Below are 88,820 nucleotides of genomic sequence, written 5' to 3' on the forward strand. Positions count from 1 at the left end.
TCGTGAGTTCCTACAGGGATCAACTGATCCCTGTAGTCAGGCGAAGACGAAGTTGGAGTCCGACAGGTTAGTCACTCCCACCCCCACCAGTGTCACGGCATAGTCGCCAATCTTCAGCACGGTATCGGCACCGGTCTGCGAGGCGTGTTGCTTGTAGTCGTAGCCCTGCCCCGCGCCTTCGACGCCCATGAACACCAGTTTGTCGTTGCCCTGGTAGCCATTGATCGCGTCGAAACCGAACGCGCCGCTGAACAGGAAGGTGTTGTTGCCACCCACCGCCGTCAGCACGTCATTGCCAGCGCCACCGACGAAGGTCACATGGCCCTTGTCGCTGATCAGCTTGTCGTCGCCAGCCAGACCGAACAACCAGTCGCCATCAGCGCTGGCGTGCAGCGTATTGCCGTACGCATCGCCGTTGAGCGAATGGTTGTATTGGGTCAGTTCGCTGCCATTGGTCAAACCCTTGGCCGACACGCCCCAGGTGATTTCCTTGCTGCTCCACCACGACCCCGACTCCTTGCTCACCAGCGCGCCGATGTCACGGGTCATGCTGATGCCGCCGTAGGCGTCGCGCACATACAGCGTGCCGTCGCCGTCGTTGGCGAAGCTGAAGTTTTGCAGCGGTTTTTGCAGCTCAAAGGTGTTGTGGCCCTTGCCGCCAAGCAGAATGTTGAAGCCGCCGTCATCACGGAAGCGGTCATCACCGTTGCGGCCTTCGAGGAAGTCGTTGCCTGCCCCACCCTTGAGCAAGTCATTGCTGTCGGTGCCAATGATGAACGTGGTGCCGGTGTGCGGCTCGCCACTGCGGCCCAGATCCTCGACCCAGGTCTTGCTGCGCGACGCCTCTTCCAGATTGGAGACGATGATGGTCGAGTCCTTGCTGGTGAGGTTGTAGAAGCGCGAGTCGATCACCCGGTTCAAGCCATCGGCATAACCCAGCGAGCCATGGGCCGACCAGTTCAGCGGATTGATGATGCTGAACGGCACCAGGTTCTGCGCAGTGGACGCGTACTGGTCGTTGAAGTTGACGATGTTGTCGGTGGTCGAATCATGCGGCTTGTCGTGCTTGCCCATCGAACTGCTGCTGAACGTGGTGCCGTCGAGCACGCGGAACACCGGATCGTTCTCGTAGCCGATGTTCAGCACGTTGTTGCCGGTGTTGCTCTGGGTCGGCGAGGCGAACGCAATGTAGTTGGCATCCTTGAAGAAGCCACCCCAGTTGCTGCCGCTCAACTCCGCCACGCTGTTGACCCCGAGACCGCCGAGGCTATGGCCGCTGAACAGCACGTCCTTGGCCGCGATACCGTTGGCGATGGCGAACGCGGCAACAGCCTTGAGCAGATTGTCGAAGGCGTTTTTCGCGTAAGTGCTCGCGTAATCCGATGGCCCGACAGCGGCCAGCAAGTTGTTTTTCATGTCGCCGAAGGTGTCGCTGTAACCCAGGCCGCCGGTGCCACGGAAGGCCACGCCGATACCGATCAGCTTGCCCGCCGCGTCGTACTTGCCGAGCACTTCAGCCTCGGCGCTGGTGAAGCCGTCCTTCTCGCCGAAGAACGTGCCTTGCGCACCGACCTTGCCTTGATAACCCAGCGCCGTGGCGCCAACCGGCGCCCATCCGGTGGCCGGCAATGCCTGGCCAGTCGGTGTGTAGGCGTACAAGGTCAGCGCGATGGCATCGCTGTACAGCGCTTTGCCATCGGCATTTTTATAATCGAACAATCCCATGTCGTACTCTCTCTTCCCTAAAGTCAGAACTGCCAGTCGAGGGTCAGACCCACGCCGTGGTCCTTCTCGTTCGAACCGATCAGTCCGTTGTAATCCAGGTTGACCCGGATATCACGACTCAGTGCCAGCCCGGCGCGTACGCCGACTGCCGTTGCATCGCGGTCCATCGACACGCTCTGCACGTTGAACGCGCTGTTGCCATTGGCAAATGCCAAGTGACTGTCAGCATCAACACTGCTCAGATTGTGCTGCCAGCCCAGGCTTGCGCCCAGTTCCAGCTGATGCTTGTCCGACAGCGCAAATGTGCGCTTGGCCCGTACGCCCAGGGTAGACAGAACCACATCGCGGTTGTCTTCGCCACCCTTGAGTGCCGCGGCATCACCCTTCTCGGTGAAGCTGTCGGTGTTCAGGTGTACGTAAGCCAGATTGGCGAACGGTTCCAGGTTCATCGGTTGCAGGCGTAGATCGTAAGCGGCTTCTGTGAACAATTGCGTAGTGCTCGCATCGCGCTTGGTTTTCTGTTTGCCGCTGACATCGCCGAACTGCAATTCACGTTTGGCGTCGATGCGGTGCCAGCTATAGGCGCCGCCAACACTCAGACGCAGAGCATCGATCTGATGTCCCAGGTACGCACCCAAGTGATAGCTGTCGACCGAAGCCGACGAATGCGTGCCGCTGCCCATGCTCAAAGAACTGTCGCTATAACCGGTAACGAAACCCAGACGCGTATCTTCAGCAATCAAGCCATCGACACCGGCCAGCAAGCCACCGATGGAGCTGGTGGTGTCAGCGTTTTTATTGCCGCCGTCGCTCTTGCCCCACGAACCCAAGACCTTGACCCAGGCATTGCTGCGATCGTCGGTTGGTGCGCCGGAGTCCAGCACATCGCGCTCACGCAGACGTTCACCGACTGCTTCGCGCAGGTAGCGGCTGTCGTTGATCAGGAGCGTGCCGATTGCCGGATGAATCTCACCCGACAACTGCTGGAACGCCTGCTGCGCCGAAGCGGCATTTGGCGACAGCAGCAGCGTTTCAAACAGCGCATTGCCCGCGCCCAGACGCTCGGCAGCGGCACCGACCGCACGCTGGTTCGGGGTCAGACCGACACTGGCGAACGAAGCGCCGTTGCGACCCACGTCCAGTTGCACGCCACCCGCCGAGTAATCGAGGGTACCGCCAAGGAACGCATAATCCGGCAGCACCTGGCCGAATGTCCCTTGAATGCCGCCGGCCGCTTGCAAGATGTTGAACTGAGCGCCGAGCAGGCTTTTCACTTCAGTCGTGGTCAACAGCGTCGGGCTGTTTTCCAGCGACAGGGTCACTGTTGCGCCATCAATGACCGCTTTGCCACCGGCGACAATCTTGTCACTGCTGGTTGGCGACACTTCCACCGCGTAGGTCGAACCCGGTTCGAAGGTCACGTCGCCGGCCACGTTCAGGGTGCCGATGGAGTTACCCGGCGCCACGGTACCGCCGTTTTTCACCGACAGTGCGCCGATATGGCCATTACCGCCGAGGATACCGCTGTCGTTCACGGTCACCGCCGAGGCCAGCGAACCGTTGATTGCCAGGCGTCCCTGATTGACCAGCGTCGGGCCGCTGTAGGTGTTGGCGCCGGTCATCACCAGCGTACCGAGACCTTGCTTGGTCAGGCCGCCGTGCCCGGAAATGTCGTTGCGCCAGGTGTCGAGGCCGCAAGTGATGTCGTTACACACGCGCTCGGTGGATTTGCCCTTGTCGATAATTGCGCCGATCCCCGGTAGATCCGCTACGAACTGACCGGACCCGTAGGCGCCGGCAATGCGGAACTCCTCTGGAATATCCTTCTCGGTGACCAACATGGCCGGGCCGTCGATGCCTTTGCGCAGGTTGATCATGCCCCAGCCGAACAAGGCGTCGACGCCCGGTGCGCCAAGGTCGGTGGCGGTGGTGCGCAGCACACTGGCGACTTGATCGCCGGTCATGTACGGGAAACGCTCCATCAGCACCGCAATCGAACCGGCCACGTGCGGCGCGGCCATCGAGGTGCCGTTGTAGTTGGCGTAACCGGTACTGAGGTTGTCAGCGTTGGTGCCGCTGATGATTGCGCTGTAAATTTTCGTACCCGGTGCCGACACGCAGAAACTCGCGGTGTAGCCGCAACGCGAGGAGAAGGTGCTCATGGTGTACGGATCGGCGCTGGTCAGATCCGGATTCTTCTGCAATGCGGCAACGGTGATCCAGTTCGGCGCGATTTCCGGGACGAAATAACCGAGGCCGGCGATGGCATCCGGGTTGTTCAGGTTGTAGTCGTTACCGGCGGCGAAAATCGTCACGATGCCACTGCGTGCGGCGGCAATCGCGCCGTCATACGCTCCACCGGGTTTGGTGCCGAGCAGCGTGCGGATTTCGTTGAACTGCAATTGCGCGTCGTTGACGGTGAAGTGCGGATACGCCGGGTTGCGACCGCCAAGGTCAAAACGGTCAGTGATGCCGATGCCCCAACTGTTGTTGATGATCCGTGCACCGCTGGCGATCAGCGCATCCCAACCGGCCTTGTACACGGCGCCGTCGTTGCCACGAACGATGCCGTCTTCCGGGCCCGGGTCACCGTTGTCGGCGCTATAGATTTGCGCGCCGAAAGCGACACCGTGCATCGGTCCGCCATCGCGACTACCGGCGGCGATGCCACCGACGTGGGTGCCGTGGGCACCGAGTTTGCCGTCGGAACCGATCGAGGGCGAACCGTCATATCGGAACGCATCCCCGGCCTTCACCGGGATGTACGGGTCGGTGTATTCGCGGATACCGCTGGTGACCAGGGTGATGACTTTATTGCTGCCGGAAAACTCCGGATGCGGGGCGTAAACCGGCTGATCGAAGATCCCCAGTTTCACGCCTTTACCGCTGTAGCCAGCGGCGTAGGCGTAATCGGCACCAATCGCGCCCAAGCCCCAATCGGCCTGAAATTCCTTGCTGCGCCAACTGGCGGGATCGCCCGTGCGACCGTTTTCCACATAGGGTGCGGCGTGCACCGAGCCCCAGGAAGTCAACGCGCACAGGATCGCGCAGTGCAGGGTTTTCAAGGCAAAACGGCCACCCGTTTGCGCGGGGGTATTGTTGTTATTCATCCAGCGACCTTCCTTAGTGATGTTGCGAAAAAATCCGTTTCTCAAAATCTTGAGCAATAACCCCTGTGGCGAGGGGATTTATCCCCGTTGGGTCGCGAAGCGCCCCCCTGCATTCCCCCAACTGAACCGCGTCGTATGCATTGCGACTGCTGCGCAGCCGAACGGGGATAAATCCCCTCACCACAGGTAAGTGATCAGCCACAAAAATGTGCTGGAGCCATTGAAGAAGACTCAGAACTGCCAGTTCAGGCTCAGCCCCACGCCATGGCTCTTCTCGCGACTAGCCAACTGCCCGCTGTAATCGAGGTTGACCCGAACATCGCGCGTCAATGCCAGACTCGCCTGCACCCCGACCAGCGCGGCATCGCGCACCAATGCCGAGCTTTCAACCGAGTACGGCGTGCTGCCGCTGGCAAAACGCAAATGCTGTTCCGATTCGATGTCGCTCAGGCTGTGCTGCCAGCCGAGATGGCCGCTCAAATCAAGCTGTTGCTGCGCCGACAGATTGATCGTCTTGATCGCCCGAAGGCCGAGGGTGCTGAGCACCGCGTCGCGTTGATCGCCGCTGCTTTTCAGCGCCGCCGCGTCGCCCTTCTCGGTGAAACCATCGGTATCCAGATGCACGTAGGCCAGGTTGGCGAACGGTTCCAGCTCCACCGGTTGCAGCTTCAGTCGATACGCCGCTTCACCGAACACTTGAGTGGTCCCGGCATCAACCTTGGCCTTCTGTTTGGCGCTGACGTCGCCGTATTGCAGATCGCGTTTCACATCAGCGCGATGCCAGCTGTAAGCCGCGCCTGTGCTCAAACGCCATGCGCCGATTTCGTGACCGGCGTAGGCGCCGAGGTGATAGCTGTCGACCTTGGCCGATGAATGCGTGCCCGAACCCATGCTCAATGAACTGTCGCTGTAACCGGTGACCAGACCGATACGCGTCTGCTCGTCCAGCGCGCCATCGACACCGGCCAGCAAGCCGCCAATCGAGGTGCTGTAACCCGCAGTGTCATGACTCGAATCGGTGGTACCCCAAGCGCCGAGTGCCTTGATCCAGCCATTGCTTTGCGTCGCCGACGCATCGTGCAGACGCTCGCCCACCGCATCGCGCAATTGGCGGCTGTCGTTGATCAGTACCGAACCGAGCGCCGGGTAGATTTCCCCGCTCAGTTGCTGGAACGCCCGTTGCGCCGAGGTTGCCGATTCCGAAAGCAGCAGGCTTTCGTACACCGAATTGCCTGCGCCCAAGCCTTCAACCGCTGCGCCCACTGAGCGCTGGTTCGGCGTCTGGCCGACGCTGGCGAACGCTGTGCTATTGCGTTCAATGTTGAGCTGAATGCCATTGCCGGCGTAATCGAGGCTGCCGCCGATGAACAGAAAATTCGGCACCACGGCGCCGAACTGGCCCTGAATGCCGCCCGCCGCTTGCAGAATGTCGTACTGACGCCCGAGCAGACTTTTTGCCTCGGTGGCGCTGAGCAGTGTCGGGCTGTTTTCCAGTGACAGACTGACCGTCGCGCCGCTGACCGTAGCTGTGCCGCCGGCAACAATCCGGTCGCTGCTGGTGGGTGACAGCTCCACGGCATAGGTCGAACCCGGGGCGAATGTCACGTCACCGGCCACGTTCAAAGTGCCAATCGAATTGCCCGGCGCCACGCGACCGCCGCTGTTGGCGATCAGCGCGGCGATTCGCCCGGAGCCGCCGAGGGTGCCGCTGTCATTCACGGTAACCGCTGAGGCCAGCGAACCGTTGACGCTGAGCAAGCCGCCGTTGACCGTAGTCGCGCCGCGATAGGTGTTATCTCCGCTCAGGATCAGGCGCCCTGCTCCGGACTTGATCAGACTGCCCTGATAAACCCGATTCGCCGCAGCAGCATCGCGGGCCATGCCCACTGCGTAATCGGTCTGATCCTGCTGACTGGCACCACTCGGCACGCCGTTCTGCCAGCCTTTGTCTTGCAGGGTTTGCTGCCAGGCGCTGTGTTCGGCGAGGTCTTCGCTCTGGCGCTGGATCAACGCCTTGTCGGAGATCGCGTTGCTCCAGACATCGCTCTGCCCGGCCGGCAGATTCGCATCGAAAGCACCAAGCAATTGTCCCGGTCCGCGCATGGCCCGGTTCAGGTTGGCCACGCCCCAGCCGACGCGCTCGGTCGGCGCATCGGTGACCGAGCCGTCGAGTTGCGTGGCGGTGGTCAGCAGCACTTCGAGTGCCTGCTGATTGTTCATGTAGGGATAGCGTTCCATCACCAGTGCCAGCGCGCCCGTCGCATGTGGCGCAGACATTGAGGTGCCGGACTTGATCGCATAACCGCCACCGGGAATGGTGCTGTCGATCTTCGCCCCCGGCGTGGTGATGCACCAGTATTTGGCCAGACCGCACTGGTTGTACTTCTGCTGATTGCTTTGATCCAGCCCCGACACCGCGAGCCAGTGGCCTTCGAGGTCTGGCTGAAAGTACGGCAGCGCCGAGCGCACGCTGGCATTTGGATAACCGCTGTTGCCGGCGCTGAAGACGTTGATCACACCACGACGCGAAACATCGGCGGCGGCATCGATCCACGTGCCCTTGTTCCAGTGCTGGGCGTAGGCAGCGTGCAGATCGGCCATTGTGCGATAGCTGACATCCGGTGGCTGACTGCCCCAGCTGTTGTTGATCGCGCGCACGCCGGCATCGGCCAGAGAGTCGTAGACCGCTTTGAAATAGCGTGGATCGGGATTGGGGCCGAACAGGAAACTGTCGTTGTTGTTGGTGTTGCCGACGTAGATTTGCGCGTTGTAGGCAACGCCATGAGTACCGGTGCCATCGCGGTTGGCGCCCATGGTGCCGACGACGTGGGTGCCGTGGGAATCGTTGTTCGGATTGAGGGTGCCATCGACGTTGAACAGCGAGCCGTCGACGTAACTGCCGCTGGCCGTGACCGGGTGGTAACGCGCGGAGGCGAATTCCGGGTGGCTGGCATCGAAGCCTGAGTCCAGCGCGCCGATTTTCACGCCTTTGCCGGTGATACCGGCGGCGTAGGCTTGATCGGCCTGCATCCGCTCAAGTCCCCAATCGCGCAGGAATTCGGCGCTGCGCCAACTGGCCGGATCATCGGGTTTGCCTGACTCCAGGTATTGCGCCTGAGCCTGCGCAATAGAAACTGCGAGCAAAAGGGTACCGACCGCTGCCGGCTTGATGCGTACGTCCATGTTCACCACTCACTTTTCTTGTTGTTATGTAGGAGCTGCCGCAGGCTGCGATCTTTTGACTTTGACCTTCAAAGGCAAGATCAAAAAAGATCGCAGCCTTCGGCAGCTCCTACAGGGATTGCTGTGTTATTGCTTACGAGATCCTTGTCCGAACGCCTCATCCACCCGCGCCAGATCCTGCTCGCTCAACGTCCCCGCGTAGTAATGCAACTTGGTCCACGCCATCAAATAGTCGTAACGCGCCTGGGCCAGATCGCGGCGGGTGGTAAACAGTTGTTGTTCGGCGTTCAACGCGTCCAGATTGGTCCGTTCGCCGCCGAGAATGCTCTGCTTGGTCGAGACCACCAGCGCTTCAGCCGAACTGAGTGCCTTCTGGTACGCACGCAACTTGTTGACCCCGGACAGACAGGCGCTGAACTGGCGTCGCAACTCGATTAGCGTCTCGCGAGTCTTACCGTCCAGTTCGTACTCGGCCTGTTCCATGGTGCGGCTGGCCTGACGCGTCGATGCCGACACGCCGCCACCGGCATACAGCGGCACGTTCACTTCAAAACCGATGGTGTTGGTTTCGTAGCGCTGGTTGTAGGTGTTACCGCTTTCCGATTCGTTCTGACGCATCGAGGCGTAGGCGCTGACTTTCGGCAAGTGCCCGGCGCGATTGCGCTCCACTTCATAGCGTGCGACTTCCACCGCCTGGCGTTGAGATGCCAGGTTCGGGTTGTTGCTGATCGCCAGTTCATGCCAGGTGTCGTAGTTTGCCGGCATCAGCGCGAATGTCTGGAAGTTCTGATCCAGCGGCGCGAGGTCGCTGATGTCTACGGCCGGCACGCCGACCAGCGCACCGAGTTCACGTAACGCGGCGTCCTGTTCATTGCGCGCCTCGATCTCTTCGGCGGTTGCCAGTTCATAGCGCGATTCAGCTTCAAGAATGTCGGTGCGCGTGCCCTCGCCCTGCTTGAACATATGCTCGTTCTGCTGGAACTGTTGCTCGTAAGCCTTTTTCTTCGCCTGTGCGATGTCGATCTGATCCTGGGCAAACAGTGCCTTGGTGTAGTTGTCGAGCACCCGCACCAGTAGTTCCTGACTCTTGCCGCGAAAGTTTTCGTCGGCGAACAGCGACTGCGCCACGCCTTTGCGATACGCGGCGTAGGCTTCGTAGTCGAGCAACGGCTGTTGCAGGGTCAAGGTCGAGCCATAGCTGTTGTAGCTGCGGTCATCGGTTTTATTGCGAGCCCGCTCATCCAGCGAAGTGGCCTTCGAGGTGTTGTGGCCCTTGTTGTAGTTGTACCCAAGCCGAGGCAGCAACCCGGCGCGGCCAATGGCACGATTCTCAAGTCCCGCGTCACGCTCCTTGATCGCACCGAGGAACACCGGATCATTGCGCAACGCTTGTTCGTAGATATCGAACGGCCCCATGGCCGCCCATGCACTGTTGCCCGTGAGCAACGCAAGCGCCGCCCCCAGCATCGAAAGCTTATTCATACAACCGAACATCCTTATTCTTCGTTCAACGCAGAGTTGGTCCGGTCGAGCAGCGGTTTGAACAGATAGTTGAGGAGCGAGCGCTCACCCGTGCGCACAAACATTTCTGCCGGCATACCGGGTTTGATCACCAGTCCGTTGAGTTTTTCCATGGCCTGGTCGCTGACGCTGCTGCGCAATACGTAGTACGGCACGCCGGTTTTCTCGTCGACCATCTGGTCGGCGGAAATCAGGCTGACTTCGCCCGGTACACGCGGGGTTTTGCTCTGGTTGAACGCGGTAAACAGGATTTCTACCGGCAAGTGCGAGCCGACTTTGTCGATCAGATTGATCGGCAAATGCCCTTCAACTTCCAGGGTGGTGCCTTGAGGAACGATTTCCAGCAGGGTTTCGCCCTGACGCACCACGGCGCCTTCGGTATGTACGCCGAGATTGACTGCCACGCCATCGGCCGTCGCAAGAATCTCGCTGTGTTGCAAATCGAAACCGGCCGAGGTCAGTTGTTCGGAGAGCGTGACGCTTTTCAGCTGCGCGTCGGCCAATTGCGTACGGACTTCCTTCTGGTACTCCTCGCCGTGCTGTTGCAGCTTCAGGCGCGATTCGAGGATGCCCTGCTCGACACGGCCGCTTTCACCGGTGTTTTCCGCCAGTTGCTGCTGCACTTGCGACAGTTGACGCTGGTACTCCATCAAGCGGTTGCGCGGGATGTAACCGTTGTCCGCCAGAGGTTGCAGATTGCTCAACTGCTGTTGCAACGAGTCAGCCTGGGCCGTCATGTCGGTGCGTGCCCGACGCATGCCCGCCAGTTGCGAGGTGGCACCTTCAATGCTGGCACGCAAACCGGCCTGTTCGCGATAAAACGCTTCACGACGGCTGCTGAACAACTGCCGCTGACCTTCAAGCACCATCGCCAGACGCGGGTCGGGGTCGTTGCTCAATTCAGCGGGAAAGGTCACTTGCTTGAGGTTGTCACGCTCGGCCTGCCAGCGTGCGAGGCTGGCCCAGGCCATGCGGTACTGGGCTTGCAGCGATTGCACATCGGCGGCGACTTGAGTCTGGTCGAGGCGAAACAGCGGCTGGCCCTGCTTCACGATTTCACCTTCGCGCACCAGAATCCGGCTGACCACGCCGCTGCTCATCGATTGCACGGCTTTGCGCTTGCCCGACACCACCACCGTGCCTTGCACCGGAATCCCTTGATCGAGCGGCGCCAATGCCGCCCAAGTGAAGAAACTGCCGGCGCCGACAATTGCCAGAATCCAGCCCATACGCGCGAAGAATTTCGCATCGCGCTCCGGGCGCTCGGCGACGTAAGCGTGCTCCATACTTGCTTCGTTTTCAGTGTTCATGCTCGCGCTGCTCATACACCCGAATTCCTTGTCGTGGGCTGATACTGCCGGCTCATGCTGAGCCCGCCCGGTGCTTGCGCAGGTTTTTCCCGTTGTTGTTCCTGGGCGCCTGAGAGTGCCTTGAGCACGTCATGGCTTGGGCCGAAGGCCTGCAAACGGCCATCGTTGAGCACCAGCAACTTGTCGGCCTGGGCCAGTACCGAAGAACGATGCGTGACCAGAATCACCGTGGTGCCCTGTGCCTTCAATTGCACGATGGCACTGGACAACGCGGCTTCGCCGACGGTGTCGAGGTTGGAGTTCGGCTCGTCCAGCACCACCACGCTCGGGTTGCCGTAAAGGGCTCGCGCCAGGGCAACACGTTGCTTTTGGCCGCCGGACAGACCGCTGCCGTCCTCGCCCAGTTGAGTGTCGTAGCCTTGCGGCATGCGCAGAATCATTTCGTGCACGCCAGCCTGCTGCGCGGCAGCGACAATCTTTTGTGGATCGGGATCACTGAACCGCGAGATGTTCTCGGAGATGCTGCCGCTGAACAGTTCGATGTCTTGCGGCAGGTAACCGATATAAGGGCCGAGATCGTCGCGGTTCCAGCGATGAATATCCGCGCCGTCCAGACGCACAGTGCCGCCGAGGGTTGGCCACACGCCGACCAACACCCGCGCCAGGGTCGATTTGCCGGAACCGGAAGCGCCGAGCACGCCCATCACTTCACCGGCACCCAGATTGAAATTGACCATGTGCAACGTCGCGGTGCGCTGGCCCGGAGGCCCGGCACTCACCTGTTCAAAGGTGATCTGGCCTTTCGGCGGCGGCAACGCCATGGCTTCATCGCTTGGCGGATAGGCTTGCAGCAACGCATCGAGACGACGATAAGCCAGCTTCGCCCCGCTCCACTGTTTCCAAACTGCAATCAATTGATCGATAGGGCTGAGCACGCGTCCCATCAGAATCGAACCGGCAATCATCATCCCGGCAGTCATGTCGCCCTTGATCACCAGCAGCGCGCCGAGCCCCAGCACCAACGATTGCAGGCACAGGCGCAGGGTTTTACTGACCGAACTGATCACCGCGCCGGTATCGCTGGCCTGATTTTGCAGGCCAAGAAAACGCGAGTGCACGCCAAACCAGCGTTTGCGCAGAGCGCCGAGCATGCCCATCGCCTGAATGGTTTCGGCATTGTGCAGATGGCTGGTGGCCAACTGGCTGGATTTTTGTGAGTAGCCGGCAGCTTCGCCCAGCGGCTTCTTGGTCATGTATTCATTGAGGCACGCCAATGCGATCAGCAGCAGCGCACCCGCCGTGGCGAGCACGCCGAGCCAGACGTTGAACAGGTAAATCACAAACAGGTAGACCGGGAACCACGGCACATCGAAAAACGCGAACAGCGCGGGGCCGGTGACGAATTGGCGAATGTGAGTCAGATCACCCAGGGATTGCCCGGCGTTGCCCTCGCCCTTGAACAGGTTGCGTTCGAATGCAGCCTGATAAACCCGCAGATTGAAGCGGCGCTCCAACTGGCTGCCGATGCGGATCACGATAAAGCTGCGCACGACTTCCAGCATGCCAATGAAGACGAAGAACCCGACCACCATCAGCGACAGCATCGCCAGGGTGGTTTCGTTCTGTGAAGACAGCACTCGGTCATAGACCTGCAGCATATAAATTGACGGCACCAGCATCAGCACGTTTATCAGTGCGGTAAAGCATCCGACGCTGATCAGAATGCTTTTATAGTCACCCAGTGCCTTGAATAAGGGAGCGGTGGCTGGGGCCTGCGCCATCTTCATTGGTTATTCCCTGAAAGATATTCCCGCCACTCTTTGGCGAGGCTTCATTAATTATCCACGCGACGCCTGGACATACATTGCAACTACCCGCTTACACTTTAATAACAACTTTCAGCCATCAGTACAGCCGACATGCACCGAAGCGCTGCTTATAACCACAGCGCGATTCTTTATATACGGTCTGTTACGGCATATCGAGTTTGGGCTATGGCGTAACTCGCTCAAGCTTGATGTTCAACCCCGACTTCAAATTCGCCAGATATAACCCGTCACGTTGTCGGCTGAAAAACTGGATTCTTGAACCTTCCTTGCCGGTGATCGAGATCCCGTCCGGATCGGGAAACCAGCCGATCGGCGCTTCTTCCAGCCAGGCGCCCAGGCAATCGCTGCCCTCGCCGAGGGTCTGGTTTGATTTCAGTTCGATGGTGCAGGTATTCGATGGCTTGTCTTGCAGCGCCTGGGTGCCGGGCGCTTCATCACGGGCATTCAACGTTGCCAGCCAGCGCCCGGCAAATACTGAAGGTTCTTCAAGTCTGAGGCTGCTTGCCATGGTTGTTTCTCCAGAAATCATCATCAGCGCCGCCATCAGCCACGCCGTCGTTGTGCAGGTAAAAGCGCTTCGGATCATAGGAAATTTCGCTCCGGCCCGTAGCCTTGTTTACAGGACATTCCGCTGCAAGCAAAGAAAGCGGCGCATGACGCGCCGCTTTCCTGTGTTACATCAAGCTACGATGTCGCTGGTCGCTGCCTGGCCAACGGTGCTGACCTGGAAGTCCGCAACGCCGTGCCCGGAGAAGTCCACCGACAGCAGGCTGTTACCGCCCGACGAGGTCAGAACCGCATCGCCCGCCGCACCAGTGAAGGAGCTGACGAAGTGCAGGCCTGCACCTTTGGTGATACCGGTCAGGTCGATTTTGTCGAGACCGCTGACAAAGTCGAGGATCTGATCGATTGCACCTGGCTTGGAATCGGAGCTGGCTGCGAACACAAAAGTGTCCGAACCCGCACCACCCCAGAGTTTGTCTGCACCGCCAGCCCCATAGAGGATGTCGTTGCCGGCACCGCCCTTCAGTTCGTTCGACACACTGTTACCGATCAACAGATCGTTGCCCGAACCGCCGATGGCGTTCTCGATGGTGACGCCCTTGGCGATGGACACGTTGCCCACCAGGCCGCCAACGTCGGAGAACGAGGCTTCATTGAGGTTGATCTTCTGGTTCTGGGTGAAACCCGAGAAGTCCAGAGTATCTTTGCCACCCGCATCCCAGACCGAGAAAACCAGCTTGTCACTCGACGACGAAGCGCTGAGGAAATCGCGGCCGGCGTTGGAGTTGAAGCCGTAGGTGGTGTCACCGGTGCGGGTGGTGGTGTTGGCACCGTAGAGCTTCTGAATTGCAGCGATATCATCCATCAGCGGGCCGGACGAATAGGCTTCGACGCCACCCTTGCTGAAGTTCTGGCTGGTATTGCTTTCGCTCCAGTAACTCATGAGGCTGTAGCCGCGGGTGTCTTGCCCGTAGGAAGCGTCATTGTAGGTCGGGTTGCCTTCGCCGGCGTTGTAGTCGCCAGGGTGAGCCAGACCAAGGGTGTGGCCAATTTCGTGCGTCAGGGTCTGACGTCCGTAATTGCTCAGCCCCGGGGTTTTGTTGACGTCGTAGCCACTGCCGGTCAAGTACCAGGATTGACCGTCATAACCAGGCTCGGTGCCTGGCAGGAAAGCAAACGCCGCTGCGCCTTCCTGGCCACCGCTGTAGTTACCGAAAGTCATGTGACCATCGCCACCACGGGATGATTCGGTAAACGTAACATTGGCGACGTCTGCCCAGGATTGCATGGCGAGCACGGCCTGGGCTTTTTGCAGGGTACTGAACTGACTGAAACCAGTGACGCCCAGGCCGCTGAAGTTGGCGGTTTTGGCAGTCAGAAAGGTGTAGGTCAGTTCGATCTTGCCGCTACCGTCGAGATCGTGCCAGGAAGCACCGTCTCGCAGCAATTGGGTCGCGGCTTGATCTACCGAGAAGGAGGGTTTGCCATTGACCGTGAGGTTGCCGCCACGATCGTATTGATGGCTGAAGCTATTGATCTGGTTATACGCCGAACTGGCTGCGGCCAGTGGTTGTGGCGCTGCGAACAGCTGGAAAGCCTGCTCGGCGGTATCAATAGCATTAGCTTTTACTTTCGACATAAACACACTTCCTTGTTTAGCAATGGAACAGTTTTTGTCCGATAGCGACAATCCCTGGCGAGATCGTCCTATCACTCGCCCAATGAAGGCATCAGAAACCTGACACAATTTGAAATCATACGTCTAGCGTTTTTTTGAGATCCAATTGCGCTGTTCCGGCAAGTGCCCGTAAACAATGCCTGTGCAGTCCAAAGAAGTTTGTAAGTTAGGTAAAATCGCCTAATTGTCTGACGATTTCTTATTTAAATATTAAATATCGGTAAGTTGTATTTTGTCGGGTGCGTCTCACTTTTCTGCACTTATTAAGTGCAAGTGCCAGCGCATTGATATCAAGATATTTACCGCGTTCTGTAGGAGCTGCCGAAGGCTGCGATTCTTTGATTTTGCTTTTAAACAAGATCAAAAGATCGCAGCCTTCGGCAGCTCCTACAGGGGGTTTGGGGCTGGATTAGCTACCGGTACGGATTTTGTTCCAGACGCGGGTACGAATCCGGTCGATGTTCAGCGGCATCGCTTCCAGTGCGAACAGCTTGCCCATCATTTCCGGGCTCGGGTAGACCTTGGTGTCGTTCTTGATTTCCGGGTCGATCAGGCTGTCAGCCTGCTCGTTGCCATTGGCGTAATGCACCGAGTTACTGATGTCGGCCATCACATCCGGGCGCAGCAAGTAGTTCATGAACGCGTAACCGGCCTTCTCGTCCGGCGCATCGGAGGGCATGGCGACCATGTCGAACCAGATTGCAGCGCCTTCCTTGGGAATCGCGTAGCCGATTTCGATGCCGTTCTTGGCTTCTTTGGCGCGGCTTTCGGCTTGCAGGATGTCGCCGGAGAACCCGACCGCCACGCAGATATCACCGTTGGCCAGATCGCTGGTGTACTTCGAGGAATGGAAGTAGCTGACGTAAGGACGAACCTTCATCAACAAGGCTTCGGCCTTTTTGTAGTCCTCGGGATTCTTGCTGTGGTGCGGCAACCCCAAATAATTGAGCGCCGCTGGCAGGAGCTCCGGGCCGTTATCGAGGATCGCCACGCCGCACTTCTGCAGCTTCGCCATGTACTCAGGCTTGAAGATCAGGTCCCAGGAATCCACCGGCGCGTCGTCGCCCAGCACTTCTTTGATCTTGGCCACGTTGTAGCCGATGCCGGTGCTGCCCCACAGGTACGGGAAACCATGCTCGTTACCCGGATCGTTGGTCTGCAAAGCCTTGAGCAATACCGGGTTGAGGTTTTTCCAGTTGGGTAACTGGCTCTTGTCGAGCTTCTTCAGCGCCCCGCCCTGAATCTGCCGCGCCATAAAGTGGTTGGACGGAAACACTACGTCGTAACCGGAGTTGCCGGTCATCAATTTGCCGTCGAGGGTTTCGTTGCTGTCGTACACGTCGTAGGTGACGCCGATGCCGGTTTCTTTCTGAAAATTCTTGGTGGTGTCCGGCGCAATGTAGCTGGACCAGTTGTAAACCTTGACCGTTTCGGCGGCGTGGCTAATCGAGGCGACCAGCAGCAGCGGCGCCAAAGTGAGTACTTTCTGGATCATGGGTCGATTCCTGTAATGGCTATTGTTGTTGGCAGGCAATCAAAAAGGATCAAACAATCAGAAAATCAGCACGTAGGTCTTGCGCACGGTTTCCTGGATGTCCCAGATACCGAGCGAGTTGGCGGACAACATCAGTGCGTCGCCCCCTTGTATGTGCAGGGTTTCGCCGCCGTCATCCGGGGTGAATGTGCAGCGACCGGAAATGAAGTGGCAGAATTCCTGAGCGACGATCTGCCGGCGCCAGCGACCCGGGGTGCATTCCCAGACACCGGTTTCAACGCCGTCGTCGCGCTCGACACTGGTGGTCGAAGCAATGGCCACCGGCGTGCCGAGGGGCACCGCCACCGGGTTGGATTCTTCGAGTTGCAGGCTGGCGGTGTTTTTGAACTGCGTGATGCTCATGGCGTTACCTGTTTTGGAAATAAACGACGTTTAGTGCATGAAACCTTCCATGAATCCGGCCACTTTGCTGGCGAGCTTGCGCCGCCAAGGTGCAGTGGCCGGATTGGCCAGGGTCTGGTCTTCGTGGACGAAGCTTTTGATGATCGCGTTGTAACCCAGCCAGCGGCACGGCTCCGGCTCCCAGGCGCGCAGCGCGTGAATCCCGCCATCGGGCAGCACCCATGGCTGATGCACCAGTTCGCTGTCGCGCTCCAGAATGAGATCAGCCAGGGTGCGGCCGCCGAGATTGCTCGCGCCGACACCCTCCCCACCATATCCGCCGGACAATGCGATGCCGTTGGCGCGATCACAGAGCATGTGCGGCTTGAAGTGTCGCGACATGCCAAGATTGCCGCCCCAGGCGTGGGTGATCTGCACGTTTTTCAGTTGCGGAAACAGTTCGCCGAACAAATAGCGGCGCAGTTGCACTTCATCCTTGGTCAGGTCGAAGTTGTGGCGCAGTTGACCGGCGAACTGATAACCGCCACGGGCACCGAACACCAAGCGGTTGTCGGCGCTGCGCTGGCCGTAGGTGACCTGGCGGCTGAACTCACTGAAAGCCTGGCCACGATTGAGGCCGATTTCGTCCCAGGTTGCTGCCGACAAAGGCTCGGTGGCGACGATCAGGCTCTGCACCGGCAATTGATAACGCCCCAGCGGCGGCAGCGTTACCGAATAACCTTCGACGGCCGGAACGATCCAGCGACTGCGCACGCTGGCCTTGGCGGTGCGCAAACTGCCCGACTGCCAGTGCGTGACGGGGCTGTTTTCGTAGATTTTCACGCCCATGCTCTGCACGGTGCGCGCCAGACCCCGGACCAGTTTCGCCGGATGAATCGTCGCCACGTGCGGCGCATAGATACCGCCATAAGGCTTGGCCACGCGAATCTGCTGCGCCAGTTGCTCGGGACTGAGCCAGCGGTAATCGTTGTCGGTCAGGCCTTGGGCATGTAGTTGATCGAGATACTCGCGCAGACTGGCTTCCTGCTCCGGATAACGTGCGGCGCAATACAACACGCCACCCTTGCGGTAATCGCAGTCAATGCCTTCGCGCTCAAGCACGACTTCAACTTCATCGGGAATGCTGTGCAGCAGATCGAACGAGGCCCGGCGCTGCTGCGGCGACAGCCCGGCCAACAGCCGATCTTCGCCGAGCAGATTGCCCATCAGCCAGCCGCCATTACGCCCGGACGCGCCGAAACCGGCGGTTTGCGCTTCGACGATGGCGATGTCCAGACCGGGGGCGAGTTTCTTCAGGTAATACGCGGTCCAGAGCCCGGTGTAACCGGCACCGATGATTGCCACATCGACGTCCAGATCCTGCTCCAGTGCCGGGCGCGCGGTCAGCGGCTCGTCGAGTTGATCCATCCACAAACTGATATTGCGCCACGCCGGCATGCAAGACTCCGCCACTGAAAACCTTCGATGGCGTCGATCCTAGTGCGTGGAGTCAGGAGAAGTCTTGCGCGCGTGCCCGCAAAGAAATTTGTTTCGCGTAAGCCTTCGGCGACTGGCCGGTGTGCTGGCGGAAACAGCTGTAAAACGCCGATAGCGAGTTGAATCCGGCAGCAAACGCCAGTTCATCGATGCGCAGTGGCGGCACGGCATTGTCGAGGGTTCTGAGCAAATGTTGCAGGCGCGCCTGATTGACGTAGCGATAGAAGCTCTGCCCCAGCACCTGATTCAACAGGTAGGAAATCTGATTGCGGCTGTACCCGCACTCCTTCGCCACCCGTTGCAGGTCGAGTTCGGGATCGAGATACGGTTGCTGTCGCTGGAAATACTGCTGCAAGTCCTCCGCCATGAAGCTCAACTGACGCGGCGACAATCCCAGCCGACTGACCGCTGGACGCTGACTGGGGGCTGCCGCACCGCTGGTTTGCGCGCGAACCAGCGAGGCATACTCATTGACGCGCCAGATCTGCCCGTCCTTGACCGTGATCGCTTCGCTGGAACGGAACGACACCAGACCATCGCCGCCGCGCAAGGTCACTTCGTATTGAATGAAAGCAGTGTTGCCATCGATGCGGATGCGGTCGCAATGCTCTAGCGCTTCGTCGGATTCACGCGGCATGCTGACACGCACGTACTCGCGTAACTCGTTGAGGCCGAGTACGCGGTTCTGGAAGAAATCGTTGTACTGGATGTCCGGGTGATACAGCGCCATGACCCTGTCCAGATCCCGGTGTTTCCAACTCAGGTGGTAGCGCATGACCGTTTCAGCCGTGGCCCGGGTCTGTTCCGGGCCGTCGTCATCAGCGTGCATAGGTGGCTCGGCGAAAAAGAATCGAGCTTGCCGAAGTTCGCCACAGGCAGCAATGGTTAATCGATAGTGGCCTTTTAGCGATGAGGCACCGAACGTGACTTACATCAAAAAATCCGCAGCAATCGCCAAATGAACTGAAAAATCTCACGGAAAATTCACATCCGGATGCTACTTTTAATGTCAGTCACCGGTTGAGCCATTGAAGGCTCTTCCCACCTAACATGAGCAAAAGGAAGCGCTCGATGATGAAGGCGGGCAACACAATGAATAAAGGGTCAAGCAAAGTCACGTTCCCCAATGCTTGCCAGCTGATGCGCTGGCATTTTCATCCCATGGGTTTCGAGGCAACGATGGATGCGCCGGGCAGCATGATTGCCCGTCTGTTCGATCGCGCCAGCGGCGAGACCATGATCGCCATCGCCGGCATTCCTTGCGCCACCGTGATGAATGCGGCGGATGTCGAGCGAATTATCGAAGCCGTGGAAGATGAACTGGAGGCTTTCATACCTCCAGAATCTCTTAGAAGTTACGCATAACTTTTTGATTTATGTAAAAAAAGCCCGCTTATTGCGGGCTTTTTTGTGGGCGTCGTTTTTAGGCGCTTTGCTTGTCCGGGCGATGATCGACGAAAAATGGTTTGCCCTTGGCAACGCGCTCGGAAGCCCTTGGCATGTTCACTGCTTGATTGTCTTGCGGCTCGACGTACCAATAGCAATGGCTGACCGCCCGCGTGATCCCGACGTACGCCAGGCGCAGGATTTCGTCCTTTTGCGCGCTGTCATACGGCTCGCTGTCACCGGACTTGCCCAAACCGGCCATGCGATAGACCTGATTCTTGTACGGCGAACTGGTCAGGTGCTGACAGTCGCCGAGCAGAAACACCGCGTCGGCCTGCAAGCCCTTGGCACTGTGATAGGTCAGTTGCTTCATCCTTCTGGCTTCGTACGGCAAGCTCGAATCAACATTAACTACAGACTGAATATGCTGTTCAATCAATAGCTTATCGCTGCTTTTTCGATAAAGCATCAAGATTGAATCGCCGCGCCGGTAGTGCTCAGCCAAGCGCTGCCCCAGTGCTTGGTCATCACGCTCCAGCACGTTGACTGGTTGCAGGGCCTTGGGCTCGCCGCTGGCCTTGGCCTTCTTGCCGGGAATTGCCGGCGCAGCGCGGACAATGTGCTCGGCCGCATCGATGATGTGCTGATGGCTACGGTAATTGTCGCTGAGCATCACCCGAGTCGTACTTGGCGACGGGAATTCCTTGTTGAATTCCATGAAGTAGCTCGGCGAACTGCCGCGCCAGCCATAGATCGACTGCCAGTCATCGCCGACGCAAAGCAACGATGAGCGTTGCGCCCCGCGTCCGACGTGCATGGCCGGGCCACGACTGCGGATTTCCGCGAGACTGGCGCGAATCCAGGAGACGATTTGCGGCGATACGTCCTGAAATTCGTCGATCATCAGGTGTGACATTGGCCTTAGCAGCTCATCACTGAGTAGCTTCAGGTTCTCTGGCGAATGTTCGCTGAACAGCGCGAACATCCGGTTGTAGGTCATGATTGGGGGTTTTTGATCGAGCAGATGATCCTCAAGCGCTCGCCAGAACAGGCTTAGCGCTTCGAAGAAAAACCGGTCAGGGTCGTCCTTGGCAAAGCTCATGCGACCGACAGCGTCCGGCACATCCAGCCCCAGGTTCTCTATAAATCCGGCGGCAGCGACAAAACAATCAAGCAGTGGCGCGGATGACAGCTCGCCTTTGACCTTGTAATCGAAGCCCGGGCCAGCGCTGGCATCGCCGGCCAGAGTCGCCAAAACGCGCTTCGATGATTCGTAACTATCTATCCATATCAGTGGCTTACGACAGAAAGCTTGAAACAGGGTGCGCTTTACTGCCCATTCCGCACGCACTGTCAGTTTGGCGTTTGGTCGGCAGACTTGCGGGTTTTCCCTCGGATCGAAACCCAGGACCACCCATGCATCGAGACTCGGGATGTAGCCGTGGCAATGAAAAGTCGAGCCGTTGATCTCGAAGGTCTGGCGGTTGGGTTCGATGCCCTTGATCGGCCAGGCACCGGCGCGGAGCCACAGATCTTCAATGACATCGCACAACTCTTCGTCGCGTTTGGCTGCCAATTCAGTCACGGCCATGCGTTTTTGCACGTCCGGGTGATCACGTTCCAGCTCTTTGAGCTGCAAGGCATGACGGGACAACGGCTGGATCAATTGGCGAAAACGCTCATCTTCGCTGAACAAACCGTGATAGCAGGCGTTGAGTTGCTGGCGCTGGGCGTCGTTTATGCGCAGATCGAACGGATTGCTGTCGACTTCATCATCCGCGCCTTGTGCGCGATGGCTGAGGTTTTCGAACGCCTGCAAGCGCTCGAAGCCCGGCAGACTGCGGACCATCGGCAGAATGCGCGAGTGGAAAGTGCGAACCAGCTCACGGGCCTGCTTCTGGCTCAACGCTTTACCCCACAGGGCAAACAGTTCGATCAGTTTGTTGATGAAATCCTTGCGCGACTCACGGGTAAAGGTCACCACGGTCATCGAATCAAGTTCAAAGCCAAGATAATGCGTCAGCAGCAGGATACGCAGCACCAGCGTGGTGGATTTACCCGCTCCGGCGCCGGCAACCACCGACGTTGACGGGGTATCGCTGAAGATCATTTTCCATTGCGCGGCGCTAGGCTGGGCATGATCCGGCAGCAGGCGTGCGACGTCGGCTTTTATGCGTTTCTTCAGTTCGGCGCTGAGCGGCAGACGCCAGTCATCGAACAGGTGATTGTCGACACTCGGCGGGCGATGTTCGGTGTTGCGACTGTCACGAATCAGCAATACCTGCCTACCCTCTTCCAACCCTTCGAGTTTGCCTTCGTTATAGCCGTACTCGACGCCTGCCGTATGGCCACTGCGGAAACCATCGGCCTGACCATGCAACCACGAAGCACGGTGCTGGGCGCGCAGGCGGGTCAAGCCATGCCCGAAGAAACGAGCGGCCAGACGTTTGAACCATGGCATCTCGGCCAGAGGACGAAGATCGGGAGGAAGATCGGGGGTGTGTTGCGCCACGCTGACGGACTCCAGGGGGTGAGGCTGATGGGGCTATGGTGTCTTTATTTGCCTTTCAGTTCTAGCGAAATGCTTTCAGGTCATTGGTTTAGGTGATGAATTGAAAGTGGGTTGATAGTGTTCCGGGCCTTACTCATATCAATCGATTCGATGGGAATACGGCAATTTTTACGCTTTTTATCGATTATTAGCTGATGGATGATGCGGCCCATAAACCAACGGTCTCGCTTCGTGGCTCAGGCATCGCGCCCCATGACGAACCTTTTGAGGAGACGATCATGCTTGAACTCAGACCTTTCAATTCGCTTGGCGGCGCCCATCACGGCTGGTTGGATGCCCATCACCACTTTTCGTTCGCCGAGTACTACGATCCGCAGCGCATGAACTGGGGCAATCTGCGGGTATGGAACGACGACGTGATTGCCGCAGGGACGGGGTTTCCGCAGCACCCGCACCGCGACATGGAAATCATCACTTACGTGCGTGAAGGTGCGATTACTCACCAGGACAACCTCGGCAACAAGGGCCGCACCGAAGCAGGCGACGTTCAGGTAATGAGCGCAGGCACCGGCATCGCCCACAGCGAATACAACCTGGAAGCGACTGAAACCCGGATCTTTCAGATCTGGATTCTGCCGACAGAAACCGGCGCACCGCCATCGTGGGGCGCCAAGCCGTTTCCAAAAGGCCTGCGCGAAGGGTTCGTGACCCTCGCCAGCGGTAAGGAAGGCGATGACCAGAGCCTGCACATCCGCGCCGATGCCCGCTTGGTTGCAGCCAATCTGAAAGCCGGGGAAACGGCGGAATATCGTCTTGATGAAGGACGCCGGGCGTATCTGGTGCCGGCCACTGGCGTGATTGAAGTCAATGGCTTGCGTGCGCAAGCTCGAGACGGTGTGGCTGTTGCTCAAGAGCAAGTGCTGACCGTGACGGCGATTGAAGACAGCGAGATTGTGCTGGTGGATCTGGCTTGATCGGCTGAATCGCGGACAAAAAAAGGGGCGACCGTTATGGTCGCCCCTTTTTTAGCTACAGCCCCGCAATCACTTGGTGGAAATCGCGCCATCCACCAGCGTTTGTGCTTCAGCCACAAGTTGCTTTAGGTGATCATTACCAATGAAGCTCTCGGCGTAGATTTTGTAGATGTCTTCGGTGCCAGACGGGCGTGCAGCGAACCAGCCGTTTTCGGTCATCACTTTCAAGCCGCCAATTGCCTGATCGTTACCCGGTGCATGGCTGAGAATGCTCTGGATTTTCTCGCCTGCCAGCTCGGTCGACTTGACCTGATCCGGCGACAGCTTGCTCAGCAGTGACTTTTGCTCAGGGTTGGCCTTGGCATCGACACGAACCGAAAACGGCTCACCCAGTTCATCGGTCAGCGCGCGATAAGCCTGGCTTGGGTCGCGCCCGGTACGAGCGGTCATTTCTGCGGCCAACAGGGCCGGAATCAGACCGTCCTTGTCAGTGCTCCAGACGCCGCCATCCTTGCGCAGGAACGACGCACCTGCGCTCTCCTCCCCGCCAAAACCGAGCGAGCCGTCGAACAGGCCATCTGCAAACCACTTGAAGCCAACCGGCACTTCGTACAGGCGACGATCCAGACGCTTGGCAACGCGATCGATCAGACCGCTGCTGACCACGGTCTTACCGACACCAGCATCGGCGCGCCATTGCGGGCGGTTCTGGAACAGGTAATCGATAGACACTGCCAGATAGCTGTTCGGAGCCAACAGACCGCCAGACGGCGTAACGATACCGTGGCGGTCGTGATCCGGATCGCAGGCAAACGCCACATCGAAGCGTTCCTTGAGACCGATCAAACCTTGCATGGCGTGGCTGGACGATGGGTCCATGCGGATCTGACCATCCCAATCAACGGTCATGAAACGGAATGTGGAATCGACCTGTTTATTGACCACTTCCAGGTCCAGACGGTAATGCTCGGCGATGGCCGACCAGTAACGCACGCCCGCGCCGCCCAGTGGATCGACACCCAGATGCAGCTTGGCATCACGAATGGCGTCGAAATCAATCACGTTGATCAGGTCGGCGACATAGGTATTTAGATAGTCGTGGCGGTGAGTGGTGCTGGCCTTGAGTGCCTGCTCGTAGCTGATGCGTTTAACACCGGCCAGCTTGTTGAGCAGCAGCTCGTTGGCCTTGGCTTCGATCCACTTGGTGATGTGGGTATCGGCCGGACCGCCATTGGTAGGGTTGTACTTGTAACCGCCGCTTTGTGGCGGGTTGTGCGACGGCGTAATGACGATGCCGTCAGCCAGACCCGAAGTGCGACCACGGTTGTAGCAGAGAATCGCATGGGAAATCGCCGGGGTCGGCGTGTATTCGTCGCCTGCGGCGATCATCACGGTCACGCCATTGGCTGCCAGCACTTCCAGAGCGCTGGCGCCGGCCGGGGTCGACAAAGCATGCGTGTCGATGCCGACGAACAAAGGACCGGTAATGCCTTGGGCTTCGCGATAAAGGCAGATCGCCTGGCTGATCGCCAGAACGTGCCATTCATTGAAACTCAGGTCGAAAGAGCTGCCCCGGTGCCCGGATGTGCCGAACGCCACACGCTGGGTAGAGATCGAAGCGTCAGGCTGGCCGGTGTAATAGGCCGTCACCAGTCGCGGGATATCGACCAACAGTTCTGCCGGTGCCGGTTTGCCCGCAAAAGGACTGAGTGTCATGCAAAACCTCTGAAATAGAGTGGTTCAGGAAATACAGCGCAGTTTACTGACAGTTCGACCGCAGCGCGACGGGATCTATCCAACAGTGGCCGGATGTTATCAATTGTCAATCCACTGGCGCGAGACGCAAGGCGTCGCCAAGCAGACCGATGGCCCCCGCCAGATCGTGTTCACCGTGCCCCAGCAGATTCAGACGCAAGTGACGATTGTGCAAACCTTGCAGGCTGAACAGCTCACCCGGGGCGATCACCACCTGATGTTTGAGCATGCGTTGAAACACATCGCGCATGTCAACCGGGCGCAACGCCTGTACCCAGACGGTCGCCCCGCCCTGTGGCTCGACCACATGTAGCGCATCGCCCAAGCGCTCACGCAGCAAATGGATCATCGGCGTGCGCCGCTCTTTGAGCAGGCGTCGAAGCACTTGCAGATGCTGGTCTATTCGACCGTTGCCATACAGGCGCGCTATGGCTTTCTGCCGAATCGGAGAAAGGCGAAACGATCGCAGCAGAAAATACCTTTGCAACTCGCCCTTCCATTGACGCGACAGTACATAGCCGTAAGGAGCTTCAATGCCAATGAATTTCTCGAAGCTTGAGAAGATCAGCAGGCGCCCGGGATTCAGCAAGTCACGCAAACGCGTGCCATCGGCTACATCGGCAAGCTCGCTGTAGCAGTCGTTTTCCAGCACCCAGGTGCCATGCTCGTCGAGCAATCGTGCGATGGCATGCCGGTTATCTGCAGGTGCCTGAGTGCCGCGCGGCATGCTCAACCCGGAGGACAGCAGCATAAGGCGCACATTTTCGGTGCTGAGGAGCGCTGCCAGCCGTTGCGGCTCCAGCCCACCGCAAGCTTGTAATGGCAGCTCGATAACGCGCACTTCGGCAGCCTGCAACAAGCGCAATATCACCCAGTCACACGGCGACTCGACCAGAATGGTCGCATGCTTGAGTTCGAGCACAGCGATCAGTATTTCCAGCACCCCACGCAAATCGGCGCCGACATAAACATCCTCTGCATGCCAGTAATGCGTTGGGGACGTGGTGTAACGCGCCGCCAGCGCCGTACGCAATTCCGCCTCGCCGCACGGTTGATCGAGCAATTGCGGTTGCCGGGGGTATTGGCGCAGTAACTCACGCTCAAGCAAAAGCAACGGACGATCCAGCGATTGCACTGAAACCGGATCTTCGGCACTGAGCACTTGCATCCCCGGATGCCTTGCGTTGACGTAGACCGTTTCGAGCAAGTCGCTACCGTTGCCGGTAAGCACCAGGCCTGACGCTGGCCGAGCGTAATACCCGGACTTGGCCACGGAATAGATGCGCCCTTCCTTCTCCAGCAGTGCATAAGCGTACTGAATGGTCGAAATCGACACGTTCAGCCGGTTTGCCAACTGGCGCAGCGAAGGCAGTCGGGTGTGGCCGCTATCGCTGGAATCAACCATCAGTTGCATCAGGTAGCGGTAAACAGCCTGATATGCGAAGCCGGTTTCCCGTGCTGCCTTCATGCGGCGGAGCTCAGAGACACCGCCGCAGGGAAAGTCAGACCTCTCACGTCAACCTTCCGCTGACCGGTCACCCGGGGCCGCGTCGTGTCCGACGTGATCGAGCGCGATTTCAGATGTTGGTAACGACGCTTCGCCGACTTGCAGCGGGCTCATTGCATAGAGATGGCCAACCAGTCTGACGGGTAATCCGCTGACATCGGTCATCCATTGCATCACCTGCTCCGGGGCGTGCAGCCCTTGCATGGCGCGATGCAGATCCGGCATTGCCACCAGCATGCCGGGATGACAGGTACGCAGGAAGCGCTCCAGACCGGCGCCGTGCTCGATAAAAGGCGCGAACAACAAACACACCAGTTGCGCCTCGCTCAGACCGAAAGTCTTGTGCAGCGAAGTCGTTGCCTGCTGACGGAGGTCGTCAAGGTCTGACAGATGACCGAGTCTTGAGATCAACTGTTCGCAGACTGGCTCCGGCACCTGCGTGCGGCGCATGATCTCCAGGCCTTTATGGACATGCTCCGTAAAACCCTCGTTATACGATCGGCCTTCGATGTACTCGGCTTCCAGGCCTCGAAAATGAGCCTCAACCAAAGGATCAGCGTGCTCACCTTCGCTCTGATGCAGCGCCCATTGCACTGCCTGAAACCCAAGAAACTCACTGAGTAGCGGCCAACGATCTTCAAGCTTGCCAACCACCATGTCGTGGATGTCGAGATACGTAGCTCGGCGACAGGATTCGAACTCGCCCTCGGGGCACCAGCCAATGCGTTCGGCCTCCGTGTAAAAACCCCGGTAAAGGTCCCCTCCCAACCCGTCGAGTACAGCAAACAGCCCTTCACATCCCGACATGCCTGACGGCAACACCCCGATTCCGGCTTTGCGCACGGCACGGCCGAGGGTGTCCATGAATTGCATTTGACGTCGCGGCGGCTCGCTGGAAACCAGTGCATCGACCCCGTTGTTCCAGCGCGCGACCTGCCCATAGAACTCGGCCGTCGCCAGACAGGTGTCGTCCCACAGTTCAAGTGCCTCATCCCGGTTACGACGATGGCCCATCATCAGCAGGTTTCTGCGATTGGCATCCGCGCCATCATCACTGAGCGCAGCCAGATGATTGAAGGGCCGCACTTCACGATGATCCACCATCAGCAACTCGACGCGTGGATCGTCATACAGGAACAGCGCGCTGAAACTGCGATGCATGTTGTCCAGTGCTACTTCTCCCGTTCCGTTCCAGCGCAACGTGGCGACGCGCAATTGAAAAGTGGCCGGAGCGCGACCGGCAAGACTCAGCTGCGCGGCACGCATCAATGCCAGTGCATAGGAGCTATCGCGCTCTCCCGTCGGCGTCACCAGCACCTTGTACTCACCGATGCGCTCGAAGCCACCTGCTGCAACCACCAGCCGTTGAATCAACAACTGCAAGGCCGTGCGTTCGGCTCGAGAAAAGAAACTCAGCAGGCGTTGCAATACTTGCTGATAGACATGGTTCATTGCCTGATCGTGGATCGTGCTCATCAGTACTTTACCCGGCGTAAAAAATTCCATACCGCGCACCGAAAGAGTCTGGCACGCAATAAATCATCAATAAGTAATAGACGCTTGAATACTAACACTTACGTTTTTGTAGTTATTTGAAACACTTGAGCACCCCACATACTGCGCCTATTCGAAAAATCTCCATAAGACACTGTATTTAAAGTGTTTTTTTGAATATAAAAACAGCCTAGGAAACGTCTTACATCGTCCTTCGGATATTGAGTACAAGAAAAACAGAATGGGAGTAGGCAACGCCCTACAGCTATTAAACAGAAATTGACATGTCGCCAGCTGTTAACAACTTTAAACGTGCCGAGATAAATAGAATGCACAGCCATGGCTCATTCCTTGAGATGAAAGTAATCATTCAATTATCAGGGCTTATATGGCGAATAGAAGATACAGATCAGGAGCAAAAACCGGTTCAGATGTTGAAGCGTCGCAGCATTGAGCGCGGGCGTATTCTGGTTTTCAGGGGGGGATGCAACACAAGAGTCCGTGGGGCCACGGACTCTGAGAGGGGGAAATTACGCAGGTTCGACCTGAAGGGCGACCCGTTCGCGGCATGGGCATTCGTCCATGTAGCGATGTGCTTCGACAAACTCGTTGAACGGGAACACCCGAGTCTTGAGTGGCAACAGCACACGGTCGGCGGTCAACTGGTTGATGTCACGCAGGGCACGTTGAACCGCGACATGATCCTGGGTGATGCCCAACTCCGGCTTGCCGGTGAAGTTGCCGATGCAGTGTACAAAGAACTGGATGTTCTTCTGGAAAGCGGCGCAGGCCGGGAACGGCGTCTGATTACCCCCTTGCAGGCCGTACAACACGAGGCTGCCGCGTGGCGCAAGCACATCGCCAAGCAGCGACATCTGCGGGCCACCGAGACCATCGAAAACCACATCGACACCACGGTTGTCAGTGATCTTGTTGATCCGCATCAACAGGTCTTCTTCTTCGGTAACGATGACCTTTTCGGCGCCGAGAGACAGCAGATACTCACGCTCTTCTTCGGTTTTGGTCGCCGCAATCACCCGGATGCCCAAGGCTTTGCCCAATTGAACAAAGGACGGCCCGGCGCAATGACTGGCGTCAGTCACCAGCGCAAACTGACCGGGTTTGACCCGTGCCAGATCGGCGTAGGCAAAATAAGCGATCAACAGCGGCGTGTAATGCACGCTGGCTTCGATTGGGCTGAGCACATCGGGGTAACGGGTCAGCGCGGTGCGTGGCAGCACGATCTGCTCACCGTACACCGGGTAGTCGTTCGGGCTTTCGGCCGGGAAACTGGCAACCTTGTCGCCGACCGACAGGTCATCGACGCCATCACCGACCGCCGTCACCACGCCAGCCATTTCATGGCCAAGACCGGAAGGCAGGCGTGCCTGGGACGAGGCCAGATTCTGCCGCCAGAGAATGTCGTACCAGCTGATGCCGATCGCTTCGACACGCACCTGCACTTCGCCAGGACCTGGCTGAGCAGCCGCATGCTCTTCGCATTTGAGCACCTCGGCTGGACCAAACTTGTGAAAACGGATCGTGCGGGACATCGCAAACCTCGTCAAAGTAACCTCTAATGCCCTGAACTCTATCTGGGCTTTTAACCCAAGACTATCAGTGGCTATTAATAGTCGACATGCCTGTCATTGATTCCGCAGTATGGGCGGCATTGGCAAAATCCATGAAAAACTGCTGCCATCGTTTCAGTAAAGCTGAATTTTCCGGTGCAGAGTACCAGCCTTTCCCCGTAAGATTCATGCCGGCCATTGTTCTCATATGGCCGCCCTCGTCAAGCTTGATGACTCTGCCAGGACTCCAGATGAATCGTAATGACCTGCGTCGTGTCGACCTGAACCTGTTGATCGTATTCGAAACATTGATGCACGAACGCAGTGTGACCCGGGCAGCGGAGAAGCTGTTCCTCGGTCAGCCTGCGATCAGTGCGGCGCTTTCGCGCCTGCGCAGCCTGTTCGATGACCCCCTGTTTGTGCGTACCGGGCGCAGCATGGAACCGTCCGCCCGTGCGGTGGAAATCTTCGCCCTGCTCTCCCCGGCTCTCGACTCCATCTCCACTGCTGTGAGCCGTGCGTCGGAGTTCGACCCGGCCACCAGCACCTCGGTGTTCCGCATCGGTTTGTCGGATGACGTCGAATTCGCCCTGCTGCCCATGCTGCTCAAACGCCTGCGTGCCGAATCCCCCGGGATTGTATTGGTGGTGCGTCGCGTCAATTACATCCTGATGCCGAGCCTGCTGGCCTCCGGCGAAATCTCGATTGGCGTCAGCTACACCACCGACCTGCCGGCCAACGCCAAACGCAAAGTACTGCGCCGCAGCCAGCCAAAACTGCTGCGCGCCGACACCGTGCCCGGCCCGTTGAGCCTGGACGACTACTGCGCCCGCCCGCATGCGCTGGTGTCGTTTGCTGGCGACCTCAGTGGCTTTATTGATGAAGAACTAGAGAAACTCGGGCGCAAGCGGCACGTGGTACTGGCGGTGCCGCAATTCAACGGGTTGAGTACGTTGCTGGCGGGGACCGATATTGTTGCGACCGTGCCGGATTACACGGCTGATGCGCTGACGGCTGCGGGTGGGGTTCGGGCGGAAGATCCGCCATTGCCGACGCGTACGTTTGAGTTGCACATGGCTTGGCGTGGGTCGCAGGATAATGATCCGGGGGAGCGTTGGTTGAGGTCGCGGATTCAGATGTTTTTTGGTGATCCGGATAGCCTTTGAAACAAGGCTCGAGATTCTGTGGTTCGGTTCCGGGTAGCTGCGGCTTGATGCGCGGAGCTATCCGTTTGATCATCGCAGGCAACCCCTTGTCCCATTGAATGAACGTTTGAGCGCCATTCAGAATGGTACAGGCCAGCAGGCCTCACTTTGGTAGCTCATCTTTCAGTAGAAATTGATACAGGTAGGAAATATCCCTATTCCGCGAGACCAGGTAGTTCTCTTGCATACGACGGCGTATCACATGATCCTTACCTAGTGCGGCCCTTTGGTCAGCGTCACTCAGTACTTTAATGTAACTATCCACGCTGGACCTCATCCCGACAACTCTCGCCACACCGTATACAAGATCACCTCCGACGGCCTGCTTACTGGCACTTTCTTGCAGTATCAGTAGCCGCCAAGGTGTTTCACTGGAAAATCCCTGGATAAACTTGTCGATATAACCTGCCTTGTCTAAAGTTGTGCAGTTTGTCACATCCATCGTGGTGACAGCAGCCTTGCCTATACCCGGAAATTTATCATTTGATGTTCCAATAGCGTTTCCTGGATTAGGCGCAGGGTTAATATGGGAAAACCCTACGGCTGAAGTGTGCGCAATTTCAAAGTAACGGTACGTATAAGTTGCCACGCCAAGCTCTTTCTGTTGGACGCCGCCACCACATTCAATCAAGGCGCCCTTCAAGTATGTCGGAATTGCAGCGTGTGTAAAGTTGATAGCTGCCATTCCTGAGATAAAAGAAACTTTTTTTATGATGAACGCCGAATCTTTTTCTGTGCGGCTTGGCAGTTCATCCTCGGAATCGGAGCCCAATCCGCCATACTCACTTTCGAGAGTTGCTTCAGCCTCAGTGAATTTCTTTTCTTTCGCAATGATAAACGGGAGTTCCACGCAAATATGCGTGGCTTTATCCACGCCAGCAGGTTTGTCTCCTGTTTTCTCTTTCTTACCCTTCTGTTGACTGCTGATGGGTGCCGTGACGACGTTATACATTCCAGGTGCCGCCGGCGCCGCTTTGCGTCGACCAGGCAACTTGGCAAAAAGTTGCGAAAGATCACTTGTTACTACGGTGTCAAATTTTTCGTCAGGACATTCCATCAACTCAAAAACCAGCGCGTCAATTATTTCCAAGCCGTCCTTGTCGCCCACTTTACTCAGCAGATCATCGGTCGCATATTTACAAATCTTTGGATACAAGGAATCGAGTTCCTTCAATGCGTATTTAACGTCTGCTACTCGATCGAGCGGGAGTAGTCCAGGGTCCAACCGCATCCCGTTCCCTAGATCCGACATCGTCGGAAAGGCCGAGCCAAACCCTTCTCTGGCAACCACTTCAAACCGTTCAGGGTGCTGCACCAATCGTTTGTTCAGGCGCACCATAAATATGGCCTGCAATAGCCTGAACAGCCCGTTTGGCGGTGATTTATGAGAGTAGACGCAGATGAGAGGATACGGAAGTATAATCACGCCTCCGCAGAAATCACGATACTCTTCCTGCGTCATGGTTTTGGTCTTTAAATGGCCCCCTTCAAAAACAGCCTCCTTTACAAATTTACGCTTATGCAATATGAGAAAATCAGCCAACCGAATATTCTCATGAAAGACCGAAGTAAAAGTTCCCAGTTTTTGATACACATCACCGGTAAACTTCTCCCGACCACCGGCACTGAGTTCACTGCTCTCTTTTTCAGCCCCTGGAAAAATAACTGGCTGGCCGGAGCGTGGATAGTTTCTTTTCAAACTCGATTGATAAAGCCCTCCCGCTGAGTAGGTCTGATACTTCACCATTGAAGCATCAACTGCCTTGCTCATGAGCAGGCTCAGATCAGCCGCTTTAAAAATCAGACAACATTTAGTCTTCTTAGGGCATGTCGTAATAGTACCAAGCTCTACGATGCAAGAGTCCTGGTTGTGTTTGTCCGCTTCGCGCATGGCGGCATCGACTATCTCTTTCGTCCCCATCAGCGCCATCACTTGCTCCTTAGTTTAGTGCACCCATTAGTTCAAAATAATGCATGTCTCCAGCATGACAGCTTGCCTTTCGAAATCCGGCACTTATCAGCGTACGCATGGATAAACAGTTTAGGAAATGCACCTTTGCGGTGATCTTATTTTTTCGCCATGTAGCAGAGTCTGCCAAGGCAATAGCAAGAGCAGCTTTGGCAGCACCTCTACCCCATTTGTCTCTTCGAATCCAATACGACATCTGTGTCTGTTCACCCAAGCCACTAAAAGCTATTTCGCCAAAAAACTCGTGTTGTGTGGACATGATGGCAAATCGAAAATTGCTTGAAGATACAGCGTCTGCTTCAATTTGCTCACGGAGAGCATTGAGACTCAGCCCTGCCTCCCTACCGAGAAGGCGCCGAACATCTGGATGAACAATGAGCCGATGGTAATCAATGGCGTGAGCACCACGCAGTTGCGTCACATAAATGTCGGCCTTGCTAGCCGATGCAGTCTTGATCGGGCGTTTATTACTGGCGCAATACCGTGAAACGATGTCATTCACCATCGATTGTTCCCACACATCTGGCCGTGTCAGCGCAAACACTTTGTCCATGCTTCCATCCCAGCCCAATAAATGTTCTTGGATAGAGGGATAAAGCGAGAAGTGTGGCCCTACTAGAAAACAAAGCCGGATGAATGAACGGACATCTCTCTCGGCCTTGATATCCAGGGTATCTAAACACTCCAGGGACAAAACAATTCGCTCAGATATCTCCGAGTCAGACAATCCAAGGAGAATGTCAGGTGACTCTACCTGTAAAGAGGCAATGGTCGTCTTCGCGAATGCGAGAAATTGTAAACGCCTGAGTATCTGCAACTGTTCACGGCGTATTGCGAGCATGACCGGACCTTTTAGAGGGCATTCCATTGCCGCCCCTTGATCGGGCTGCTCGTTGAAGATAGTACACAGGATCAAATCACGACACTGTAAGCGCATTTTCTTGTGCACAAGGCGCGCGTCGATAAACGACCTCTACCGCTTCCTCATACCCCAAGTACAGACTTCACACCCCAGGCTTGACTGCACTAAGGAACTCAAGTGTTCGGGCTGGTCTGGCTCTGTCGATAAATCGAAAGGCAATAACATCCCAACGCCATCGCCGCCAACACCCCGCCAACCACGCCAGTAAACGCAAAGCCGAACTGGCCGCCCACCCAACTCCCCAGCAGCGCCCCGCCGCCAATACCGATGTTATAGATCCCGGAAAACAGCGCCATCGCCACATCGGTCGCGTCCGGAGCCAGCACCAGGACCCGGGACTGCAACGCCAGGCCGAATCCCATGATTGCCATCCCCCAGAACAGACTCAACGCGCCGAGGTACGAGACCTTGCCGCTCAACGGCAACATCAGCGCCAGGCACAGGGCGAGCAACGACACGCACACGATCAGAAAGCGTTGCGGGCTATAGCGGTGCAGCCAGCTGAACAGCAGCGAACCAAAAATACCCGCTCCGCCGAATAACAACAGGATCAGGGTCACCACATCACCGCTCATGCCCGCGACTTCCTGGACGAAGGGCTCGATGTAGCTGTAGGCGGTGAAATGCGCCGTCACGACGACGGCGGTGAGGATATACAGCGCGACCAGCGCAGGTCGCTTCAATAACACCGGCAGACTTCTGAGCGAGCCCGAGTTCTGGCTGGGTAACAACGGCAGAACTTTTGCCAGACAGAACACCAGCGCCGTGGCCATCACCGCGATGACAATGAACGTGGTGCGCCAGCCCATGGCCTCGCCCAATAGCCGGCCAAGGGGAATGCCCAGCACCATCGCCAGCGACGTACCGGTTGCCAGCAAACCCAAGGCCTGAACTTGCTTGCCCGGTGGCGCCAGGCGCACGGCCAGCGAGGCGGTGATCGACCAGAACAACGCATGCGCCAACGCCACACCGATCCGGCTCACCAGCAGCAGACCGAAACTGTTCGCCAGACTCGACAGGATGTGGCTGACGATGAACATGCCGAACAGCACGATCAACAACTTGCGCCGCTCGACGTTACGCGTCATCAGCATGACCGGCAGCGACGTCAGGGACACCACCCACGCATAGATGGTCAACATCAAACCGACCTGCGCCGTCGACATGTCGAAGCTGCTGCCGATCGAACTCAGCAGACCGACAGGCACAAACTCGGTGGTGTTGAACACAAACGCAGCCAGGGCCAGCGCAATGACCGGGTACCAACTGCCATTGGTTGTAGCCGTAGGATTGCTCATTTAAAAGTCGTATTACTCAGTCGTCGGTTTTTTGTACATCCATTGCCAAAAGTCTTCAGACGACCGTTGGCTCGATGGCGACTTTACTATAAAGAAATGGTGACCTGTCCAGCAGGATCACGGCGTCAGGCGCGCATTAAGTGCCGAGTGATTCAATCCGCGATACTCATTGACCAGCGTAGCCTTTCAGGCGCATGCAATCGTTCGTCAGATCGATCTGTTTTTCCGCAATGACGATGCCATCCCCCACTGCGCTTCCCATGCCGTGGGTCTTGTCGTCTGCCGCCGGTGTCGAGTGGTAACTGGCGGTGGCCGCTTTGGCCTGATATTGGCATTGCGCTTGATCGTGCTGGGTCTCAGAGGCACTTGCGCCTGACTTTGACCAGTCATGAACAGAGGTTACACAGGCGCTCAACAGCGTCGCGAGTACCGCAATAATTAATAACTTCATGGTTTGCACCGCCGATAAATTAAGGGACGTCATGTTGCAGATCACTTGCAACCGAACGTCACGTTGACCACTTCTTTCGCCGAATCCAGCGGCAAGCGTGATTGCACATCAAATACATCGACTTGTTTACCAAGCGATGCGCACTTCTTGTTCGCATTGTTCAGGGCCAACTGCCGTGCCCCCTCATGCGTGTGTCTCGACAGCAATGAGTCTGCCGACGCCTGATATTCGTAGGGTCCCAGCTTCAAGTCGTGGGATTGCCAGGCATAGTTGCAGACCAATGCGACAGCGCTCACGGCAATAATCATGTTGAGTTTCATGGCAAGTATCGGACGCTGGATATTTGATTCTTCATAACGCTCACCCTGCGGGTTCAATAACGCAGTCATCCAGAATTTCGATGACGCCGGAGCGGCGCATTGCACGGGTTGAAGCCGCTCAATGTCGCCGTCAGACAATGATTGAGCAGTTCACTTTGGAGATGAAGAAAAACGAAGTATCTTTCAGTAACGATTAGAAATACTTAACGAGCGTGACGACCATGCAACTCGATGCAAAGCAGATGCAAGCCTTCCTGGCCGTGGTCGACAGCGGCAGTTTCGAGAAAGCCGCAGAACGTCTCAACGTCACGCCGTCAGCGGTTTCGCAACGGATACACGCGCTGGAAGTTCGTCTGGGCAGTTCAGTGGTCGTGCGCGGCAGGCCATGCGAACCGACGCAAGCGGGAAGAAAATTGATGCTCTATCTGCGCCGTGCGACGGTACTCGAAGAAGAACTGCTCAACGATCTGACCGGCGATGAACAGGATCACCTGCGCGTGGTCATTGCGGTCAATGGCGACACGCTGGCGACGTGGTTCTTTCCGGCACTGGCCGAGATATTCGTCAGTGAGAAGATTCTGCTCGACGTAGTGGTCGACGATCAGGATCACACCTACGCACTGCTGGAAAGTGGCCAGGTGATCGGCTGTATCGGCACGCGTTCACAGCCAATGCGTGGATGCTTTGCAGAGTTGCTGGGCTCGATGCGTTATCAACTGGTGGCATCGCCAGACTTTCAGCAACGCTGGTTTGCCAAAGGACTGAATCGCTCCGCTGCGCGCAAGGCACCGGTATTTGCCTATTCTCGCAAGGACACATTGCAGTCTGATTTCATGCAATCACGCTTTGGCCTGCACGCAGACGCCTATCCCACTCACTACTTGGCACTTCCAGAGGCGCGCCTGAAAGCCATCCGTCGTGGCCTCGGTTACGGCATGGTGCCGTATATGCAGGTCAGCGATTTGCTGAACAGTCGGGATCTGGTGGATGTGGCCCCAGGACACTTCACCGATATCGAGCTTTATTGGCATGCCTGGGAACTGCAGTCGCCACGCATGGAGGCGCTTTCCGAGCGCGCGGTCCATGCCGCGCGGCGTATCCTGAGCAGCAAGGGCCCGGTAAAGCGCTCCACCATGCCGAAGAAATAGAGCAGCGGCAAAGTGCTCCAGAGTCTGACCTTTGCACGCACCGCAACACAGATTTGTCATCAATGAGATTGATAGCACCCTAACGAAAGGTGCATGCTAGAGGGCTTGCTCGGGGCTTATATCATTCCGAATGATAGTTACCTTTGCCTCATTCGATTCGTGCCATCACACCTCGCCGAGCATCATCCGCCCATCTTCAATACATTGGCGGATGCATCCATGGAACAGTCACTCAAACATTTGCGCTTCCCGTTGGCCTTGTTGGCCGTACTGGTGATGAGCGCTTGCGGCAAGACTCCGGAGACTGCCGCCACCATGCCCGCTGCCAAAGTCAGCGTGGCCAAGGTGCTGGAACAACCGGTCAACGAGTGGGACGAATTCACCGGGCGCCTCGAAGCGCCGGAAACCGTTGAAATCCGTCCACGGGTCTCCGGCCAGATCGACGATGTCGCCTTCACCGAAGGTGCTCTGGTCAAGAAAGGCGACCTGCTGTTCCAGATCGATCCACGCCCATTCCAGGCCGAGGTGCGCCGCCTCGAAGCCCTGGTCGCTCAATCCCGAGCCAACGCAACCCGCAGTGAAAATGAAGCCGGACGCGGTGAACGCCTGCGTGCCAGCAACGCCATCTCCGCTGAACTGGCCGACTCGCGCACCAGCGCCGCACAAGAAGCCCGCGCCGCTGTTGGCGCACTGCAAGCGCAACTGGATCTGGCCAAGCTCAACCTGAGCTTCACCCGCGTTACCTCGCCGATCAGTGGCCGCGTCAGCCGTGCCGAGATCACCGCCGGTAACCTGGTGACCGCCGACACCACCCCCCTGACCAGCGTGGTTTCCACCGACAAGGTCTACGCCTACTTCGACGCCGACGAGCGTGTATTCCTCAAATACACCCAACTCGCCCGTCAGGGTCAGCGCGGTGCGACCACTCCGGTGTACATGGGCCTGTCCAACGAAGACGGCAACCCGCACCTCGGCCAGATGAACTTCGTCGACAACCAGGTCAACCCGAAAACCGGCACCATCCGTGGTCGCGCGGTGTTCGACAACAGCGATGGCACCTACACCCCGGGTCTGTATGCACGACTGAAACTGGTCGGCAGCGGCACTTACAACGCCATGTTGATCAATGACGAAGCGGTCGGCACTGACCTCGGCAAGAAGTTCGTGCTGGTGATGGATGCCGACAACAAGACTGCGTACCGCTCTGTCGAGCTGGGTCCGAAGATCGAAGGTCTGCGCATCGTGCGCACCGGCCTGAACAAGGACGACACGATCATCGTCAAGGGTCTGCAACGGGTACGTCCGGGTTCGCCGGTAACACCTGAAGTGATCCCGATGGCCAGCGAGCAAACCATTGCCGCTCTGGCTCAACAACGACAAGCGCTGGAAGCCAGCAACCTGCCCAAAGTCGCACCTGCCAAAGGCGCGTCGGGATCGGTTGTGAAGCTGGCTGCTACGACCCCACGCGGTTAAGGGACGACAACTCCGATGAATTTTTCCCAATTCTTCATTTCACGGCCGATCTTCGCAGCGGTGCTATCGCTGTTGATCCTGATCGCCGGTGCGATCTCGCTGTTCCAGCTACCGATCAGCGAATACCCGGAAGTCGTGCCGCCAACCGTGGTGGTACGTGCCAACTTCCCGGGTGCCAACCCTAAAGTCATCGGTGAAACCGTGGCCGCTCCACTGGAGCAAGCCATCACCGGCGTCGAGAACATGCTGTATATGTCCTCGCAGTCCACCGCTGACGGCAAGATCACCCTGACCATCACCTTCGCCCTGGGCACCGACCTGGACAACGCGCAGGTGCAGGTGCAAAACCGGGTGACCCGTACCGAGCCGAAACTTCCTGAAGAAGTGACGCGCATCGGTATCACCGTCGACAAGGCTTCGCCCGACCTGACCATGGTTGTGCACTTGACCTCGCCGGACAAACGCTACGACATGCTCTACCTGTCCAACTACGCCATCCTTAATATCAAGGATGAGCTGGCGCGACTCGGTGGTGTGGGTGACGTGCAACTGTTCGGTATGGGCGACTACTCGCTTCGCGTGTGGCTCGATCCGAACAAGACGGCTTCGCGCAATCTGACGGCGACCGATGTGGTGACCGCGATTCGTGAACAGAACCGTCAGGTCGCTGCCGGTCAACTGGGCGCGCCCCCTGCCCCGAACGCCCAGAGCTTCCAGCTGTCGGTCAACACTCAGGGCCGTCTGGTGACTGAGGAAGAGTTCGAGAACATCATTATTCGCGCAGGCGATAACGGTGAAATCACTCGCCTCAAAGACATCGCCCGCGTTGAACTCGGCTCCAGCCAGTACGCACTGCGTTCGTTGCTGAACAACCAGCCAGCGGTAGCCATCCCGATCTTCCAGCGCCCGGGTTCCAACGCCATCGAAATCTCGAACGAAGTTCGCGGCAAGATGGAAGAGCTGAAGAAAAGCTTCCCGCAAGGCATGGATTACAGCATCGTCTATGACCCGACTATCTTCGTGCGCGGCTCGATCGAGGCGGTGGTTCACACCCTCTTCGAAGCACTGATTCTCGTGGTTCTGGTGGTGATTCTGTTCCTGCAAACCTGGCGCGCCTCGATCATTCCGTTGGTGGCGGTGCCGGTATCGCTGATCGGTACGTTTGCGGTGATGCACCTGTTCGGCTTCTCGCTTAACGCGCTGTCGCTGTTCGGACTGGTTCTGGCCATCGGTATCGTGGTCGACGACGCCATCGTGGTAGTGGAGAACGTCGAGCGAAATATCGAACTCGGACTCACGCCGGTCGAAGCGACCAAGCGAGCCATGCGTGAAGTGACTGGCCCGATTGTCGCCACGGCACTGGTGCTGTGTGCGGTGTTTATCCCGGCGGCATTCATCTCCGGCCTCACCGGTCAGTTCTACAAGCAGTTCGCTTTGACCATTGCGATCTCGACGGTGATCTCGGCGTTCAACTCGCTGACCCTGTCGCCAGCATTGGCTGCGGTGTTGCTCAAGAGCCACGACGCGCCGAAAGACCGCTTCTCGAAAGTGCTCGACAAGATCTTCGGTGCCTGGCTGTTCCGTCCGTTCAACCGCTTCTTTGATCGTGCCAGCCATGGTTATGTCGGCACCGTGCGCCGGGTTATCCGCAGCAGCGGCATCGCTCTGCTGTTGTATGCAGGCCTGATGGTGTTGACGTTCTTCGGCTTCGCTCATACCCCGACCGGTTTCGTACCCGGCCAGGACAAGCAATACCTGGTGGCCTTCGCGCAATTGCCGGACGCTTCGAGCCTGGATCGTACCGAAGACGTGATCAAGCGCATGTCCGATCTGGCCCTGAAACAGCCTGGCGTGGAAAGCGCCGTAGCGTTCCCGGGTCTGTCGATCAACGGCTTCACCAACAGCCCGAACGCCGGCATCGTGTTCGTGACCCTGAAACCGTTCGACGAACGTAAAGACCCAAGCATGTCTGCCGGTGCAATTGCCGGTGCCTTGAACGGTCAATTCGCGAACATTCAGGAAGCGTACATGGCGATCTTCCCGCCACCGCCGGTACAAGGTCTGGGCACCATTGGTGGTTTCCGTCTGCAAATCGAGGACCGGGGCAACCTGGGCTACGACGAGCTGTACAAAGAAACCATGAACATCATCAACAAGAGCCACAACGTGCCGGAACTGGCTGGCCTGTTCACCAGTTACACGGTGAACGTGCCGCAGGTCGATGCTGCTATCGACCGGGAAAAAGCCAAGACCCACGGCGTGGCCGTCAGCGACATCTTCGACACCCTGCAGATTTACCTGGGTTCGCTGTATGCCAACGACTTCAACCGTTTCGGGCGCACCTATCAGGTCAACGTTCAGGCCGAGCAACAGTTCCGCCTCGAATCCGATCAGATCGGGCAGTTGAAAGTGCGTAACAACAAAGGCGAAATGATCCCGCTGGCGACCTTCATCAAGGTCAGCGACACCTCGGGCCCGGATCGCGTGATGCACTACAACGGCTTCATCACCGCGGAAATCAACGGTGCTGCAGCCCCGGGCTACAGCTCCGGCCAGGCAGAGAAAGCCATCGAAAAATTGCTCAAGGATGAACTTCCGAACGGCATGACCTACGAATGGACCGACCTGACCTACCAGCAGATTCTGTCCGGCAACACCGCGTTGTTCGTGTTCCCGCTCTGCGTATTGCTGGCGTTCCTGGTACTCGCGGCGCAGTACGAAAGCTGGAGCCTGCCGCTGGCGGTGATCCTGATCGTACCGATGACCCTGCTGTCGGCCATTACCGGAGTGATTGCCTCGGGTGGCGACAACAACATCTTCACCCAGATCGGCCTGATCGTACTGGTGGGCCTGGCGTGCAAGAACGCGATTCTGATTGTCGAGTTCGCCAAGGATAAACAGCAGGAAGGTCTCGACCCTCTGGCTGCGGTTCTCGAAGCTTGCCGTCTGCGTCTGCGGCCGATCCTGATGACCTCGTTCGCGTTCATCATGGGTGTGGTGCCACTGGTGTTCTCCAGCGGTGCCGGTGCCGAGATGCGTCACGCGATGGGTGTGGCGGTGTTCTCCGGGATGCTCGGGGTGACCTTCTTCGGTCTGTTGCTGACGCCAGTGTTCTACGTACTGATCCGTAATTTTGTCGAACGCGGCGAAGCTCGCAAAGCGGCCAAGGCCCTGAAATTGGAGGCGCAACAATGAGACTGAAAGTCTTCCTGCCGAGCCTGCTGGTACTGGCCCTGAGCGCCTGCGCCGTCGGCCCCGACTACAAGACCCCGGCGACGGAGGCGGCCAACATCACGACCGCCACCGACGGCGCTGCCGGTCAGAAGAACTTTGACCGCTCGAAATTCGAAGGCATCTGGTGGCAGCAATTCGACGATCCGACCCTCAACCAGTTGGTGACTCAATCGCTGCAAGGCAACCGCCAGTTGCGCGTGGCCTTCGCGCGCTGGAAAGCCGCACGGGCGATTCGCGATGACGTCAGCAATGACGCCATGCCGACCATCACCAGCCGCGCCAGCAGCGATCTGGCCAAGGGACAAATCCCCGGCCAGACCACCAAACGGGTGAATAGCGAGCGCTATGACCTGGGCCTGGACATGGCTTGGGAGATCGATCTGTTTGGCCGCATCCAGCGCAATCTGGAATCGGCCGACGCCGAGCAGCAAGCAGTCGAGGCTGATCTGTACGAACTGCAAGTCACCATGATTGCCGAACTGGTGGACGCCTACGGTCAACTGCGTGGCGCTCAACTGCGGGAAAAGATCGCTGTGGCCAACCTGCAGAACCAGCAGGAATCGCGCAAGATCACCATCAGCCTGCGTGATGCCGGCGTCGGCGATCAGCTCGATGTCGAGCGTGCCGATGCGCGTCTGGCGGCGGTAGAAGCCAGCGTGCCGCAGTTGCAAGCGGAACAGGTTCGGCAGAAAAACCGCATCGCTACCCTGCTGGGTGAGCGTCCGGACAAACTCACCGTCGACCTGAGCCCGAAAGACCTGCCGGCGATTGCCAAGGCGTTGCCAATTGGTGATCCGGGCGAACTGCTGCAACGGCGTCCGGACATCCTCAGCGCTGAACGCAAACTGGCTTCGGCCACGGCGCGTATCGGCGTGGCCAAGGCTGATCTGTTTCCTCGGGTCAGCCTCAGCGGATTCCTCGGCTGGACGGCCGGGCGTGGTTCGCAGATCGGTTCTGCCGCCGCCAATTCCTGGGCGTTGGGCCCGAGCATCACTTGGGCCGCGTTTGACCTTGGCAGCGTGCGGGCCCGTTTGCGCGGCGCCGATGCGGATGCCGAAGGCGCGTTGGCGACTTACGAGCAACAAGTGCTGCTGGCACTCGAAGAGTCGGAAAACGCTTTCAGCGATTACGGCAAACGTCAGCAACGTCTGATTTCGCTGATCCGTCAGAGCGAATCGAGCCGCAAGGCCGCCGATCTCGCCGAGATTCGCTACCGCGAAGGCACCACTGACTTCCTCGTCCTGCTCGACGCTCAGCGTGAGCGCCTGAACGCCGAGGACAGTCAGGCCCAGGCCGAAGTCGATCTGTATCGCGGCATCGTCGCGATCTACAAAGCCTTGGGTGGCGGCTGGCAACCGGAGACTGTCGCCAGCAAGTAACAGATTTTCAAGAGCTCCTTTGGTTGGCCGCAACCAACCAATTCCTTTGCCCCGCGTATCATTCGGTCGCGGGGCTTTTTTGTGCCCACCAACAAAGGCAAGATCAAAAGATCGCAGCGTGCCGCAGCTCCTACAAAGGCAGCACGAAATACCTGTAGGAGCTCACGAGTGAAACGAGGCAGCGATCTTTTGATCCTGTTTTTCAATGGCAAGATCAAAAGATCGCAGCGTGCCGCAGCTCCTACAAAGGCAGCACGAAATACCTGTAGGAGCTCACGAGTGAAACGAGGCAGCGATCTTTTGATCCTGTTTTTCAATGGCAAGATCAAAAGATCGCAGCGTGCCGCAGCTCCTGCATGGGCGGCGAGTAATGGGTGGCGATCTTAAGCAGGGTTTGACTCGCAGCCCTTGCTGACCGAAGCTTGCCCTTCCGCTCCAGAACGACAGCTCCCGGAAACCTGCATGTCTCAGTCCCGCCGCTACCTGTTCATCAGCCTCGGCCTCGTGCTTGTCATCATTGCTGGCTGGCTGGCCCTGCGCAGTACCACGCCAGTGGTGCCCGAGGCGATCCGTCATGGCTACAGCGAAGCACTGGATGCCGCACGAAAAGGCCAGCCGGGTGCCGCACGCCAGTTGTATCAGCAGCTTGGGCGCCCGGATCTGTCGGTCAAACGTCGAGTCTGGTTGCACGCCGAACTGGCCAACTACCCAAGTCCGCAGGCCTTGAAACTGGCGGACGCCGACCTGCAAAACGAAGCCCCCGAAGTGCGTTTGGCCGCCATCAAGAGCGTGGTGGGTCTGGTGCCGGGCGGACAACGCAGCCTGTTGCTCGGGCCTATGCTCGAAGATCAGGATCAGACCGTGCGTTTCGCTGCGATCAACGCCCTGCTCGGTCTGTCGCCAGATGAACTCGGCCTCTATTTCGCCCCGCTACAGCAAGCTATCGATGGTTGGGAGCAAGTGCTCAAAGGACAACCGGAAAGCGCCGAAACCTACGCACAACTGGCGCGACTGCATCTGCACAATGCCGAACTGAAACAGGCACAGCAAGCGCTGGAAAACACCCTGCGTCTGGAACCGGGCAACCTGCCGGCGCTGGTGATGCAGATCGACGTTCTCGACCGCCAGGGTCAGGTCGACGCAGCAAGGCAGTTATTGGCTCAGCAGCTCAAGGCCCAACCCGATTCCGCTTATTTGCAACACGCTCTCGGGCTGTGGTTGCTGCACCATGACCAGCAGGAATTCGCCCTGCTCGGCCTGTCCAAAGCCGTCGAGCTGGAACCGGACAACAAAGAGTATCGCTACGACCTCGCCACGACCCTGCACAAAGCCGAGGAGCTTGAAGCTGCGCAAAAGCAATTGCAGGAAATCGTCCAGCGCCACCCGGCCGACCGCAAGGCGCGGGTCTTGCTGATCAACTACTGGCAAGAAACCGGCCAACTGCAAAATGTCCAGGTTTTGCTGGCTCAACTGGAACAGATGAATCCAGACGATCCGGCGTTGCAGCAAGGGCTCTGAGGGATTTTCAGCGATACTTCGGAACTGCCATCACGGCCAGGGGTCAAGTATTTCAGGCGATCGGTTTCAATAAACCGCCTCGACTCCCCTAGTCATGAGAGGGCATTTTTTGTCTACATCTAACGCGTTGATCAGTGAAAAAGCCGCTACCGGCATCGTGGGTCTGGATGACATCCTGGCCGGTGGTTTGTCTCGTGGGCATGTGTTTTTGCTCGAAGGTGAACCCGGAACCGGCAAAACCACGGTCGCTCTGCATTTCCTCCGAGCCGGTGCGATGGCGGGCGAACGCTCGTTGTACATCACACTCTCGGAAACCGAGCGCGAACTGCGCCAGGGTGCGTTGTCCCACGGCTGGGAGCTCGACGACAGCATCGAAATCTTCGAGCTGACGCCTCCGGAAAGCCTGCTGAATGCCGAGCACCAGCAAAGTCTGCTGTACTCCTCCGACCTCGAACTGGGGGAAGCGACCAAGCAGATTTTCGAAGTGGTCGAACGCTTCAAACCAACGCGAGTGGTCCTCGACAGCCTGTCGGAGATTCGCTTGCTGGCGCAAAGCTCTTTGCGCTATCGCCGGCAGATTCTGGCAATCAAACACTACTTCGTGCGCTACGACGCCACGGTGGTGTTGCTCGATGACCTGACCACCGAGTCCCTCGACAAAACCGTGCACAGCGTCGCCCACGGGGTGATACGTCTGGAAGAACTGACGCCCAATTATGGCGCCGAACGCCGGCGCATCCGGGTGGTCAAGTATCGCGGGCAAAAATACCGTGGCGGCTTCCATGACTTCACCATCATGGGTGACGGCATACATGTGTTTCCTCGGCTGGTGGCTGCTGAACACCGTGGCGACTACCCACGCCTGCAATTGACCAGCGGCATCAAGGAGATGGATGCATTGCTCGGCGGCGGTATCGAAACCGGCTCCAGCACCTTGATTCTCGGCCCGGCCGGTACCGGCAAATCGCTGATCTCGATGATCTTCGCTGCGTCGGCCGTGGCGCGTGGAGAAAAAGCGGCGCTGTTTATCTTCGATGAAGAGTTGGGTTTGCTGTTTGAACGCATGAGAAATCTGGGCATCGATCTGAAGGCCTTGCAAGCCACCGGCAATTTGCTCATCGAACAGGTCGATGCCGCCGAGTTGTCGCCCGGCGAGTTCTCGCACCGCGTGCGCCGTTGTGTCGACGAACTCGACATCAAAACCGTGGTGATCGACAGCATCAACGGTTACCAGGCTGCGATGCCAGAAGAAAACGCGCTGGTGCTGCACATGCATGAATTGCTGCTGTACCTGAACCGTAAGGGCGCCGCGACCTTCATGACCGTCGCGCAACACGGTCTGGTCGGCGATATGCAGGCGCCGGTCGACATCACCTATCTGGCTGACACGGTGATTCTGCTGCGTTACTTCGAGGCGCTGGGCAAAGTGCGCCGGGCGATCTCGATCATCAAGAAACGTACCGGCAGCCATGAATCGACCATTCGTGAATACCGCATTTCTGCGCAGGGCATGACCATTGGAGAACCGCTGGAAACCTTCCAGGGCGTGTTGCGCGGCGTGCCGACTTACCTTGGCGCGAGCAATCCGCTGCTGCGGGAGGATAACTTGTGACAGTCAGCGAATCGCTGCCGGAACGGGCGCTGATCCTCGCGCCAATGGGCCGGGACAGTCAGATTGCGCTGATGATCCTCAACGAGGCGGGTTACGGCGGTTTGATCACCCCGGACCTCGCCACCTTGTGCGCCGAGCTTGAGCCCGGCGCCGGTTTACTGCTGATTGCCGTCGAAGCCTTGGGTGGGCCGGAGCTGGAATCACTGCTGTTGTATCTGGAGCAACAACCGGCCTGGTCGGATATGCCGATTGTGCTCTTGACGCATCACGGCGGCCCGGAACAGGCGCCCTCCTCGCGCCTCAGCGATCTGCTGGGGAATGTCACTTTCCTTGAGCGGCCGTTTCATCCGGCGACGCTGGTCAGTCTGGTTTCGACCACCCTGCGCGGTCGACGACGACAGTACGAAGCACGCGACCGGCTGATCGATCTCAGTGAAAGTGAACGGCGCCTGCAATCGACTCTGGAAACACTGGAGCAACAGGTCGAAGAACGCACCGCACAACTTCGCCACAATGAAGAAGCGCTGCGCCAGTCACAGAAGATGGAAGCGGTCGGCCAACTCACTGGCGGCATCGCCCATGACTTCAACAATATGCTCACCGGGATCATCGGCAGCCTGGAACTTCTGCGTCGGCGTCTGGCACGCGGGCGCACCGATGACCTCGACAGCCTGATCGATCTTGGCGTGACTTCAGCCAATCGCGCCGCAGGCCTGACCCACCGTCTACTGGCGTTTTCCCGTCGGCAATCGCTCGACCCCAAAGCCGTGCAGATGAACACGCTGGTGCTGTCGATGGGTGAACTGCTGCAACGCAGCCTCAACGAAAGCATCCAGTTGGACATGCGTCTGAGCGAGCAATTGTGGGTGGCGGAAGCCGACCCCAATCAGTTGGAAAGCGCCCTGCTGAACTTGGTGATCAACGCCCGCGACGCCATGCCCGAGGGTGGCAAGCTTGTGGTCGAAACCAGCAATCAGGTGCTTGGTCGCGAACTCACCGAGACCTACAGCAACCTTGAGCCCGGCGAATACGTGATGCTCAGCGTCACCGACAACGGCAGCGGCATGCCGCAAAGTGTGATCAGTCGGGCGTTCGATCCGTTTTTCACCACCAAGCCGATTGGCCAAGGCACCGGGCTGGGGCTGTCGATGATTTACGGTTTCAGCAAGCAGTCTGGCGGCCATGTCTCCATCGACAGCGAAATCGACCAAGGCACCACGGTCAAACTCTATCTGCCGCGTTTCCGTGGCGAAGAACTTGAGCAGCCCACTTCCATTGTCCAGCAACCTCCGGATGCCCTCGACGGCGAAACCGTGCTGATCGTCGAAGACGACCCGGCCGTGCGCGTGCTGGTCAGCGCGGTATTGAGTGAATTGGGATATGCCTTCGTTGAAGCCGGCGACGCTGATGGCGCGGTGCCGATTCTGGATTCGCCGCAGCGCATTGATCTGCTGATCAGCGATGTCGGGCTACCGGGGATGAACGGCCGGCAACTGGCGGAAATCGGCCGGCAATTCCGGCCTGGGCTCAAGGTGTTGTTTATTACCGGCTATGCCGAGCATGCTGCGGTGCGTGGAGGATTTCTTGATTCGGGAATGCAGATGATCACTAAGCCCTTCACCTTTGATCTGCTGACGGCAAAAGTCCGCGAGATGATCAAAAGCTAAACCTGTGCCGCAGAGCTGCGATCTTTTAAGGGAAAGATCAAAAGATCGCAGCGTGCCGCAGCTCCTACAGAGATCGGGCCAACCATTCCAATTGGGATCGGGTCAGCCGTGCCTACAAGCATCAGGCCAGCAGTTCCTGGATCTTTTCCTGCAATACGTCCAGGTCGAACGGCTTTTCGAGGATCGGTGCCTTGCGGGTGATCGGGCTGCCGGTCTCGCGGATTTCCTGCGGATAGCCGCTGATGAAAATCACCTTGAGTTCCGGCCGCAGCTTGACTGCGGGCTCGGCGATCTGTACCCCGGAGATTCCACCGGGCAGGCGGAAATCGGTAATCAACATGTCCAGATGCGGTTTGCTCGCGAGAATCTCGAACGCCTGCTCGCCGTTTTCGGCCTGTAACACGCGATAGCCGAGACCCGACAGATAGTCCGTCAGCACCATCAAGATAACCGGTTCGTCCTCGACGATGAGTACTACATCTTGTGCATCTACGCTCATGGGAAGCCTTTGTTCGGTCAATAGCTGCTGATACGACCGTGCGGTCAATCAGAGGTTGCGTCTGATTTGCCGTTTTCCTCGATCGGCAGACAAACGCGAAACAGGGCGCCCTCGTTGATTTCACTCTCGACGACGATTGAGCCGCCATGGGCGGCGACGATCTGCTCGGAAATGAACAGACCCAGTCCGAGACCAGCCACTACCGTCTTGGCGGAAACTCGCTCGAACTGTTGAAAAATACGCTTCTGATTCTCTTCGCTGATACCGATGCCGTGGTCCTGGACTTCAACCCGGGCCTCGTTGCCTTGACGATAGACCCGCACCTGCACCGGACTTCTGCCGCCGTAACGCAAGGCATTGGTCAGCAGGTTGGTGATCACCTGTTCGATACGGAACTCATCCCAGAAGCCTTCTACCGGCTCCGGCGCGGTCAGGGAGACTTCTGTTTCCGCCGCTTCCATCTGCTGCGCAAAATTCTGCAGCAAGGTGCTCACCAGCTTCACCAGATCGAAGCGATTCGGACGGATCGACAGCTTGCCGGTACGAATGCGCGACACATCGAGCATGTCTTCGATGAGCCGGATCAGGCTTTTGATCTGGCGTTCGTCGCGATCAACCATCGCGTGCATCTTGTCGAGGGTGAACGCCGCAGCGTTGTCCCGCGCCAGGTGCATCTTGCGCAACTGGGTTTCGAGTATCAGCCCGTTAAGTGGCGTACGCACCTCATGGGCGACGATTGACATGAAGTCATCCCGCATACGCACCGCTTGCTCAAGCTCCAGCTGCGTACTCTGCAATTGTTCGAGCAACGCTTCCTGTTCGCGGCGGCTCTGTTCCAGTGCTTCGACCTGTTGCTTCATGGCCTTGCTCTGGCGGTACAGATCGACGAAGACGTTGACCTTGCTCTTCACCGCATGGATATCCAGCGGTTTGTGCAGGAAGTCCACTGCCCCGCTCTCGTAACCCTTGAACGCGTAATTCAGTTCACGGCCGGCGGCGCTGACGAAAATGATCGGGATGTTCTTGGTTTTCTCGGTGCCGCGCATCAACTCGGCGAGTTCGAAGCCGTTCATGCCCGGCATCTGCACATCGAGGATGGCCATGGCGAATTCGTGCTGCAACAGCAGCGACAGCGCTTCGTCTGCCGACAGCGCTTTATAGACCATACGGTCTTCACGCTTGATCAACGCTTCGAGTGCCAGCAGGTTCTCCGGCAGATCGTCGACGATCAGCAATTTGGCTTGGATATTACTCAGCATGCGATTCGTTCCAGCTCGACAAGCATTCGGCCTATGCCGTTAATGTTAAGGACATGATCCGGCTGCTGAATGTTCAATGCAGCTTGGGGCATGGTGGCGACCTGTGCGTCTTCGGGGTCCTGCACAATGGTCAAACCACCGTGCCGCTTGACCTGCGCCAGACCGCGCGCGCCATCGTGATTGGCGCCGGTCAACAGCACCGCAGCCAGTGTTTTGCCGTAGACGTCGGCGGCGGACTCAAACAGGTAGTCGATCGAAGGCCGCGAGTAATGCAGGCGGTCTTCAAGGCTCAACGACAGGCTGCGATCCTGCTCCACCGACAAGTGATATCCGGGCGAAGCGAAATACACGGTGCCGGCCTCGATGTGCTGTTTGTCGTTGGCCTCTTTCGCCGGCAGGTTCAGGCGCCGGGCAAATACTTCGGCTAACAGACTGCGGCGCTCTTCTGGCAGGTGCAGCACGATAATGATCGGCAGCACAAAACCTGCGCGCAATGGCTCCAGCAGCTTGAGCAACGCTTCGACACCACCGGCCGAAGCGCCGATGACGATGGCCTCGACCCGAGGCAAGTCCACAACACCATTCATAATTTGCGGTAGATCCGTTCTTGCTTGACCAATGGCTCGAACTGGTTCGCATAACTGGAAAAATCCAGCGTTTCCTTGCTACCGAGCACCAGAAAGCCGCGATGACACAGCGACTCGTGAAACAGACCAAAGGCACGGTCCTGAAGTTTCTTGTTGAAGTAAATCAGTACGTTTCGGCAGGAAATCAGCTGCGTTTCGGAGAACACACTGTCGGTCGCCAGGCTGTGGTCGGCGAAGGTCACGTTCTCGCACAGGCTCTTGTCGAAAATCGCATAGCCATAAGCTGCGGTGTAGTAATCGGCAAACGAGCGTTGGCCGCCAGCCTGCTGGTAATTGGCGGTGTAGGCCCGCACGTTTTCCATCGAGAAGATGCCCTGCTTGGCCTTTTCCAGCGAACGTGGATTGATATCGGTGGCGTAAATAATCGTGCGATCCAGCAGGCCTTCTTCGCGCAGCAGAATGGCCATCGAATAGACCTCCTCGCCCGTGCTGCATCCGGCAATCCAGATCTTCAGCGACGGATAGGTGCGCAGCAGCGGCACTACTTCCTTGCGGATCGCAAGGAAGTGCGACGGATCGCGGAACATCTCGCTGACCGGGATCGTCAGCAATTGCAGCAACTGCATGAACGCCGTCGGATCGTGCAGGACTTTCTCCTGCAACGCCGAGATCGTTGCGCACTCGAACTGGCTCAACGCGTGTTGCACCCGGCGCTTGATCGAAGCGCCGGAGTAATCGCGAAAATCGTAGCTGTACTTGAGGTAAATGGCCTCGATCAGCAACCGCAGTTCGATTTCGCTGTTTCGATCAATTGGGTGAGTGCCTTCCACTAAATACGTTCCATCTTCGGTAGCCACACGCGAATCAGCGAGAACAGACGATCCAGATCGATGGGCTTGGCCAAGTAATCATTGGCGCCCGCTTGCAGGCAGCGCTCCTGATCGTCCTTCATGGCTTTGGCCGTTACCGCGATGATCGGCAGCTTGCGCCAGCGCGGGTCCTTGCGGATCTCGATGGTGGCTTCGAAACCATCCATCTCCGGCATCATCACGTCCATCAACACCAGATCGATGTCTTCGACTTCATTCAACCTTTCAATCGCTTCACGGCCATTTCGACCGATCACCACGACTGCGCCTTTGTGCTCCAGCGCACTGGTCAGGGCGAAGATGTTGCGCACATCGTCGTCCACCAGCAGCACTTTGCGACCCTCGAAGACCTTGTCGCGGCTACGCGCGGTCTTGAGCATCTTCTGCCGTTCATGGGACAACTGTGATTCGACTTTGTGCAGAAACAGTGTGACCTCGTCCAGCAAACGCTCCGGCGAGCGTGCGCCTTTAATGATGATCGAGCGCGAATATTTGCGCAGGTCGGTCTCTTCATCACGAGTCAGGTTGCGCCCGGTGTAGACGATCACTGGCGGGAACGAGCAGATGTCCTCGGTGGACATCCGCTTGAGCAGGTCATTACCAAGCATGTCCGGCAGTTTCAGGTCGATCACCATGCAGTCGTAGATCGTCGTGCGCAGTTTATCCAGCGCTTCCTGAGCCAGACCGACGGCGGTGATTTCGATGTCGTCATCACCGATCAGGCGGGCAATGCTTTCACGCTGCAAGTCATCATCTTCGACCAGCAGCACGCGTTTGACCTTTTGAGTCAGCTTGGCTTCGAGACGTGCGAACACGTCCTTGAGTTCTTCGCGGGTGGTCGGTTTGACCGCATAACCGATGGCGCCCATGTGCATCGCGGCTTCGACGCGATCCTCGACCGAAATCACATGCACCGGGATGTGCCGGGTTTCGGCATGTTCCTTGAGGCGTTGCAGTACGGTCAGCCCGGAATGGTCCGGCAGGCGCATGTCGAGCAGGATCGCGTCCGGCAAGAACTCGCGCGCCAGGTCATAACCTTCGTCCGCGCCATGGGCGACCAGGCACTGATAACCCAGTTCATGGGCCAGGTCGTAGAGGATGTGGGCGAAGTTCGGTTCGTCCTCCACCACCAGAATGCAGCGGGTGGCGAACGGTGCATTGCCACGGTCGTCAGCAAAACGCGGAATGTTGATCGGTGCCATCGGCGAAACCGCAATCGATGCCACAGGCGCCGGTGCCGGGGCTTGTGGTGGCGGAGTGAAGGTCAGCGGTTGACGCGGCGACTCGCCGGGTTCGAGATACTGCTGCGGCAACACCAGCGTGAACACACTGCCCTGCCCTGGCGCGCTGCTGACGCTGATCGAGCCGCCAAGCAAGAACGCCAGATCGCGGGAAATCGACAGCCCGAGCCCGGTGCCGCCGTACTTGCGGTTGGTGGTGCCATCGGCCTGGCGGAACGCTTCGAAAATGCTTTCCTGCTGATCCGCTGCGATGCCGATCCCGGAATCACGCACGATAAAGGCAATACGGTCATCCGGCTGGCCGGTGATGGTCAGGCTGACAGTGCCTTGCTCAGTGAATTTCACCGCGTTCGACAGCAGGTTCTTCAGCACCTGTTCCAGACGCTGTCGGTCGGTGTACAGCATGGTCGGCGCGTCCGGTTGCAGATCGACGCTGAAGGTCAATTTGCGATCCTTGGCCAGCGGTTCGAAGACGCCACGCAGGCCGTCCGCCAGACGAGCGACGCTGGTGTTTTCGGCAATCACTTCCAGTTTGCCGGCCTCGACCTTGGAGATATCGAGGATGTCGTTGATCAGGTTCAGCAGATCGTTGCCGGCGGAGTAGATCGACTCGGCAAACTTGACCTGTTCGGCGCTGAGGTTGTCCTGCGGGTTCTCGGCCAGCAGCTTGGCGAGAATCAGCGAACTGTTCAGCGGCGTGCGCAGTTCGTGGGACATGTTGGCGAGGAATTCGGATTTGTACTTGCTGGAGCGCTGCAACTCTTCGGCGCGCTCTTCAAGCTGCACCTGAACCTGATTCAGTTCGGTGTTTTTCAGATCCATCGCATCGCGCTGCTCGGCGAGGGTCTGCGCCTGTTCGGCGAGTTGCTCGTTGGTCTGCTCCAGTTCGACCTGCTGGGTTTCCAGGTGCGCCTGGGATTCCTTGAGAATCCGCGATTGTTCTTCCAGCTCTTCGTTGGCGGTCTTGAGTTCTTCCTGCTGCACCTGCAACTCTTCGTTGAGTTGCTGGGTTTCGGCCAGTACTTCCTGCAAGCGCTGACGATAACGCGCCGCTTCGATGGAAGTGCCGATATTGCCGGCAATCAGCTCGAGTAATTCGATATCGCGATCTGCCAGTGGACGCAAGAAACCCAGTTCGATCACGCCATTGACCCGCTCGTCGTCGCTGGTTGGTACCACCAGCACGCTGTGCGGCAGGCCTTCGCCCAGACCGGAGCTGACTTTGAAGTAATCCGCAGGCACTGAATCCAGACGAATCAGATGACCTTGCTGGGCTACCTGGCCGACGATCCCCTCACCGCTGTAGATCAACTGTTGCTGATCTTCCTGCTCACGGGAGAAACCATAGGACGCCACGCGCTTGAGGCCGCCGTGTTCTTCGCGGACATACAGCGCCGCCACTGCCGTGCCGAGATATTGAGCACAGAATTGCAGAATGTTGCGGCCCAGCAGATTCAGAGTCAGCTGGCCCAGCACCTGCTCCGCCAGCTCGGTCTGACCGCTGCGCATCCACGCCTGACGCTCCAGACGCTGAGCGCTGGCCTGTTGCGCTGCGAGGTTGGCGCTGTAGCTGTCCGACAGGCTGACCAGATCGCGCCGGCCGATATACGCCAGCAAACCGCTGATACCGGCAATAAACAGCAGATAAAGGGTGATGCTCCAGATCGTCGTACGGCGCACTTCTTCGTTGCGCGTGGTGCGCAACTGCTGCTCCATGTCGATCACGTCTTCGAACTGGTTGCGAATTTCATCGGTCAGGCGTTTGCCGCGCCCAGCCTTGACCGCCGCTTTATAGTCGCCGCTGGAGCGCTGCAGATCGATCATCGATTGCGCGTAAGTGCCCCACTCGGTCTGCAACGCTTGCAAACGACGCAGACGGTCGGTTTGCACCGGGTTGTCGGCGGTCAGTTCGAGCAAGGTATTGAGCGCCACGTTGATTCGCGGCTTGGCAGTTTCATACGGGTCGAGGAAGTGCTCGTCGCCGCTGAGCAGGAAACCGCGCATGCCGGTTTCCAGATCAACCGTGAGCTTCACCGCTTCGTTGGCGTTATTGATCACCCGGTCGGTATGCTCGACCCACTGGATCACCGACAGCAAATAGGTAATCAGCGAGACGAAGAAGATAGCGCTGATAGCGCCGACGCCCAGTGGCAGAGCGATGTTGCGGGTCAGAAGCTTACGAAACCGGCGTTCATCAACCGAAGACGGAGAGGACATGGGGCAGCCTTGTCGAACTGTTGAAACGTGGGAGTTTGCCCCAAAACGGTACGATCGATCCAATTTTCTGACGGATTCGGCAGCAATTTCCTACATTTGCCAGAGCCTGCGAAGGTATCAACGGTTATCCTTGGCCGTTGGGAACGCCTATTCTTTTTATAGCGAATGGGGAACTTGTGGCCTAGCGCCACTTACTCATGCAAGAGGCCGGCAGTTTCGATCGGCCTACACCCCCTGAATCCATTCTTGAGAGCCTTCAATATGTCCACCCCAGCGTCCACCATCCTTGTAGTAGAAGACGACGATATCGTGCGCATGCTGATCGTCGATGTGCTCGAGGAGTTGGAGTTCAGTGTGCTGGAAGCGGATGGCAGCGAGCAGGCGCTGACGTTTCTCGGTGATGATGCCAAGCAGATCGACCTGATGATGACCGATGTCGGTCTGCCGGGTATGGATGGCCGCGAATTGGCCGGCGAAGCCCGTAAACTTCGTCCTGCCCTGCCGATCCTGTTCGCCAGCGGCTATGCCGAGAACATCGACGTACCGGCGGATATGCATGTGATCGGCAAGCCGTTTTCGATTGATCAGTTGCGTGACAAGGTCAAAGGCATTCTTGCCAGCGCATGACGATGAATATTCGGATGCCATCCGAATGACCTTTTGAATGTCGAAAATCTTTACCGAGCCACCACCTCATCGCTGAAATCCGAGGCTTCGAATGAAATCATATCGAGCCGGATATGATCTAATCGCGCCCCGTTTTTTGTCTTGCCCGTTTTTTGAGGAACCTTCCCCATGACTCCATCCCCAGCCACCAAGGTCCTGGTCATCGGCTACGTCTGGCCAGAACCACGTTCTTCGGCGGCCAGCGGGCATGTGATGCAGATCCTCGAGACATTCCTTGAGCAAGGTTGGGACATCACCTTCAGCAGCCCTGCCGGCCCGGGTGAGCACAAGGCCGACCTGGCGCAACTGGGTATCCGCGAAGTACCGATTGAACTCAACAACAGCAGCTTCGATGTCTTTGTCAGTGAACTGGCCCCGGATATCGTGCTGTTCGATCAGTTCATGATGGAAGAGCAGTTCGGCTGGCGTGTCGAAAAGCACTGCCCCGACGCGTTGCGCATTCTCGAGACTTCCGACCTGCAAAGCCTGCGGCATGCCCGCCACTTGCGGCTCAAGGAGCACTTGAAAAACGCGCCCGACAATCAGGATTTCAGCGCCCTGTTCTCACCCGCGCTGGCCGAAGAGTTCCAGTTGATGGCCGACAGCGACATGGCCAAACGGGAAGTCGCCGCGCTGTATCGCTGTGATTTGAATCTGATGATTTCAGAGGTCGAAATCGAGTTGCTGGTCGAGCAGTTCGGTTTGCCACGCAGCCTGTTGCACTGGTGCCCGTTGATGGTTGACCTCCCCGTTGGCGAATCGCGAGCCTTTGCAGATCGGGCGCACTTCCTGAGTATCGGCAACTTCCGTCACGCGCCTAACTGGGATGCGGTGCTTTGGATGAAAACCACCATCTGGCCATTGATCCGCGCACAACTGCCGCAAGCACAACTGCATATATATGGCGCCTATACACCGCCCAAAGCCACTGCCCTGCACAATCCGGCGCAAGGGTTTCATGTAATGAACTGGGCCGAAGACGCCTTGCAAGTCATGTCTGCCGCACGGGTGTGTCTGGCTCCTCTGCGCTTCGGTGCCGGTATCAAGGGCAAGATTGTCGATGCGATGCTCTGCGGCACGCCATCGGTCACCACACCGATCGGCGCTGAAGCCATGCACGGTGAGCAGCCCTGGCCCGGTGCAGTCGCCCGCACGGCGCAGGAGTTTGCCGATTGCGCGGTGCATATCTACCGTGATGAAGCGCGCTGGAACGAAGCCAGCCAGGCAGGTGACAGCCTGTTGGCGCAACGCTACCAGCGATCCGTACATGGCCCGGCGCTGATCGAAAAACTCCATGTTTGCCTGAGCAACGTAAAACAACTTAGAAAGTTGAACTTCACCGGCAGCATGTTACGCCACCACCACCACAAAAGTACCCAGTACATGTCGCAATGGATCGAAGCAAAGAACCAAGGTAACTCCACTCAAGCCAATTAAGTATATATACATCCAGAATCAATCCGCGCATTGCATCAACAGCTCAACTTCCTTTAAAAATAAGTACCTCACCACTAATGGGTGAGGTACTTATTTACACTCACAAGGAAGTCACCATGAACAGTACGACATCAACCGGGTTCTCCCTAAACAATTGGATGGCTGGTACACCCGCCATCGATAAATTGTCGCTTTATAAACTGGCATTGCCTGGCACACACAATGCCGGTTGCGATTGGCAGGCGTCATACGCCCTGATCCCAGGCGCCCACTGGGTAGCCTGTCAGCACAAGGCTTTTTACGAACAGCTCAACAGCGGTTCCAGAGCATTGGACCTGCGACTGGTCTACAAGAATAACGGCGAGGGACTTGCCAAGTTCCGGATTCAGCATAATGGTTTTTTATCTTCCCGAACGCTCGGAAATCTAGTATCGGACATAGAACGGTTCCTGACCGAAAATCCTGAAGAGTTTATTATTTTAGACTTTCACGAACTGAAAGAAGAGAGCCATCCTTTCGACTATGTGACATTCAACAACATGTTGTTGAAGTCTCTAAATAACAGGGTTATCCCATCTAGCAATCGTCATTTAAGTCTGGCGCAACTGAAAAATATAAGCCGATCGCAAAGAATTCTAATCCACGCTGGATGGCATCGGGAACTTGACAACGTCTGGTTCAATGACAAGGTGCAGCACCAATGGATCGGCACCCAGACACCCGGCGCCAGTGACATACAAAAGTTTATTGCCGAGGTCATGGTTTCGCCGCCCTCCTCTTATCAACCCTGGTCGCTATCGGCTACCTGCTATGCGGCATTGGGCGGGCCTGTAGACATTCATACCCATCTGGATCGCTGGTTTGATCCGGCCAATAGTGACTGGCTCCTCAAGTGCAACATCGTCAATGTCGACTTTATCGAATAATCCAGGCTCGTCTCGTTCTGCCGTACTGCAAACCTGCTGAAAGCCAGCCGCCTATGACCAACGCTTTTGAGTGCCATACATTGGCTATTCTTTAGCAGATATTGCCACCGCTGGTAATAACTCTGCGTGTTTGTATGCTGTATTTGTCGCCCGTCGACAATCGATGGACATGCCGGGTGGTGCTTGAAACGTCACCCGCCAAATATCAGCATCGCCTCATGGATGGGGCGAATAATCACGACAAGGAGTCATCAGCATGAGCAGCGCCACACCGGGGCTCGATAAGCGGAAATGGATGAGTAATGTGCTGGACATCGATCATCTCAAGTTGACCGATATTGTCTGGCCAGGCACCCATAACAGTGGCATGGACAAAAAAGCGCCTAACCACAAGGTCGTCCCCGGCAACTGGACGACCTGCCAGAACGACTCGTTTGCCTGGCAACTCGACAACGGCGCACGGGCATTCGACGTGCGCCTGGGTTACACCGCAGCGCCCGAGCGCCCGAAATTCTACTTTCACCACAATGGCTATCAGTCCAACCGCACGCTCGACGAACTGCTTGAAGCGCTGCCCGCCTTTCTCGATCGTAATCCCGACGAGTTCATCGTCCTGGACTTTCATCAACTGGGCGACGGCGACAAACCCTTCGACCGCAAGCAACTGAGTGACCTTCTGCTCGCTCGCCTCGGCTTACGACTGATACCTTTTGCACACTCGACGAGCACGATTGCCGAACTCAAACGCGCCAGTTCAAAGCGTCGAATCATTCTTGCGGCGCGCTACTCGCCGGAACAGGACAACGATTACTTCTGGCCACAAATCACCCACAAATGGAACCGCAACATCTTCACCGATACCGGCGCACTCAAACGACATATCGAAACCGTTCTGCAAGACGCTCCATACGAAACCTTCATCTGGTCTCTGCCTGCTACCTGCTATTCACTGCTGGGAGGGCCGGCAGACATCAAGCGCTCTATCAATGACTGGTTCCACTCTTCTCGTGACTGGGTAACCCGCTGCAGCATCATCAGCACCGATTTTTTTGACGAGTCCGAGATCGTCCATTACTGCTGGGTCGCCTGCAGCATGAAGGCGGTTTACGGACGTGCATTACACGAGTCTGACTAAACAGTATTTCTCGCGCACTGGCGCGGTAGACGCGGAAAGGGGCATGATCGGACAGCAATAACAATAAAAGCGTACTGACATGACCCGAACAGCCCGCGTGACCGACCCCTCTTATGAGCTGATGGATGACCACAACGGGTTGTCCATCATCTACCGCCAGCATGGTTTCCCGTGCCCGCTGGTGCGCTGGCATTTCCACAAGGAATACGAGCTGCACCTGATCGTCGCCAGTTCCGGCAAGGTTTTCATCGGCGACTATATCGGCAACTTCTATCCGCAAACGCTGTTCCTCACCGGCCCTAACCTGCCGCATAACTGGATCAGTCAGGTCGCCGAAGATGAAGTGGTGCCCAAGCGCGACATGCTGGTCAACTTCACTGATGAGCTGTTTGAAAGCGGTCATCAGGTGTTTGCCGAACTCAAGACCCTCGCCCCATTACTGGAGCGTGCCCAGTACGGCATCGAGTTTCGCAACCCGCAGACCATTCGCCAGGCCATGACGCTGATGCAGCGGATCGCCGATACCCAAGGCATCACGCGCCTCGGGCATTTTCTTATCCTGATGGAGCTGCTGGCGGCGAGCGACGATTATCAATTGCTCTCCGGCGCGACCAATACGCAACTGGCCGATGAGCACAACATCGACCGCACCAACCGCGCAGTCGATTACATCTTTGCCCACTACGCCCGGGAACTGACACTGGAAGAAGTGTCCGAGCATCTGGGCATGAAACCGACCTATTTCAGCCGCGTGTTCAAGCAGGCCACCGGGCGAACCTTCATCGAATTCGTCAATCGCCTGCGTATCAGCAAATCCTGCGAATTGCTGGCCGACGGCGACAAACCGGTGACTGACGTGTGTTTCGAGTCGGGCTTCAACAATATTTCCAACTTCAACCGGCGCTTTCAACAGCTCAAGGGCATGACGCCTTCGCATTACCGGCGGTTGGCGGTGCAGCGGTTGACTGAACAAAATCACGCCTGAAAGCAGGATCAAAAGATCGCAGTCTTCGACAGTTCCTGCAGGGAACTGCCGAGGCTGCGATTTTTGCTTTATGCCCAGTGCAAAAAAGTATTGGTTTAAGTGCGACGGATGAGTTGTCAGTCCTGCGATTGAAGGCTGTAATCAGTGCACATTCTTCCTGCCCCGGAAGACACAAAAACAATAACTGTCCTTCTGTCACCCACGGGTGCAGAAAAGGAGTGCACGATGCAACCCACTGCAAAAGCTCTGCTTGCTCTCACCTGCATGACCCTCAGCAGCGTCAGCCTTGGCGCCCAGACCCTGACCATCGCTACCGTCAACAACAGCGACATGATCCGCATGCAGAAACTCTCGAAAACCTTCGAGACCGAGCATCCGGACATCAAGCTCAATTGGGTGGTGCTGGAAGAAAACGTTCTGCGCCAACGCCTGACTACCGACATCGCCACTCAGGGCGGTCAGTTCGATGTGTTGACCATCGGCATGTACGAAGCCGCACTCTGGGGCGCCAAGGGCTGGCTGGAACCGATGAAAGATCTGCCAGCCAGTTACGCCCTCGACGATGTATTCCCGTCGGTACGTGAAGGCCTGTCGGTGAAAGGTTCGCTCTACGCCCTGCCGTTCTACGCCGAAAGCTCGATCACCTACTACCGCACTGACCTGTTCAAGGACGCCGGCCTGACCATGCCCGAGCGTCCAACCTGGGAACAGATCGCCGGGTTCGCCGAAAAACTTACCAACAAAGACAAAGAGCAGTACGGCATCTGCCTGCGCGGCAAGGCCGGCTGGGGCGAGAACATGGCGCTGATCACCACCGTGGCCAACGCCTACGGAGCACGCTGGTTCGATGAAAAATGGCAGCCTGAATTCAACGGTCCGGAATGGAAAAATGCGCTGAATTTCTACGTCGACACCATGAAAAAATCCGGCCCGCCGGGTGCTTCCAGTAACGGCTTCAACGAAAACCTCGCACTGTTCAACAGCGGCAAATGCGCGATCTGGGTCGATGCCAGCGTCGCCGGCTCGTTTGTGACCGACAAGACCCAGAGCAAGGTCGCCGATCACGTCGGCTTCACCTTCGCCCCGCATCAAGTCACCGACAAAGGCTCCGCGTGGCTGTACTCGTGGGCGCTGGCGATTCCGACCAGCTCAAAAGCGAAGGACGCGGCTAAAGAATTCAGTGCCTGGGCGACTTCCAAGGAATACGGCGAGCTGGTGGCCAAGACCGATGGCATCGCCAACGTGCCGCCAGGCACCCGCGCTTCGACCTACAGCGAGGCGTACATGAAAGCCGCGCCGTTCGCCAAGGTCACGCTGGAATCGCTGAAGGCTGTCGACCCGAGCAAACCGACGCTCAAACCAGTGCCGTACATCGGCATTCAACTGGTGACCATTCCCGAGTTCCAGGGGATTGGCACCCAGGTCGGCAAGTCGTTCTCGGCGGCGCTGATCGGCCAGACCACAGTGGATCAGGCGCTGGCCGCAGCGCAACAAACCACTGAACGCGAGATGAAGCGCGCCGGTTATCCCAAGTAACCCGTAAAGCTCGCTCCTGCCTTTTGTGGGAGTGAGCCTGCTCGCGATAGCGGTTTCTCATTCAAAACAATGGGTGACTGAAGTACCGCTATCGCGAGCAGGCTCACTCCTACATTAGATCTTCATAGGTCTGTATGACTCGGTTGTGATCGCCATGAATACTTCAACTGCCAAAGCCCACATCGACCTGTCCAAGCCGCAGCGCAAAAGCCGCGTGGCCAATCCCGGCTGGTTTCTGGTCAGCCCATCGGTGGCCCTGTTGCTGCTGTGGATGATCGTGCCGCTGGGCATGACCATCTACTTTTCGCTGATCCGCTACAACCTGCTCAACCCCGGCGAGAACGAATTTGTCGGGCTGGAAAACTTCACCTACTTTCTGACTGATTCCGGCTTCCTGCCCGGCGCCACCAATACTCTGTTGCTGGTTGGCAGCGTATTGCTGATCAGCGTGGTGCTCGGCGTGTTGATCAGCGCCTTGCTTGAGGCCAGCGAGTTCCTCGGTCGCGGGATCGTGCGGGTGATGCTGATCTCGCCGTTCTTCATCATGCCCACGGTCGGCGCGCTGATCTGGAAAAACCTGATATTCCATCCGGTCTCGGGAATCCTCGCCTACGTCTGGCGGCTGTTCGGCGCCGAACCGGTGGACTGGCTGGCGCACTACCCGCTGCTGTCGATCATCATCATTGTCTCGTGGCAATGGCTGCCGTTCGCGATCCTGATTCTGATGACCGCCATGCAGTCGCTGGATCAGGAACAGAAAGAAGCCGCGCGCCTCGACGGCGCCGGCCCGGTCTCGATCTTCTGGCACCTGACTCTGCCGCACCTGGCCCGCCCGATTGCCGTGGTGGTGATGATTGAAACGATCTTCCTGCTGTCGGTGTTCGCCGAAATTTTCACCACCACCAACGGCGGTCCCGGTTACGCCTCGACCAACCTTGCGTACCTGATCTACAACCAGGCACTGGTGCAGTTCGACGTCGGCATGGCGTCGGCTGGCGGCTTGATTGCCGTGGTCATCGCCAACATCGCCGCGATCATTCTAGTGCGGATGATCGGCAAAAACCTGACCGATAAAGCCTGAGGCCTGCCATGACTCTTCAACAATCCCGTCGTCTGCAAAGCCTGTTTCTCGGCACGTTGGCATGGGCCATCGCCATCGTGATTTTCTTCCCGATTTTCTGGATGGTGCTGACCAGTTTCAAAACCGAAATCGACGCCTTTGCCACACCGCCGCAGTTCATCTTCACGCCGACGCTGGAAAACTATCTGCACATCAATGAGCGCAGCGATTACTTCAGTTTCGCCTGGAACTCGGTGGTGATTTCCTTCAGCGCCACTGCCCTGTGCCTGTTGATCGCGGTGCCAGCCGCCTACTCGATGGCGTTCTACGAAACCCAGCGCACCAAAGGCACGTTGCTGTGGATGCTCTCGACCAAGATGCTGCCGCCGGTGGGTGTGCTGATGCCGATCTACCTGCTGGCCAAGACCTTTGGCCTGCTCGATACGCGCATCTCGCTGATCGTGATTTACACGCTGATCAACCTGCCGATTGTGGTCTGGATGGTTTACACCTACTTCAAAGACATCCCCAAAGACATCCTCGAAGCCGCCCGCCTCGACGGCGCCACCCTGTGGCAGGAAATGGTCCGCGTGCTGCTGCCAATCGCCAAGGGCGGACTGGCCTCGACCGTGTTGTTGTCGCTGATCCTGTGCTGGAACGAAGCGTTCTGGTCGCTGAACCTGACCTCTTCGAAAGCCGCGCCACTGACCGCGCTGATTGCCTCGTACTCAAGCCCCGAGGGATTGTTCTGGGCCAAGTTGTCGGCCGTCTCGACCCTGGCGTGCGCGCCGATCCTGATCTTCGGCTGGATCAGCCAAAAACAACTGGTGCGCGGCCTGTCATTCGGCGCCGTGAAATAAATCAAAAGCAAAAGAACGCACGCAGCTCCCCTGTAGGAGCTGCCGAAGGCTGCGATCTTTTGATCTTAATAACAAAACCCGGAGGCCCATCATCATGGCCAACCTGAAAATCAAGAATCTGCAAAAAGGCTTCGAAGGTTTCTCGATCATCAAGGGCATCGACCTGGAAGTGAACGACAAGGAATTCGTGGTATTCGTCGGCCCGTCGGGATGCGGTAAGTCCACCCTGCTGCGCCTGATCGCTGGTCTGGAAGAAGTCAGCGGCGGCACCATCGAACTGGATGGCCGCGACATCACTGAAGTCAGCCCGGCGAAACGCGATCTGGCGATGGTGTTCCAGACCTACGCCCTGTATCCGCACATGACCGTGAAAAAGAACATGTCGTTTGCCCTCGACCTGGCCGGCGTACCAAAAGCCGAAGTCGAGAAAAAAGTCGGCGAAGCGGCGCGCATTCTCGAACTCGGCCCGATGCTCGAACGCAAACCGAAACAGCTTTCCGGCGGCCAGCGCCAGCGTGTAGCCATCGGCCGCGCCATCGTGCGCAACCCGAAAATCTTCCTGTTCGACGAACCACTGTCTAACCTCGACGCCGCGCTGCGAGTACAGATGCGCCTTGAGCTGCTGCGCCTGCACAAAGACCTGCAAGCGACCATGATTTACGTGACCCACGACCAGGTTGAAGCGATGACCATGGCCGACAAGGTCGTGGTACTCAATGGCGGCAAAATCGAGCAAGTCGGCTCACCGCTGGATCTTTATCACCAGCCTGCCAACCTGTTTGTCGCCGGTTTTCTTGGCACGCCGAAAATGGGCTTCCTCAAGGGCAAGATCGCCCGGGTCGACGGCCAGAGCTGCGAAGTCTCGCTGGATGCCGGCACGCGCATCACCCTGCCGTTGAACGCCACCAATCTGAGTGTCGGCAGCGCCGTGACCCTCGGCATTCGCCCGGAACATCTGGAGCTGGCGCAATCCGGCGACTGCACCCTGCAAGTCACCGCCGACGTCAGCGAGCGCCTGGGCAGCGACACCTTTTGCCACGTCGTGACCAACGTCGGCGAGGCCCTGACCATGCGCGTACGCGGTGATCTGGCCAGCCGTTACGGCGAAAAACTCAATCTGCATCTGGACGCCAGCCACTGCCACTTGTTCGACGCCGACGGCGTGGCGCTGACCCGCCCGCTGCGTGCTGCGGCCTGATTTCGGGACTCTCTGATGAAGCTCAACAAACAAAACCTCAACCGCCTCGCGCCAGAGGTGAAACTGCCGGCCTACAGCCTCGACGAAACCCGTCAGGGCATTGCGCATATCGGCGTCGGTGGCTTTCACCGTGCGCATCAGGCGTATTACACCGATGCCTTGATGAACACTGGCGAAGCGCTGGACTGGGCAATCATCGGTGTCGGCTTGCGCGCCGAAGACCGCCGCGCCCGCGACGATCTCAAGGAGCAGGATTACCTGTTCACCCTGTTCGAACTCGGCGACAGCGATGACACCGAAGTTCGCGTTATCGGCGCGATTCGCGACATGCTGCTGGCCGAGGATGGCGCGCAAGCGTTGATCGACAAACTCGCCGATCCGCAGATCCGCATCGTCTCGCTGACCATCACCGAGGGCGGTTATTGCATCGACGACAGCAACGGTGAATTCATGGCGCATCTGCCGCAGATCCAGCACGATCTGGCGCATCCGCAGGCACCGAAAACCGTGTTCGGCTTTCTCTGTGCTGCACTGGAGAAGCGTCGCGGCGCGGGCACTCCGGCGTTCACTTTGATGTCCTGCGATAACCTGCCGCACAACGGCGCGGTGACCCATAAAGCGCTGCTGGCATTCGCCACCTTGCGCGACGCTGGGCTACGCGACTGGATCGAGCAAAACGTCAGTTTCCCTAACGCCATGGTCGACCGCATCACGCCGATGACCAGCACCGCGCATCGCCTGCAACTGGCCGATCAGCACGGAGTCGACGATGCCTGGCCGGTGGTTTGCGAACCGTTTGTGCAGTGGGTGCTGGAAGACAAATTCGTTAACGGTCGCCCGGCCTGGGAAAAGGTTGGCGTGCAGTTCACCGACGACGTGTCGCCGTATGAAGAGATGAAAATCAAACTGCTCAACGGCAGCCATCTGGCGCTGACTTATCTGGGCTTTTTGAAGGGCTACCGCTTCGTTCACGAAACCATGAACGACCCGCTGTTTGTGCGTTACATGCGCGCTTACATGGATCTGGACGTAACGCCGCAACTGGCGCCGGTACCGGGCATCGACTTGACTGACTACAAGAACACGCTGGTGGCGCGCTTCTCCAATCAGGCGATTGCCGATCAACTGGAGCGGGTGTGTTCCGATGGTTCGTCGAAGTTTCCCAAGTTCACCATTCCGACTCTCAATCGGTTGATCGCCGATGGTCGCGAGACCAAGCGAGCGGCACTGGTAGTGGCGGCCTGGGCGCTGTATTTGAAGGGTGTCGATGAGAATGGCGATACCTATTCGATTCCTGATCCGCGGGCGGCGTTTTGTCAGGCGCTGGTGGCGGATGATGCGTTGATCACTCAGCGCTTGCTGGCGGTGGAGGAGATTTTCGGCACGGCGATTCCGCAATCGGCGGAGTTTGTTGCGGCGTTTGAGTGGTGCTGTAACAGCTTGCGTGAAGAGGGTGTGACGCGGACGCTGGAGCGGGTGTTGGCCTGAGTGATGCGGTGAAATGACTGCCGTCATCGCTGGCAAGCCAGCTCCCACAATGTTCTCGGTGGTTTACAAATATTGAGCACACCCGAGAACCTGTGGGAGCTGGCTTGCCAGCGATTGGCTTCACCAGGATTGACATGACACCCTGAGGATCACCTATGACAACCCGACAACTCTTCCTCGGCATCGACTGCGGCACCCAAGGCACTAAAGCGATCATCCTCGACGCCAGCAGCGGTCAGGTCCTCGGTCAAGGCGCCGCGACGCACACGATGATCAGCGGCGCCAATGGCCGTCGCGAACAAGACACCCAGCAATGGCTGGACGCCTTCGCCCTCGCTACTCGCCGCGCCCTGCTCGCGGCACAGGTCGATGGAAAGGAAATCCTCGGCATCGGCGTCTCCGGCCAGCAACACGGGCTGGTTCTGCTCGACGACCAAGGTCAGGTGCTGCGCCCGGCCAAGCTTTGGTGCGACACCGAAACCACGGCTGAAAACGACCGTCTGTTGACCTATCTGGGCGGTGAGAAAGGCTCGCTGGAGCGCCTCGGCGTGGTCATCGCGCCGGGCTACACAGTTTCGAAACTGCTGTGGACCAAAGAACAACATCCCGCCGTGTTCTCGCGTATCGCACGCATTCTGCTGCCCCACGATTATCTGAATTTCTGGCTGACCGGACGCGCCTGCAGCGAGTACGGCGACGCCTCCGGCACCGGCTATTTCAACGTGCGCAGTCGCCAGTGGGACTTGCAACTGTTGCGCGACATCGATGCCAGCGGACGCCTGCAAGCGGCGCTGCCGGAACTGATCGACGCGCATCAAGCGGTCGGCACGATTTTGCCGTCGATTGCCGAACAGCTTGGCCTCAACCCCGACGCTATCGTCTCCAGTGGCGGCGGCGACAACATGATGGGCGCCATCGGCACAGGCAATATTCAGCCCGGCGCGATCACCATGAGCCTCGGCTCCTCGGGCACGGTTTACGCCTATTCCGATGCGCCGAAAGTCAGCCCCGATGCCTCGGTCGCGACGTTCTGCTCCTCCAGCGGCGGCTGGCTGCCGCTGATCTGCACCATGAACCTGACCAACGCCACCGGTGCGATTCGTGATTTGTTCAAGCTCGACTTGCAGCAGTTCAACGATCTCGTGGCCCAGGCCCCCATCGGCGCGGAGGGCGTGAGTATGCTGCCGTTCCTCAACGGCGAGCGCGTCCCCGCCCTGCCCCACGCCACCGGCAGCCTGCACGGGCTGACCATCGACAACCTGACCCAGGCCAATCTGTGCCGCGCGGTGGTCGAAGGCACGACTTTCGGTTTGCGTTATGGGCTGGATCTGTTGCGCCACAATGGTTTACAAAGCCGCAGTATTTGTCTGATTGGCGGCGGCTCGAAAAGCGCGGTGTGGCGACAGATCGTTGCCGACATCATGAACACCCCGGTGATCTGCACCGAACAAAGCGAAGCCGCCGCCCTTGGCGCTGCGATTCAGGCCGCTTGGTGCAAGTCATGGTCGAACGGTCACGAGGACACGCTGGCGGATCTGTGCCAGCGTTGCGTCAAACTCGATCTGCAAAGTGAAACCCTGCCAGTCGCCGCCAATGTCGCGGCGTTTCAGCAGGCTTATGAACGCTATCAACAGCATGTCGCAACCTTATAAAGAGCAAACAACTATGTACCTGGTGTGTGGCGAAGCCCTGTTTGATTTCTTCAGCGAAGACGATGCCAGCGGTCTGGCGTCGAAAGTGAATTTCAAGGCGATTGCCGGCGGCTCGCCGTTCAACGTAGCGGTGGGATTGCGCCGTTTGGGTGTGGACTCGGCGCTGTTCGCCGGGCTGTCGACCGACTACCTCGGCCGACGTTTGCAGCAAGTGCTGCAAGACGAAGGCGTAAGGCCTGACTATCTGGTGGATTTCGCCGCGCCGACCACATTGGCAATGGTCGCGGTCGGTGCCAATGGCTCGCCGCACTACAGCTTTCGTGGCGAGGGCTGCGCGGATCGGCAATTGAGCGTGGCGCACATGCCATCGTTGGGGCCGGAGGTTCGTGGCTTGCACATCGGCTCGTTTTCGCTGGTGGTGCAACCGATTGCCGACGCACTGCTGACGCTGGTTCAGCGTGAAAGCGGCAAGCGCCTGATCACGCTCGACCCTAACGTACGCCTCAATCCTGAGCCGAATATCGAGCTGTGGCGCTCGCGAATCGCCACGCTGGTTGAACTGGCAGACTTGATCAAAGTCAGCGATGAAGACTTGAGCCTGCTGTATCCCGAGCAAGATCCACAGCGAGTAATCGAAGGCTGGCTGAAGCATCGTTGCCAGGTGGTGTTCCTCACCCGTGGCGGCGACGGCGCTACTGTTTTCAGCCGCGCACACGGTTCATGGTCGGTGCCGGCATGCTCGGTGAAGATCGCCGATACCGTAGGTGCCGGCGATACCTTCCAGGCAGCGCTGATTACCTGGCTGACCGAGCAAGGGCTGGATTCGGTAGAAGGTGTGCAAAAGCTCAATCGCGAGCAGATCGACGGCATGCTCAAGTTTGCCGTGCAGGCCGCAGCGATGACTTGCAGCAAGACCGGTCCGGATTTGCCTTATCGTCATCAACTGTCCTGAGCGCGTAGACTGTCGCCCTTTTTGCGCACCACGGGATAAAGGCTTTTGAACTCAGGGCAGACAGTTGGACTACTGGTACTCGCGGCACTCTTGACCGGGTGCGGCACATCACCGCCGCGCTCGCCCGAGAATATCTGCGAGATCTTCCGGGAAAAAAGCGACTGGTACGACGCCGCGCAAGTTACGCAAAAACGTTGGGGGGTGCCGATTCAGGTGCCCTTCGCGATCATGTATCAGGAGTCCGGCTATCGCTACGACGCCAAAACCCCGCGCAAATATCTGCTTTGGGTGATTCCGTGGGGCCGGGTGTCGACCGCCAAGGGTTATGCGCAGGCCAAGGATGAAGTCTGGTCCGACTATCAGAAAAGCACCGGCCGGAATTGGGCCGACCGTGGCGACTTCGATGACGCCATCGACTTCGTCGGTTGGTACATGGACAAGACCACCTCGATCAACGGCGTCTACAAGTACGACGCCTACGGCCAGTACCTCAACTACCACGAAGGCTGGGGCGGCTATCGGCAGAAAACCTATGCCAGCAAGGCGTGGCTGATGACCACGGCCGGCAAGGTGCAGACGCGTTCGAATATGTATGGCCAGCAATATGCGGCGTGCAAGGATGATCTGAATCGCGGCTTCTGGAGCCGGTTCTGGCACTGGCTATAAATCCGGACTTGCCGAACGCCCCTCTGTAGGAGCTGCGGCACGCTGCGATCTTTTGACGTAGTTTTTTCAAAACAAGATCAAAAGATCGCAGCGTGCCGCAGCTCCTACAGGGTTTTGTGGTTACAGGACGGAGAAGTTGTAGCTCACAATCAACCGGGTCTCATCGACATCCCGGGCGAACTTCTCGTAGTTCGTCCGGTAAGTCGCATTACGCAAACGCAGGCTGACGTCCTTGAACGTGCCGCTCTGAATCACGTACTTCAACTCGCTGTCGCGTTCCCACTCCTTACCTTCCTGCGCACTGCCCAACACCTTGATGTGGTCACCGTTGACATAACGCGTCAGGAAGCTCAGGCCATTGATGCCGATGGCTTTGAAGTCATAGTCATAACGCAACTGCCACGAACGCTCCTGCGCTGCGGCAAAGTCGTTGACCTGCACATAGTTGACCAGATACGGGTTGGTGCCATCGAGGTACGGCATCGAGTTGTCGCCGTTCATGCGCTGCCAACCGGCGCTGAACGTATGGCCGGTGATCGCATACGAAAGCATGCCGCTCAAGGCACGGTTGTCGATGGAGCCTGCGCGTTGTGCGCCGCTGTCGGCACTCTTCAGGACGCGCAAATCAGCCTTCAACACGCCGTCGCCCAACGGTTGATTACCCAGCAGACCGATAAAGTGCTGGCGATAGATATCTTCCAGCTCAGCGTAGTGATACTGCGCGGTAAGACGCTCGTTGATCTTGTAGTCGAAGCCGTACATGTCGAAATGATCGGCAGTGGTGTTGCAGGCATAACGCTTGTTCTTGCAGTGCACGCGAATGTCTTGCGAATCGGTCGAGTCACGCGCGGTGTACTTGTCCAGGCGCGCCGCCATAAAGGTCAGATCCTTGACCTCTTTGGAAGTCAGCATCGCACCGTTGAACATGGTCGGCAGCAGGCGCCCGTCGTTGTACTTGAGCAGTGGCAGGTCCGGCATCAGCGCGCCGTATTTCAACACCGTGTCGGAAACCCGAACTTTGGCAGTCAGGCCCATTTTCGCGTATTGGCCTTTCGAGCCGCGCGGGTTGTCGCCGCTCGACGGCAGCAAACCGCTGTTACTGCGATCAGGGCTGGAATCGAGCTGAAAACCGAGCATGCCCAGCGCATCGATACCAAAACCGACGGTGCCCTCGGTGTAGCCCGATTGCAGGTTGAGAATGAAACCCTGCGCCGACTCTTCACGCTTCGATGCGCCCTGCTCGTTGCTGGTGTGCCCATCACGGAAATCGCGGTTGAAATACACCGTGCGCGACTCGATCTTCGCCGTGGTGTCTTCCAGAAAACCGCTGGCCTGAACCTGCGCGGTAAAACCTGCGCACAGCACAAAGGCTCCGAAGCCAAACGACTGGCGCGGGTTGATGAGGGGAAATGGGGGACGCATGAAAAACTCCAACAGTGCAGCGTTTGCGCACAAGCGCAATAAGCCAGAAAAATAGCTTTCGCCCCAGATCAATTCAGAGCCGGGAGAAAGTGAAACGCGGGGGTGAACGGCAATGATGGCAGATGGCTTTGACGGGCTACAGGCGACTTTAGTCTGAAACTGACTGATTGTTCTCGGCTGACAGATGATCGCAGCGCGGTAAATTTCCTTCTGATCGGCGGCAAAAAACGCCGGTTTTATTGGGCCAGACGTTATGTCTAAGGGAATCCCCTAGGCTTGTTTAGGACGATTCCTACGGCATTTGCGCCTTGAACGGTGCAGGCTAATCCTGCAACATCCCCCCTCTGCTTATCCAAAGGACGGAAACCAAGGCATGCTGGACGCCAATGCAACTCACATCACCCTCACGATCGAAGGCGCTTCCGTCGATCTGCAAGTGCTCAGTTTCACTGGCCGCGAAGCACTCAACCAGCCTTTCCGTTTCGACCTCGAACTGGTCAGCGGCCGCCCCGACCTGAAACTCGAAGAGCTGCTGCACAAACCAGCTTGCCTGACTTTCGGCGCCACCGGCGAAGGAAAAATCCATGGTCTGGTGTACCGCATAGAGCAAGGTGATTCCGGCAAGACTCTGACTCGTTACAGCATCAGTCTGGTGCCTCAACTCGCCTATCTGCGGCACAACCATGATCAGCAGATCTTCCAGCATCTGACCGTACCGAAGATCATCGCCCAAGTGCTGGAGGATCGCGGGATTCTTGCTGACGCCTACAAATTCCAGCTTGGCGCCGAGTATCCGGAACGCGATTACTGCGTGCAGTACGACGAATCCGATCTGCATTTCATTCAGCGTCTGTGCGAGGAGGAAGGCATTCACTTCCACTTCCAGCACAGCAGCAGTGGGCACACACTGGTGTTTGGCGATGACCAGACGGTGTTTCGCAAACTCAAACCTGTGATCTACCAGCAAGACTCCGGCATGGCTGCGGATAAACCGGTGATCAAGCGCTTCAATCTGCGTCTGGAAACTCGTACGTCCCGTACCAGTCGCCGCGACTACGACTTCGAAAAACCGCGCATCCTGCCCGAAGGCTCTGCCAAAAGTGCATTCGCCCCGGATCTGGAGGATTACGACTATCCGGGCCTGTTTACCACCCGCGAACGTGGCAAGCAGCTGTCGACCCGCGCCCTCGAACGCCATCGCAGCGACTACAAACTGGCCGAAGGCAAAGGTGATGAACCGACCCTCACCAGCGGCCACTTCATGACCCTGGCCGAGCATCCACGCGCAGAATGGAATGAAATGTGGCTGCTGCTGGAAGTCTTCCACGAAGGCAAACAGCCGCAAGTGCTCGGTGAAAACGTCACCAGCGACGTCACCGACAACAAAAGCGATTTCCATCAAGGCTACCGCAACAGCTTTCTCGCGACCCCGTGGGACGCGCACTTCCGCCCTGCCCTCGAACACCCGAAACCAAAAGTCCTCGGCAGCCAGACCGCCATCGTCACCGGCCCGCCCGGTGAAGAAATCCACTGCGACCAGTACGGCCGGATCAAAGTGCAATTCCACTGGGACCGCGACGGTCAGTCCAACGACCAGACCAGTTGCTGGCTGCGCGTCGCCAGCGGTTGGGCGGGCGCAGCCTACGGTGGCATTGCCATCCCCCGCGTAGGCATGGAAGTCTTGGTGACTTTCCTTGAGGGCGATCCCGATCAACCGCTGGTGACCGGCTGCCTGTACCACAAGGAAAACGTCGTCCCCTACGACCTGCCGGCAAACAAAACCCGCAGCACCTTCAAGACCCTCAGTTCCCCGGGCGGCAAGGGCTACAACGAATTCCGCATCGAAGACAAAAAGGGTGTAGAGCAGATCTACATCCACGCCCAGCGCGACTGGGACGAAAACATCGAGCACGACCAGAAAATCCGCGTTGGTAATGAACGGCATGACACCGTTGAAGCCAACACCCTGAGCGAATTCAAGGTCGAAGAACACCGCATCACTTACCTTGACCGCGTCAGCGAAATGCGCGCGGATGATCACCTGACGGTTGGCGTGACCCAGCATCTGAAGGTCGGCAGTGCGCAGTTTGTTGAAGCAGGCACAGAGATTCACTACCACGCGGGCGACAAGGTCGTGATCGAGGGCGGTATGGAACTTACTGCCAAGGCTGGCGGCAGTTTTGTGAAGGTTGATGCCGGTGGCGTGACGATCAGTGGTGCTGAGGTGAAGGTTAATACCGGGGGGGCACCCGGGGTTGGAACCGGGATCGGAATTCTCTCTCCGCTGATTCCTAGGTTAGCGGCAGCTGATATCGCCGGCAAGTTAATGGAAAAGGCTAAGTCCAATCCAACTTGGCTTGAGTTGAACCTGCACTACAACAATCTTGAACCCGTTCCGGGCGCTTCCTATCTCGTGGAGTTCGCAGACGGTTCAACTCGTAAAGGTGTACTTGATGATGACGGATTTTCCCGATTGGAAGATGTTCCTAAAGGTCCGGCAAAAATCTATTACGGCGAAGACCCAAGATCCTTCGATCGGGAATCAGTAACAGTCGTACAAAGCAGCGACGAAAAGGTCAATGAGGACCTTCGCAAACTCGGACTTGACCCAGAGAAAGTTGATTTACAAGCGCTAATGGAAAAAGCAGCAGGGAGACTGACATGAGCGAGGAACTAGTCGAAGATAATGCAGCCGAGACTGAAGATCGTACCGCCGCTTATCAGGAAGCTGCTGTAGAGCTTGCTAAAGGCATTGCGTTAGGCGCAGTACCTTTTTTAGGACAAGCGATAGATGCATATGACACTATTGAGTCATCTATCGTTCTCTATAACGCAGAATCAGACTCTGGTAAAGAAGACGCCAAGTTTGACTTGCTAATGGCAGTCATAGGCTGGATTCCAGGACCTGGAGACGGTTTAAAGAAAAGCTTGCGAATCGTCAATAAAGACCCACAGCGTTTCGCGCCAGTGCTTTTTGATTTACTTCGTTTCGTATTAGAAGAGTGCGGAATTAAAACAAGCCCTGAGGAACTACTTAAACAGATCTTCGACGCAGGAAAGCTACGTGCAGAAATAGATGACATCATCACTGGTGTAAAAGGTTCATCTACCTTCCAAAGCCTTCCAAACTGGGCTCAATCCACAGTAGTGACCGTACTTGCCACTTCCCGCGACAATATGCCAGCAATGCTTGGCATAGTTGAAAATCGGTTGATCAAGTGGAAAGGAATGCAACGTAACAGTTCCGGAATGGCATCAGGCACTACTAAACCCGCCAAAGTCAAGAAACCGGCAAGTAAAGACCCAGCCGTGGCGAGTCGGGGAAATGACAATCCAAGCAGCACATCGGACAAAAAAAGTGATTCCACAAAGCTGGGACGGAACCCAAATCTCGACATAACTAATGAAGCTTTGGGCGTTAGCGGCGAACACATCGCCGACTATGTGTGTGCCGAAGTTTTTGGATGGGGGAAAGATTGGGACGGACATGATAAAGGTATCGAAGGGAAATGGATAAACGGCAAACCCGACTCCAATAGATTGGGAAAAATTTCCAAGGGAGGCAGCGAAAAACGCTGGAACGTTCTCTATAAACTAACGGACGCAGCTAACGGGACTGGAATTGACTCCATTTGGCGAGCCAATCCGGAGACCAATAGCAACGAAAAGTATGCAATCGTTGAAGCGAAAGCCAGTCGCGAAGAAGACGCACCAAAATTCATGCGGAAAACGGGCAATACACGTAAACCAAGTATTGTGTCTAAGCTTGGGGTCAATGGAATAGACGCATCTACACTATTAGAGCCAATCGAAGACAAACCTGCAAATACAGGAAAAAAAGGTGCTCCACCGCAAAAAAGTGGTAAACGGACCCCTCAACCTACGGGTAAGAAACCAGCGCCTCAAATAAACGGCAAAACTATTCTCGTTCAAATGAGCCGTGAATGGATTGAGAAAAACCTAATTAAATCCGCACCTGAAAAGCTTATAAAAGAAGTAAAGTACTCATATAGCCGGCACTTGTTTTTTTCACCACTTTACTTGGAAAGTTCGGAACAGCACGCGAAAGCTCGCTTTGAGCGATCTGAAGCCGAGACGCATGCTGAACACAAGGCAATTCACTATGAAGAGAACGCAGTCAAAGCCGCCGTCAACAAGAAAAAGCGCTCATTAATTAAAAAATTCGGAAACTTGGATTCTCTTAAGATTGAGGCTTAAAGCATGATCAGAAGACAAAAATTTCTTACAGAGCAGAGATTTGAAAACTTCAAGGACAACTACAAAGAAGAGTTTGTGTTTTGGAGTGATAAGCTGTTCAAAGCAGACTCCCCAGAACAAGAGAAATCGCTGCGCGCTAAAAACTTTCAAACGCTGTACTTGAGAAACATATTAATGCTCTACACTGCCGGAGAGGAGATAGAAAACCTCGAATCACCTCTGGAAACCCTAATTGAAAGCTATGAAGACCTACAGGAAAAACTGGCAAATTACGAACAGATACCCAATATCACACCACTGACCATAGATGACTGGGTCGATGAATATGAAGAATGCGTACAAGTAATAAGCTTATGCATTTTTCTGCATCGGATCGACCTGCTAAAACGTTTTGTGTTTTTGATTGATAATGCAGGGTATGCCGGTGCGGACACTCTTTACGAAGATCTGCTGGTTAAGGTTTTGCCTGAGCGCGAGGATGTTGATCAGTGGTATCACGATGTCTACACGTCGCTTATCCAAGCCATTTACGCAGAAGAAAAAAGTGAAGCGTCCCAACATTTAGACGAATATTGCAAAAATTGGTATCCGTCCTTCGAACAGGCGCCATGGCACGACACGCACGCTGATGGTGATGAAGGCAGCTATGTTGGATATTGGGCCTTGGAAGCCGGCGCCATTGCATTCCTGTATGGAATAGATGACAGCAACATCAACCATGTGGTCTATCCAAAAGATCTAGTCGAATATGCAAGAAGCTACAAGCCGAAAAACTCTTCGCAAATTTCCCGAATAATTGCTGGTCAGATCTGTAGCAAAACGGGCTTTTGGTTTACACCTGCGCAAACGGACTCCCGTCGCCACTTTAATCAAGGTGAAATTATGCCAAAAATTGAAGCTTCAACTTGGGGCGATACGATCTGGTATTGGTCAGGCGAAGAATAACGACGAGAATCAACCTCACTCAGAACGCAGCTGTCGTTCTGAGTGAAGAAAACACGATTAGGACGTGCCACTTCCACACATGTAAATCCACCTATAAACCGAAGGAACGCAACAGTTCGGAACCATGAAATGGATCATTTTCACTATCGCACTTCTATTCCGCCCAGCTTTAGCAGATACACAAAATAACCTTTTGGACTGCTCACTTTCCGATGGGTCGACCGCATCCCTGTTAGCTTGTCCAAGTAATTATGGCCAGCGGCTCTTTCTAAAAATTGATGATCACGTCGATACAGCTTTTACCGACATGCCTGACTCCGACTTTGTTGGAGAGGTTGTGTTAGCTAAATGCACAGCGTCCACTCTGATTTATGCAATGAACTACGGCTCGCCTTATTTGAAAGGGGCCGTTTTGCGTAAGAGCCCAATCACCGGGACACTGGAACGTATCGACTTCGCAGAAAAGGCCCAGCCTACTTTTCTGTACTTGAGGCCTCAACAAATGCGGTTAGTCATACCCAATGAGGGATATGAAGATCCTTCAAAACTCCTCATTTATGACTATCTTCCAAAAAAAGGTCAGCCAGATGAGCCCAAAGGCGCGAATGCCCTGCCTAACAGAAAGGGATTCGAAGTTATCGACCTGAAATAACAGACTGTCCGACTTCGTGAGTAACGCTAGAGGCAATTGTGCCGAAGCCGGACAAGTTGACTGAAACTCCATAACTAGCTTGAAAATACGTGCTCACCGTCAAAGCGACGCCTTCCACCCCACCATCCGCTGCTGCGCCACCTGCAACAAATCATTCCCATCCTGCGCCAACAAATACAGCGCATGGGTAAGGTGCGGGATGTCTTGCACATCCGCGTGTTTAAAGCACAGGCAATGCAACGTTTCGAGCAGATCGCTGCAAGCGCGGATACGCTGAACGGCGGCTTCCAGAATGTCTTTCGGATCAGCTTCCGTGTCGATGACCAGCGGCGCGCTTTCCGTGACGCCGGAGTTCAGTGGGTGATAACGGTTTGGTAATGGATTGAGAATCGGCATACGGATTACTCGCGCTGGAATTGTAATTAATGTGCGGTTTTGATCTGTGCTGACCAAGCCTGGCCGCTGATCTACAGCGGCGATGAACAATAGGCGCCAGACTCTCGTTGGCGAAAGTCGATAAGGCATCTGTTCTTGTAGGAATACGGCCTGTATTTCTCGGAAATTTGCCATTCGCCCAGACAGCCGGCGTTCAGCTGGCTTAACCATCGCTTAACGCCGTAGTCAAAGACTCTACTGAACCGCACGCCCTCAGACTCTTTCTGACGCCAGGTGCGGCAGGTCCGGCTTGTACATGCCGGGCTTTCTTTCCGTCGCTCGGGAGTCTCACCATGAACATTCGCCCATTTTTGCTCGCTACCGCCCTCGCCTGCACCGCTCTTGCCGGACTGGCTCAGGCCGCTGACACCTCAACCACGTCGAAAGCGGTTCCGTACCAGTACGGGATGCCGTTGAACGTGAACAAAGTGATCTCGATGACCGAGCCGCAGACGCAGAATTGCAAGGTCATTACCGCTGACATGAAGTACATCGATAATGCAGGCAAGCCTGAGGAGATCACCTACAGGAAGCTGTCTGACGCCTGTAGTTTCCAGAACTGACAGAAATTTCTGATTTGCCGGTTTGCGGTAGGCGGACCCGGGCTCTCGGCGGTATGCTCGGGGCCCTCCTAACTGCCGCAGGATTGGCCATGCAGTTGTCGTTTCGCACGTTGTCGGGCATTACTTCTTCGTTGTGTTTTCTGCTCGCGCTGGTCTGGGGACTGTTGCCGGATGGCTTGCTGGCGATCTGGAGCACTGAATCCTCACCCGCAGCAGGTTTCGTAGCGCGGCGCAGTGCGGTGCTGTTTGCTGCTGGTCGAGCTCGCGCTGGGCCTTGGCTTCTTGCAGGCCCGGCGCGTGACGGTCGAACTGAGTGAGACGCTGGGTTAAACAGCTCGAGAACGCGGACTGTAGTGCTGGATCGCGGTTTGTTTGCTCAGATCCGAGCGCAACCCTGCAATCAATTCGTTGATCTCGCGACAGCCATTGAGATGACTGGCATCAATACCGCTGACCAGCAAATCGACCTGATCGGTGCGGTGATCGCCAAACACTTTTACCGTCATCGACAAATCCGGCGACAGCGTGCATTGGCAGCGTTTCGGCAGAAAACTGCTTTCAATGATATTGCGAAGTTCCAGGGCAGATAGAAACATGGCTAACACTCTCCTTTTTGTGAGACCACCAATCAAGTATTCACGTTGACCTTCTGCCGCCCCTGCGCGGGTGTATTCCCCGCTATTTCCTTGGGTACGGCAAATGGCTGTACTGCGAAATGCCTGTTGGAGTGTAGGCGCCCGAACCCGGTGCGCTGCACCAAATAGACGCATAAAGCATGCCTTTCATCGGGTCATTTTGACCCTTGGAAATTCAAGCACTTGGCGGAGTGGCCAGTATTTAGCCCGTTGCAAATTGCAAGAAATGCTCGGTTGAGCACTGCAATTTGCAATTGTTCACCGGTTTGCATTCATCAGCCGTGAGGGTAAGAATGCCTGCCATCCACACTACGCTTGCAAGGAGGCTTCCATGGGTTCTTTACGCATTTACGCGACCACCGGGCTGATCATCGCCAGCCTGTCCACTTTCGCCCATGCGGCGAAACTCGAAGACGTCGCCCCGTATCCCAAGGCTGAGGCCGGTTTTAGTCGTCAGGTCATCTATTTGCCGAAACAGGATCAGGAAGATAACCTTCAGGTCGAAGTGCTGGCCGGCAAGACTCTCGAAGTGGACTGCAATCGCCAACGTCTGGGTGGCGTGCTCGATGAGAAAAATCTCGAAGGCTGGGGTTACTCCTACTACCGACTTGAAAAAGTCATTGGCCCGATGAGTACGCTGATGGGCTGCCCTGAAGGTTTCAAGAAAAAACGCGCGTTCGTGCCTGTTGTGGGTGACGGCTTCATGCTGCGCTACAACAGCAAACTACCGTTGGTGATATACGCACCGAAAGACGTCGAAGTGCGTTACCGCATCTGGTCAGCTTCGGACAGGGTCGGAACGGCCATTCAGGAATAGTCCGAAACCGGGGCGCCGCATACAGCGGCGCGTTCGGCCACATGCCGCAAGCTGTCGAAGTTGATATTGGCGCCTGAGTCGATAGCGATCAGGACCTGATCGCGCACGCCGCTGCGCGCCACGTATTGCTTGATGCCAGCGACTGCCAGTGCGCCGGAGGGCTCGGTGATCGAGCGGGTATCGTCGTAGATATTCTTGATCGCGGCGCACAACTCGTCATTGCTGACGGTGATTACCTCGTCCACACAGAAGCGGCAAACGGCGAAGCCGTATTCGCCGATCTGCGCCACTGCCACACCATCTGCGAATGTGCCTACATTGGGCAACACCACCCGCTCTCCCGCCTCCATGGCAGCTTTCAAACAGGCCGAGTGTTCGGATTCAACTCCTATGATCTGCACTTCCGGGCGCAGGTATTTGACGTACGCCGCGATGCCGGCGATCAGGCCGCCACCGCCTACGGGAACGAAGATCGCATCGAGCGCGCCTTGATGCTGACGCAGAATCTCCATGGCCACGGTGCCCTGCCCGGCGATCACGTCCGGGTCGTCGAAGGGTGACACGGAGGTGCGTCCGGTCTGTTCCGCGAGTTGCAGCGCGTGGGCCAGGGCAAAGGGAAAACTCTCACCGTGCAGAAGCGCTTCGCCGCCACGACTGCGCACGCCAAGTACCTTGAGTTCGGGCGTGGTGGATGGCATGACGATGGTCGCCGAGATTCCCAGTTCACGCGCCGCCAGCGCCACACCTTGGGCATGATTGCCTGCCGAAGCAGTGATCACCCCGCGCGCCTTCTGCTCGTCGCTTAGCTGTACGAGCTTGTTATAGGCGCCGCGGATCTTGAAGGAAAACGTCGGCTGCAAGTCTTCGCGCTTGAGCAGAATCCGGTTACCAAAAGCTTCGGAAAGAGCCGATGCGTCCTGCAATGGCGTACGCACCGCCAGGTCGTAAACCGGCGCAGCCAGGATCTTTTTCACGTACAGCTCAAGCAGGACTTGCTGGGCGGGGTTGGGGCGCATGGTCGTCTCCTGACGTTTGAATCGAAACCCCGGAGACAGAAAGTAAAAACCCGCCACCAGGGCGGGTTGGGTGCTGCAGTCGTGAGCTAGCCCGCCAAATGAGGAATGGCGGTAATAATGCTTGGCTGGCAGCGCAATACTGTGGAAGTCATGGGCTGAAATTAGCCCGAGCGCCGCAGGTTAGTCAATGGCGTTTTTTGCGGCGCAGCGGTAGGCTGGTGATTCTGCTCATCACACCAAGGAAGGACTGCATGATGTCTATCGCCCTGCCCCTTACCGCTTTGATTGCCTTCACCGGGTATACGGTTTCGGTGATGCTCCAGGCCGAACAATCATTGATCGACTTTGGCATCAGCCTGTTGTCGCGGCCGGATACCGCGCAGGTAGTGATTGATCTGTATCTGCTGGCGATACTGGCCGGGGTCTGGATGGTCAAGGATGCCCGGTCTCGAGGGCAGACTGGCTGGTCGGTGGTGCCTTATTTGCTGCTGACAGCGGTTTTTGTGTCGATTGGGCCGTTGTTGTATCTGGTGGTTCGTGGCGTTCAAGACAGGAAGAAGTCTGTTGATGCACCTCAGGTGAACTGATCAGGCTTTTTCAGTGCTTCTGAGATTGCTATCGCTGGCAAGCCAGCTCCCACAGAGATCAGAGTTGTCTACAGAATTTGTGGCATAGCCAGAACCTGTGGGAGCTGGCTTGCCAGCGAAGGCGTCCGACCAATCAACACAACATCAACTGGCCAACCGCCGCAGCCCAAACAACATCCCGCCCGCCCCCAGCAACATAACCACCAGAAACACCGGGTACGACACCCACCACGGCGTCCCGGCGGTCATCATGCTGAACTCGGACATGCCGCCAATACTCGCGATCAGGTTGAGCGGCAGAAACACCACGTTGATCAGCGTCAGCTTGCGCAGCAGGTTGTTCATGCTGTTGTTCATCAGGTTGCCGCGTGCGTCGATCAACCCGGAGAACACGTTGGAGTAGATTTCTGCCTGCTTGTAGCACTGATTGTTTTCGATGATCAGATCGTCGATCAGACCAATCGCCTCGCTGCCGAAATGCTGTTTGTCCGCATGATTGCGCAACCGCGTCAGCACCGCGCCGTTGCTGTGCAGCGCATTGATGTAATAGATCAGGCTTTCGCTGAGGTTGAACATCTGCACCAGATGCTGGTTTTGCATCGATGCGTTGAATTTCTGCTGCAACTCACGGGCAACCAGTTTGATTACCTTCAAGTGCCCGAGGTAGTGATGGATGTTGCTGAACAGCAAGTCGAGCAGCACATCCAAGGGTGAATTCAATGGTTGCCGAGTGCCGAGACCGTGCAGCGGCGTGTCATCGGTCGCAATCACTAACAGTTGCCCCGGTGAAAACAGCAAACCGCAGGACGACACTTCGAACGCGAGGCTACCGCCACCGGAATAGTTTTCCGGACGTTTCCAGATCAGGAACAAATGGTCGGGATGAAACTCGATCCGCGACACCTCGTCCGGGTCCAGCGCCGATGCCAGCGCATGCTCATCGACCTTGTAGTGACTGTGGAGCAAATCGCGCTCGGCGGCATCGGGATTGCTGAACAGCATCACCTCGGCGTCCAGCCGTTCAACCCGCTGCAAGGCGCCATGACTCAGAGCAAAACTGCTGATCATCGGCCGATCACCATGCCTGTCCGCGACGCTTGAGTTCCAGCCGTCGCACGAACTCTTCCAGCACCAGTGAATACAAATCGTCCTGCAAATACGCGTCTTCAATGCCGGCGTCGAGGTTCGGGTTGTCGTTGACCTCGATTACCACCACTTTGTCGCCGGCCTGTTTCAAATCGACGCCGTAGAGACCATCACCGATCAGGTTGGCGGTTTTAACTGCGAGCTCCACCACCGCTCGCGGCGCTTCATGGATCGCCATGGTCCGGCACTCGCCGTTGACGTCCTGGCCCTTCGCCTTGTGGTTGTAGATCTGCCAGTGACCCTTGGACATGAAGTATTGGCAGGCAAAAATCGGTTTGCGATTCAGCACGCCGATGCGCCAGTCGTACTCGGTGTAGAAAAACTCCTGCGCCAGCAACAGCACCGAATGTTCGAACAGTTCGGCGGTGGCTTCGAGCAGCGCCTGCTGGCTTTCGACCTTGATCACTCCGCGTGAAAAGCAGCCATCGGGGATTTTCAGCACCAAAGGGAAACCCAAGCGCTCGCCGACCCGCTCGAAGTCTTCGGGTCGTTCCTTGTAGAGAATTTCCGTGGCCGGCATGCCCAACTGATGACTGTTGAGCAAGTCGGTCAGGTAGACCTTGTTGGTACAACGCAGGATCGACGTCGGGTCATCCATCACCACCAGCCCCTCGCTTTCGGCCTTCTTGGCAAATCTATAAGTGTGATTGTCGACACTGGTGGTTTCGCGGATCAACAGACCGTCGTACTCGGCCAGACGTGCGTAGTCCTTGCGTTCAATCAGCTCGACGTCGATGCCCATGTTTTTGCCAACCCGGACAAAATTCTCCAGAGCACGGGCATTCGATGGCGGCAGCGCTTCCTGCGGATCATGCAGGATCGCCAGGTCATAACGGGCCACTTGGCGGGAACGCGGCATGCGCCAGATTTTACGGCTGAAGCCGTCCAGCGCGTTGGCAAACTGATCCTCCTGATCATCTCGCAACTTATGTAACGCCCCGGACTTTATACCTTCGATATGCCAACCGTTAGTCCGGCGAAACTCAACTAGAAGAATCGGACATGGAAACACCTCAAACAACTGACGCGCCAGATCCTGCAGCGGCTCGATATGTGTTCTGCCGAAGTAAAGTGTCAGGGTGAAGCCTTCAGTGTCGCTGTAGAGATGATGACTGAGGGCTTTTTCCAGGGTTTTATCCAGATCATCAAGCGCCAGGCCGTAGAGTGATTTGCGGGTCAGTTCGCTGATGGTGCGCACCGACGGAATCACCTTGTGCCCACGGGCTTCCGCCAGCAACGAGCAGTAATAGCCGTGCCCAAGATACTTGTAGCTGCGGCACAGGTTGATCACCTGCACCCGCTTGCCGGGCTCGCTATCCGGCGGTTGCTCCAGATATTCCTGCGCGGTGATGATGTCCTCACTGGGGAAGTACGAGGCCCAGTCTTCCTTGCGTTCGACGATGATCAGCACTTGACTTGAAGTTCTCGCCGCTGAGTTTAAATAAGTTGCCGCTGGCAAACTTTGCCCGGATACTTCGCGCCAATGACCCTGTACCGCTGACATAGAGATTGATCCGTTGGAGAACAAGACCTTTTCTATTAAGCACGAAGTTTTTCGAAAGTCTCGTTTCGTTACGCAACTTTTACGGTGGTCATATGAGTGCTGTTTTTCGTTTGGCAGTAGTTGAGGATTTGCCGGCGCTGCTGGCATTGGAAATGCAATGTTTCACCACCGACCGGCTGACCAGTCGCAGCTTTCAATGGATGATCACCCGCGCCCATGCGCAACTGCTGGTAGCCGAGCGCCATGATCAGTTGCTGGGTTACGCGTTGGTGCTTTTTCACCGAGGCACCTCACTGGCACGCCTGTATTCCATTGCGATTGCCAGCGACGCCCGTGGCACGGGACTGGGCAAACAATTGCTGCAACGCATCGAGGCCTGTGCACTTGAGCATGACTGTGCTTACTTACGGCTCGAAGTGCGCACAGATAATCCCGCCGCCATTGCCTTGTACGAACGCAACGGCTATCGGCGCTTCGCCTTGATCCACGACTACTACGAAGATCATGCAGACGCATTGCGCCTGGAGAAACGCATCCTTCAACACCGTGATTCGCGCAGCATCCGGGTGCCGTTCTATTCACAAACCACTGACTTCACTTGTGGCCCTGCCTGCTTGTTGATGGCCATGGGCGCGTTGCAATCCGAGCGTTTGCTGGAGCGGCGCGAAGAGTTGCAAATCTGGCGTGAGGCAACCACGGTGTTCATGACTTCGGGCCACGGTGGTTGCAGCCCGCAAGGTTTGGCGTTGGCGGCGTGGCGTCGAGGTTTTGCTGTGACGTTGCAGTTAAGTCTGGCCGGGCCGTTGTTCCTCGACGGTGTGCGTGATGAGCATAAAAAAGACGTCATGCGCCTGGTGCATGACGAGTTCAGCGCGCAGTTGCACGAGACCGATGTCGAGCAGTTGATCGGCGCGCAACTGAACCTGCCTACCGTGCTGGCCGCTGGTGGCCAGCCATTGGTGTTGATCAGCAGCTATCGACTGACCCGCTCCAAGTCGCCGCATTGGGTGGTGGTGACCGATTGCGACGAGGACTTCGTGTATCTGCACGATCCGGATGTTGACCACAGCCAGCATCGACAACCGATGGACTGCCAGCATGTACCGGTCAGCCATGGCGAATTCGAGAAAATGTGCCGGTTTGGCCGGGGGAAGTTGAGGGCTGCGGTGGTGATCCATGCCCGAAAATGAATCCAGTATTCGCAATCTTTTGTGGCGAGGGAGCAAGCTCCCGCTGGGTTGCGAAGCAGCCCCAGAACCTGTGAGCGCTGCGCACTCAAGCGGGAGCAAGCTCCCTCGCCACAAAAACATATGAATGCCGGAGATCGGTTATTTCAGGCCGATCTTGTAAAGCGAACCATCGGCCTCATCCGTCAGCACATACAGATAACCATCAGGCCCCTGTCGAACATCACGGATGCGCTGCTTGAGTTCACCCAGCAACCGCTCCTCGTGCACAACCTTGTCACCATCAAACTGCAACCGGATCAACTCTTGAGTGACTAGCGCACCGATAAACACGTTGTGCTGCCACGGTTTGAAGCGATCCGCATCATAGAAAGCCATGCCAGTGACGCCGGGCGATTTCTCCCAGACATGATGCGGCGGGACAGTGCCTTCGGCGGTTTTGCCCTGCGCTTCCGGAATCGGTTGCATGGAATAATTGATGCCATGGGTCGCTAGCGGCCAGCCGTAGTTCTTCCCGCGCTCGATGATGTTTACTTCATCACCGCCACGCGGGCCGTGTTCGTTTTCCCAAAGAGTGCCGGTCCACGGGTTGAGCGCTGCACCCTGCGGATTACGATGGCCGTAGGACCAGATCTCGGGACGCACGCCCGACTGGCCGACAAATGGATTGTCGTCCGGCACCTTGCCGTCAGGGTAGATGCGCACGACCTTGCCTTGCAGCTTGTCGAGATCCTGTGCGGTCGGCCGGTCGTTGTTTTCACCCAAGGTGATGAACAGATAGCCGTCGCGATCAAACACCAGGCGTGAGCCGAAATGATTGCCGACCGACAGCTTCGGCTCCTGGCGGAAGATCACCTTGAAATCCGTCAGCGTCGTCAAATCATCCGACAGCCGTCCACGCCCCACCGCCGTCCCGGCCTTGTCGCCTGCACCGCCACCCTCGGCGTAGGACAGATACACCAGCCGATCCTCTTTGAAATCCGGAGAAAGCACCACGTCGAGCAGACCGCCCCGCCCCTTGGCCCACACCTTCGGCACGCCGTTGATTGGAGCCGATAACTTGCCATCGGCACCCACCATCCGCAGGTTGCCCGGTCGTTCGGTCACCAGCATGCCTTGGCGATCCGGCAAGAATGCCAGTGCCCAGGGATGTTCCAGACCTTGGCTGACAGTGGTGACTTCAAGTGTGCCCTGCTCGCTTTTCAACTCTTTGGGCGCTATTGCAGCGAAGGTCGGGAGACTGACAAGTGCGCCTGCGCACAGGCTGGCTAGAAGGGTTTTACGCAACATGCACGATTCCTTTTGTTCAATTGAAAGGCTGACAGAACCCGGTTCTGCCATTCAACGGTTGCCGTCTCCATCTCGCGGCGGTGGATTGGGGATGAATTTTGGTGGAGTGCTCGGCACCGAACGCTGTGACTGACCATTGCCGATGCCACGATTTTCAATGGTTGGCTGTCTTGGTACGGGCACCGTGTTCGGCCCGCGAATGATCGGGGCGCTGGGCTGGGTGCCCTGCATGCTGTTTGGATTAGCCCGGCGAATCGGGCTGTTGTAAGGGTTGTTGCTGGTACCCGTCGGACTTTGCGCGAGCAACAGCGACGATGTCGGCGCCGTGACGTCGGCATGCGCCAGACCTGCGCTGAGCAGCAGCACAAAGACGCCAGACAAAACTCGGTTCATGGGACGGCCTCTCGATTCGCTGGTGATAGAGCCTTCGAGTCCACGCTACGCCGAGCGTTCGGATTTGTTAACCCATCACCGCTAAACAAGATGTAACACGGCTTGACCGCGATAAACGCCGGAAACTTTCGCGCCGGGTCACTGGTCACCTGATCATCACTTGGAGGACGGCACCATGGCTCGGGCAATCTGGAAAGGCGCGATCAGCTTCGGACTGGTGCACATCCCTGTGGCGCTGGTTTCCGCGACCTCATCAAAAGGTGTCGACTTCGACTGGCTCGACAGCCGCAACATGGACCCGGTGGGCTATAAACGGGTAAACAAGGTCACGGGCAAAGAAGTCACCAAGGAACATATCGTCAAAGGCGTGCAATACGAAAAGGGTCGCTATGTAGTGCTTAGCGAGGAAGAAATTCGCTCCGCACACCCGGTTTCAACCCAGACCATCGACATCTTTTCCTTCGTCGATGCCGAGCAGATCCCTTTGCAGAACATCGAGACCCCTTATTACCTGGCACCGGACAAACGCGGCGGCAAGGTTTATGCGTTATTGCGCGAAACCTTGACCAAGACCAACAAAGTTGCCCTCGCCCGAGTGGTTCTGCACACACGTCAGTACCTGGCGGCGTTGATGCCGCTGGAATCAGCGCTGGTGCTGGTAAAGCTGCGCTGGCCGCAAGAGGTGCGCGGTCTCGATGAGCTGGAACTTGGCAGCGAGGTGACCAAACCGCAATTGGCCAAGGGTGAACTGGATATGGCTAAACGGCTGGTGGAGGACATGAGCGGCGACTGGAGTCCAGACGACTACAAAGATGAGTTTGAAGACAAGATCATGGCGCTGGTGGAGAAAAAAGCCCATGAAGGCAAGATCGAGGATGTCGAGACGGTGGGTGGCGAGGAAGAGCGCAAGACTGCCGATGTTATCGATTTGACCGAGCTGCTTAAACGCAGTTTGGGTGGGAAAGCGGCCACCAAGCCCAAGGCTAGAGCAGAGAAACCAACGAAGGCTGCGCCAGCGAAGAAGACTAAAAAAGCCTCCTGAGATGTTGGATTGAATCAGGTTTTGCTTGGGTGAATGTCAGGGCCTCATCGCTGGCAAGCCAGCTCCCACAGGGTCCGGGGTGTAACGGCCACTGTGGGAGCTGGCCTGCCAGCGATGGCGCCAACACGGACACAGTAGCAATCAGATCAGAATGAAAACCGCGAGCAAACCACCGAAGATCGCCCACTTTTCCATGTAGTAGCGCTTTCGATTACGCTTTTTCAGTTCTTTGCCGCGCAAACGAATCTTGTAGATTTTGGTAAACAAACGGTTGATACCACCCGTCCGGTCGCCGACATCGTTTGGCGCGCCGGCAGCAGACATCACCGTCCGGCTGAACCAGCGATTGAACGCTGCCGCCCAGCGATACTTAAGTGGCCGCTCAACGTCGCAAAACAGAATGATGCGGTTCTTGTCGGTGCTGTTTACCGCGTAATGAATGAATGTTTCGTCAAACATCACCGCCTCACCGTCGCGCCAGTGATAACTCTCGCCGTCGACATTGATATAGCAGCCAGCATCGTTCGGCGTTTCCAGACCGAGGTGGTAACGGTACGAACCGGCGTAAGGGTCGCGGTGGCGTACCAGTTTCGAGCCCGGTGGCAGTTCGGCAAACATCGCAGCCTTGATCGAACCGATGCTCTGCACCAGTTCAGTGGTGCGCGGGCACAGCTTCATGGCCGACGGATGGCTCTCGCCGTACCACTTCAGATAGAAACGCTTCCAGCCGGATTTGAAGAACGAGTTGAAACCGACATCGTCGTATTGATTCGAGCGCTTGATCTCGCCTGCACGCAGCAGGTTCTGCCCTTCTTCGCGGATTTCTTCCCAATGCGCCTGTAACGGGCTCAGATCAGGAAACTCGGCCGGATCAAGATAGGGCTGGCTCGGTTTCTTCGAGAACAGGTAAAGGAAGCAATTGATCGGCGCCAGAAACGTCGAGTGGTCGCTCAGTTGGCGACCCAGCTTGTGCCGCACACGCCCACGCAAGTGAACGTATGCAATGGAAATGACATAAATAGCAGCAATGATGAGTTTCAAGGAAATCGTCACACGTCGAAAGTGAACACACTGCGCGCCTGGCCGGCCTGCGGCGAAGGAGCTGTTGCAGTGGCATAAATACCGGTGAGCCCATGCCGTTAGCGGTCATTGGACGAATGGATGGCATTTTAGCCGCAGTTTGTAACCAATGGTGAACCTCATCTGTGAAAATCTGTCCCGTGTTTGTGCCAAACGTCCTCTGCGGCGTATTCGCCCTATCGTTTAGGCAGCCAGACCAGTACAATCGCCGCCAAACTTTACGTGCCTCCCCTGGTTGATGACGGGAATGTCCCCCGCCTCGGCGCACTTCGACTCGGGCCCAGCGCCCCGGCCGCACCCTCGCTACTCTGAATGCTTCGCAGGAAAAACCTTTGATTTCTACAGCTAACATTACGATGCAGTTCGGCGCCAAGCCGCTGTTCGAGAACGTTTCGGTCAAATTCGGCGCGGGCAACCGCTACGGCCTGATCGGCGCCAACGGTTGCGGCAAGTCGACCTTCATGAAAATCCTCGGCAGCGATCTTGATCCTTCCGGCGGACAAGTGATGCTCGAGCCGAACGTGCGCCTGGGTAAATTGCGCCAGGATCAGTTCGCCTACGAAGAATTCACCGTGATCGATACCGTGATCATGGGTCACGAAGAGCTGTGGAAGGTCAAGGCCGAGCGCGATCGCATCTACTCGCTGCCGGAAATGTCCGAAGAAGACGGCATGGCCGTTGCCGAGCTGGAAACCGAATTCGCCGAGATGGACGGCTACACCGCCGAATCTCGCGCCGGTGAGCTGTTGCTGGGTCTGGGTATCGGCATCGAGCAACACTTCGGCCCGATGAGCGAAGTGTCGCCGGGCTGGAAACTGCGCGTATTGTTGGCGCAGGCGCTGTTCTCCGATCCTGAAGTGCTGTTGCTCGACGAACCGACCAACCACCTGGACATTAACACCATTCGCTGGCTGGAAAACATCCTGACCCAGCGTAACAGCCTGATGATCATCATCTCTCACGACCGTCACTTCCTGAACAGCGTGTGCACGCACATGGCTGACCTGGACTACGGCGAGCTGCGCCT

Annotated in this window: 68 protein-coding genes and 2 pseudogenes; 34 read left to right on the forward strand and 36 right to left on the reverse strand. The window is 57.1% G+C overall.

Annotation, left to right across the window (positions count from 1 at the left end):
- Window positions 1–36 precede the first annotated feature (36 nt).
- The 12 genes from ACIOZM_RS01070 to ACIOZM_RS01125 form a co-directional block, all read right to left on the reverse strand.
- The gene (locus ACIOZM_RS01070) at window positions 37–1,725 is read right to left on the reverse strand and encodes a polyurethanase (protein WP_401208438.1); all 1,689 of its coding nucleotides are present in this window, start codon (window positions 1,723–1,725) and stop codon (window positions 37–39) included.
- 23 nt (window positions 1,726–1,748) lie between these two features.
- Window positions 1,749–4,835, reverse strand: a complete 3,087-nt coding sequence (locus tag ACIOZM_RS01075; RefSeq protein ID WP_401208440.1) for an autotransporter domain-containing protein — start codon at window positions 4,833–4,835, stop codon at window positions 1,749–1,751.
- Window positions 4,836–5,066: 231 nt separating this feature from the next.
- Complete coding sequence (locus tag ACIOZM_RS01080; protein ID WP_401208443.1) at window positions 5,067–8,018, reverse strand: autotransporter domain-containing protein; 2,952 nt, start codon at window positions 8,016–8,018, stop codon at window positions 5,067–5,069.
- A 126-nt stretch (window positions 8,019–8,144) separates the two neighbouring features.
- A complete protein-coding gene (locus ACIOZM_RS01085) occupies window positions 8,145–9,512 on the reverse strand; it encodes a TolC family outer membrane protein (protein ID WP_401208446.1) in 1,368 nt (455 codons plus the stop codon).
- 2 nt (window positions 9,513–9,514) lie between these two features.
- Complete coding sequence (locus ACIOZM_RS01090; protein ID WP_401208449.1) at window positions 9,515–10,864, reverse strand: HlyD family type I secretion periplasmic adaptor subunit; 1,350 nt, start codon at window positions 10,862–10,864, stop codon at window positions 9,515–9,517.
- Window positions 10,861–12,636, reverse strand: a complete 1,776-nt coding sequence (locus ACIOZM_RS01095) for a type I secretion system permease/ATPase (protein WP_401208451.1) — start codon at window positions 12,634–12,636, stop codon at window positions 10,861–10,863. The genes ACIOZM_RS01090 and ACIOZM_RS01095 overlap by 4 nt, the downstream gene beginning before the upstream one ends.
- 205 nt (window positions 12,637–12,841) lie before the next feature.
- Complete coding sequence (locus ACIOZM_RS01100) at window positions 12,842–13,264, reverse strand: AprI/Inh family metalloprotease inhibitor (protein ID WP_401208454.1); 423 nt, start codon at window positions 13,262–13,264, stop codon at window positions 12,842–12,844.
- Between the two features lie 93 nt (window positions 13,265–13,357).
- On the reverse strand, window positions 13,358–14,821 hold the full coding sequence (locus tag ACIOZM_RS01105; RefSeq protein ID WP_401208456.1) for a serralysin family metalloprotease: 1,464 nt from the start codon (window positions 14,819–14,821) through the stop codon (window positions 13,358–13,360).
- 448 nt (window positions 14,822–15,269) lie between these two features.
- Window positions 15,270–16,355, reverse strand: coding sequence for a polyamine ABC transporter substrate-binding protein (locus ACIOZM_RS01110; RefSeq protein ID WP_401208459.1), 1,086 nt, complete (start codon window positions 16,353–16,355; stop codon window positions 15,270–15,272).
- Between the two features lie 57 nt (window positions 16,356–16,412).
- Window positions 16,413–16,757, reverse strand: a complete 345-nt coding sequence (locus ACIOZM_RS01115) for a cupin domain-containing protein (RefSeq protein WP_401208462.1) — start codon at window positions 16,755–16,757, stop codon at window positions 16,413–16,415.
- Window positions 16,758–16,787: 30 nt separating this feature from the next.
- On the reverse strand, window positions 16,788–18,194 hold the full coding sequence (locus tag ACIOZM_RS01120) for an NAD(P)/FAD-dependent oxidoreductase (RefSeq protein ID WP_401208465.1): 1,407 nt from the start codon (window positions 18,192–18,194) through the stop codon (window positions 16,788–16,790).
- 52 nt (window positions 18,195–18,246) lie between these two features.
- Window positions 18,247–19,062, reverse strand: coding sequence for a helix-turn-helix domain-containing protein (locus tag ACIOZM_RS01125; RefSeq protein WP_401208468.1), 816 nt, complete (start codon window positions 19,060–19,062; stop codon window positions 18,247–18,249).
- A gap of 263 nt (window positions 19,063–19,325) precedes the next feature.
- Between ACIOZM_RS01125 and ACIOZM_RS01130 the strand changes: the two genes are divergently transcribed.
- A complete protein-coding gene (locus ACIOZM_RS01130) occupies window positions 19,326–19,598 on the forward strand; it encodes a DUF1652 domain-containing protein (protein ID WP_034154176.1) in 273 nt (90 codons plus the stop codon).
- Between the two features lie 58 nt (window positions 19,599–19,656).
- Here ACIOZM_RS01130 and ACIOZM_RS01135 read toward each other — a convergent pair whose 3' ends face one another.
- Complete coding sequence (locus ACIOZM_RS01135; RefSeq protein ID WP_401208470.1) at window positions 19,657–22,131, reverse strand: UvrD-helicase domain-containing protein; 2,475 nt, start codon at window positions 22,129–22,131, stop codon at window positions 19,657–19,659.
- Window positions 22,132–22,409: 278 nt separating this feature from the next.
- On the opposite strand from ACIOZM_RS01135, the gene ACIOZM_RS01140 reads away from it, so the two are divergent.
- Window positions 22,410–23,105: a pirin family protein gene (locus tag ACIOZM_RS01140; RefSeq protein WP_401208472.1), complete on the forward strand. Its 696-nt coding sequence runs from the start codon at window positions 22,410–22,412 to the stop codon at window positions 23,103–23,105.
- 69 nt (window positions 23,106–23,174) lie between these two features.
- Here ACIOZM_RS01140 and pgm read toward each other — a convergent pair whose 3' ends face one another.
- The 4 genes from pgm to ACIOZM_RS01160 form a co-directional block, all read right to left on the reverse strand.
- Window positions 23,175–24,821, reverse strand: a complete 1,647-nt coding sequence (gene pgm, locus ACIOZM_RS01145; protein WP_401208475.1) for a phosphoglucomutase (alpha-D-glucose-1,6-bisphosphate-dependent) — start codon at window positions 24,819–24,821, stop codon at window positions 23,175–23,177.
- 106 nt (window positions 24,822–24,927) lie between these two features.
- Entirely contained in the window at window positions 24,928–26,328 is a 1,401-nt protein-coding gene (locus ACIOZM_RS01150; RefSeq protein ID WP_401208478.1) for a PLP-dependent aminotransferase family protein, read from the reverse strand.
- 48 nt (window positions 26,329–26,376) lie between these two features.
- A complete protein-coding gene (locus ACIOZM_RS01155; RefSeq protein ID WP_401208627.1) occupies window positions 26,377–27,843 on the reverse strand; it encodes a hypothetical protein in 1,467 nt (488 codons plus the stop codon).
- Between the two features lie 548 nt (window positions 27,844–28,391).
- On the reverse strand, window positions 28,392–29,414 hold the full coding sequence (locus ACIOZM_RS01160; RefSeq protein WP_401208480.1) for a zinc-dependent alcohol dehydrogenase family protein: 1,023 nt from the start codon (window positions 29,412–29,414) through the stop codon (window positions 28,392–28,394).
- Between the two features lie 269 nt (window positions 29,415–29,683).
- On the opposite strand from ACIOZM_RS01160, the gene ACIOZM_RS01165 reads away from it, so the two are divergent.
- Complete coding sequence (locus ACIOZM_RS01165) at window positions 29,684–30,598, forward strand: LysR family transcriptional regulator (RefSeq protein WP_401208482.1); 915 nt, start codon at window positions 29,684–29,686, stop codon at window positions 30,596–30,598.
- 142 nt (window positions 30,599–30,740) lie between these two features.
- On the opposite strand, the gene ACIOZM_RS01170 is transcribed toward ACIOZM_RS01165, so the two are convergent.
- The 5 genes from ACIOZM_RS01170 to ACIOZM_RS01190 all read right to left on the reverse strand — a co-directional run bounded on the left by ACIOZM_RS01170 (window position 30,741) and on the right by ACIOZM_RS01190 (window position 35,666).
- Window positions 30,741–32,567, reverse strand: a complete 1,827-nt coding sequence (locus ACIOZM_RS01170) for a hypothetical protein (protein ID WP_401208485.1) — start codon at window positions 32,565–32,567, stop codon at window positions 30,741–30,743.
- 10 nt (window positions 32,568–32,577) lie between these two features.
- On the reverse strand, window positions 32,578–33,447 hold the full coding sequence (locus tag ACIOZM_RS01175; RefSeq protein WP_401208488.1) for a GNAT family N-acetyltransferase: 870 nt from the start codon (window positions 33,445–33,447) through the stop codon (window positions 32,578–32,580).
- Between the two features lie 194 nt (window positions 33,448–33,641).
- A complete protein-coding gene (locus ACIOZM_RS01180) occupies window positions 33,642–34,826 on the reverse strand; it encodes a sugar transporter (RefSeq protein WP_401208491.1) in 1,185 nt (394 codons plus the stop codon).
- Between the two features lie 166 nt (window positions 34,827–34,992).
- A complete protein-coding gene (locus ACIOZM_RS01185; protein WP_401208494.1) occupies window positions 34,993–35,277 on the reverse strand; it encodes a hypothetical protein in 285 nt (94 codons plus the stop codon).
- 41 nt (window positions 35,278–35,318) lie between these two features.
- The gene (locus ACIOZM_RS01190) at window positions 35,319–35,666 is read right to left on the reverse strand and encodes a hypothetical protein (RefSeq protein ID WP_401208495.1); all 348 of its coding nucleotides are present in this window, start codon (window positions 35,664–35,666) and stop codon (window positions 35,319–35,321) included.
- Between the two features lie 152 nt (window positions 35,667–35,818).
- Here ACIOZM_RS01190 and ACIOZM_RS01195 point away from each other — a divergent pair, with 152 nt between their 5' ends.
- The 7 genes from ACIOZM_RS01195 (at window position 35,819) to ACIOZM_RS01225 (ending at window position 47,628) form a co-directional block, all read left to right on the forward strand.
- Complete coding sequence (locus tag ACIOZM_RS01195) at window positions 35,819–36,745, forward strand: HTH-type transcriptional regulator ArgP (protein ID WP_401208498.1); 927 nt, start codon at window positions 35,819–35,821, stop codon at window positions 36,743–36,745.
- A 219-nt stretch (window positions 36,746–36,964) separates the two neighbouring features.
- The gene (gene mexE, locus ACIOZM_RS01200; RefSeq protein WP_401208501.1) at window positions 36,965–38,218 is read left to right on the forward strand and encodes a multidrug efflux RND transporter periplasmic adaptor subunit MexE; all 1,254 of its coding nucleotides are present in this window, start codon (window positions 36,965–36,967) and stop codon (window positions 38,216–38,218) included.
- Window positions 38,219–38,233: 15 nt separating this feature from the next.
- Complete coding sequence (locus ACIOZM_RS01205; RefSeq protein WP_401208504.1) at window positions 38,234–41,413, forward strand: efflux RND transporter permease subunit; 3,180 nt, start codon at window positions 38,234–38,236, stop codon at window positions 41,411–41,413.
- Entirely contained in the window at window positions 41,410–42,831 is a 1,422-nt protein-coding gene (locus tag ACIOZM_RS01210; RefSeq protein ID WP_401208507.1) for an efflux transporter outer membrane subunit, read from the forward strand. Before ACIOZM_RS01205 ends, ACIOZM_RS01210 begins: the two co-directional genes overlap by 4 nt.
- Window positions 42,832–43,293: 462 nt before the next feature.
- The gene (locus tag ACIOZM_RS01215) at window positions 43,294–44,349 is read left to right on the forward strand and encodes a tetratricopeptide repeat protein (RefSeq protein WP_401208509.1); all 1,056 of its coding nucleotides are present in this window, start codon (window positions 43,294–43,296) and stop codon (window positions 44,347–44,349) included.
- 109 nt (window positions 44,350–44,458) lie between these two features.
- Window positions 44,459–45,961, forward strand: a complete 1,503-nt coding sequence (locus tag ACIOZM_RS01220) for an ATPase domain-containing protein (protein ID WP_401208512.1) — start codon at window positions 44,459–44,461, stop codon at window positions 45,959–45,961.
- The gene (locus ACIOZM_RS01225) at window positions 45,958–47,628 is read left to right on the forward strand and encodes an ATP-binding protein (protein ID WP_401208514.1); all 1,671 of its coding nucleotides are present in this window, start codon (window positions 45,958–45,960) and stop codon (window positions 47,626–47,628) included. The genes ACIOZM_RS01220 and ACIOZM_RS01225 overlap by 4 nt, the downstream gene beginning before the upstream one ends.
- Before the next feature lie 121 nt (window positions 47,629–47,749).
- Here ACIOZM_RS01225 and ACIOZM_RS01230 read toward each other — a convergent pair whose 3' ends face one another.
- From ACIOZM_RS01230 to ACIOZM_RS01250, 5 genes are read right to left on the reverse strand one after another with little or no spacing between them, the layout of a single operon-like run.
- Window positions 47,750–48,127, reverse strand: a complete 378-nt coding sequence (locus tag ACIOZM_RS01230; protein WP_401208517.1) for a response regulator — start codon at window positions 48,125–48,127, stop codon at window positions 47,750–47,752.
- 44 nt (window positions 48,128–48,171) lie between these two features.
- Entirely contained in the window at window positions 48,172–49,386 is a 1,215-nt protein-coding gene (locus ACIOZM_RS01235; protein ID WP_401208519.1) for an ATP-binding protein, read from the reverse strand.
- A complete protein-coding gene (locus ACIOZM_RS01240; RefSeq protein ID WP_401208522.1) occupies window positions 49,380–49,973 on the reverse strand; it encodes a chemotaxis protein CheB in 594 nt (197 codons plus the stop codon). Before ACIOZM_RS01240 ends, ACIOZM_RS01235 begins: the two co-directional genes overlap by 7 nt.
- Window positions 49,970–50,803: a CheR family methyltransferase gene (locus ACIOZM_RS01245; protein WP_401208525.1), complete on the reverse strand. Its 834-nt coding sequence runs from the start codon at window positions 50,801–50,803 to the stop codon at window positions 49,970–49,972. Before ACIOZM_RS01245 ends, ACIOZM_RS01240 begins: the two co-directional genes overlap by 4 nt.
- Window positions 50,803–54,300 (reverse strand): response regulator, encoded by a 3,498-nt coding sequence (locus ACIOZM_RS01250; RefSeq protein WP_401208527.1) that lies wholly within the window; start codon window positions 54,298–54,300, stop codon window positions 50,803–50,805. The genes ACIOZM_RS01245 and ACIOZM_RS01250 overlap by 1 nt, the downstream gene beginning before the upstream one ends.
- Before the next feature lie 261 nt (window positions 54,301–54,561).
- Between ACIOZM_RS01250 and ACIOZM_RS01255 the strand changes: the two genes are divergently transcribed.
- From ACIOZM_RS01255 to ACIOZM_RS01315, 13 genes are all read left to right on the forward strand, one after another.
- Window positions 54,562–54,927: a response regulator gene (locus ACIOZM_RS01255; RefSeq protein ID WP_401208530.1), complete on the forward strand. Its 366-nt coding sequence runs from the start codon at window positions 54,562–54,564 to the stop codon at window positions 54,925–54,927.
- A 168-nt stretch (window positions 54,928–55,095) separates the two neighbouring features.
- Window positions 55,096–56,403 (forward strand): glycosyltransferase, encoded by a 1,308-nt coding sequence (locus ACIOZM_RS01260; protein ID WP_401208533.1) that lies wholly within the window; start codon window positions 55,096–55,098, stop codon window positions 56,401–56,403.
- Between the two features lie 116 nt (window positions 56,404–56,519).
- Window positions 56,520–57,329 carry a phosphatidylinositol-specific phospholipase C domain-containing protein gene (locus ACIOZM_RS01265; RefSeq protein ID WP_401208536.1) on the forward strand — a complete coding sequence of 270 codons (810 nt, stop codon included), beginning with the start codon at window positions 56,520–56,522 and terminating at the stop codon, window positions 57,327–57,329.
- A 256-nt stretch (window positions 57,330–57,585) separates the two neighbouring features.
- The gene (locus ACIOZM_RS01270) at window positions 57,586–58,464 is read left to right on the forward strand and encodes a phospholipase (RefSeq protein ID WP_401208539.1); all 879 of its coding nucleotides are present in this window, start codon (window positions 57,586–57,588) and stop codon (window positions 58,462–58,464) included.
- Window positions 58,465–58,543: 79 nt separating this feature from the next.
- Entirely contained in the window at window positions 58,544–59,449 is a 906-nt protein-coding gene (locus tag ACIOZM_RS01275) for an AraC family transcriptional regulator (RefSeq protein ID WP_401208541.1), read from the forward strand.
- 225 nt (window positions 59,450–59,674) lie between these two features.
- On the forward strand, window positions 59,675–60,985 hold the full coding sequence (locus ACIOZM_RS01280; RefSeq protein ID WP_401208544.1) for an ABC transporter substrate-binding protein: 1,311 nt from the start codon (window positions 59,675–59,677) through the stop codon (window positions 60,983–60,985).
- 154 nt (window positions 60,986–61,139) lie between these two features.
- Window positions 61,140–62,066: a carbohydrate ABC transporter permease gene (locus tag ACIOZM_RS01285; RefSeq protein ID WP_401208547.1), complete on the forward strand. Its 927-nt coding sequence runs from the start codon at window positions 61,140–61,142 to the stop codon at window positions 62,064–62,066.
- Window positions 62,067–62,074: 8 nt separating this feature from the next.
- Window positions 62,075–62,905: a carbohydrate ABC transporter permease gene (locus ACIOZM_RS01290; protein WP_401208549.1), complete on the forward strand. Its 831-nt coding sequence runs from the start codon at window positions 62,075–62,077 to the stop codon at window positions 62,903–62,905.
- Window positions 62,906–62,999: 94 nt separating this feature from the next.
- Window positions 63,000–64,103, forward strand: coding sequence for an ABC transporter ATP-binding protein (locus ACIOZM_RS01295; RefSeq protein ID WP_401208552.1), 1,104 nt, complete (start codon window positions 63,000–63,002; stop codon window positions 64,101–64,103).
- 15 nt (window positions 64,104–64,118) lie between these two features.
- Window positions 64,119–65,591 carry a mannitol dehydrogenase family protein gene (locus ACIOZM_RS01300; protein WP_401208555.1) on the forward strand — a complete coding sequence of 491 codons (1,473 nt, stop codon included), beginning with the start codon at window positions 64,119–64,121 and terminating at the stop codon, window positions 65,589–65,591.
- 155 nt (window positions 65,592–65,746) lie between these two features.
- On the forward strand, window positions 65,747–67,243 hold the full coding sequence (gene xylB / locus ACIOZM_RS01305) for a xylulokinase (RefSeq protein ID WP_401208557.1): 1,497 nt from the start codon (window positions 65,747–65,749) through the stop codon (window positions 67,241–67,243).
- A gap of 13 nt (window positions 67,244–67,256) precedes the next feature.
- Window positions 67,257–68,195: a carbohydrate kinase gene (locus ACIOZM_RS01310; protein ID WP_401208559.1), complete on the forward strand. Its 939-nt coding sequence runs from the start codon at window positions 67,257–67,259 to the stop codon at window positions 68,193–68,195.
- A gap of 45 nt (window positions 68,196–68,240) precedes the next feature.
- A complete protein-coding gene (locus tag ACIOZM_RS01315; protein ID WP_401208562.1) occupies window positions 68,241–68,861 on the forward strand; it encodes a hypothetical protein in 621 nt (206 codons plus the stop codon).
- Window positions 68,862–68,981: 120 nt separating this feature from the next.
- On the opposite strand, the gene ACIOZM_RS01320 is transcribed toward ACIOZM_RS01315, so the two are convergent.
- Complete coding sequence (locus ACIOZM_RS01320) at window positions 68,982–70,283, reverse strand: OprD family porin (protein ID WP_401208565.1); 1,302 nt, start codon at window positions 70,281–70,283, stop codon at window positions 68,982–68,984.
- Between the two features lie 373 nt (window positions 70,284–70,656).
- On the opposite strand from ACIOZM_RS01320, the gene tssI reads away from it, so the two are divergent.
- The 4 genes from tssI (at window position 70,657) to ACIOZM_RS01340 (ending at window position 76,098) form a co-directional block, all read left to right on the forward strand.
- Complete coding sequence (gene tssI / locus ACIOZM_RS01325; protein ID WP_401208568.1) at window positions 70,657–72,948, forward strand: type VI secretion system tip protein TssI/VgrG; 2,292 nt, start codon at window positions 70,657–70,659, stop codon at window positions 72,946–72,948.
- Window positions 72,945–74,501 (forward strand): hypothetical protein, encoded by a 1,557-nt coding sequence (locus tag ACIOZM_RS01330; protein WP_401208571.1) that lies wholly within the window; start codon window positions 72,945–72,947, stop codon window positions 74,499–74,501. Before tssI ends, ACIOZM_RS01330 begins: the two co-directional genes overlap by 4 nt.
- A gap of 3 nt (window positions 74,502–74,504) precedes the next feature.
- Window positions 74,505–75,446 (forward strand): PoNe immunity protein domain-containing protein, encoded by a 942-nt coding sequence (locus ACIOZM_RS01335; protein ID WP_401208573.1) that lies wholly within the window; start codon window positions 74,505–74,507, stop codon window positions 75,444–75,446.
- Window positions 75,447–75,570: 124 nt separating this feature from the next.
- Window positions 75,571–76,098, forward strand: a complete 528-nt coding sequence (locus ACIOZM_RS01340; RefSeq protein WP_401208576.1) for a hypothetical protein — start codon at window positions 75,571–75,573, stop codon at window positions 76,096–76,098.
- 99 nt (window positions 76,099–76,197) lie between these two features.
- On the opposite strand, the gene ACIOZM_RS01345 is transcribed toward ACIOZM_RS01340, so the two are convergent.
- A complete protein-coding gene (locus tag ACIOZM_RS01345) occupies window positions 76,198–76,494 on the reverse strand; it encodes a hypothetical protein (protein WP_401208579.1) in 297 nt (98 codons plus the stop codon).
- 332 nt (window positions 76,495–76,826) lie between these two features.
- On the opposite strand from ACIOZM_RS01345, the gene ACIOZM_RS01350 reads away from it, so the two are divergent.
- Complete coding sequence (locus ACIOZM_RS01350; protein ID WP_401208581.1) at window positions 76,827–77,096, forward strand: DUF2790 domain-containing protein; 270 nt, start codon at window positions 76,827–76,829, stop codon at window positions 77,094–77,096.
- A gap of 89 nt (window positions 77,097–77,185) precedes the next feature.
- Window positions 77,186–77,426, forward strand: a pseudogene (locus ACIOZM_RS01355) (hypothetical protein).
- Here ACIOZM_RS01355 and ACIOZM_RS01360 read toward each other — a convergent pair.
- Window positions 77,423–77,692 (reverse strand): DUF1652 domain-containing protein, encoded by a 270-nt coding sequence (locus ACIOZM_RS01360; protein ID WP_401208629.1) that lies wholly within the window; start codon window positions 77,690–77,692, stop codon window positions 77,423–77,425. The pseudogene ACIOZM_RS01355 and the gene ACIOZM_RS01360 sit on opposite strands and share 4 nt — an antisense overlap.
- A gap of 370 nt (window positions 77,693–78,062) precedes the next feature.
- Between ACIOZM_RS01360 and eco the strand changes: the two genes are divergently transcribed.
- Window positions 78,063–78,548, forward strand: a complete 486-nt coding sequence (eco, locus tag ACIOZM_RS01365; protein ID WP_401208584.1) for a serine protease inhibitor ecotin — start codon at window positions 78,063–78,065, stop codon at window positions 78,546–78,548.
- Window positions 78,549–78,574: 26 nt separating this feature from the next.
- Here the strand turns inward: eco and ilvA are convergent.
- Window positions 78,575–79,564: pseudogene (gene ilvA / locus ACIOZM_RS01370) on the reverse strand (threonine ammonia-lyase, biosynthetic); the annotation flags it as partial.
- Between the two features lie 251 nt (window positions 79,565–79,815).
- Between ilvA and ACIOZM_RS01375 the strand changes: the two are divergent.
- Window positions 79,816–80,151, forward strand: a complete 336-nt coding sequence (locus ACIOZM_RS01375) for a DUF2834 domain-containing protein (RefSeq protein WP_401208586.1) — start codon at window positions 79,816–79,818, stop codon at window positions 80,149–80,151.
- 144 nt (window positions 80,152–80,295) lie between these two features.
- Here ACIOZM_RS01375 and ACIOZM_RS01380 read toward each other — a convergent pair whose 3' ends face one another.
- Window positions 80,296–81,219, reverse strand: coding sequence for a magnesium transporter CorA family protein (locus ACIOZM_RS01380; protein ID WP_401208589.1), 924 nt, complete (start codon window positions 81,217–81,219; stop codon window positions 80,296–80,298).
- 7 nt (window positions 81,220–81,226) lie between these two features.
- Window positions 81,227–82,801: a RimK family protein gene (locus ACIOZM_RS01385; protein ID WP_401208592.1), complete on the reverse strand. Its 1,575-nt coding sequence runs from the start codon at window positions 82,799–82,801 to the stop codon at window positions 81,227–81,229.
- A 92-nt stretch (window positions 82,802–82,893) separates the two neighbouring features.
- Here ACIOZM_RS01385 and rimI point away from each other — a divergent pair, with 92 nt between their 5' ends.
- Complete coding sequence (gene rimI / locus ACIOZM_RS01390) at window positions 82,894–83,991, forward strand: ribosomal protein S18-alanine N-acetyltransferase (protein ID WP_401208595.1); 1,098 nt, start codon at window positions 82,894–82,896, stop codon at window positions 83,989–83,991.
- A 138-nt stretch (window positions 83,992–84,129) separates the two neighbouring features.
- Here rimI and ACIOZM_RS01395 read toward each other — a convergent pair whose 3' ends face one another.
- Together ACIOZM_RS01395 and ACIOZM_RS01400 are read right to left on the reverse strand one after the other, a co-directional pair.
- A complete protein-coding gene (locus ACIOZM_RS01395) occupies window positions 84,130–85,278 on the reverse strand; it encodes a PQQ-dependent sugar dehydrogenase (RefSeq protein ID WP_401208597.1) in 1,149 nt (382 codons plus the stop codon).
- A 51-nt stretch (window positions 85,279–85,329) separates the two neighbouring features.
- Entirely contained in the window at window positions 85,330–85,671 is a 342-nt protein-coding gene (locus ACIOZM_RS01400; protein ID WP_401208600.1) for a hypothetical protein, read from the reverse strand.
- 175 nt (window positions 85,672–85,846) lie between these two features.
- Between ACIOZM_RS01400 and ACIOZM_RS01405 the strand changes: the two genes are divergently transcribed.
- Window positions 85,847–86,713, forward strand: a complete 867-nt coding sequence (locus ACIOZM_RS01405; RefSeq protein ID WP_401208602.1) for a Ku protein — start codon at window positions 85,847–85,849, stop codon at window positions 86,711–86,713.
- Between the two features lie 141 nt (window positions 86,714–86,854).
- Here ACIOZM_RS01405 and lpxO read toward each other — a convergent pair whose 3' ends face one another.
- Window positions 86,855–87,754 carry a lipid A hydroxylase LpxO gene (gene lpxO, locus ACIOZM_RS01410; protein WP_401208605.1) on the reverse strand — a complete coding sequence of 300 codons (900 nt, stop codon included), beginning with the start codon at window positions 87,752–87,754 and terminating at the stop codon, window positions 86,855–86,857.
- Window positions 87,755–88,125: 371 nt separating this feature from the next.
- On the opposite strand from lpxO, the gene ACIOZM_RS01415 reads away from it, so the two are divergent.
- Window positions 88,126–88,820 (forward strand): ATP-binding cassette domain-containing protein (locus ACIOZM_RS01415; protein WP_401208608.1); only part of this gene is annotated, 695 nt, incomplete at its 3' end.

Source organism: Pseudomonas sp. NPDC087346 (genome assembly GCF_044744235.1).
In the GTDB taxonomy this organism is placed as follows: Bacteria; Pseudomonadota; Gammaproteobacteria; order Pseudomonadales; family Pseudomonadaceae; genus Aquipseudomonas.

What these genes read in the sequence shown, in the direction of transcription:
- ACIOZM_RS01165 (WP_401208482.1), top strand. Translation starts at nt 29,684, where the DNA reads ATGAATCGTAATGACCTGCGTCGTGTCGACCTGAACCTGTTGATCGTA.
- ACIOZM_RS01310 (WP_401208559.1), top strand. Translation starts at nt 67,257, where the DNA reads ATGTACCTGGTGTGTGGCGAAGCCCTGTTTGATTTCTTCAGCGAAGAC.
- ACIOZM_RS01215 (WP_401208509.1), top strand. Translation starts at nt 43,294, where the DNA reads ATGTCTCAGTCCCGCCGCTACCTGTTCATCAGCCTCGGCCTCGTGCTT.
- ACIOZM_RS01235 (WP_401208519.1), bottom strand. Translation starts at nt 49,386, where the DNA reads ATGCTGAGTAATATCCAAGCCAAATTGCTGATCGTCGACGATCTGCCG.
- ACIOZM_RS01240 (WP_401208522.1), bottom strand. Translation starts at nt 49,973, where the DNA reads ATGAATGGTGTTGTGGACTTGCCTCGGGTCGAGGCCATCGTCATCGGC.
- ACIOZM_RS01290 (WP_401208549.1), top strand. Translation starts at nt 62,075, where the DNA reads ATGACTCTTCAACAATCCCGTCGTCTGCAAAGCCTGTTTCTCGGCACG.
- ACIOZM_RS01250 (WP_401208527.1), bottom strand. Translation starts at nt 54,300, where the DNA reads ATGTCCTCTCCGTCTTCGGTTGATGAACGCCGGTTTCGTAAGCTTCTG.
- ACIOZM_RS01350 (WP_401208581.1), top strand. Translation starts at nt 76,827, where the DNA reads ATGAACATTCGCCCATTTTTGCTCGCTACCGCCCTCGCCTGCACCGCT.
- ACIOZM_RS01345 (WP_401208579.1), bottom strand. Translation starts at nt 76,494, where the DNA reads ATGCCGATTCTCAATCCATTACCAAACCGTTATCACCCACTGAACTCC.
- ACIOZM_RS01075 (WP_401208440.1), bottom strand. Translation starts at nt 4,835, where the DNA reads ATGAATAACAACAATACCCCCGCGCAAACGGGTGGCCGTTTTGCCTTG.
- ACIOZM_RS01155 (WP_401208627.1), bottom strand. Translation starts at nt 27,843, where the DNA reads ATGAGCACGATCCACGATCAGGCAATGAACCATGTCTATCAGCAAGTA.
- ACIOZM_RS01100 (WP_401208454.1), bottom strand. Translation starts at nt 13,264, where the DNA reads ATGATCCGAAGCGCTTTTACCTGCACAACGACGGCGTGGCTGATGGCG.
- ACIOZM_RS01270 (WP_401208539.1), top strand. Translation starts at nt 57,586, where the DNA reads ATGAGCAGCGCCACACCGGGGCTCGATAAGCGGAAATGGATGAGTAAT.
- ACIOZM_RS01330 (WP_401208571.1), top strand. Translation starts at nt 72,945, where the DNA reads ATGAGCGAGGAACTAGTCGAAGATAATGCAGCCGAGACTGAAGATCGT.
- ACIOZM_RS01230 (WP_401208517.1), bottom strand. Translation starts at nt 48,127, where the DNA reads ATGAGCGTAGATGCACAAGATGTAGTACTCATCGTCGAGGACGAACCG.
- ACIOZM_RS01280 (WP_401208544.1), top strand. Translation starts at nt 59,675, where the DNA reads ATGCAACCCACTGCAAAAGCTCTGCTTGCTCTCACCTGCATGACCCTC.
- ACIOZM_RS01130 (WP_034154176.1), top strand. Translation starts at nt 19,326, where the DNA reads ATGAATAAAGGGTCAAGCAAAGTCACGTTCCCCAATGCTTGCCAGCTG.
- rimI (WP_401208595.1), top strand. Translation starts at nt 82,894, where the DNA reads ATGAGTGCTGTTTTTCGTTTGGCAGTAGTTGAGGATTTGCCGGCGCTG.
- ACIOZM_RS01340 (WP_401208576.1), top strand. Translation starts at nt 75,571, where the DNA reads ATGAAATGGATCATTTTCACTATCGCACTTCTATTCCGCCCAGCTTTA.
- ACIOZM_RS01285 (WP_401208547.1), top strand. Translation starts at nt 61,140, where the DNA reads ATGAATACTTCAACTGCCAAAGCCCACATCGACCTGTCCAAGCCGCAG.
- ACIOZM_RS01205 (WP_401208504.1), top strand. Translation starts at nt 38,234, where the DNA reads ATGAATTTTTCCCAATTCTTCATTTCACGGCCGATCTTCGCAGCGGTG.
- ACIOZM_RS01085 (WP_401208446.1), bottom strand. Translation starts at nt 9,512, where the DNA reads ATGTTCGGTTGTATGAATAAGCTTTCGATGCTGGGGGCGGCGCTTGCG.
- ACIOZM_RS01260 (WP_401208533.1), top strand. Translation starts at nt 55,096, where the DNA reads ATGACTCCATCCCCAGCCACCAAGGTCCTGGTCATCGGCTACGTCTGG.
- ACIOZM_RS01110 (WP_401208459.1), bottom strand. Translation starts at nt 16,355, where the DNA reads ATGATCCAGAAAGTACTCACTTTGGCGCCGCTGCTGCTGGTCGCCTCG.
- eco (WP_401208584.1), top strand. Translation starts at nt 78,063, where the DNA reads ATGGGTTCTTTACGCATTTACGCGACCACCGGGCTGATCATCGCCAGC.
- ACIOZM_RS01295 (WP_401208552.1), top strand. Translation starts at nt 63,000, where the DNA reads ATGGCCAACCTGAAAATCAAGAATCTGCAAAAAGGCTTCGAAGGTTTC.
- ACIOZM_RS01395 (WP_401208597.1), bottom strand. Translation starts at nt 85,278, where the DNA reads ATGTTGCGTAAAACCCTTCTAGCCAGCCTGTGCGCAGGCGCACTTGTC.
- tssI (WP_401208568.1), top strand. Translation starts at nt 70,657, where the DNA reads ATGCTGGACGCCAATGCAACTCACATCACCCTCACGATCGAAGGCGCT.
- ACIOZM_RS01195 (WP_401208498.1), top strand. Translation starts at nt 35,819, where the DNA reads ATGCAACTCGATGCAAAGCAGATGCAAGCCTTCCTGGCCGTGGTCGAC.
- ACIOZM_RS01140 (WP_401208472.1), top strand. Translation starts at nt 22,410, where the DNA reads ATGCTTGAACTCAGACCTTTCAATTCGCTTGGCGGCGCCCATCACGGC.
- mexE (WP_401208501.1), top strand. Translation starts at nt 36,965, where the DNA reads ATGGAACAGTCACTCAAACATTTGCGCTTCCCGTTGGCCTTGTTGGCC.
- ACIOZM_RS01175 (WP_401208488.1), bottom strand. Translation starts at nt 33,447, where the DNA reads ATGCTCGCAATACGCCGTGAACAGTTGCAGATACTCAGGCGTTTACAA.
- ACIOZM_RS01150 (WP_401208478.1), bottom strand. Translation starts at nt 26,328, where the DNA reads ATGAAGGCAGCACGGGAAACCGGCTTCGCATATCAGGCTGTTTACCGC.
- ACIOZM_RS01380 (WP_401208589.1), bottom strand. Translation starts at nt 81,219, where the DNA reads ATGATCAGCAGTTTTGCTCTGAGTCATGGCGCCTTGCAGCGGGTTGAA.
- ACIOZM_RS01080 (WP_401208443.1), bottom strand. Translation starts at nt 8,018, where the DNA reads ATGGACGTACGCATCAAGCCGGCAGCGGTCGGTACCCTTTTGCTCGCA.
- ACIOZM_RS01255 (WP_401208530.1), top strand. Translation starts at nt 54,562, where the DNA reads ATGTCCACCCCAGCGTCCACCATCCTTGTAGTAGAAGACGACGATATC.
- ACIOZM_RS01185 (WP_401208494.1), bottom strand. Translation starts at nt 35,277, where the DNA reads ATGAAGTTATTAATTATTGCGGTACTCGCGACGCTGTTGAGCGCCTGT.
- ACIOZM_RS01275 (WP_401208541.1), top strand. Translation starts at nt 58,544, where the DNA reads ATGACCCGAACAGCCCGCGTGACCGACCCCTCTTATGAGCTGATGGAT.
- ACIOZM_RS01385 (WP_401208592.1), bottom strand. Translation starts at nt 82,801, where the DNA reads ATGTCAGCGGTACAGGGTCATTGGCGCGAAGTATCCGGGCAAAGTTTG.
- ACIOZM_RS01360 (WP_401208629.1), bottom strand. Translation starts at nt 77,692, where the DNA reads ATGTTTCTATCTGCCCTGGAACTTCGCAATATCATTGAAAGCAGTTTT.
- ACIOZM_RS01070 (WP_401208438.1), bottom strand. Translation starts at nt 1,725, where the DNA reads ATGGGATTGTTCGATTATAAAAATGCCGATGGCAAAGCGCTGTACAGC.
- ACIOZM_RS01160 (WP_401208480.1), bottom strand. Translation starts at nt 29,414, where the DNA reads ATGTCCCGCACGATCCGTTTTCACAAGTTTGGTCCAGCCGAGGTGCTC.
- ACIOZM_RS01265 (WP_401208536.1), top strand. Translation starts at nt 56,520, where the DNA reads ATGAACAGTACGACATCAACCGGGTTCTCCCTAAACAATTGGATGGCT.
- ACIOZM_RS01180 (WP_401208491.1), bottom strand. Translation starts at nt 34,826, where the DNA reads ATGAGCAATCCTACGGCTACAACCAATGGCAGTTGGTACCCGGTCATT.
- ACIOZM_RS01210 (WP_401208507.1), top strand. Translation starts at nt 41,410, where the DNA reads ATGAGACTGAAAGTCTTCCTGCCGAGCCTGCTGGTACTGGCCCTGAGC.
- ACIOZM_RS01320 (WP_401208565.1), bottom strand. Translation starts at nt 70,283, where the DNA reads ATGCGTCCCCCATTTCCCCTCATCAACCCGCGCCAGTCGTTTGGCTTC.
- ACIOZM_RS01400 (WP_401208600.1), bottom strand. Translation starts at nt 85,671, where the DNA reads ATGAACCGAGTTTTGTCTGGCGTCTTTGTGCTGCTGCTCAGCGCAGGT.
- ACIOZM_RS01405 (WP_401208602.1), top strand. Translation starts at nt 85,847, where the DNA reads ATGGCTCGGGCAATCTGGAAAGGCGCGATCAGCTTCGGACTGGTGCAC.
- ACIOZM_RS01105 (WP_401208456.1), bottom strand. Translation starts at nt 14,821, where the DNA reads ATGTCGAAAGTAAAAGCTAATGCTATTGATACCGCCGAGCAGGCTTTC.
- ACIOZM_RS01170 (WP_401208485.1), bottom strand. Translation starts at nt 32,567, where the DNA reads ATGGCGCTGATGGGGACGAAAGAGATAGTCGATGCCGCCATGCGCGAA.
- xylB (WP_401208557.1), top strand. Translation starts at nt 65,747, where the DNA reads ATGACAACCCGACAACTCTTCCTCGGCATCGACTGCGGCACCCAAGGC.
- ACIOZM_RS01375 (WP_401208586.1), top strand. Translation starts at nt 79,816, where the DNA reads ATGATGTCTATCGCCCTGCCCCTTACCGCTTTGATTGCCTTCACCGGG.
- ACIOZM_RS01335 (WP_401208573.1), top strand. Translation starts at nt 74,505, where the DNA reads ATGATCAGAAGACAAAAATTTCTTACAGAGCAGAGATTTGAAAACTTC.
- ACIOZM_RS01115 (WP_401208462.1), bottom strand. Translation starts at nt 16,757, where the DNA reads ATGAGCATCACGCAGTTCAAAAACACCGCCAGCCTGCAACTCGAAGAA.
- ACIOZM_RS01300 (WP_401208555.1), top strand. Translation starts at nt 64,119, where the DNA reads ATGAAGCTCAACAAACAAAACCTCAACCGCCTCGCGCCAGAGGTGAAA.
- ACIOZM_RS01090 (WP_401208449.1), bottom strand. Translation starts at nt 10,864, where the DNA reads ATGAGCAGCGCGAGCATGAACACTGAAAACGAAGCAAGTATGGAGCAC.
- ACIOZM_RS01120 (WP_401208465.1), bottom strand. Translation starts at nt 18,194, where the DNA reads ATGCCGGCGTGGCGCAATATCAGTTTGTGGATGGATCAACTCGACGAG.
- pgm (WP_401208475.1), bottom strand. Translation starts at nt 24,821, where the DNA reads ATGACACTCAGTCCTTTTGCGGGCAAACCGGCACCGGCAGAACTGTTG.
- ACIOZM_RS01190 (WP_401208495.1), bottom strand. Translation starts at nt 35,666, where the DNA reads ATGACTGCGTTATTGAACCCGCAGGGTGAGCGTTATGAAGAATCAAAT.
- ACIOZM_RS01125 (WP_401208468.1), bottom strand. Translation starts at nt 19,062, where the DNA reads ATGCACGCTGATGACGACGGCCCGGAACAGACCCGGGCCACGGCTGAA.
- ACIOZM_RS01095 (WP_401208451.1), bottom strand. Translation starts at nt 12,636, where the DNA reads ATGAAGATGGCGCAGGCCCCAGCCACCGCTCCCTTATTCAAGGCACTG.